Source organism: Bordetella sp. FB-8, from assembly GCF_000382185.1.
Lineage (GTDB): Bacteria > Pseudomonadota > Gammaproteobacteria > Burkholderiales > Burkholderiaceae_B > Bordetella.
The window spans coordinates 3725954-3813455 of record NZ_KB907784.1 but is presented as its reverse complement, the minus strand read 5'-3'; the positions used below and the strand labels follow the sequence as shown (position 1 = coordinate 3813455).

The following is an 87502-nucleotide window of genomic DNA, read 5'->3' as shown; positions in this document are numbered from 1 at the left end:
GCGCGGTGCGATGGCGCTGGTGCGGCCAGGCCAGGGGCGCGTCGCTATGACGCATTCTCTCCCGTCAAGCGAGAAATAATCTTTTCGAGATTGATGCAATAGAACTCGAGGTCACCAGCGCTTGTGCTCTTTTCAGGCCTGAGCAAGTCAGCAGCGGTGTGCGCCCAATCGCAAATCGCATGAATTTGTCTCAATGCATCATGTGCCGCCTGCTTGTCTTGGCGTACACCAGTGGCGCAAATCGACTGAATTTTCAAAATGGCTTTAAAAAGCAATTCATGAGCCGATTGTTCAATGTCATTGCCTGTTGCAACTATCATGATGATCCTATCGTAAAAATTCCGCCCCAAAAAAATGCGGAAGTCGAAAACTGGGAGTACAGGTGCGATGGCACATGGCGATTACCATGAAGTTCCGTTTGTGAATAATGTGTACGCCCCGATTTCGCTGTATGAGGATTCAGCTTGGGAGGCATACACCCATAATGGCCACGCTCAAGTGAAGGAAGGATGGGCAGTTTTGAAGGCAAATCCCGAAAAATATCTGGCGTGGGTCAAAACCGCTGAGTTCGGCAACATCAATCCAGACGGTGACTGGGGGGAGGGCTTCCGCCCTTCTCCGCTCAAGATGGCAAGGCTTGACTCGCTAAAGCAGGGCCAACGCGGAAAGCTGGAAATAACAGTTCTGTATGAATCGCAGCCTGGCTTCTTCAATTTCGTCAATGGAAGACATCGCGCTTACTGGCTTGCTACCCACCAAGCGGTCTTCGTTCCTTTGACTGTGCCGAAGCACCAGTTCAATACCTTCGAGTGCCTTTTCCTATAACCAGGAGGCTGTCGTTGCATCCTGACGCAGGTCGAACTAATCAATAGGCATCTATGCCCGTTAGATGAGCTGAAATCTATCCACAGAAGTTGTGGAAAACCCAAAGGCTGATGGCTTGAAACCCTTGTGTTTATTAGGCATTGCTGGCCTGTGCAGGGAATGGTCAGCACCGCTGCTCTGGATGTCCAAAACGTAACGCGCCTGGAAATCACGTTTCGGACATCTCGGGCAACCACATCACCAACTGCTCTTCCTTGCGTGTGTTCATTTCGATTTGAGCGTTGGCGATGATATCCAGTTTGTACAACTCGCCAGTTGCACGACTGAGCGCAGCACGGAAGTCGCGCATACGACCTCCGTAGCACATCTTGGCCTTCAAATAGTCCAATGCATATCGCTGAACCTTGTCAGAAGAAGTGGCGATCAGTCGCTGGAGTGTCTTGGCCATATCTTGGCCGCGGCTGATCATCATTTTCTTTGTCCAATCGAGCCGAGAGAATTCACGATTACCAAACAGCTGCACCCAGCGAGGATCAAGGACATAGCTGTAGGTATCGGTGTCGGGGTCATAAGTGAATTCTTTGAGAATGCGGAACACGGCCGATTTCCCGATTTTGTAGCGAGAGGATCCGTCGCGGTTCTTGGCCTCGACAAAGAGCGTGGCCTCAGACATTGCATTGAGCCGGCGATGCAGCCATTCATACTGCACAACTCCGTCGCCACGCTCTAACGTGCGCAGAACCTGTGCGCGCTGCAGCGGGACATACTCTCCCAGATGGAACGACCTGGCGAAGAAGATGAGCACCATGATGATTTCGGCATCTGCTTCGTCAAGCTGCTCGCCGGTGTAACGAATCTCACAGTCAGACCGAGAGATGATCGTGGCCTGGCGGTGAAAAGTCCTGGCGCCTTTGGCAATCGGGGCGAACAGGCCAGAGCGATTGATGTGATTGGGCATGGCCCCTAAGTCGAGTCCTGGAAGGAATAGCCGCTGAGGAAGATTGGCCGCGTCGAAGTCTTTCTCGTTCAGGGCCTTTTCTTCCATTTCGTTGAGAAATTCGAACGTGGCCTGAAGGGAGGCTCTGAAATCCGAGCCACATGCGCCACCAATTTTGCGGTTTTTCATGAACACACTCCAATCGGAAATAGGAGGTCCTGGCGCTTTACGCAAAGCACCAAGACTGAGGGGGATGAGGGAGGTAGCTAGCTCTCGCCGGGTGGCAGGCCGTGTTGCACAGCGAGGCAGAGATAATGCTCGAACGCGCACCAGATCCCGACCGCGTACTCGCGCATGGGGCTGTCCGGTGCGATGGAGGTCATCAAGCCCAATAAGTTGCGTCGGCGCGTGACGGATTGGCCGCGAGGTAGCGCACGATCTCAACGAAAAGGGCAGCGAGTTTAGCGGCTAAACACGTGCTGGTTTAGCCGCTAAACATTCGGCTAAGTCGTTGTTCAACAAGACTCTGAACCGCCCCGGGTTTCGCGGAGGCTCCAACTCTTGAGAGAATGGAGCTATGAGCAAGAACAACGCGAACAAATTTTCCCCGGAAGTGCGTGAACGAGCGGTGCGCCTGGTGCAGGAGCACCGTGCGGACTATCCATCGCTGTGGCTGGCGGTCGAGTCGATCGCGCCGAAGATAGGCTGTTCATCGCAGACCCTGCTGACCTGGGTCAAGCGCCAAGAGATCGACAGTGGCAAGCGCGAAGGGCTGACGACCAGCGAACGCGACGAGCTCAAGCGGTTGCAGCGAGAGAACAAAGAGCTGCGCCGGGCCAACGATATCCTGCGCACGGCCAGCGCTTTTTTCGCGCAGGCGGAGCTCGACCGCAAGTTCAAGCTGTAAACGCCTATATCGACCGGCACCGCGATGCTTACGGGGTCGAGCCGATCTGCAAGGTGTTGCAGGTTGCCCCGTCCGCTTACCGGCGCCATGCTGCCCGCCAGCGCGATCCGTCGCTGCGCAGCGCTCGCGCCCAATGCGATGACCGTCTCAAGCCTCAGGTCCATCGGGTTTGGCAGGAGAACCTGCGGGTGTATGGCGCGGACAAGGTCTGGCGGCAGCTGAACCGCGAGGGTGTTGTGGTGGCCCGCTGTACGGTCGAACGTCTGATGCATGCCCAGTGTCTGCAAGGCGTACGGCGCGGCAAGCGGGTGCGCACCACGGTGCCCGATGCCACGGCGGTTTGCCCGCTCGATCGGGTGAACCGTCAGTTCTGGGCCGATCGACCCAATCAGCTCTGGGTCTCGGACTTCACCTATGTCTCGACCTGGCAAGGCTGGCTGTACGTGGCCTTCGTCATCGATGTCTACGCCCGGCGCATCGTTGGCTGGCGCGTGAGCACATCCATGACAACCGACTTCGTACTCGATGCCTTGGAGCAAGCTCTCTATGACCGCAGGCCCGGCAACGATGGTTCTCTGATCCATCATTCCGATAGAGGATCGCAATACGTCAGTATCCGTTATAGCGAGCGTCTGGCCGAGGCTGGTATCGAACCGTCGGTCGGCAGCCGCGGCGACAGCTACGACAACGCGCTGGCCGAGACAATCAACGGGCTCTACAAAGCCGAATTGATTCATCGGCGCGGCCCCTGGAAAAACCGGGAATCGGTCGAGCTGGCTACCCTGGAATGGGTCGCCTGGTTCAACCACAAACGCCTGCTCTCATCGATCGGCTATATCCCGCCCGCTGAGGCTGAGGCAAACTACTACAACCGACTCGGAACCCCATCCGATGAGGCCGTCTTACTTTAACTAAACAGCCTCCGCGAAACCCGGGGCGGTTCACTCTGCACCGTCGTGCAACCCTCAAATGGGCTGTATAAATCTGATGCGTCACAGCTTTCATGGATCGTCGCCGCGGGCCTGTTTTTCGCTGGGAAAACGATGGGCATTACCCCCTTCGATATCCAGAACGGCGATTTCCACAAACTTGTGCAATAGCTGGATATCGAAGTCCAACTTATCTCTACGCCACCGATACCACCATCGCCTCGGATTGGCGATGGTGAGTCGATAGAATAGGTTGTGATCTTGGTCAAACCCTGCTGTCACCATCCATTCCCAATGAAGCTGAGGGCCGGCAGATTCAGCGTCTTCGCGCAGCGTCCGAGATAAGCGCGAGGCCTGACTCTGAGAACATGTGAAAGTGACATACGGTTCACGCGACAGCGGCAAGCCATGGCCTTGGCACGACGCGCAGGTTGTCAGACCATGACGATTCATCGTGGCCACTAGAGTGATGACTTTTTTATCCATTCTCACGATCGACAATCACGTCTTTGAGGGCCGCGCAGTGGCGCTGGGCAGCTCGTAGTCCGCGAAGATCTCCTTCTTGGCTACGGCCCATGCGTGTCGAAGGCGCCGGTCGGCGCCGTCCGGCTGCAGCTTTTCGATCTTGCGGGCTATCTGGGCAGGCGTCTTGCCGTCGCTCAAACCGTCCAGATAGGCTTGCTGCATCAACATGTAGGCCTCGCCCACGTCGGCGTTGCGCAGATCGAGAGATTGTTGGCCACGGCCTTTGCCGGGCAGCTTGCTAAAGGTCATGAAAATCTGGCTCCTGGCCGAATTAGTGCATGCGCTCGCGATCCGGGTCGAAATAAACCTCGACCAGTTTGTAGTCCGCGTAATAGAGCGCGATGTCGAGGGTCGAGAGTAGGTAACGCCGGATGATGTCCAGATCGATCTGCTGGCCGGCCGGAGCTTGCTTGACCAGCATGGCCAGGCGGTCGTAGATGTCGATGGCCGAGTTGGCGTGCGTGGTGGTGACTGAACCCGGATGTCCCGTATTCAGACCCTGCAGATATTCCCAGGCCTCGGGGCCGCGCAGCTCTGAGAGAAATATCCGATCGGGTGACATGCGCATGCAGGCCGCCACGCAATCTTTGGCCGACACCGGCGCCCCAGGGGTGATATCAAAAATCAGGTGAACCCGGTTCGGATGGTTCGGCAGGAACAGCTCGTGAACGTCCTCGATCGTGATCAGGCGTTCATGAAACGGAACGCGCTCGATAAGACTGCGGGCAAAGGTGGTCTTGCCCGATCCGGTTTTGCCGCCGATCACGATATTGCGGCGGATCTGCACGGCGTAATGCAGAAAGCCGACCATGTCGCCCGCTTCCTTGAGCGCCAGAAGGCGGGCATCTTCCTCGCGCCGCTTATCCAGTCCGCTGTCCTGCCATCCGCTGAACGCGCCTTGCTCGGCCAGTTCTTCGAGCGTTTTGACCGTGGTGCTGTGCTTGCGGATGTTGATCGAAAGGTTGCCGTCCAACACTGCCGGCGGCCTGACTACCTGGCCGCGCTCTCCATCGGGCAGCTTGAGCGACATGATGGGCGCGAAGTTCATCTTGTTGTAGCTGGCCATCGCCTCGGATAGGCCTTGGAGATAGTCGAAGGTCAACTCGGGCGCGGCGCGGTAGATCCACTTGCCCTCAACCTTGAGGAATACGTCGCCCGGACGTGGAATGGTGATTTCGCGCACGGCCTCATCGGCCATATAGGCCGCGACGGGCCGCATCATCTGGCGCAGCGTCACGGACCGATCCACCTTGTCTTGCCGGGTAGGCGAAGCGGCATGGGGCGCGACGGGCGTGGGTACTACGCGCGAGGTAAGGGCCTGTAGCGATTCGTCGCCGGGTAGCCCGCTCGCGGGCCACCCGTCAGGGTCGGCCGAAGCCGAGAGCAGCGCGCTTTTTGCGGGAGGAGTCATGGGTATGTGGAATGAGGCAGTGCATGGCATCGGTATCGCCGGCAAAATGAAAATGGCTGACAGGGGCACAGAGCCTGGTCTGGCTCTGGCCCGCGTCCGCTGCGCGCAGCCACGACCTGCTAACGATTGCCGACAGGCTTCAGGCTATAGACCGTGCTGAAGTCCAGATCGCGCGCGACATAGATCCCGATTCGCCCGCCCTGGTTGCGGTACATCGTGGGCGGGATGTTGATCGAGTTGTTCAAGACCGTTTGAACGGCCGATGAGGCGGCATTTCCTGTTGAACCCAGATTGAATGTATTTCCGCTCTGTCCGAGATTGCTGGCCCAACTGCCGATGTCATTGACCAAGCTCACCATGATTGCGCCGCCAAAGCGCTGGGCAAAGTGCGTATCAATATCGCCGTCAAGACCAGCCTCGCCCAGCGGACCCGTGCCGGGAGAATCCAGGCTGATGATGACCCCTTGAGGGGTTTCCATTCGAGACCAGACGATGGCAATACGCGGCACGCCTTGAGTCAGCACACCCTGTTGGTAGCCGGTAAAGACCGTGCCGGCATCGATCAGCACCACGCGACCGCTGTCAGACAGGATGTCGTGCGGGGCATAGCAAGTGATCATGCCCTTTTGCGCCGAGACGAACTTGGTCTGCTGCACGCAGTCGATCATCGACCCCTGAGTCAAAATCAGATCCCGGTCGCCCACCAGCCCAGCCTGAGCGGCATTGAGTTGCAGCGGCTGCAGCATGTTGGCCATCGGCCCGCTGTCGTGCACGGGCGCGGTGGGCGGCTGTTGCGTGGAACCGCCCGCGTTCTGCTTGGCATTATCATTGCTCTGCAGGCCACCGGAGAGGCGGCGCTTTTCGATGGGATCGATGGTGGGCATAGGTATACCCGTCAAGCCGAGGGCTGTTGCACCAGGCAGAGCGGGATTCAGAGGCATGGGCGGGACCTCAGGCGGCTTGGGCGCCGGCGCGACGGGTGCTTGAGGCTTGGGCAGTTTCAGGCTGGGGATGACCAGGCCGATCTTGGACTCGAAAGGATTGTTCGCCTTCTTCGTGTCCGTGCCATGCAGAAACCGCGAGAACAGCATGTAGATCAGGACCAGAAAGCCAAATCCGATGACGGCGAAGAACACCTTGGACCCAGGCGCCATCGGCCGTCTCACCCCCTCGAGCGCGGGGCGAGCGTGATCCGAGTCACGATCCTCGCCATGTTCACGATCAGGGCCATGTTCCAGCGCGTCATCATCGCGATCCAGCCCCGCGGCTTCGATCTCGTCGACGGCATCGACCGGCCGGGAAAACTTGCGCTTACCCTTGAGCCAGCTCATGGCTTGGCCTGCTGGAAGTAAGGCGCTGCGGGCGATGCAGACGCCGGCGCGGGGTAAGTCGGGATGACCGGAGCCGCAGAAGGCGCGGGGGGGGATGCAGGGGCCAATACAGGGGCCGAGGCTGCGCGCGATACCTCAGGCTTTTGCCGAATGACGCGCTCGATTTGGGGCGAGATCGTGCGGGTCACTAGCGGACGCGCCAGCACACGGCTGTTGTAGATGCCGAGCACTTTGTTCCCCAGCCGCAGATGCCAGGTCGCGGCCACGCGCTCCATGACGATGGTCTGCGGATCCATCATATGCCGATTCGTGACGACTTCGCTTCCATCCGGATCCACGAAATAGATCACCGGCAGATCCTGGCCAGGCGCGAAGCGGAAAAAGGTCTGCGCGCCGTCGTCCCAGACCGAAGCCGGGGCGATCGCCATATCCCCGCTCATGGTGTAGCTCTTCCAGTTGATCGCCAGGCCCGTGGTCGAGAAATCCTCCCTCATGCGCGACTTCTCTTCGATGTCCTTGGCACGTTTGATGTCAATATCCGGGAACTTCAGCCGGACGATGTCCATTTCAGAATTCTTGCCGTCCTGCTTGCCGTCCTTGCTGTACTTGAGCCGAAAGTCATAGGTCCGCTTGTCGGTTATGACGATCAGGTTCGTGTCGGCCTGGTCGGCGATCGGTTTGATCAGGATGTGCTGGCCGACCGTCTGAAAGTCGTAAGCCTTGGCATCGCCAAAAGCGTGCGTGACGTATTTTTCGTCCGGGGCTAGGTCGATGAGCGTCGTATAGCCCATCGTCGTATTGACCTGGATGACATTCGACGGGTCGTACTCGGTACTGCGGATTCGGGAATCCCTGGGCGAGGGCTTGGGAACATCCAGCCCCCAGGCCGGAGCGCTCACGGCCATGACCAGGCTGGCTATGGCAATACGCTGTGAAATGCCCAGCCGAAGACCCTCGGCATCTCGAAAAGCAAGCTTGGGGATACCTTGCATCATTTGCTCATTTCCATGGAATGGGACAGGTGATGGGCACGGGTCGAATGTTCATGCCCGTGCGAGGCGGACATGCCCATTTCCATCGCCGTGCCTTGCACCGCGGCTTCCACGCTCCTGACCAGGCCGACGCCGCCGATGGCGGCACTGGGGTAGCGGATGGCCACATCGACATCTTTCTCGGACGGTTCGAACTCGCGAACCAAGCTGTTGCGCGGGTGCACGATGAAATCGCCTGTTTCGTTGTCCAACTGCACGACGCAGTTGGGCGTGGTGCCGACGACAGGGCCCGTGTAGCTGCGGCCGGCCTCGGGCTGGCGCAGCTGCCGGTCCTGCTCGAGCGGCATGTCGATGGCGCTGCGCTGACGATGCATGCGCTCTTCGAAGTACTTGGCGATCCGGGGTGCGGACTGCACGATGCGCGGCAGCCGCAGATCGGCGTCCTTGGGAAGGTGGTCCTTGCACAGGCGCGCGGCGCCGTAGAGATCACGCGCCGCATAGCGCTCGATGTCCTTGAGCAGCGCTACCCGGTCGGCATTGGAGAGCGAGCCCGCCTGTTCCAGACGCGCGGCCAGCTCGGCGATCATTTGCTTGTTCATTTCATCACCTCGACATCGACTTTGTAGGAATTGACTTGGAAGCCCAGCGGGTTCTCGCGTACGACGGCTTCGGTCAAATCGGAATTGACGTACTGGTATGCCAGCGTGGCGATCAGGTGCCGAACCTCTTGGGGCTTGTTCGGCTCAGTCGTGGTTGTCTCGAAACGCACCACGGCACTGTTCTTGGGGCCGAGCGAGATCTGGCGCACCTTGACCTTGACGGTGCCCCAGCTGCCCAGTTGCTTGTCCAGGCCTACGTGTTCGGTGCCGTCCGGTTCCTTGAAGTCAGTGAATTTCTTGTGGTAGGCGTCCTGTACGTCCGGCGCGCTAAAGAGACCACAGCGGTCGTACATGAGCTGGATGGTGTTGTAGTCGTAGCCCTCGCACATGAGCATGTACTGATTGATGAAGTAGCGAGCCAGGCGATCGCCGTAGCTCTGCTTGGGGTCGCCCAGCCTGGAGAAATTCTCGATGTCGCCCGTCGCATCGTTCACCCGCACGGCGTAGAGCACCGGCGGCGCTTTCTTGAAGGGCTCCATTCCAAACGTGGTAGCGATGGAAAGAATGGCGATGACGCCGAACACGATGACCACGCGCCAGGCCAGGCGCCGCGATGAGATAAGGGCAGTCATCACGTCGCGCTCGAGGCCGCGTGCGCGGGCGAGTTCGTCGTCGAGAGAAAGCTTGGGATCTTCAGAAGCCATGCAGGAATCCTGTGGAGTGAAATGAAAAGGGCGTGCGCAAGCCGCCTGGCCAGGGCAAGACTGGTCAGGATCTGAATTGCGAGGGGAGGGGGTCTTGCGGACAGGCCTATCGGCCAAAACGCCTATTGAAGGCGATGATGCTCAAGCGTTGGCGTGTCAGTGCGAAAAAGGCCGCGATGTACGCGGCCTTTTGCATTGGCGGATGGAGAGGATTCGCAGGGCTAGTGGGCCGTACCAAAATCGAGGCGCATCTCCCGAAATTTAGAGCTGCACGTTCCCGAGGAAGGGGATGGGGATGCTCAAAGTGAGCCCGCTGCCAGTAACAGCCGTAGCGATCTTGAAGGGGAGAAGTAACAGAAAGAAGGATGCAATAGAAACTGCAAGGAACGCAGCAAATATGCCCAGGATATTGACATCACCGCTTCCGGTCAGGGTATTGATTATTGCCACATCAACAGCAGCCATCATCTGCAAGACAATAGTCAGGGCCAACATGAATAGAGCGCCGGCGAGCGAGAAAAATACTGCGACATTCTTCCAATTATCGAAATATTTTTTAATGTCTTGAAAGAAAGCTGCGGCGATGAAAAACGGGCCGATCATGACTATAAGTGCCATGCCTGTCTTCATGGCGGTTAGCAATATCGCGGCAATGACGCCGAAGATAGCGCCAACAATGGTGAAGCAGAATGAGACAGCAGCGAACAAGAACCCCTGCACAGGCGACGTTAAGCCATTAGGCGCGCGCGCCTGAGTTGCGGTAGCCGCCTGAGTGGACTGGTTCGTCAGGTTATCGATCTGTGAGAGCGAGCTGGTCTGTGACCCTGTGACGGCGCCCATGATTTCGTCGGGCATGGCGATCATGACGCTACTGAGCGTCTGGGCGTAATACCCGCCGTTTAGTATGGCCGCGATCAGGATGAGCTTGAACATGATCTGAAGAAGCTCGGCCACGGGTCGATGCGGCTCGCCTATGCTGACTGTCCAGCCAAAGTAGGCGATGCAGATCATCGACGCCACGATGAAAATAGGCAGCACATAACTGGTGACATTGGCGATGGTCGGAGCGACGGCATTGGTCAGCCCCGACGAGATAATGTTGCCTAGCCAGCTGGAAACCGAGCCCAGGCTGGTGAGCGGCTGTACCGTGATAGGTGTCATGGCGAAACCTTCTTTCTCAAGAAATAAAAAAGGACGCTAATGCGTCCTTAGGTTTTATGAGGCTCAGCCGGCCAGTTGGCGGGGCTAGTGACGCCAGGTACGAGAATTTTGATCATAGACCTGATAACGAGCCATCTTCCATTGACCGTTCTTCAGCAGCCACCAGACTCCACGAAGCGTGCCCACAGCGATGCGACCCACCGGACGCACGACCCACTTCCACAGCCGTAGCGCCCAGGTGGCGGCGCTGAAGGTTTTGTAGCCCGCAGCCAGTTCAGGCGCGAGCTTTTGCGCAGCAGCGTCGGGTTTGGAAAGGTCGATATTGTCGGTGTTCATAGTCGTTCTCCTGATGGAAATTATTCGACTACCACAATGCTTTTATATTACCAAAATAGTGGCGAGTGCTGTGCGAATTTACAGTGTTTTATCCTGCTTTGAAACCGGTCGTAGCCCTACAGAATATCCTTGCCAGTGACTTGGGCTGGCAGTCACTTTGATTCATATTCCTGCCGCGGAATGCATCGGCAACTATGTTATTTCGCAATCCCAAGAAATATCGCCAAGCATCGTTCAACCTCGACAAGCGTATCAATATCAACATGACCAAACGTGGCACCTACCTTTTCACGTCTGAGCGTTGTGGCTTTGTCCACCATAATCTGTGACGACTTTAATAAACCGTTCTGATCGTTTGGCCAGAGCGAGATGCGAAGTAACGAGGCTTCTGTCACCGTGCTAGTAACAGGCAGCACGGTGACGCTGGGATGCTCGCCGAACAAGTCTGATTGAATGATCAACGCAGGTTGGGGCTTACCAAAATCGCCTTGATTAGCGATCGTAACCAGCCTCCCTCGCTTCATTCAGTCCAGCCTTCAACGCTTGCCAGCGCATCATCCATGAAATCACTCAGCGAGGTATCCGACGCATCCGCTAATGCCACAGCCCGACTCTGGCGTAGGCACTCCTGCGCAAACTCCTGCCGCCGGGTATCTGGCACCCAGATTTGTACCGGACGAAGCCCTGCCGCGCGCAAAGACGCACGGTGCTTTTGAACGCGGGCATTGACAGTTGTTGTGCTCATGGCGATTCCCAGTTTCGTTACATGCAACACAATGCCCCATTGCCGCGTTACATGCAACAAGATTGATTCCGACCTCGGAATGAATCCCGGATGCGATTGAGTTCTTGTCTGACCCGGGGATACTGCAGGGCGAGCGTGACGGCGGATTCTCGGCCGTAGCAACGCAGGATGCCCAGCAGGCTGTCGCACAGTCCCGAGAGTTTGTGAATTGCCTGTATCCGTTCGTTGATATAGCTCACGTCCGTCTGGGATGCCCCCCGAAGCTGCCCGGCCAGCATGCTGATGTAGTCAAGGGCATCGTTGATGGCATAGACGGTCTCCCGAAACGAAGCCTCGTTCGGATCGATGCGCGGATGGGTCATACCGGATCCAGAGGGCTTATTGGCCCGAAGTAGGGTTTGTGATCGCATCCATGCTGAATGAGCGCTGCGTGAGCTGCGCGACCTGGTCGTCGGCCAAGGCCTTCTCGGAGTTGATCTGCTGCGCCAAGTTGTTGGCCCGCATCTGATCGACGGCAATATTGGCCTGTTCGACCTGCAGGCGGGCTTGAAGCTCGGCGATCGCCTTGGGGTCCTGCGTCGTATTGATCTCTTGCTGCAGACTATCGAGCTCCTGCATGCGCGCGGTCAGCCCCTGCTGCGCCTGGGTCATGAGGGCGCTGGTGTCGGCGCCCAATTGCGAGGTGCGCGTATTGACGGCCGCCAGATTGGCCTGGTAGTTGCCCGGCTGCAGTTGGTTGCTTTGCAGAACGCTTTGGCCGGCGCCATAGAGCGAACTGCCGCCTTGAAGAACCTGGGAATAATCGGCCGGAAGCGATGCGCGGATATTCGGGTTGTTAAAGAGCATTCCCAAGTTGCGTACGCCAGTGACGGCCGAATAGGCCTGCTGCGCTGTCGCCAGTTGGCTCTGCAAGGCTGTGAGCTGCTGGGCCCACTGAGCCATCGATTGGATGTGATTGAGCAGGTTCTGCGCGATGCTCGCACCGTCCGTCACTGGGATCTGTGCAGCCGCAGGCGGCGGGCAGATCATGGCGCAGGAGAGCAGCAAGCCGGCCAGAGGAAACATGAGGCGGCCGGGGTTTCCCGCGCCCCGAGGCGATACCAGATCGAGAGCGGCCGGGCTGGTGCCGGGCTGATTGGCATGAGCCGGCGCCACACCTTGGCGGTGCCGGTAGATCGCGGCCGACTGGTGAGCAATGGGCGAGGGTGCGCGGCGGCCATGCCGCATGTTTTGAGGCGTATTCATGAGGTCTCTCTCTGAGTGAGGGGGTTACTTTTTGCCGAGCGCGCGAACCCGCTCGTAGTACATCGGCAGCCAGTCCTGTGGCTTGTCGCCGCGCAGCGCAATGCACTGTTCGGCAACCAGGGCCGTGTCCTCCGAACCGGAGAACACGAGTAGCGCTTCGGGGCAATGCGACAGATCCAGGCCTGCGGTCACCGCCGACTGTCCCTGCTTGACCACGAACTGGCGCGAGAACTCGCCCAGTTCCTTGATCATCTTGAAGATGGCCGGCGTCAGCTTGAAGCCATCGATGTATTCCGCTTCCGTTCCATCCGGGTTCGGCAGGTAGAGCGCGGTTGCGGTCTGCTGGATGAGGGTTCGACCGACAGGGTTTTCAAGGATCGCGGCTGGTTCTTGTGTCGCGAAAACGAAGATGCCGTTCTGTTTGCGGATGACGCGTGCCTTGTTGCGCATCATGTCCTGGAAGTAGGGCACCTTCAGCGGGTGTTGTACCTCGTCGAACATATACATGAAGCGACGCCCGTCGATCAGGCCTTCGGTGCGGTAGATCAAATACATCAGCCCAGCATCGCGGATCGGGCCGTCTTCCAGAAACTCGGTCAGATCGAAGCCAAACAGATCGACACCGTATTGGGCGAGATCCATATGGTCGCTCGGGTTATCGAATACCCAGCCAAGCTCATGGCCCCGGGACCAGCGCTGCAGCCGATCGTGCAGACTCAGTTCGTCTGCTTCCAGCGAGGGCGCGGCCGGCAAGAACTGGATCAAGGTGGAGATCCCTCGATCCTGCCGATCGATCATTTGCGTGAGGCGATCGACAGCCGTTGAGATGTCGCGCTGATCCTTGAGCGAGGCTTCCTTCTCGCCGCGCGAAGCGAGCTGAACGATCAGCCGCTTCATAAACGTAAGGTTGCGCGGCGTGGGTTCCATCTGTAGTGGACTCCATCCCGTGGGAGCTGCCATCTGCAGCGCGAAGTACACCCCCCCCAAGGCTCTGACGGTCGAGCGCATGCCCTGGTCCTTGTCGAACACAGCCGCGGTCATCCGGAACTTGCGGGCCTGGGTCAGCACGTGCCCAAGCGCCGCTGTCTTGCCGGTGCCGGACTTGCCGATGAAAAAAGTATTCCCGAGCATGCGTTTGCCAGTTTCGTCCTGATCTTCCAAGGAAGCATGAAAGTTCAGGTAATAAGGCGTGGCGCTGGCGGTCTTCAGGAGCGTCACCGCCGGCCCCCAAGGATTGCCATCAGGCTTGCCGAACAGGTAATTCTGAAGCGACGAGAAGCTCAGGAAATTGAGCGAGGTGATCGCCGCCGGCCGAGGCCGCCAGATCCAGTTGCACGGGAGCTGCGCCCGAAAGGCCGCCACCGAAGCGCGGTCGACCGTGCGTCCGACGATCTCGCACTCGGCAAGCTCGGTAATGGCATCGGCCGCGTTGCGCATGACGACTTCGTTCGTATCGCCAAACACGGCGAGCGTGCAGTGATGATCGCCCATGATGAACTTGCCTGCGGCCAGGTCATCCAGCGCAAGATCGAGCTCGGCAACCTGCTTCTTGGAGTCGTCGCCCGAGTCCACCAGCCAACGGCGCTGACGCACCAGCGCCGCGCGGCCGTCCGCCTTGGACATTGCTCCAAAGGACTGCGTGAGAATGAACTCGAATGGCAGCTTGAGCAGGTTGTTCAAGTGCCCCGGCTTGGTCGATTCGGGATACTCCCGGATCTCCACCATGGCAAAACGACGGGTACCGCGCGGATGGCGCAGCGCGGCCAGCTCGCCGTGCATCGAGAAGAATGGACGCGCGCTCGGAAGGCAATCGCAGAACCGGCTGCTCACAAGCGGCGCCGCTTCGTGCTGGCCGTTGATGAGAAACCCGAAAAATTCGGCCGCCTCCGAAAAGTGCCCAACAGAGACTAGCTCGGGATCGACCGGTTCGATGGCGTTATCAATCTGCGCTTGAGTCAGATTGGACCCGGGGCGCGGGCGTCTGCGCTCAACGATGGACAAGAGTTCGGGGTCGTAGCGGCGCAGGCCGCTGGCGACCTTGCGGTTGATATCGTCCAGTTGCTCGATCGCCCGTGCCTGCCAGAGAGCGACATCCTGGGCCGAGCGCTTCTCGAAACGCGAGAAGACCTTCATGGCCGAATCGATCGAAAGCCGTACGACAATAGTCAGGTACAGGTCGTTGACCAGGGGCGGAGTATTGTCGAACCCTCGCCGATAGGTTTTGTCGTATTCAGAGGAAAACCAGTCCGGATAATCGCTTTCCGGATACTCGCGCACACGGCGGCGTACTAGGTGTGTATAGAGGCCGAACCCGTTCGGGAACCCCCGCAGCATGTTGTTCAGCTCGTCACGCCAGCCCGAGAGTTCCTCTTGCGAGATGCCCTCGAAGCTGCGCCCGCCCAGCTTCCAGACCGAGAGATATTCCCCGGTCTTCGTAGCCATTATGGTGGGCGTAACGTGATGCGAATACGGAACATGCTCAGAGACGCTCGGTTCGGACCGAGGCCGTTCAACGGCCCTTGCTGCAGCTTTCATGAGTTCAGCCTTTACGCCGCAGCCAAGCGCGGCGCCGATAGTAGGCGGTAGGGCTAAATGACACAGCCCCCCAGAACTTCGCATTGGGTGCGCGGAACTTGGTCTTGAACCACAACTCGAGGATCCAGAAAGCGCGGTCATCGTTGCGGCTGACAACGGCCATGATGGGATACAGGAAAAAGACCAACACCAGCAACCGAACGTTGAACATGGCCGGCACCGCGACCGCGACCAGCATCATGACAAACGCACGCGCTGGCACCCCACCCTTGATTGTGGCCACGCGCGTGGCTCCCTTGAAGAGACGCACGTGGTTAGGTTTGACCGCCTCGAGCACGACTGCGGCCGAAGGCGCCGCCGGCGCCGGTTTCTTGCTCGCCATGGTTAGAGGCTCGTACCAAAGACCAGATCCACCAGGCCGCCAGCGACGATGCCGGCGATCACCACTCCGCCCGCCCACTGGTAAAAGGTGTCCTTGCGGATGATGTCCAGGCTGTAGAGCACCCCGAGGATGCCGCCGGCGATGACGCATACGATCGGGATGATCACCCACAGATAGGTTTTGATCTGGGTGAAGGTGGTCGAGGCTTGGCTCAGCCCGCCCGTGGCCTGGGCCAGCACCGGTTCGGCCGCCATCAGGGCCAGGAGGAACAGGCCGACAACGCCGCGAATCGCATTGACACGCTTATGGGAAATACGCTGCATGGAGAACTCCAAAAAAACGCCGTTCTCAACAGCGAGAACGGACAAAGAGATCTCCGGCTGGATCAGATTCCAGCAGGAGAAAAACAGAGAAGATGATCGCCCTGACTCGGAGTCCCGGGCGTGGGCAGGCTAGGGCGATCCGAAGGCGTGGACGGTGATCGTCCCCACTTGTGCGTCCCCACCCGAGGCAAAAAGGCCCAAGGGCTGAGAGAAGGCATCCTCGCGCGCTTGTGCGAAGGCGTCGGGTCGGGGCCTGGCGAAACCGTCGAGCGGTGAGTTGGGTCGTGGCGGCGAATTCGACACCGTGACCTTGGCCGGTTGGCCTGATCCGGCCGGCTTGGCCCTGAAATCAGGAGACGCCGTAACTGGATCGGGCGCGTCAGGGATCACAACATCATTGGCGGCAACGCCGGTCAAGGCGGGCACTTTGAGTCCCGCATCGGCGACGACGCTCTGGACGTAGCCATTGGCAAATCCCGCCGTCAGATTGCCCGTGTTGTAGCAACTGAAGGCGGCATATAGCGCGTGAGTGGTGCGCCCGTATGCCGAAGATGCCAGCTCATAGCAACGAACCAGCACCCGCTGCGCGGCCGCAAGGTTGGTGCAAGGTTCGAACACGGTCTCGGGCGTCAGTCCCAGCCAGCTCCAGTTCTTCACATTGACCTGGCCGTAGCCCGCATCGAAGGACATACCGGCCGCCAGGAGTTTGCGAGCTTCTTGCACCGCATCGTCCCGAGATTTCGGATGGATTGAACGGGCTCCCTTGCCATTGATATGAATCGCCAGGGGATCGAAACCGGATTCATGGCGAACGACGGCCATCAGGGTCGTGATATGGACGTTCGGTGCGCATTGGTGAGCCATTGCGATGAAATTCACGTGGCCTCCTAATTGCCACCGGGACTGTGTTCGTTCGCAAATTGCGCCGCTTGCATAGCTTCTAGCTTTGCTTGGTACTGAGCCTGCGCTGCTTGGAGATCCGTCGGATCGGTCCAAAATCCACCTGTTTGGGGTGTGCCGACATAAACTGGCCGAGAGATTCCGCCCTGAATGTATGGGTTGTTGTAATAGGCGCTGCAATACCCTGGCATTGAGTTGCTAATTTCAACCTTACCCAGGGTGCCGCAGTCACCGCCACAACCTCCGATCACGGTCCGGAGAACCCGATTAAGCGTTGCTGAGTCACAACCCAATGAACCGTTGATGATTGCGACGGCCAGGTTGGTCATATCAGGGTTATCTGTGACAGTGGGACATTTCTTGAGCCAATTCAGCCGGTCCTGAAACGTATCAGACCAATTTAGGGCGTTGATACTGTTGAAAGCTGAAATGGCTGGCGCACACTGCGACAAGGCATTGCCACTCGATGATGAAAGACAAATCAGAGCTTCACAAGGTAGTTTCTCGTCGTCTGAAAGACGAGGAGCGGAAGAAAGTAGTGAATTTGTGTTGAGCAAATTCGTGCTTTCGATACCCTGCGCTCTTGCAGACCCGTAGACCAGTAGAGCGCTCGTGAGAGAAATGTATGAAATCAAGAATCTGGCAAGAAAATTTCCCAATATTCGCTTCATGATTTTCTTCCGATTTATTTTTTCGCGTGCTCGTGATTGGCCACGCACTTAATTTCCATTTGGACTCGGTGACCAACAATACCCAGTGGACGCCTGACTGCCATCGGTGAAGACTTCATTAAGACATCCACCTGTGTAGATGTTTCCTGTCGGATAGACATAGGAAACTGGACCATGAGGCCCAAATCCTGATAGAACCTGGCTTATCCATTTGCCTATTGATCTGACATAGGCGTCATTGATATAGAGACTTCCCGCGGGAGATTGAGCCGCTGCATTGGGAGCGCCGCTACCATTCATCGCCAACATCGACCAGCTATTCTGATTGACTTGCAGTGCGCCGGTCATCGTGTCGCCCGCCACATTGACGTAGCGTGCCCATGCGCCTGCAAGACAGACCAGAGCATTACCCGAGGCGTCTTTGGCCATAATGCCATTCGGGGAGCACGATTGATTGATCGTCGCTACCCCATCAATTTGAAGATATTTCCCGACTTCGACGTCTCCTCCTGCAGATATTTTTCCCAATGCCGTCACAGTGGAAGCGTTATTGATCGCGTTATTGTTCATGTCGATCGTAGTATTCATGCGATTGACTTCAGGGTGTCCAGGAACTGCATTGCGGTACAGATAGTCCGCGATCATCCCGGCGTCGTTGGCGAAGAGTCCGACGCAGACGTGTCCTGCGCCAGGCGCGATACCGAAGTTGGCCAGTACTTGCGACCATTGCCCGTTATTACCCATGGCAATTGTGGGACTGGTAGAGAGAACGGTTCCCCCTGCATCAACCTTTGACGCAATTCGAAGCGCGATCTGATCCGCGAGCTGTGTCCCACCCATGGTGCACAGCATGGGTTCGATGACGTTACGAATATTCGCGCCAGACCCCTGTGTTACGTATCGGAGCTGGAGAAGGTAGCTCTGGCCGTATGCGTTCATCGCAGAATATCCGCTGTCCAGGTCTCCGTCTGTCTGCATCATGGCCGGGGTCACGGACGAAGCGGCGCCGTTTAGCGCCAATGAGGTCGTGAGCGTACCGTAGTTGCTTTCAACATAATGCGCCGCGGCCGTGCTCATGGCTTCCAGTTGCGAAGCGCTGGAATTGACACGTAGGGTCTCGGCCGCATAGCGGATTAAAACAGCTGAACCCGTGGCGATGATTATCAAGAGCGCAAGCGCGCCCAGCGCAGGTCCAAGCCAGAAACCAGCCTGACTCGAGAGCTTGCAGGTTGGCTTCGAAGCGCGCGGGCGCATCGGAAATGCAAATAATGATCGCATTGCTCACATACCTGAGTTATGGGCTAGTAGTGCGTGAAGGTCAGGTCCGTATTGCCCGTTCCGTTGCAGGTCGGCATGGAGGCGGTGTCAAAGAGCTTGCTGTCGGCAGCGCGAGCCAAGAAGCCCGAACACGCACTGGGAGGAACGGCGCCCCAGGTGATCTGGACATTGCTCGCCGTCCCGGTCACGGTTACGGGGCCGCCCCACTTGTTAATGACCGTGCCGCCGACGGCCGCGCCCGTCATGTTGCCGAAGGCCTCGGAGGTCTGAAGTGCGGCATTGTTGACGCTGGCGTAGGAGCCGCCTAGCTCGAGTGCGTCGGCGCCGGTAACGACAGATTTGAGATTATTGAACTCGGTATAGATCGTGTATTGGTTGGAGAGAAAGCGGAAAATTCCGCTGCCGAAGACGACCAGTACGAGAACCACCGCCAATGTACCGAGTGCTGGGCCTATCCAGAACCCGCGTTGAGCGTGAAGAGCTTTTTGATTCGAGATTTTCATCAAATGCCTACTTGTAGGAGTGTTGAATGATTTCAAGGAGCGTCACAGCGATCAGCGCGATCCAGATGATGATCCAGGTCTTGGCGAAGGCGTTGAACCGTTTGGAGATCTGCTCGATGAGCTTGACGGTGTCTTCCAGCCAGCCCTCGGCATATTCGATCAGCGCATCGGCCGACCCTTGTAGAGAGCCGATGTCTTCCAGAACCGGTAATGCTTCGCGGTCTGGAAAATTGTGCCCAGCCAGCCGGAGTGCTTGACCGACCTTGTAGCCCTGGCGCACGCCATACATGGCTGCATGAATGCGTGACTTGAGATACGGGTTGGCCGATCTGGCAAGAACCGCCAGAGACTTGAGCACCGGCGAGCCGCTTTTCTGGAGGACGCAATACGAAAAGAGGAACATCGCCCCGTGTATGCGCCGGTAATACGACCAGGGCGCGATGTGGTCGGCCAGAATCCGACCGCGCCCCGTCCAACGCGGAAGCGACAGGATGGCAATCGCGATTAGCGCTATCGGTCCGCAAATCGAGATGAACCAATAGACGTAGACGAATTCGGCGGCGCCGATCACAAAGGCCGCAATCGGAGAGAAACCCGATACACCGCTCACGTTCACGTTCGGCAGTTCTCCGGCCAAACCATAAAGAACCGCCATGACGCCGGCGATGAGAAGAAGGGGATACGAGAAGCCGCTGACCAGAGAGCCCCACATCTGCGTTTGACGCTCGACCAGCCGCTTGGCCATGTCCAGACTCTGTACCGGGTCGCCTGAAACTTCACCGGCCTCGAGCACGGCCAATTCGGATTCAGGAAGCCAGTCGGCGAGCGCTTCATGAAGGGGTTGATCCACCTTGGTCAACGCCTCTTCAGCCACGATGGCAGGGACCGGACGAAAGGCCAATTTCTTGCGTCCCCCGAACCGTTGATATAGCCAGTTGCCGATACGCTGTCTGACAGTCAGGTAGGCGCTGTAGGTATCGCGCATCGACTGCAGGGCGCGCTTTTTGGATCTGCCTGCTTTCTCGTACTGATGCAGCGTTCGATAGAAGTTGATTCTCATTCTGCGTTTGAATGCGCGCTGCTTGGTGAGAATCCTCAAATTTGCCCGCCGCTTGGACGGGACAGACCTATCACGCCGCATGAATTGTGGCCAAGCCATTGGTATTCCTATTTATTGAATGCGATGGCCTCGGCCCGGACGACGCGGCAACGCCTATTGCTTCAGGTTTCTGTCCGCGTCCAGGGGCGACACCATGCGTTCGGCGTCGCTCGGGTCGATGAGCCCTTGATTGATCTTGGCGATCGCGTGTGAGGTTTTGGTCATTCCCCCGCGCTCATGGACCCAGAACTTGCGCATTGCGTGTTCGCCTTCATCGCGAAACACCTTCATGAGCTTCTCGTCTGTTGCCATTACTTCAGCGCAAAGGGTGCGTAGCCGCAGCGCCCCGCGATGGCACAGACTGCAACCCTGGGGATTGCGCAACCTAACCGTCTCGGGCATGCACAGCGCTTCTACGCGCCGTCGCAATCCTGCTTGCAGGTTTGCTGCGCCTTGCTCATAAGGGACCGAGCAAGCCGGACAGACCTGCGCGGCCAGGCTTTGATTGGCAAAGAGCCGGAAGATTTCCGGGTCGCATAGAAAACCCATCTCGATGCCGGCCTCCATCAACCGCACCGGTGCGATGGTCGACGAGCTGGCGTGCAGGCTGCCCCAGGTCAGATGGTTGGTCAGCGCGGACGTGAGCGCCACATCCATCGTGGCCCGCAGGCGAAGTTCGCCAAAAATGACCCAGTTCGGGTTCCACCTGAGGATGGTTTCCCCGGCCTGAACCCAGGCCAGCTCTTCGGCCTCTCGGCCAGCGCCGTTGCGTGAGATGTTCTTGGCGATGGCGCCGACGTAGGGCATCTCGTTCGGGTCTTCCAGCGCATAGATCTTGTTGCGAAAGCGATTCAGGATCTGAAGGTAGCCCACGATGTTGTTCAAAGTCGTGGACTTGCCGCAGCCGGTGGGCCCCGTGAATAAGATGAACCCATAGGGATAACTGGCCGCATCGTAGAGCAGGTCCTGATGTTGTTGCGTGTAGCCCAGCTCGATCAGGCTGCGCGGCTCGCCCATGTCGTAATGCAGCCGCAACTGCAATAGCGGCCGGTCCTCTTCAGTGGGGCCGGTCGAGACGCGGCAGCGATGCAGGCCCAGTCCCTCGAGAAAGACACTGGCAATGCGCGCCGTCTGATCACGGGTCGGATCGTAGTAAGGGTCGCTACGCGCCTCGCACATGGACTCGAATATGGTTCGGATCAGCCGTTTCATTCGTTCGGGCTTAATCCGGAAGCGCCGCTCGATGTCGCCGGCAATGCGGTAGTGAATTTCCGCGTCGCCCCGATAAGGGATCTCGAAAAAGATATCGGACGCTTGAAGTTTTGCGCCCTCGGCAATGATCGAGATCACCTCGGACTCTTCGGCGGTCTTGCGGGCGATATCGATCTCGCTGAGCTCATCGGCGCCGGCCAACTGGGCATTGAGGCGCTGAAGCTCGGAATACGGCACCGTGCGCGTGGTCTTGTAAGGCACGACACGTCCGTCCGACAACGCCTTGCGGCGATCGAGCATCGCCACATAATCCATGACCAGAATGTCCCGCATGGCATCTTCAGCCAGATACAGGACGCCGTTATCGCCCAGGACCACTTTCTGTTGAACGATTGGTTGCGCGTAGTAGGCGTGTCCAGGCCTGGCCGAGAGTATTGACGTGATCGCCTGTTCGGGCCGCGCGATCGGCTTGATGGCGGGTTCTAGCCGAGGTGCGCCGGGCAGCTCTTCGCCCAGCAGTTCCGGGAGGATTTCGGGCGCATCCTGCGCCGTGCCGGCAACCGAAACCTCTGTGGCAACGTCTGTGGACATAGCTATGACGCCGGATTCATCCGAATCCAAAAAGGTGTGTTCCATCTTGAAACCTATTGGCGGCGAGCGCCGAGAACGCCAGGCGCCACAGATTGAGGGGGCATGGGCTGAAGGGGTGGGGATAGATTCGCGCTGCCTGCCCGGGCAGCGCCAGGAGCCCAAGCCAGTGGGGAACTGCCAGATCCTGGCCTTTGCACGGCATCGTTGGCCGGTGTAGGCTTTCCGGGAGCCGCGGATAAAAGATCGAATATCGCGCCGCCGCGTTTGATCTTGACGGCGGCATCCGAGAGCACAGCCACGGTATATCCGCCTGGGAGTGAGTCCCCAATCCCAGCGACCACCGAGTCGCCGCCGTCATAGACGAATTTGGCAACCCAGCCCGCAGCCGTGGCGCGGCGCCATTGGACGTGCGGCAAGGTCGGTGCGACCAGACCCGAGGTCTGGCCGTCGGAATACTGGCTCAGATCGTGGCGCTGCTTGGCCCGCTGCACCATGGCCTTGAGCAGGATTTCGTCTTGCATCACCGCATCGATGTCGCTGACCGTCAGGGGCGGGCGAGGTGTCTCGTCGCCGGCCGTGGCGATCGGTTTCGCGGCGCTGGGTTCGACCTTGTTGGCCAGGCCAACGGAACTGGTCGGAAGGCTGTGCAGGGTGGAGGCGGCGACAGCCTCAGCGGCATGAGCCCGCGGCGCCCAACTCATTGCCCAATACACGAGCAATGGCAAAACGACATAGACCAAGATTCTGCGCAGGATGCTGCTACGCAGACCGGCGCGCTGTCCGATCCTGCAGAGCTGGCGCTGAAGACGTTCACTGACCATAGAGATTTCCTTTGAGACTCCAGTTCAGGTCGCCTGATTCGCCAAAGGCGAGCGAGATGGACTGGATGCGTACGCCGGGGACCGAGAGACCCTCGATCAGGCTGGTGGGGTTGCGCGGGCTGTCCTTGATTTCCCAGGACAGGGTTTGCCAGTTCGGATGCAACTGCCGGGGATCGGCAGCCGTCTTGGGCGGGACGTAATCCGCTGCAAATTGGGATGCGCTGCTTGTCATCGGGACCGATATGAGCCGGTGTTGCCAGTAACTCAGGAAGTCCGTCTTGCGGGCTTGTAAAGCGCCTAGACCGTCGTCCCCGCCTGGCGGCATCGACATGGCCCAGGTGACCGTGGCCAAGTCGCCATCGTTCGAAAAAGCGACCTGTAGCCTGGGAGACCAGGTTGAAATGGCAGATGAAAAGCCATTGGACGTTCTGCCTTGCGTGCGCGCATATTGGGCCGCGACCAGGTTTGCCTCGCAGTGCGCATTGGCTAGCACCCATCCGTCCATGGTCAGGGGGAGAACGCCCAGGCTTTTCGTACAGCGCTGCGCGAAAACGCCCGGCTGGGCCTGGTACGTCCAGGGCCGCGTGGCCGCCAGCTCAGCCGCAGTGACCGGATGCGCAGGCGCTACCGTCTTCTGACGGGCAAGCCGCGATTTCTCGGCCTGATCTGAGGCATAGATCCACCCGCCAGCCAGAAGCGCCGTCAGAACGCAGCCCCAGACGAAATACCGCGCCAGATCGTTCGGCGCGAAAGTGGGACGCTTTTTCAGGCGATGGCTGCGCTTGACGTGCCGCGCCAGAGCGTCGAGGGCATAGGGCTGGGCATCCTTGAAGAACCCCTCGGGCGCATAGACTTCGAAGTCTTCCACGCCCAGGGAGGACTCCAAGGAGTCCCACAGCTTCTGGAAATGCGCACGTGCCTGTACGGCATCAAGGTACTTGTCCGATTGAGGAAGGATAATGTCGTTCATCGCGCCGGTGATGGCGTACTTGCCCGGCTCGACTTCGAAAGCAGCGAGGAATGACGGCCCCAGCGCATCGGCGGCCACAGCGGCCAAGGGAACTGTGCCGCGGCGCGCGCGCGCCCCGCGCACTGCGAAGCCAGCCTGTACGACATCGGCCTGGCGGCGAACGAAGACAGCTTCGAAGGGCTTGCCCGTCTCTTCCCGCTCTCGTTTGGCGATCTTGCGTGCTTCGATCTGGTAGTTCCCGCCATTGGGCAATACCTGCCAGTCCAGGCCGCTCACGAAGATGCGCCGGCCTATCTTGATCGGCGTAATGCCATTGACGGTCTTGAAGACCGTCTGCTTGCTTTCTCTTGCTTTACGGGTGATGAGTCGCATGAGCAATCCTGTTCAAGCCGCGAACTCACGTTCACGGCTTCAGATCAACCGCGAGGGTTTGCGCCAGACCTGGTGAAAGTCAACGCAAGGAAAGCCTTGCGCTATTGAGCCAGCACGATGCTGTTTTCAGGGATCGAAGCGGGAAGCGAGAGCGACGCGCCCATCGCACCGGTCACCAGCACCTGGTGGTGCGCGATACCCGCCAGCCCGGCCGCGCCATCGGTGGAAAAAAGGCGCGTCAAAGCTGGCCGGCCAGAAAGCGGGAAATCGGCCGGGACGAGATACACGAAGCCTCGGCCGCTGTAGATCTGAACTTGAATGCGCGGGTCGAGAAGCATCCAGCTCGGTAACCCCAACGCGCTCAAGGCCACGCTGCCCGACGCACTCGGATGGGCCGACATGTAGGCCTCGAGGGCATTGCGAACGGTCAGCATGGATGCGCCCAGACTGCGCGCATTGGCCTGGGCGCGTTCCTGAGTCAGCTGCTGGGAGGTGTCGGCGGTGATATCTGCGGTGAGCGCTCCGAGAAAGAGCACAAGAACCAGGATGGGCATGACTAGCCCGCCTTGCGCTCGCCAATTCGCCAGCTCTGGTCATTGGCCGCTTGCGGTCCTTGGCTCGTGCTTGCATTGGGCGCCTTCATGATCTGCGGCGAGATGATGATGACCACGACGTTGCGCGACTTGTCGCGTGTGCCCCCGCCGGTGGGAACCCAGTCCGAGACGCCGCCGATGCCCTGCCTGTCGGTTTTCTCGCTCGACTGCTGAAAGTCCGAGATCACCATAGTCTGGCCAGACATCAGTCCCGTGCGCTGCAGGAAGTTCTGGCGATCCACCGAGGCCGAGTAATACGCCGGGATCGTGTTGGTCCCGGTCCCTGGCACTTGAGTCAAGGTCGCTGGCGGGCTCATGTCCAGCGAGAAGATGACCGTGAGCGCCTTCTCATGGATGTCGGCGAACATATCCAGGGCGAACCCGGTCACGACACTGCACATGACCGTGCCTTGGGTCGAACCGACCTGGGCGGTATTGGTCTGCGACAGCCCGCAAGGATATTGCGTCTCGTTGGTCACATGGACCGGCATGGGCTGCAGGTTTTGTGTCAAGACGCCGCGCTGGCGCATGATCGACACGGAACCCTGGGTTGCTAGAGCGCTCAATACCGCCTGGGTTCCGGCGAACTGGCTCGCGGACCCGGTAGCGCTGGTGAGGATGCCAAAGCCGGCCGTGGACGAACCATTCAGGGGCGTAAAGGCATTGGCCAGGGTAAAGCCGACGCCGCGCACGGTTTTCCATACCCCATTCCAATTGATCCCCAGGCTGTCCGAATCCGAGAGGGTGATCTGCGCGACCGTCACATAAAGCATCACCTGCCGGCCCATCTGGGTATTGACGGTGTTCATGTATTGCGCGATCCGGTCCAGCACTTCAGGAGAGTCCGTGACCGTCACGATCCCGATCGAAGGCGAGAGCGACGCTTTGCCGATATTCGGGGTGAGCATCGTATTGATGTTCTGGCTGACCTCGTTGACGAACTTGGACTTGAACGTCATCAATGTCTTTTGCAAGGAGTCGCCCGTCGATTTACTGGTACTGGCGCCGCCGGCCGCGGCTGTGCTATTGGACCCCGAAAGACTTGCGCCGCTCGAGACATTGGTTTCGAAGTCGAGCTCGGAAGAGAGTGGCAGATGAAAAATCCGGGTCTTCAAGTACGAGATCGTCACGTACCCGTCCTGATAGGACCAGTACAGACCCAGCTGCGAGGTCACCACATCCAGGAGGCCCGAGAGCGGCTTACCCAGCCAACGGATCGGCTGGATCTTGCCGTTGCCCGATGTCGTGTATGCGAAATCGCGGGCGGAGCTGCTCGTGGCCATCCGCGCGGCTGCGGGCAGGTTGGGCTGGCCGAGCCCCGGAACGAACGGAGCATTGCCAAGGGGCGCGGCCTGCGCGCTCGAATCCTGGATCGAACCGTTGGCTAATGCCGCCCAGGCGTCTTGCGTTATGCGAACCGGGATCCGGCATTCCTGGGAGACGACCTGCGCGAAGTCGGACAAGCTCATGGGTTCGTCGGCGATGAATCTGAGCGAACAGTCCTGGCCCCTGGGGATGCGAGGCTGCTTTTCCTTGGGTTCGACTATTGGCTGAAGCGACAGCCAGGGCGTATCGGAGTGCTCGATGAGGGGGGGGCCGCTGCGCGCGGCATTGACCTGCGAAATTGCCTTGTCATATTGCGTCTGCGCGCTGACGGCCGAGGCGTTGATTCGCTGATAGGAGCCGCAGCCAGAGAGCGAGGCGACGAGCAGCAGAACTGCCCACCGCATCCAGAATGAAAGGGTGGGATGAACTCGGTTTGTCATGGTTATTCCGTTGGAGTCGTCACCACCAGAACATGATTCGGGTGGGAAATTACTGTGTAGGTGTGATGCTCGCGACGCGCGGCGGCCAGGAGCTGGCAGGCCGCGTCCAGGAACTTGGGCGCCTGGATCGTGAAGGGCGCACCGATTCGAAAGTCTTCCGAGGTATTCCAGACAATCGCCCAGTGCGGCGTTGCCTGTTCGCCCCAGTTGCGCAATGCATCCGAGAGCGACATGCCGGCGCTGGCCGACCAGGTCAGATCAGGGCTGAGCGGCTTAGTCGGCGCGGTGATCGGGCTTACTGGGTCATGCAGCTTCTCGCTAGGAGTGAAATCGCGCATCACAATCGGCCCAGGCATCGTCACTGCACTGGCGGGACGCAATGGCAGTTTGGATTTCGATGCCAACCTAGATAGCGTGCCAGCCCCAGCCAGAAGGCCGGATTCTTGCTCCTCGGGCGGAATCTGAACGGAAGCGGTTGCAGCCATCAAGATCGGGTCGCGCCCGGCCGCATCAAGCGTAAGGGATTGCGTGATGCGGTCTTCGCCCAACTGCTTGGCGCCACTCGCTCGGTTCGATGCGACCAGCGCGCTGGGACTACTTTCTGTGATCCGCTTGGCGCCCCACTGTGCAGGCGTCGGCACGAACTTCTTGGCCGGGTCAGCAGGCTTGTCCGGCTTGGTCGGAACGGAGGCCAGCGTGGCCCCCTTGGCAGAGGCCAAAACGGCCGCGCTGCGCTTAATCTCAATCGCCGCGACATCGGCGGGGGCTTCGGGAATCGGGACCGGCAGCGAATTCGGAGCCGACGGTCTCGCAGAAGTCTGGTCATGCGGCACTGGAGACGTTGCTTTGGCGATCGGTTTCGCTGCTTTGGCTTTGGCGTCAGGGACCGATTTTTCGTGTGCTGGGATGACTGGGGCAGGCGGCTCTGCCGGCCGAGCTGAGGCCGTTGCAACCGTAACAGGGGCCGCTGTCACGCTCGGCGCGCGCGCGGCGATAGGCGGGTAGATCTCTGTCCAAGGGCGCGTATCTGGCTCGACTCGGTTGACCGGTACCGCATTAGCCGCATCGGGCATGGGAGCTTCTTTAGGCGTAAAGCCGCAACCGGCCAGCACACCCAGGAAAATGAAGGCCACCGTACTCGAAGCAGCCATCCGCGTTGAATTCATGTAGTTCTCCGCCGGGCAGTCGAGTCGTTCGGACTTGCCTGGGTCAGGGTTCGGGGGTACCGGGTTTGTGCTGGGCGGGTGCCCAAGGTGTGGTACCCAATCGCTGCAGCTCGGCGTGGACCGTGCGCAGCTCGGCCGGCTTCATCAGGTGCCGCAGCGAGAGCAGCAGCTCGAGCATGAGCGGACGAAGCGCGCCGCGCGAGACGTCATCGTCTGAGGTGTCAACCAGCGCCAGCCGCAACTGCGCGATCTGATCGGCTACCAGATCCTCGCCAGCATTGACCAGGCGCAGCCGGAGGTATTCCGAGAGGCTCAGCCCCAGATCGGCCGCGGCCTTCAGGTAGGACTGGTGCTCGTCGTGGGACATGCGCACGCCGACGAACTTTTCAAGTAAAGGGCCAGACATGGCGTCGCTCCACGATGATGCGCCCGACTTCCTCTGCGAAGGCTCGCTCGAATGCCGTCATACGCATGTGATGCCGCAGCGCTCCATCCTCGTGACGCGCGCAGTGCTGACGGCGTCGTACGTCCCGGAATTCGATGAGGCTTTCCTCGAGCTTGCCCGAGAACCAAATGTGCACCGCATGCCGCGCTGCCCTTTCGGCATCCGGGAAAGTGGCGTCAACACGAACGATGGGGGCTTGTTCCGGGACGATCGGCGTAGGCGCGAGCAGACGCTGGCGGCGGGCAAAGGTTGCCGCCGCAAAAGGTGCGGATTGCATGATGAATTCCTGTAAAGATCCGTCGCCAGACGGAAGGAGAAGAAAAGCGGGCGGGCGGCGAGAAGAGGGCCTGGCGAGACGGTTACAGGCAACCGCTGTGCACTGCAGTTTCCTACTTTGCACATCCCTAATCTGCCACCCAATGGGAATATATCAGCCTAGAGCTACGCTGTACTCTGAAGCCAGTGCCTGTAATTCATGCGGGACTTTTGCGGGATTAGGTAAACCGTTGTGAGGTAAGGTAGAACGCAGTTTGCAGCGAACGCACACCCTAAGTTATTGAATTATCGGTGTTTTATCTTCCCTGGCCTGCATGGGGTGCAAGGGGTCGCGAGTTCGAATCCCGCCGTCCCGACCAGTAGTACCAAGGGAGTTAGTGATGGTAGTCACTAACTCCCTTATTCTTTTGCGGGACTTTTGCGTGACATATTCTTCACGGCCTCTTTTCCAAAATGGTCAGCGAAGGGCTTCTAGTGTCCGTCGCTGATACGCGATTGGCATACTCGATCAGCTTGCAAGGTCCGCGGCAGAGTAGAGAGAGGTAACACTGCCATCGGTATGGCCGAGAATCGCTTTTCGATCTTCTTCAGGTACATCTGCCGCCCGAAGGCGGCGTCCGAAGGTGTGCTTCAGATCGTGCATGCGCAAATGGGCGAATCTCCAATGTGCGGGCCTGTCTTTCTCTTTCTCCCAATGAGCGGCAGCTCGCATGCGTGCCTTCTTTCGGGCCGAGTCGTTCATCCTGTGCAACGGGGAGCCGTTATAGGGGAGAACCCAGTTCTCATCCAGGCCTCACTGGCCCTTGATGAGGGAACGGGCTTTGTCGTTAAGCACGATTACCCTGCCATAATTCGCTGCCGCCACGCTACCCCGGGTACGTTCAAGTTAGGCGTAGATCTTGCAACCAAGCTCTGACAAGCGCTTGTCTACCCAGGACGTATCTAGCGAACCTGTAGCAATGGCAACCATCATTTTTTCCTCAATCGAATGTTTAGCCACCGTTGCTTCATAAATTTCGTCAGCTAGATCATAGGGAACGCAAAGGAGACCATCTTGGTCCCCCAAGACTAAATCACCAGGCTCAATCGTCATTCCATCGAGTGCGATGGATTTGTTAATTTCTCCCGGCCCGTCTTTGTAGGGACCGCGGTGCGTGACACCGCACGCATAGACCGGGAATGAATCCTTGCCTAGCGTATCGGCGTCACGGATGGCCCCATGGATGACAATGCCGGCAATGCCTCGGGACTTGGCATAACCAACCATGATTTCACCAATGATGGCATTGGTCAGATCACCACCGGCATCAACCACGATGACGTCACCGGGCTGAGCCAGATCCAATGCTTTATGCACCATCAGGTTATCGCCAGGACGAGTGCGCACCGTCAGGGCGGCACCAGCCATGATGGCGCCGTCGTGCATCGGACGTAAACGCGCTCCACCCGCGAACATACGTGACATGCAGTCGCTAATGTTAGCTACAGGCAAGGTCTTGAACCGGGCAATGGTTGCCGCATTGACAACTCGCTTTCGGGGATATATTTCGAGTCCGATCATGATTTATCGTTCATCATTTAAAGTTCATCGCCATCATCACTGCGGCTTAATGCCTGCTTCCTGAACCAGCTTGCCAAATAGATCGTTGTCTTTGCGATGCAGTGCGTCCATCTCGGCTGGCGAACTCGACATAGGACTGTAGCCCGCAGCCTCCAGCCTCTTGATCATGGCCGGATCTGACAGAGATGCACGTAGCGCTACGTTCAACGCTTTGACGATACTGTCAGGCGTATGAGCCGGCGCCATCAGCCCCCACCAGATAGGCTGTGTCATATTTTGAAAGCCGCTTTCAGCAAAGGTGGGAACGTTAGGAAGACTAGGCGAACGCTTGCTATCCACCACGCCAATTGCTCGCACTTGCCCGCTCTGGATCTGCGGCAGCAGCGTGGCCACCGAACCGGTATAGACCTGGATAAGGCCACTGTTGAGATCTGGGTAAGCCTGCGACCAACCACGGTATGGAACGTGAGTCATTTTCATACCAGCCGCCTTCTCCCACATGTGTCCCAGCAGATCACCGCTGCCACCAATACCAGGAATACCAAACGTGACCGAACCTGGCTTCTTGCGCGCCGCCGCCACGACATCGGCCAGTGTCTTGAAGGGGGAATTGGGAGCAACCACGAACACGCTAGCCGAACTGGCCACTAAGCCAATGGACTGGAAGCTCTTAAAGGTGTCATAGCCAAGCTTGCGGTAGAGCCAAGGGTTGAGAACAATGTTGTCGGTTTGAACCATAACCAATGTATGGCCATCCGGACGAGCCTGCGCTGCTGAGAACAGTGCTACGTTGCCGCCTGCACCGGGTTTATTCTCCACCACCAGGTTCCAGCCAGTGCGCTTGGAGATATTCCGTGACACTAGGCGTGAGATCAAATCCGTACCGCCGCCCGGCGGAAACGGCGCAATCACCGTGATGACTCCGTGGCTCAGTTCATCTTGTGCCTGGGCGCAAGCGCCTAGGGCAAAAAGGACGACGAAAGCGATCGCCTTCAAAAAATTTCGCATAGTTTGTCTCCGAATAGTTATGAGAAGAGAAAAGCTTCGGCCTAGCCGAGCTAGGCTCGCAGAGGCTTCTTGATCCATTACTTACTACTAGCCGCTAGCAATAAATTTACGAATCGTAGGAACTACATTTGTGTGGGAAATTCTTATTGCTTCCTAGGCCAGTGTTTTGGCATTGGCGCTCACGTGGTCTCAAAAAAACACGCATTAATGCAATATGCATGGTGAAATTGACTGCGTGCAGATGTGCAATTTTTGGATCACCTCATCGTTTCCAAAAGCCATTCGATGGCTTGGTCGACGGTAGGCTCGGCAACAGGAAGCGCCTTTCTATCTAGCGCAAGAACGGTGCTCTGGAAACGCTGCGCCACGCCCGGCATGACAAAGGATTCAAGCCCTTGAGAGATAAGTTCGCTTTGGGCGACATGCACCTCGTGTGCACGTCGCTTCGCATGAACGACATGCGTGCGCACTAACATGTCCATGAAGGAACGCAAGGGTGTCTGGTCAATGTCTGCCAACTGTTCGTATAGCTTGGCGCGTACGCCCTGCTTCTCAGCGCTCATAAGTAGTTCCACAGCAAGCGCTTCCATACCTTTGGTGAACACGCTTCGCAGTATCTTTAGGGAAATGGCATCCCCCGCCTTGCCGTCGACAATGACGTCAACCTTGCCCCCCGCGTGCTCCAGCATGATTTTGATTTTTTCCGAGCCCTCACCGCTGGCTAACAGCGACGTCCGAACCAAATTTAGCGATATGGCCCCCATGATGGCTATGTCTACGTAAGCCACACCAGCGACAGCAGAAAGTGATGCGCCTTCGCGCTTCACTGCTGGACTGGCGGTTGTAAAGTCTGCGACAACCACATCTTTCTGAAGATATGGAAGCGCTTCTCGCAGAACGGGCAAAGACGTGGCGCCTGTCACGCAAGACAGAATGAAATTCGCGTCCGTAAGCCAAACTCCCGGTTCGGTGTGAATGTGAAGACCCGCATCTGATGCCAGCATGCTCGCCGGGACTGAAACATGGGCTTCACACAGACTGACGTTGTAACCGGCTTGAATCAGTGAACCGGCATAACATCGCCCGACCTCGCCCAAGCCGATGATTGCAATGTTCATAGGCGCCTTTCATCAAAAGGAACAAAATCAAAGAATACAATTCAAGTACAAAATTATCAATACTTCCTATGGAATACCCTGGAAATTTCAAATTTATCGCCGAATGAAAACAAAAAAAGATCATTTCTTGATTGAAAGCTGAAGGCTAATGTGAAATTCCACAATGCCTCACGACAACCTAAAATTCCTGCATCTCAATGACTTTCGTTCCGATGCAACACAGTAGAGACAAGGCTTACGAGGTTTTAAGGCAGCGCTTAATAAGCGGGCACTACGCTCCTGGCCACCAACTCAAGGAAGAGCACGTCGCACGCGAATTGGGCTTGAGCCGCACGCCTGTACGAACAGCTTTAAAGCGCCTTGTCGATGATGGATTGGCCACAGATGCCGCAGGTCAAGGCATAAGAGTGGCCGAGTGGAGTGAATGGGATGTCGAGGAGATCTTTCAACTAAGAATGTTGCTAGAGCCGTATGCATCATTTCTCGCCGCAGTCCGCGGGGGAGATGGGCTCATTTCTACGCTTAGGGAAAGCAATCAAGCAATGGCTCAGGGAATTGCGCTAGGCCTGGATGGTGTATCTCAAGTACAAGCAGCTAATCGAGACTTTCACCATGCCTTACTTGAGGCCGCTGGCTCACCGAGGCTGCGAACGATTCTGGAGACGATGATCGACATGCCGATCATCAAGCGTTCGTTCTATATTTGCACCCCACAGGAGTTGGAGCAAAGCCTGCATCATCATCTCGATATGACCTTGGCTGTCGAGGCTGCCGATGGGGAGCTTGCCCGACAAGTCATGCAGCTGCACCTACGCATGTCATATCACCGATTCATGCGCCATCGCACCAACTACAAGCAGGATCCCATCTAAGCGTAAGAGTCCGGGCCGTTTTTCGAATGTTCCCGCTCGCGCCAGGTTGATTGGGCGCGGCGACATAGTCGATTTTGCCCTTGGCAGACCTCTTCAATCACATCGTTGTATTGAGTGTCGCCAACGCCTGCTCGATTCAGGTGTTCGGCTAGGGTTGTGCTTGACAACGCTACGACGTTCGTCGTAATTTTGGCGCATGATTCGCTATCGCTTACCTGCCGATGATCTGGAATATGCCGTGTTGAGCCTGCTCTGGCAGCTTGGCACGGTGTCCGTGCGTATGTTGCACGAGCGCCTGGGCGAGCCCGCGGGGCGCGCTTACACGACCACGGCAAAAGTCGTCGACCGCTTGCGCGAGAAAGGATTGATCGAGCGCAGGCGCGAGGCGGGCGGGTTCGTCTATAGCCCGGCAGTCGATCAACAGGACGTGGAACGCGCCCGGGCACGTCACCTCATGACCCGGTTCCTGGGCGCCGCGCCCCATGCGGCGGTGGCCGCGCTGGTCGATGCGGTCGACGAAATCGACCCGGTACTGTTGGAGGATCTTGAGCGTGCCATCAAAGCCAAGAGGGGGCCGGGCCATGGAACGTGAGTCGTTGCTGACGCTGCTGATGATCCTGTTCGGCGGCCTGGCGCTGCAGCCGTTCGCGATGCTTTCGTTGCGCGCGATGCCTGACGGCGACGCGCGCCTGGCCGAGCGCCACGCATGGTCGTGCCTGTGGCTGCCGGTGATGCCCGCGCTGATGGTCGCCGCTTGGCTGTGCGGCTGGGCGCTGCGCGAACCGGACCCGGTGCACGACCATGTCGATCGCTGGGTGCTGATTGGCGCATGCCTGCCGTTTGCCGTGGTGATCTGGCGCGCCGCGCTGCGAGCGCTTTGGGCGCTCACACGCGATCCATTCGATGCCGGCGCGGGCGTTTGCACCGTCGGCTTGCTGCGGCCGCAAATTCTGTTTTCGCCGTTTCTCGCCAAAACCCTCGACGACGACATGATCGACGCGGCCTGGCGGCACGAGCAAGCGCACGCACGGCATCGGGATCCCCTGCGCATTTGGCTGGCCCAGCTTGCGACCGATCTGCAATGGCCCTGGCCGGGCGCGCGGCGGCGCTTCGATGCCTGGCTGCAAGCGCTGGAGTTGGCGCGCGACGACGAAGCGCGGCGTTTTGGCGCATCGGGTGCGGCGCTGGCGGCGGCCTTGTTGAGCACGCTGAGACGGTCATCCTTTGGCGCTCAGACGTGTGCGCCGTCTGATGGCCCGCCCCTGGGTGCGCATGCCCGCCTGACGGGCAGTCCGCAAGCGCTGCAAAGACGCATCAATCTGCTGCTGGCTCCGCTGGCCGAACCCCATGCCGCCCCGCCCCACGCCCTGACCGGCTTACTGCAACTCGAAGTGCGCGTCATGTGCATGCTGATGGCCGCCGGCATACTCGGCGCGCTCTATGGCGAACGTATCCTGCACCCTCTGCTCGCCTGGACATTTTGAAAAAACACGTACCGAATCTGCGGCGGCGCCTGGCAGCCGCTTGGTTGATGCTTTCCCCGCTTTTGTGCCTGAGCGCCGCAGGCGCGGCGCGGGCCGCGGACCCGTCGCGGCCGGCCGTCGTGACCGTTCAGCCCGAGGCGTTCTCGCCGCAATTGAGCGCCTATGGCCAGATCGTGCCCACGGCCACGGTCAAGGTGCGTGTGGTCGATGCCGGGGTGCTGCGCGATCTGCGGGTGCTGCCGGGCAGCGTGGTCAGCGCCGGCGAGGTGCTTGCGCGGTTGGGCGGCACGCGCATGCAATCGTTGCTGACGCAGCGCGAGACGTCAGCACGCAGCGCGCAGGCGCGGCTCGATACCGCGCGTCGGGCGCTGGCGATCGCGCGTCGTCAGCTTGCAGCGCAGTTGAGTACTCGCCAGGCGGTCGATGCGGCGGCCAGCGAACTGGCGGCCGCGCAAGCGGCACGGCAAAACGCGCAGGCCCAGCTCAATGAGGTCCGGGATCTGGCGGTTTTCAAGGCGCCGATGGCCGGCGCCGTGGTATCTGTGCAGGCCGCCAACGCAGAAGAGGTCATGCCCGGCCAGACGATCCTGACTCTGCAGCCGGCCGGTAAGCTGTGGATTCGCGCCGAATATTTCGGCGTGGCCGCCGGGGCGGTGCATGTCGGCATGAGCGGCCGCTTTGAACCGGCCGGCGGCGGCGGTGCGGTCCAGGTCAAGGTCACCACGGTCGGCGCTTCGCTCGACGCCGACGGCGGCACGCAGGTCGGGCTGAGTCCCGCGCAGACGACTGACGCGGCGCACTGGATGAGTGGCCAATGGGGCACCGTCACGCTCGACGGCGCGCCGCAAGCGATGCTCGCGGTGCCCACCGCGGCGCTGATTCTCGATCGCGGCAACTGGTGGGTGATGGTGCGCACCGCGCACGCAGATCAGCCGCGGCAAGTCGTGCCCGGTCCGACGCGCGGCTGGCAGACCTGGATCGCCTCCGGCCTGCGCCCTGGCGAGCAAGTCGTGGCGCAAGACGCCTTCCTCGAGTATCACCGCGGCATCGCCCACGCCTACCAGCCACCCGACTAAGCCGCCATGGACAAAAACGTCTCGATATCGCGCGTATTGCAACGCCCGATACTGTGGTTGCTCGTGCTTGGCGCGGTGCTGCTCTATGCCGCCTACGCGTTCGTGCAAACGCCGGTGGAAGTGTTGCCGCAGTTCGACTTTCCGCAGATCAGCGTGACCGCGCACCTGCCGGGCACGACTGCCACCGAGCTCGAACGGCTGGTCGTCAATCCGCTGGAGAGTCAGATCCTGACGCTGACAAACCTCGCCAGCGTGCGCTCGACGATGGGCAACGGCACGGTCGAGATCGACGTACGGTTCCGCCAGGGCAGTAACGCGCAGATCGACTTGCAAAGCGTCAACGGCGCGATCGACCGTGCCCGTTCGGACTTGCCCACGCAGACCAATCCGGTGGCGCAGATCATGGGCAACGCGATCAACGAGGTGGCCGACTACACCGCGCGGATTCCCGCCAACGTCGCGCCCGCGCAGCTTCAGCGCGCGGTACGCGCGAACATTGTGCCGGCGCTGCGCGCGATTGCCGGCGTACAGTTCGTGCACGTGTTCGGCGCCGGCGACGAAGCGCTATGGATTCAGCCCGATCTGGACGCGATGCAACGCTACGGCGTACCGGTGACGGCGCTGACGCGGGCGGTCAAGTCGCAGATACTGCTTGAACCGGCCGGCTTTGTCACGATGGGCCACAACGACGTGTTGATCGAGGCGCGGCACCTGCCTGTACATATCGCGCAGCTCGATCAGGTGCCGGTCGCGACGCCCCACGGCGCCATCGCGCTGAGCGCATTGGCGCGCATCGTGCGCGCGGCGGTGCCCACGCACAGCGCGGTGGCGCTTGACGGCCGCCCTAGCATCGCCCTGGTCGTCGTCAAGCAACCGGGCGCATCCACTTTGGCGGTCACCAAGGCAGTCCAGCGCACGCTGGACCAGACGCTGGCGCAGTTGCCGGCCGGCGTTCACTGGGTGCGGACCTACAGCCAGGGGCATCTGGTGCAACTGGTTGGCGCAGACCTCGGCCGCAACCTCCTGATCGGCGCGGTGCTCGCGGTCACCGTGCTGTTTTGGGTGCTGGGCGCCGGGCGCGGGATCATGGCGCTGGCAATGAGCATTCCGCTGTCGTTGGCGCTGGCCATCGCCGCGCTGCACGCGTTCGGGCAAGACCTGAATCTGATGACGTTCGGCGCGCTGACGGTCGCGGTCGGCTTGCTCGCGGACGACGCGATTATCGTGCTCGAAAGCATCTATCAACGTTGGGAACAGGGCGACGCGCATTGGGACGGCATCTGGAACGGGCTCAAGACCATCGTGGTTCCGGATGTCACCGGCACGCTCACCAATATCGCGATCTATGTGCCGCTGCTGTTCGTCGGCGGGCTGGTCGGGCTGTTCTTCATCCCGTTCTCGCTGGCGATGATTCTGGCGCTGCTGGCCTCGCTGCTGGTCTCGCTGAGTTTCACCCCGCTGAGTCTGGGCTTTTTGGGCGCCAGGCCAAGCGCCGGCACGAGCAGCGGCCAGCGCTCGCTGCGACGCCTGCAGCACGCCAACGAGAAGCTCTTTCAATGGGTGTCGCGCTCGCCGCGCACCAGTCTCGCGATCACCTTCGGCGTGCTGGCGCTGAGCCTGGTGGGGCTCGTGCTGGTGCCGATCAGCTTTCTGCCGCTGCCCAACGAGGGGGCGCTGCTTGAATCTTTCACGCTGCCCCCCGCTAGCTCGCTGCTCGACACGCGCTCGGCAGTCGGCACCATTACCCGACGCCTGCTCAAAGACCCGGCCGTTGCGCACGTCTATGCGCGCATCGGTTCGGCCTCGTCGACGTCCTATACCGAGCCGGCCTATGCGGGTGAAATCCAGGTAGTGCTCAAGCCTGGCGTCAGCGTCAATGCGCTGGATGCGATCGGCGAGCGCATCCAGCGCGAATCGCAATTGCCGGGTGTGCAGCTCGCGGTCGATACGCCGACCATCGAACGGGTCGGCGAGAGCCTGTCGGGATTGCCGCAGCCGTTTGTGATTCATGTGTTCGGCAGCAACGTGGCGCGCTTGCGCGAACTCTCGGAACAGATCGCCGCCACGCTGCATCGAATCCCCGCGCTGAGCGATGTATTCAACAATGACGGCTACCCGGTCACGCAACTGCAAATCGAACCCAATACGCAAGCGCTGGCGGTCCACAATATGACACCAGCCTCGCTTTACGCGCAGCTGGACGCACTGATCAACGGCAAAGTGGTCAGCCGCGTGCCCGAGGGCAACGTGCCGCTGGTGCTCTATCTGCGCCTTGCCGATGCGCCGCAGCGCGGCGTGGCGCAGCTCGCGGCGTTGCCGATTCGCACGCCAGGCGGCTGGACACCGCTCGCGCAACTGGCGCGCATCGAACTGGGCAATACGCCCAACCAGATCGAACACATTGCCGGCGCGCGCGCCCTCGACATCCTGGCCACGCCCAACGGGCCGATCGGGAGCACGATCGCGGCCGTGCAGCGCGCGCTGGTGGGCCTGCACATGCCCGCTGGCTACCGCATTTCCTTCGGCGGCCTCTACGCGCAGATAGAACAGGCGGCGCTGGGCCTGCTGGTGGCGGCGCTGGCCGCGTTCGCGATCATGATCGGCATTCTCCTGCTGCAGTTCGACGGGCTGCTGATACCGGCTATTTTGCTGCTCGAGATTCCGCTGGCGCTGACCGGCGGCACGGTTGCGCTGGTCGTCAGCGGCGTGGGACTGAACGCCACCGGCATGATCGGCTTTCTGACGCTGATCGGGATCGGACTGCGGCACAGCATCGTGCTGCTTGACCGGGTGCGGCACAACGAGGCCGCTGGCCTGCCGGTCGAGCAAGCCGTTCGCGAGGCCATCCAGGTTCGCTTTCGCCCGATCATGCTGACCGCGATCACCGCCATGCTGGGGATGCTGCCGACCGCGCTCGGGTTGGGCGAAGGCGCCGCGCCCGAGCAAGGCCTCGCCGTCGTGATTCTCGGCGGATTGATCTGGAGCGCGCTGCGCAGCACTAACTTGATTCCGGCGCTGTACTTGCACTGGCGCAGCAAGCAACTTGCGCGGCTGGCGCAACGCGAGGAACTGGCATGAATGCCATGAACGTTTCGCGCGTACTGCGCATGGGTCCGGCGCTCGCCCTGTGCGGCACACTGGCGGCCTGCGCCACGTATGCCCCCCAACCATTGCCTGGCGCCGTTGCATGGCACGACAACGCCGCCGGCTTGCGCGTGACCACGCGTGATATCGCGTTGCCGGCGCTCGCTGCGCAGCGTATCGATTTGCACGCGCCGCTGCCCATCGCCGCCGTGGCCGCGCTGGCCGTGCTCAACGATCCGCGCCTGCGGGCCGTACGCGACCAGGCCGGTGTGGCGCGTGCCCAGGCTTTCGCCGCCGGCTTACTGCCCGCGCCGACATTCGCAGCCGAGCGCGACATCCCGCAAGGACAGTCGGCTGCGACCACTACCGCCTACAACCTAGGTTTGAGCTTCGATCTCGATCAACTGATCACGCGCGGCGCGGCAGTCGCGGCCGCGCGCGAGCATGTGCGCGAAGTTGACCTTGGGATCCTGTGGCAAGAATGGCGGACCGCTTCGGTGGCCGAACTCGACTATATCGCGCTGGTCGGGTTGCGCGACCGCGACCGCTTGCTCAAGACCCAGCGCGATGCGGTCCTCAGACGCCTGGGACGAGACCGGGCCGCCGCGCTGGCCGGCATCGCACCGCGCACGACGGCCGATGCCGATCTCATTGAATTGACTACCCTGCGGCATAAACTGGCCACCGACGCGCGCCGGCGCGCGGCCAAGCAAGGCGAACTCGACGGCATGCTCGGACTGGCGCCCGGCCAGGTGCTCGAGCTCGCGGGATTGCCTCGCGTGGAGCCCACGGCTGTGCGCGACGCAGCCGGCGCCGTCAATAGGCTGGCTCGGATCCGGCCCGACTTGATGGCGCTGCGCGCTGGCTATGCGAGCCAGGAGCAGACACTGCGCAAAGCCGTGCTGTCCCAGTTCCCTTCCTTGGGCATCACGCTCTCCCGGGCGCGCGACACTTCGAACGTGCACACCTTGGGTTTCGCCATCGACTTCAGCCTGCCAATCTTCAATGGCAGTCCCGGCAAGATTGCCGTGGCACGCGCCACGCGCATGCAGCTTTACGACACTTACCGTTTGCGCCTGCAACAAGCGCATACCCAGGTCGCGCGGATTTTGGTCGATTTGGCGATTCTGGGCGCCGAGCAGTCTACGCTGCGTGCCTCCTTGCCCGCGCTGCAAAGTGCCGCGCGGGCCGCGAATAGGGCGCTGCGGGCCGGCGATATCACCTTGCCTCAGGCACAGATGCAAGACCAAGCTGCGCTGGATCAACGTCTCTTCTTGCAGGCCAGCGAGCAACACATCGCCGAGCAGACGGTGGCGTTGCAGCTTCTGACCGGAGGCGGGATATTTGCCACGGCCAGTGCGCATTGAGTCGTTGGTCAATGCGGTTGCCGCCCGTTCGACGCATGAGCGATCAATCTCGTGCGAGGGCATGCCTGCGCACTCATTCGCGCTGCCCTGTACCCAGCGTCCTGCGTCGCTCGGGCGATGCGAGACCCGGCAGCATCCGCTGCAGGATGCCGTCGCGCAGTACGTAGTGATGGAACAGCGCCGCGCATGCGTGGACAACTGCGATTACGATGATCGACCAGGCGGCGAAATCGTGCAGGTTGCCTAGGATCTCGTGCGTGGCATGCGAGAACGGCCCGAAGGGGGAGGCGATGGTCAGGCCGAAGAAGCTGAGCGGGTTGTGGCCGGACCAGCGCAGCATGACGCCCAACACGACTACCGCCACCAGCAGCAAATACAATATGAGATGCGCCGCCCTGGCAGCCAGGTCCGGCAGGCTCGATCCGTGTTCCAGGCGCCGACCCGCTGTCGTGCGCCAGAGCAGTCGCGCCAGGAGCACGACGGCCAGCACGATGCCGAACGAGGTATGCGTGACGATCATCGTGTGTTGTTCGGGCTTGGGGAAGAAATCCCAGATCATGGCAAGCGTGAACTGGAACAGCACGAGCGCTGCGGTGAGCCAGTGCAACGCGATCGTCGGGCGGTCATAGGAAGAACTCTGGCCGGTGTTCATGTTTTTTTCCTCGTGTTGTCGTCGGGCCGGTATGGCTTGCGCTTTTTCCGGACATTTTGCAGCTCCGCGTCTGTTTCGGATTTGCTTGGCGGCGATTCTGCATTTCCTAGATTAAGAGAGTCTTAAGCTGCGCTTTTTCTTCCTTGCTCTTGTCAATCGATACGAATCCCTAGGCTTGTTCGTCGTGCTATTCAGAATTTAGTCAGCATGTGTGCGGCAAGCTGCGCAACTAGCTACAACACACATAATATGAGGAGACAAAATGTCTACGGAAAAATCAGCCGAAATTGCAGCTCGGCTTGATCGTCTACCGTCCTCCAGGACGGTCTGGACGATGGTTCTGCTGCTTTCGCTGGGCGGCGTTTTCGAGTTCTACGATCTGTTCTTTACCGCCTACGTCGCGCCGGGCATGGTGGGGGCCGGCCTTTTCAAGCCGGAATCGCTCGGCTTCTTCTCGGCTCTGGGACCTCTGAAGGTGGCAGGCTTTGGCACCTTCGTCTTTGCGACCTTCGCTGGTCTCTGGGTGGGTGCGCTCTTTGCCGGGCAACTGGCCGACATCATGGGCCGCCGTGTCATTTTTACCTGGTCCATGATCTGGTACATGGTCTGCACCGCGATCATGGCGTTCCAGGGCAGCGGCTTGGAGCTGAATCTCTGGCGTTTCATCGCCGGCATCGGCCTGGGCGTCGAACTGGTGACGATTGACACGTACATTTCCGAACTGATCTCCAGCCGCCAGCGCGGCCGCGCTTATGCGGTCAACCAGTGCATCACCTTCAGCATCGTGCCGGTGATCGCATTTCTCGCGTATGCCATGAAGGACACCCAACCCTTCGGCCTCGCATACTGGCGCGTGATCATCCTGATTGGTTCGGTCGGCGCGATTGCGGTGTGGTTCATGCGTCGCCACATTCCCGAAAGCCCGCGCTGGCTGGCGGCCCAAGGCCGCATCGAGGAAGCGGAACGTGTCGTGGCGCAGATCGAGCGCCGGGTCGAGCAAGAGAAGGGCATCAAGCTGCCGCCGCCGGAGGTGTCCGTTACGGCTGAAAAGGCCGAGCGTGGAACCTTGGGCGAGGTGCTGCGCGCGCCTTACCTCAAGCGCACGATCATCCTGTCCATCTTCAATATGGCTCAGGTGATCGGCTTCTACGGGTTCGCCGCATGGGTACCCACGCTGCTGATCAGCCGGGGCGTGACAGTCACGCATGGCCTGGCCTATGCCTTCATTATCGCGATCGCCAACCCGTTCGGCCCCATGATAGGCGTGCTGTTCGCGGACAAGTTGGAGCGCAAGACACAGATCGTCGGCGGCCTGCTGGTCATGGCGATCGTCATCGTCCTGTTTTCCCGTGCCTCCGCTCCGGCCTTGCTGATCGTGCTCGGTGTGCTCTTTACGCTGGCGTCGAACATCATGTCCTATGCCTATCACGGCTATCAGGCCGAGGTATATCCCACGCGCATCCGTGCGCGCGCCGTGGGCTTCGTTTATTCCTGGAGCCGGCTTGCCGCCGCGTTCGCGGGGCTGGTCATCGGCATCCTGCTGCACCATTACGGCGTGCCCGGCGTAGCGGCCTTCATCGGCGTGTCGATGATGGTGGGCATCGTCATGATCCTGCTTGGCCCTGCGACGCGTGGCCGCTCGCTTGAGTCCATCAGCCACTGAGTTGGGTTTTGCAGCGAAGGCTTCCCGCCGCAAGGCTGGAAGCCTTTGTTTTTGCGGGGCATGGATGTATACGCTTGCGGGTATGATTGATGCTCGGGGCCTGGCAGAAGCACCGGCGAACGGTTCGATGCGGCCGCGGGACTTCGCCGGCGCGAACTTTCATTTCTAGGAGTTGCCATGAGCAATCCCCGCATACAGCAGGGCGAGCTGGCATATTGGCTAAACGTGCTTGCCACGCCGGACGAGGCGGCCCAATCCGTGCCCGAGCACATTGCCCAGGCCTTGCGGGTGCTGCGTTGCGTCCAAGACGCCGAAGGCGGCGGCCTGCGTGTCACGGACAAGGGCTTGCTCGCTTTGCGCATGGCCGATCCTGCCGCCATGCATTATCGATAAATGAAACAAGCTGCCTGGGCCGATACCGCGGCCGATCTGCAACGTCATTTCGACACCGTCGTCATTGCCCAGTGGCTTTCGCGCGGTTTTGATGCGCGCATCGGCCTGCCGCACGAGGCGCTGGACCAATCGGGCGAGCCGATGCCCGACGCGCGCTACCGTGCCATGGCCTGCGCGCGCCAGCTTTATGTGTATGCGCGGTTGACAGGCGAGCAAGCGAAGGCCCACGCGGCGCGCCTTTTCGATGCCTTGCTGCGGTATTTCCATGACGAGCGCCGCCATGCCTGGGTGTTCAGCGTGGATGCACAGGGGCAGGTGCTCGATGCGGCACAGGACCTCTACAGCCATGCCTTTGTGGTGCTGGCCTGCGCGACGTATTTCGCGCGCAGCCGCGATGCGCGAGCGCTGCAGCACATGCTGTCGACCGCGCGATTGGTGGAGGAGAGATTCGGCGACGGCGACGGGCTTTACCACGCAGCGCTTTGCGCGAACGGGACGCCAGTCAAAGGCCCCGAGCAAAATCCCATCATGCACCTGACCGAGGCCTACCAGGCGGCAGCGCTGGTGGCCGAGCCGATCTGGTTCGCGCAGACGCTGCGCCGTATCGCCGAAGGTGTCGCCCAGCGCTTTCTCGACCCGCAGACGCAGTGCATCGCCGAGTTGCCTTTGGGCACGGCGGACAACCGCATCGAACCCGGTCATCAGTTCGAGTGGTATTCCCTGCTGCATTCGATGCCGCAGGTGTATGAAGGGCTGAATTTGCCCGCGGCGGTGCCGCGCGGCTGCGTCTGGGCCAGGGCGAGGGGCGTGGCCCCGGATACCGAAGGCGTCTGCGCTGCGCTGGACATGAACGCAGGCATGCGCGATGGCTCACAACGCATCTGGGCGCAGGCCGAATATGCCCGCTACCTGGCGCTGACCGGGGACCGCCCGGCACTGGGCCGACAGCTGGCGCGGTTCAAGGAGCGCTTCCTGCACGCACGCGGCTGGCGCGAAGTGCTGGGCGCCGATGGCGCCTTGCAGCGTGCCGACATGCCCTCGACCACGCCCTACCACCTGATGACGGCCTACGCCGCCTTGCGCGCCTGAACCCGGTCGCTAAGGCGTGACGCGTGGTGAATCAACATGCTTGGGGTTCGGGTCCTTGGTGATGTTCGACCACATTTTGTTGAGAAAGCCTCCGAGCACGTCGCTGTCGTTGGACACGGGAACGCCGTTCGCGTCGCTCGAGGCCGAACCGTCGTTTGTGTCGCTGACGCCCAGATCCAGCGAAGCCACATTCTGGCCGGGCGGAAATTCCGTGAAGTAGTAGTCGCCGTTGGCCTGGATCAGGCCTTGCGGCATGGGTGGGGGCGGCGTCTGCGGCACGTTCGCCAGCATGGGCTTCATATAGCCCAGCCAGGTCGAGAGCGCGGTGCCGCTGCCGAACTCGTACGCGCCCAGCGGGCGCGGCTGATCAAAGCCCATCCAGACCGTGGTTTCCAACGAGGGGACGAAACCCGAGAACCAGATATCGGTCGGGCCGTTGGTGGTGCCGGTCTTGCCGGCCACGTCGTTGCGTTTGAGCACGGCATGCGCGCGCGCGCCGGTGCCGTAGGTGGCCACGCCGCGCAGCATGTCGTCCATGATCCAGGCCGTGCGCGGATCGATGGCGCGCACGCTCTCGTCGCCCGCCTCGACAGGCTTGGCCTGCATCAGCACATTGCCCCGGCGGTCGACCACATGATCGATCAGGTAGGGCGGAACCCGATAGCCGCCGTTGGCGAACACCGTATAGGCGCTGGCCACTTCAAGCGGCGTTGCGCTGCCCGCGCCCAGGGCGATGGGCAGCATCGGGGGCCAGCGCTCGGCCAGGAATCCGAAGCGGGTGAGATATTGCTGGGCGTACTGCGGCGTGATGGCCTGCATGATGCGAATTGAGACCAGGTTGACCGATTGGTAGAGCGCCTGGCGCATGCTCATCATGGGTTGGTACTTGTCGTCGTCGTTCTTGGGCGCCCAGTCCTTGGAACCGGTCTGGGCGGCGCTCAGGAAAAAGGGTTCGTCGGAGATTTCGGTGGTCGGCGCCAGGCCGCGCTCGAGCGCGGCGGCATAGTAGAAAGGCTTGATGTTCGAACCCGGCTGGCGCCAGGCCTGCACGGCGCGATTGAAGCTGCCCTGCTGGAAGTTGAAGCCGCCGATCATGGCACGGATGGCGCCGTCCTTGGGCGAGAGCGATACCAGCGCGGCTTGCAGCTTGGGCTTGTTGATGATTTCCCAGGTTCCGTCGGGCAGCTTGTGGATATACACCACCGAGCCGCGCGTGATGCGCATGTCGGGCTTTGCTCTGGGATTGAGGGCGCGGGCGATGACAGAAAGGGCGCTCTTGGTGTCGACGGTGACGATCTGGCTGCTGCTGCGCGCCACGGTGACCGAGGTGGGGCTGGCCGAGAGCACCACGCCGGTCAGCAGGTCGCCGTCGTCGGGGGTGTTTTCCTGCACGCTGTCCAGTGCGTTGTCCAGCGCCTTGGGGTCGTTCTCGATGCCGGCGGGCAGGTCGATCTGGCCTTCCGGTCCCGGATAGACCGAGCGGCGGGTGTAGTCGAGAATGCCGTCGTGCACCGACTGATAGGCCGCCTGCTGGGCCTTGGAGTCAATGGTGGTGTAGACGTCGATGCCGCGCGTGTAGGCGCTGTCCTGGAAGATGCTGTACATCAGCTGGCGCGCGAGTTCGGCCGGGTATTCGCCGTGCACGGCGTAGTCGCGCGAGCCGTCCGCGCCGCTGCCGGCCACTGTGATGGGCTGGTCCAGGGCGACCTGGTACTGCGCCTGGGTCAGCTTGCCCAGCGCCAGCAGGCGGCCCAGCACATAGTGCTGGCGCTGCTTGGCGCGTTTCATGTCGGTGATGGGGTTGGCGCGCGAGGGCGCCTTGGGAATGCCCGCCAGCATGGCGGCTTCGGCCGGCGTGAGCTCGTCCAGCGTCTTGCCGAAATAGGTGCGCGCCGCGGCCGCGAATCCGTAGGCGCGGTGGCCCAGGTAGATCTGGTTCATGTACAGCTCGAGGATCTGGTCCTTGGTGAGCTGCGATTCGATCTTGTAAGTGAGCAGCAGTTCGTAGAACTTGCGGCCGTAGGTCTTTTCGTCGGACAGGTAGAAATTGCGCGCCACCTGCATAGTGATGGTGCTGGCGCCCTGAACCTTGGACATGTGGATCAGGTTGGTCAGGGCCGCGCGGAATACGTCCAGCCATTCGACGCCGCCGTGCTGGTAGAACCTGTCGTCCTCGGCGGCCAGCACCGAGTCCTTCATGATCTGCGGGATCTTGGCGAAGGGCGTCACGTTGCGGTGCTCCTCGCCGAATTCGCCGATGAGAACGTGGTCGGCCGTGTACACGCGCAGCGGCACGTCGGGCCGGTAGTCGGTCATGGCATGCAGGTTGGGCAGGCTGGGCCAGGCCAGGGCGATGGCCAGTCCCAGCATGAGTGCGCCGCAGCCGCCCAGGCCGACGCAGAAGACGGCAAGCTTCACGAGAATGCCGGAGCGGGACAGAGAGGGCGAGGACGCAGGACGCTGCGACGACGGGCGATGCGACGGGGGGCGTGGCGAACTGTGCATATCCTATTATCGCAGGCGCGGGTTCTATGCTTCGGGGAAAGGGAAACGGCTTGGAACAGCTTGGGTTCTATGTTTTGCACACAGCTACGTTTGAAACGGTTTGATGCAGGTACTGATGGGGCGAGGCACCCAGCGCGCGGCGGAACATGGCCGCGAAGGCACTGGGGCTGCGGTAGCCCAGTTCGCAGGCGATGCGGGCGATGGATTGGCCCATGGATAGCCGGCTCAGCGCGTCGGCCAGCCGCACCTGCTGCACCCATTCGTGAAAGTTCAGCCCTAGCTCCGCCTGGAAGAGGCGGATCAGGGTGCGTCCGCTGGCACCGACCTCGTGTCCCCAGTCGTCCACGGTGCGGCGTAGGCCGGGCTGCTTGACGATGGCCTGGCAGACGGCTTGCAGGCGGCGGTCGTGCGGCCAGGGAATGTGCAACGGAATGCGCACGGCCAATGCCAGCTCGGTGAGGATGAGGGCTGCGATCTGGCCGCTGCGGCCGTCAAGCGCATATTCGATGGGTTCGGCCGCGAGGCTCAATATGAGTTCGCGCAGCAGGTTCGAGACCTCCAGCACGCAGCATTCGCCGCTCAGGCTGGAGGCGGCGTCGGCGGCCAGGTACAGGGTGCGCATGGAAACCTCGCCCAGCATGAGCACGGCGTGCTCGACGCCGGGCGGCACCCACAGGGCGCGCCGCGCGGGCAGGGGCCAGAGGCCATGCGCCGTCCTTACCTGCATGCTGCCGGTCACGGCGTAGATCAATTGGCCGCGGACGTGGGTGTGCGGGCCGGTCGTCGAACCGACGCTGTATTCCTTGGCCATGGCCGTGACGCTGCGCGGCACGTCCTGGTAGTCGCTGGCATCGATACTGCGCCAGGGGGCGGTGATGGGGGGGAAGGCAGGCATGGTATGAGTGTCACTTTTTCGACGAAAGTTGTCACTTACCTTGTTTTTCGTCTTATTACACTCTATCGAATCAGCAAGATATCCTCTTTTACCCGAGTATCCCATGAGCACCGTACTGCAGACCTCCGCTCCAGGCGTCATGCCCGGTCAGCCCGCCGCCGATCCCAACGCCCAGTCCACCGCCTTCAAGGTGCTGGGCGCCATCAGCGCGGCGCACCTGATGAACGACATGATTCAGTCCATCCTGCTGGCTCTGTATCCCATGTTCAAGGACAATTTCTCGCTTAGCTTCGCGCAGATCGGGCTGCTGACGCTGGCCTACCAGATCACGGCCTCGCTGCTGCAGCCCTGCGTGGGTATTTATACAGACAAGAAACCCCTGCCGTATTCGCTGGCGGTGGGTATGGGCTTTACGCTGTCGGGCCTGCTCATGCTGTCGGTTGCGCCGTCCTTCGGTTTCCTGGTGCTGGCGGCGTGCCTGGTCGGCACGGGATCGTCGGTGTTCCACCCAGAGTCCTCGCGTGTGGCGCGCATGGCCTCGGGCGGGCGGCACGGCCTGGCGCAGTCGCTCTTTCAGGTCGGCGGCAATCTGGGCTCGTCGCTGGGGCCGCTGCTGGCGGCGCTGATCATCATTCCGCACGGCCAGCGCAGCGTGGCGTGGTTCGCGCTGGTGGCGCTGGCGGCCATTGTGCTGCTGTCGCAGGTCGGCCGCTGGTATGCCGCCAACCGCTGGCGCCTGAAGGCCAAGGCCCGCAAGGTCGGCGGCGCCGTGGCACTGTCGCGCGTCCGGGTGGGGATCACGCTGGCGGTGCTGGGCATGCTGGTCTTCTCCAAGTATTTTTATCTGGCCAGCCTGAATAGCTATTTCACCTTCTATCTGATGGACAAATTCGGCCTGACCATCCGTTCGGCGCAGATGTTCCTGTTCCTGTTCCTGGCGTCGGTGGCGGTGGGCACGATCATCGGCGGTCCGATCGGCGACAAGTTAGGCCGCAAGCTGGTGATCTGGGTCTCGATCCTGGGGGTGGCGCCGTTCACGCTGATCCTGCCGCATGTCAATCTGCTCTGGACGGGTATCCTGGTGTCGATCATTGGCCTGATCCTGGCGTCGGCATTCTCGGCCATCCTGGTCTATGCGCAGGAGCTGATCCCGGGCAAGGTGGGCATGGTCGCGGGCCTGTTCTTCGGCTTTGCCTTCGGCATGGGCGGCGTGGGTGCCGCGCTGCTGGGCGAACTGGCGGACAGGACCAGCATCGAATACGTGTACCAGCTTTGCGCCTATCTGCCTTTGCTGGGATTGCTGACGGTGTTCCTGCCCAATATCGAAGGCAAAGGATTGCGCAAGGCGAAGGCGGCCTAGCCGTGGTGTGAATAGGACCTGGATCGGGATGGTGCTTGCTCTAATTGAAGCCGCCGGTCGGGGCGCGGACTCGCCCCTGCGGGGCTTCAGACAGCGCGCCCGGACTTTCCCGCCATTTTTATCCGGACTTGGCAGCCTCCAACAGGCCGCCCCCGGCCCTCGCGCAGACGCGGCGAACGTCTCAAGAACTGGTGGTCTTTCAAGGCATCGCGCTCTTGCCGTACGTCAAATCACAGTAAACGCCATGCATCCTAGATCAACCGCCCCTGCCGATATTCGGACTCGTGTTCCAGCAGCCAGCGTTTGCGGTGCAGCCCACCGCCGTAGCCGGTGAGCGTGCGGTCGCTGCCGATGACGCGGTGGCAGGGGATGACGATGCTGATCGGGTTGGCATGGTTGGCCATGCCCACGGCCCGCACGGCCGCAGGCTTGCCGATGCGGGTGGCCAGATCCAGGTAGCTGATCGTCGAGCCGCACGCAATCTCGCGCAGGGCGGCCCACACCTGGCGCTGGAAATCCGTGCCGCCGGTCAGTACGGGCAGGTGGTCGATACCGGCCAGGTCGCCTTCGAAATAAGCCAGCATCGCTTGCATGGCAGGCGATGCGCGGCGGATTTCCTGCAGTTGCACCGCATCCTTGCGGTAGTGATTGCGCATCAGCCTGAGCATGTCCGATTCGTGATCGCCCCAGTTCAGCGCGCGCAGCAGGCCCTGTTCGTCGGTGACGATCAGCATTTCACCTAGCGGCGTGGGCGCGCGTTCCATCCGCAAGGTCAAGGTAGCCATCGCTCGATCATGCCATAGAGCCTGCCGCGGAGCCAGAACGAGACCCGGCGCTCGAGCGGGCGCAGCGCATTGCGATGGATTCAGGCGTTTTCCAGTCTGGCGAGCGAGTGTGCAGGCGCACCCCGGGAATGCGGGATAATGCCGGACTTATGCATAGGGAGGCATCATGATCAAGCAAGCAAAGTGCGCCGCCGTTGCGCTGGTTGCGGCAGCCCTGTCGGGCTGCGCGGTCGGCCTGGGGCCCAACGGCACCTCGTTGTCGGGCGATTTCGACGCGCCGGTGGGCTATCGGCAGGCCTACCAAGCGGCGCTCGACCAGGCCAAGTTGTGCCTCTTGGGCAGCGGCGCCTACCACGTGCAGGGCGGCCTGGATCAGGCTGCGCACAGCGGCCGCCTGCGCGTGGTGGCCAATCTGGTCGACAGCCGGGAAATGGCCCGCGTCGAAATCAGCGCGGCGGGCCCGGACCGCACCCGGGTGCATGTGCAAATGTGGGGCAGGAGCATCTGGGACGCCAAGGCCATGCGCGCCATGCACGATGCGGTGTACTTCAGTTCGCCCTCGTGTAGCGTCTATATTCCGCCCCAGACCGGCGCCAATCCCGACGCCTGGTTCCATATCAAGCAATAAGGCATTTGGCTTCGTCCGAACGCAAGATCGTGCATGTCGACATGGACGCGTTCTATGCGTCGGTCGAGCAGCGCGACCGCCCCGAATTGCGCGGTCTGCCCGTGGTGGTGGCCTGGACCGGGCCGCGTTCGGTAGTGTGCGCGGCCTCTTACGAGGCCCGGCGCTTCGGCGTTCACTCGGCCATGTCGGCGGCGCGTGCGCGGCGGCTCTGCCCGCAGGCGGTTTGCGTGCCGCCCGACTTCGAGCGTTATCGCGCCGTGTCGCGCCAGGTGCGTGGCATCTTCGCGCGCCATACCGACTTGATCGAACCCTTGTCGCTGGACGAGGCCTATCTGGATGTGACGGTCAACAAGCAGGGACTGGCCTCGGCGACCGAGGTGGCGCAGGTCATACGCGCCCAGATCCGCGCCGAAACCGGGCTGACGGCCTCGGCCGGCGTGGCGCCCAACAAGTTCCTGGCCAAGATTGCGTCCGACTGGAACAAGCCGGACGGCCTCTTCGTCATCAAACCCTCGCGCGTGCAGGCGTTCTTGCTGGATCTACCGGTGCGCAAGGTGCCGGGCGTGGGCAAGGTGATGCAGGCCCGCCTGCTGGAGCTGGGCATCCATACCGTGGGTGAGCTCAGACAGCACGCCGCGGCCGAACTGGAACTGCATTTCGGCCGCTACGGCTATCGCCTCTACGAGCTGGCGCGTGGCATAGACGAGCGTGCGGTAGAGCCGGACCTGGCCGTCCGGCAGGTATCGGCCGAGACAACGTTCGAGATCGACCTGCGGCTAGACCAACTGGACGAGACACTGCGGCGCCTGTCGGCCAAGGCCTGGGAACAGGCGCGCAGGAAGGGCGTAGCGGGGCGCACGGTGGTGCTCAAGCTCAAGACCGACCGCTTTCGCAGCCTGACCCGCAGCCATACGCAGCCACAGCCCGTGGCCACGCCGCAGGAACTGGCCGAATTGGCGCTGGGCATGCGCGAACGCGTCACGTTGCCCCCCTACACGCTCTACCGCTTGGCGGGGGTGGGGCTGAGCAATTTTGCCGGCATGGACGAGGCGCAGCGCCAGCCGGATATGTTTGCCTGAATTTTCCTGTAAACGGACTGCGCTTGGTTCGTCTAAGAAAGGAGCGCATCACGCGTGGCAAGGATCGCCATGCAAGGCCTGATTTTCTTCGCCTGATGCCGCCATTGCGATGCGACCGGACTTTTTCCGGCGCCGCCATCTCTTTCAGGAGACTTCAATGAACAGCACGCAAATCCTCAAGGCCACGCTGGTAGGTAGCTTGGCACTCGGTGCCGCGACGATCGCGTCGTCCGCGGCCGCCCAGGGCATGATGAAAATGACGCCCCAGGCCGAGAAAATGATGAGCTACATGAAGACGCATCATCTCTCCATGTGCTACGGAGTGAATGCTGCGTTCAAGAACGATTGCCAATCGCCGGGCCACTCCTGCGCGGGGCAGGATTCGAAGGCGCGCGATCCCCAGGCGTTCATCGCGGTGCCCGCCGGCCTGTGCGACAAGCTCGATGGCGGCAGCGCCAAACCCGGGCAGGTCTGAGGTCATGATGGCGTGGGGCCCGCTGCATGGCGTCAAACCGGTATTGGTATCGGCCTCGCTACCGGTGCCCGCTGCGGCGGGCGTCGGCTTGCGCGGGCCCCACATACATCGCATTGTCAGCGAGCGCCCGGCCATTGCCTGGCTCGAGGTGCACAGCGAAAATCTTTTCCCTCGCGGCGGCGCAATCCATGACTTAATGTCGCGCGTGCGCGCGGACTATCCCCTCAGCTTGCACGGCGTCGGCTTGTCGATGGGCGCAGCGGGCCGGCTGGACGCCGAGCACCTTCGCCGGTTGAAAGCGCTTGTAGACCAATATTGCCCGGCCCTGGTCTCCGAGCATCTGAGCTGGGGCGGCATCGCAGGCCTGCACAGCAACGATTTGCTGCCCATGCCCTTTACCGGGGAAGCCGTAACGCTGCTCGCCTCCCGGATAGGGCAGGTGCAGGATGTGCTCGGCCGCGAAATACTTGTCGAGAACGTCTCCAGTTATCTGCGGTTTCGCGCAGACGACTATGCCGAGTGGGATTTCGTTGCCGAGGTGGTGCGCCGCAGCGGCTGCGGCCTGCTGCTCGATGTCAACAACATTTACGTGAACAGCGTAAACCACAAGTTCGACCCGCGCGACTATCTGCGCGCCATTCCTGTGCATCGTGTTCGCGAGATCCATCTTGCCGGACATACGAGCAAGGACGGCCTGCCCGTCCCGCTGCTCATCGATACGCACGACAAACCGGTTTCCGACGCGGTCTGGGCGCTGTATGCCGAGGCGATTGAGCGCTTTGGCGCGGTGCCTACGCTCATCGAATGGGATCAGGACATTCCGGAGTTGGAAGTTCTGCTTGGCCAGGCGGCACGTGCCCAGGAGGTTCTCGATGCACGAAAATCCCGCATTGGATGATTTGCAGCGACGCTTTTTCGACGCGCTCCATGGGCGTGGCGAGCAAGACCCTGCTGCTTGGGTCGAGGCGGGAGGTCTTGCGCCGGTTCAGCGGCTCGACATCTATCGGCATAGCAGCGAGGAAATACACGCCGCGGCGCTCAGAACGGCGTATCCCGCCGTCCGTGCGCTGGTGGGCGATGCCTATTTCGATCAAACCGCGCTGCAATATCGGCGCGCGTTTCCTTCGCGATGCGGGAACCTGCAAAAGTTCGGCGAGATGTTCGGGGAATTCCTCGCGATGCAAGTGCAAGTCGCCGGGATTGCCTACCTCGGCGATGTCGCCCGGCTTGAGTGGCAACGCCAGCAGGTCGCGCTGGCTGCCGACGCCCAGCCCATGTCGGTGTCGGCGTTTGTGGATGGGCTGGCCTTGGTCGATGGCCCCATTCGTCTCGGCCTTGTTCCTAGCATGGGCGTCGTCGCAAGCGCGCATCCTGTTTTGACAATATGGCGCTTTGCGACAGATCCGGAAAATGCTCCGTCGGCATTACCGCGCACCGGCGAGAGCGTTTTGATCTGGCGCGACGCAGATCAAGTTGCAATGTCGCGGCTACACACAGCAAGCCACGCATGCATCGATGCCATCATTAGAGGGCGATCGGTCGATGCCGCCTACGCCACGGCATACGCCCTGGATCCGGAATTCGACCTTAGTGCGTGTGTGATGGGTCTGGTGCAAAGCCATCTCGTGATGAATATCCAAGCGCTCGTGCCAACTGAAACGGAGAAAGCCTCATGATCAAGCAACTCACTGAATGCTATGCGCGAGGCCAAGACTGGCTTGCCCGCTGGCTCGGGCCCACCGTACTGCTGATCATGCGAATCTGGGTGGCCATCGCATTCTGGCGCGCAGGCGTGGTCAAGATCGAGGACCCCTCCGGCACGCAGTTTTTATTCAACACTACGTATCAGGTGCCTTTGCTTTCTCCCGATTTGGCCGCAGTGATTGGAACCTGGGTCGAGTTAGTCACGCCATGGCTGATCGGATTTGGGGTGCTGGGCCGTCTGACCGCGCTGTTTCTCTTTATCTATAACGGCATTGCCGTGATCTCCTATCCAGCATTGTGGCCTCATGGACTCCTGACGGGCCTGCTCAATACGAGCGACTTCGCCGATCACAAGATCTGGGGGCTGATGCTGCTGGCTGTGGTCGCCTGGGGGCCAGGCAAATGGTCCGTGGATGAAGGCGTCAGGTACTGGCGCAGCGCGCGCGCGGATGCAGCCCGATCTGGAAGTCGATAGTTTCAAAATGGTGTGCGCTTTGACTGCAAAGGCGGCGCGCCTGTCTCGTTTACACCCCTGTTCATTTCAATATCATTACCAAGGAATCAGCAATCATGAATAAGCAAAGAAAATCCCCACTTGCGGCCGTTCTTGTCGGCGGGCTTATTGGGTTGGGCGGATATATCCTGGCCGCGCCAGCATACGCACACAATGTCGTGCTGCCCTTTGTCACGCATGCCGAATTCTTCTCGACTGAAACGCATCAGTCGCCTCCGATCGATCCGCAGGTATTTGTTGCGCAGCCTTCGGCGACGGCCGGCGTCGGCCCGCAAGGCATTGCGCATGCCGCGGGCGTGCGCAATGCCCGTATTGGCGATGCGGGAAGCCTTCATATCGTCAATGCGCAGGACAAGCCGCTGGGCTTGTCGCTGGCTGCATGGCTTGGCGCTACCGGCAAGGTCACGCTCATGCCTATGAAAGACGGCCATGAGAAAGTGAAAGTTTTGCTGTCACATCTGAAGCCGGGCGGTACCTATAGTCTGTTCGAGAATCACTTCGACCAAAAACCGATCGGGTTCACACCCTTGGACGGTACGGGAAAAACCAATAGTTTCGTGGCAAGCCGTCAAGGCAAAGCAACGGTCACGGTTATCGCGCCCGAGCCTTTGACGCATGACAATGCCGTGCTTCTGGTGTATCACTCAGACGGCAAAGCCCATGGCATGTCGCGCGGCAATATCGGTGTCGATGCCCATCACCAGCTGATCGCCAGACCGTGATTCCGCGGGCGCCTTCGATACCGCGTTGGCGATCGCGCGATGCGCGGCGACACAGTGCATGCCTGCGTTGATTGGGGAAATCACGAGACAAACGGTTTCCTGCGCTACAGGCGTCAGTTGGGATTCGGCGCGAAACAGGCGGAATCCATGAAGGCAGGTATCAAGCAGCGCGCGAAAGCTCACCATTTCGGCGTACATATTGGGAATGAATCCGTTCTGCTTGCTTACCGAATTCAATATTTCCGCGGCTCTGGAGTGTGCCTGTTCCGCAGCGACGAGTGAAAATGCACGGTTATCGCAGTATGAATCCGATTCCAGGAAACATCGTCAAGTCGCTGTAAATAAGCCGCTTTTGACTTCATGATGCGATTTCAAAGTGGCATAGGCCGATCTGCCTTGGCAAGCTTGGCGCTTTGGTTTTCAGCGCTGGCCTGGCGAAGAAGCGTCCTCAGAAGCATCGATCGTCGCCGCAGCCTGGCATGCCCGGCGTAAAAAATGGATGTTCGAGCGAAAATTGCGGCAGGCGTTGCACATCATCATGTGCACGTGCACGGTGAGTGTTTCCTTGAGGGACAGGCGTTCGTCGGCCTCTTTGGAGATCAACTCGGTGGTTTCCTTGCAGTTCAGCATTTTCTTGAACCCCGCTCATCGAACCATCTGGTCTGAAGACAGATGCGCAATGTCATTCGGGCCCGATGAAGAATGACGCCGCAATTGGACTTGCTGATGCCCAATTCCGCGCAGACTTGCTCGGGCGTCAATTCGAGGAATTCGCGCATCATGAAAATACGGGCGGTTTTGGCCGGCAGCCTGTCCAGGCAAGTCTGAAGCACTGTCCAGAACTGCTGCTGCGCCAGTGTGGCTTCGGGATCTCCCCAAAATGCAGGTCGTTCGTCCTTTTGCCAATGATTTCTGCCGTCAAACAGCCCATCAAAGGTATCGGCTGGCAAGTCATCGGGGTCGGTTTCGACAGGCTGGAAGCGGTTGCGAGCGCGAAGTATGTCTATGATTTTATTCTTGAGAATCGCAAAGAGCCACGTGCTCAACTGTGCCTGGCCTCGAAAATCCCTCATCTTGGTAAGGGCTGACAGCATCGCTTCTTGCACCGCATCCTCGGCCGCTGCGTCGTCTCGCAATTGCAGGCGCGCGAACCGAAGCAGGTCCCTGCGCAGTCGCGTGAGATCCAGATCGCAGATCGGCATACTGATATCAGTCATGTCCGAGATCCGCCGGGTAGATATGCATTGTTTGTCGAACCCATCGCTCTCATCGATTCTTGGCCTAATACGTCCCAATGTCGTCTCTGAGCGGCGGTGCTCGCCTGCAGGCCCGGATTGTGGCTTGGGCGTGCCTGCGAGCGTCCTTGCCCGGCAAGCGCCATCGTCTGTACGCTTTTGACGCCGGTCAAAGCGGTTTATTACTAACTTTTGGTTATATCAACAATCGCGCAATCTCACGATTCTCGAGGAACCAGAATACGAGGCGATGGCAGACTTATCCGGCCGAAAAGGCCTGCAATGCCGTTGCGAGCCTGGCCATGACCGGTTCCCATCCATCTGTGGCGGATTGACGGAAAAGGCGCGCGGTCGGATACCAGGGACTGTCGTCCCGGTTCAGCAGCCAGCGCCAGCAGCCGTCATGGCGCGACAGGATCCAGACCGGGCGGGCAAGCGCGCCGGCCAGGTGTGCCACCGAGGTGTCCACGGTGATAACTAAGTCCAGGTTGCAGGCCAGCGCAGCCGTATCGGCGTAGTCGCCGATCTCGTTCGTCCAATCGATCAAATCGAGCCCGGGAGGGGGGGCCTTGGCTTGTTCGGCCGGCTCGCCGATCTGCAGGCTGATGAACTGAATGCCGGGAACGCCCGCAAGCGGCGCAAACTGAGCGAGCTTCAGGCTGCGCCGCATATCCGCCGTGGGGATTTTCTTGCCGCCGGCCCACACCAGTCCCACTTTGAGTCCAGGCAAGGCCGCCAGACGCCGCGCCCAGCTTGCTGCAGCATTCTGGTCGGCAAGCAGGTACGGCGTTTGGGCGGGTATCGTGTCCAGGGTCGTGCCAAAAGCCCAAGGCAGGCAGAGCATCGGCGCCTGGTAGTCAAAGAAGGTGTCCTCGGACACATGGCTGACCACCTCGACGCCGGGCAGCGATGCGCGCAACAGCCGGATCAGCGCCCCGGGAACCATCAGGGTGACGTGCGCGCCCAGCGCGACGGCCATCGGGACATAGCGCACGAACTGCAGGGTATCGCCGTAGCCTTGCTCATGGCAAACCACCAGACGTTTGCCGGCGATCGGCTCGCCTGCCCATTGTGGGCACGTGAACGCGGGCCGCGGTGCCTCGTTTGCCTGGAAGCGCCAATGATAGGCCTCGAAACCGCGTTTCAAGTCGCCCGTGCGCAAGAGGACCAGGGAGCGGTTCCACTGCGCCTTGGCATGATCCGGATCGAGCGCCAGCAAACGGTCATAGCAGGCCAGCGCTTCATTGTGCCGTCCGAGATTGCCCAGCGCGGCGCCGCGGCTGTTCAAGGCTTGGACGGAGTCAGGCCGCAGCGCGAGCGCGCTGTCGTAGCTTCCCACGGCTTGGTCGAACCGGCCCAGGTCGTACAAGGCCGCGCCGCGGCGAGTGAAGATTTCGGCGTCGGGTTTGAACGCGAGCGCGCCGTCGTAGCTGGCCACGGCTTCCTCGAACCGGCCTAGCTTGTATAAAGCCGCGCCGCGGGTATCGAAGGCATCGGCGTCGGGCGCGAGCGCAAGGGCGCTGTCGTAGCTGGCTACCGCCTCTTCGAGTCTGCCCAGGTTGTAGAGGGCCGCGCCGCGACAGCTGTATGCCTGGGCGTCGGGCTGAAGCGCCAGCACGCGGTCGTAGCTGGCCAGCGCAGCCTCGTAGCGCCCGAGATCGAAGAGAACGATGCCGCGCACGATCAGGGCTTCGGCAAAATCGGGCGCGAGCGCGAGGGCGCTGTCGAAGTTGGCCATGGCTTGGACAAAGTGCTGCTGCCCAGCCAGCTGGATGCCCTGCTTGACCAGCGCAACGGCATCGGCCTGCGCATTTGCCCGGCTGTTCTCCAGTGATTTTTTCGATGCCAGCGTTTCCAACGCCGCTGCCAGCTCGGTCATGACCGGCTCCCACGCGCCCAGGGCAGGCTGACGAAAAAGGCGCGCGCTCGGGTACCACGGGCTATCCTTGCGGTCCAGCAGCCAGCGCCAGCAGCTGTCGTAATGCAAGGGAATCCAGACCGGTTTGCCCAGCGCTCCGGCCAGATGCGCGACCGACGTGCAAACGGAAACCACCACGTCCAGGCTCGCGACCAGCGCGGCTGTGTCGGCGTAGTCGTCGATTTCGCCGGTCCAGTCGAGCAGCCTGAGTCCGGCCGGCGGCATCTTTGCCTGCCCGGCGGGCTCGCCGACCTGAAGGCTGACCCATTGCACGTCTGCAACGCCCGCGAGCGCGGCGAACTGGGCCAGCTGCAGGCTGCGATGCGCGTCGTTCGATCTTGCGCTGTTGCCGGCCCAAACCAGGCCGACCTTAAGGCCAGGCAAGGCCGCCAGACGCCGCGTCCAGCTTGCTGTCGCGCTCTGTTCGGCAAGCAGGTAGGGCGTTCGGGCAGGGACGGTGTTCAGCGTCGTGCCGAAAAGTGACGGTAGACACAGCATGGGAACCTGAAAGTCGAACTCGGCGGTCTTGGGCAAGCTGTCGACCACCTCGATGCCGGGCAGCGACGCGCGCAGCAGCCGCGTCAGCGCCGGCCGCGCGAGCAACGTGACGTGCGCGCCGAGCGCGGCCGCCATCGGGGCATAGCGTACAAATTGCAGGGTATCGCCGTAGCCATGCTCGCTGAAGATGACCAGCCGTTTGCCGGCAAGCGGCTCGCCGTTCCATTCGGGGCATGCGAGTTCGGACGGCTCCGCGTAGCGCCGCAGACACTGTCGATAGGCATCGAAGCCACGGGTCAGGTCGCCGGTGCGCAGCAGTGCACGCGTACGGCTCCACCGTACATCGGCGCGATCCGGCTCCAGCGCCAGGATGCGTTGGTAGCCGGCCAGCGCTTCATCGCACCGGCCCAGGGTATCCAGGATCGCGCTGCGGTTGCCGAGCGCCTCGGTCCAATCCGGCTTGAGCGCCAGCGCGCTGTCGTAGCTGCTGACGGCATCTTCCAGGCGTCCGAGATAGAAAAGCGCGATGCTGCGGTTGAGCAAGGCTTCGGCCAGATCGGGGTTGAGCGCGATGGCCTGCTCGAAGCTCGCCAGGGCGGCGTCGAAGCGGCGCTGATGGGCTAGCTCGACGCCGTGATTGACGAGCGCCACCGCATCGCCCGCGGCGAGTGCCGGCCCGCGAGCCGCAGTCTCCGGCGCGAGCCTGCGCAGCGCCGCCGCGACGTCGGCAACGACCGGATCCCACTGTCCCAGTGCCGGTTGGCGGAAAAGCCGCGCGCTTGGGTACCAAGGGCTGTCTTCCCGGTTCATCAGCCAGCGCCAGCAGCAGCCGTCGTGCAACAGGATCCAGACCGGCTTGCCCAGCGCCCCGGCCAGGTGCGCCACCGAGGTGCAGACCGTGATCACCAGGTCCAGGCCGGCGACCAGCGCAGCCGTATCGGCGTAGTCGCCGATCTCGCCGGTCCAGTCGACCAGTGTGAACCCGGGGGGGGGCGTCCCGGCTTGCGCGGCTGAATCGCCCCACTGCAAGCTGATGAACTGGACGCCGGGAATGGCTGCGAGTCCGGCGAACCGGGCGAGTGTCATGCTGCGGTGTTCGTCATACGCCCGATCCTTGCCGCCAGCCCACACCAGGCCGACCTTGAGGTCGGGCCGCGTCAGGTCGGGCCGCGTCAGGTCGGGCAGGCTGGCCAGCCGCCGCGACCAGGCTGCCGCCGCGGCCGGCTCGACGACCAGGTAGGGAGTCTCGGCAGGAATCGTATCCAGCGTCGTGCCGAAAATCCGCGGCAGGTCGAGCATCGGCGCCTGGAAATCGAACAAGCTGTTCTTGGGCAGGCTGTCGACCACCTCGACGCCGGTCAGCGACGCGCGCAGCAGCCGCGTCAGCGCCGGCGGGACGAACAGCGTGATTTGCGCACCGCGCGCGGCGGCCATCGGCACGTAGCGTACGAACTGCAGACTGTCACCGAAACCCTGCTCGTGGAAGATGATCAGCCGCTTGCCGGCAATGGGTTCGCCATTCCATTCGGGACATGCCAGCCATTCGGGCCGCACGGGCCGGTCTTCGATCTGGAAGCGCCAGCGATAAGCCTCGAAGCCGCGCGCCAGATCGCCTGCGCGCAGAAGGGCCTGGGCGCGGTTTAGGTGTGCTTCGGCGTAGTCCGGCTGCAGCGCCAGCGCATGGTCGTAGCTGGCTACGGCTTGGTCGAGCTGGCCTAGCATGTACAAGGCCAGGCCGCGGATGCTGAAGATTTCAGCATCGGGCCGCACCGCCAGCGCGCGGTCGTAGCTGCTTGCCGCCTCGCCGAATCGGCCGAGCGCAAAGAGGGCGATACCGCGGCTGGCCCAGGCTTCGGCGAAATCCGGTTTGAGGGCGACGGCTTGATCGAAGTTCGCCACGGCTTCGTCGAAACGCCGCCGGTAGCTCAGCTGCAGGCCGTGCCTGACCAGCGCCACCGCGGGGTCGACATGTTGCGCGTCGGCGGTGGCCAGAGCGCCGCCGATGACCGAGTTTGGCTTGGAAGTGCTGCGTTGCGAGGAAAACTCCTGCAATGCCGCCGCGACTCGCGTGATCACCGGGTCCCATTCGCACATGGCGGACTGGCGGAAAAGGCGCGCGGTTGGGTACCAGGGACTGTCCTCCCGGTTCAACAGCCAGCGCCAGCAGCCGTCGTGGCGCGACAAGATCCAGACGGGACGGCCTAATGCCCCGGCCAGGTGCGCCACCGACGTGTCGACGGTTATCACTAGGTCCAGGCCAGCGATCAGGGCTGCGGTGTCGGCGTAGTCGTGTATCTCGTCGGTCCAATCGATCAGGTGCAGCTCCGCGGGCGCCTCCTTGGTTTGTTCGGCCGGCTCGCCGATCTGCAAGCTGATGAATCGAATGTCAGCAGCGGCCGCGAGCGGGGCAAACTGGGCAAGGTGCAGGCTGCGGCGCGCATCGAGGCTGGGCAGGTTTTTGCTGCCGGCCCAGACCAGGCCCACTTTGAGTCCAGGCAGCGCTGCCAACCGCCGCGACCAGGCCGCCGCCGCAGTCTCATCAGCGATCAGATACGGAATTTCGGCGGGAATGGTACCCAGTGTCGTGCCGAAAATTCGCGGCAAGCAAAGCATGGGAACCTGGAAGTCGAAGGTGGCGGTCTCGGGCAGACGGTCGGTTACCTCGATGCCCGGCAGCGAAGCGCGCAGCAACTTGAGCAGCCCCGGCGGAACAAAGAGCGTGACATGCGCGCCGCATGCGGCCACCATCGGAGCGTAGCGGACGAACTGCAGGGTATCGCCATGGCCCTGTTCGACGTAAATCACCAAGCGTTTGCCGGTGATCGGCTCGTTTTCCCATTCAGGACAGGCGAGCCAGTCGGGTTTGATGGGTTTTGACCTGTTCTCTATTCGGAATCGCCAGCGATACTCCTCGAAGCCACGCGCCAGGTCGCCCGTGCTCAGCAACGCCAGGGCTCGGTGAAAGCGCAGGTCGGCGTGGTCGGGATTGAGGGCCAGCGCGCGATCGTAGTAGGGTAGGGCTTGGGCGGGACGCCCAAGATTGTGAAGCGCGATGCCGATGTCCTGGCAGACCGCGGCGGAATTCGGTGATTCGAGAGCGATTGCCCGGTCGACGCTGTCCAGCGCCTGATCCAAGCGCCCCAGTTTCGCGAGCGCCACGCCGCGGCTGTCGAGCGCCTCGGCGTAGTCGGGTCTGAGCGCCAGCGCGCTGTCGTAGCTGGCGACCGCTTCCTCGTAGCGGCCCAATTTGTGGAGGGCCGCGCCACGGGTGTTGAAGGATTCGGCGTCAGGCTTGAGCGCCAGCGCTTCGTCGTAGCTCGCCACCGATTCCTCGAGCCGGTCAAGGCAGTACAAGGCCGCGCCGCGGCAGTTAAACGCCTCGGCATCGGGAGCGAGCGCGAGCACGCGATCGTAGCTGGCTACGGCTTCATCGAAACGCCCGAGATAAAAGAGCACAATGCCGCGGCTAATCCAGGCCTCGGCGAGATCGGGCTTGAGCGCGAGCGCCCTGTCGAAGCTGGCCACGGCTTCATCGAAACGCTGCTGGCCGGACAATTGAAAGCCCTGTTTGACGTATTCCAATGCATCGCCGGATGGGCGTTGGCGCGTCGCGGTCGACGGGAAGGTTTTTTTTGAAACAAGCGCATTTAGTGCCGCCGTGACCTGGTCGATGACCGGTTCCCATTGCCCCGGCGCCGGCTGATGGAATAGACGTGCGCTCGGATACCAGGGGCTGTCTTGCCGGCCCCGTAGCCAGCGCCAGCAGCCGTCGTGGCGCGACAGAATCCAGACCGGCCTGCCCAGCGCCCCCGCCAGATGAGCCACCGAGGTGTCAACGGTAATCACCAGATCCAGGCCGGCGATCAGCGCCGCCGTATCGGCGTAGTCGCATATTTCGCCGGTCCAATCGACCAGCCCTAATCCGTCGGGCGGCGTCGCGGCCTCCATGGCTGGCTCGCCGATCTGCAGGCTGATGAATTCAATGCCAGGAACGGCCGCCAGCGGGGCAAACTGCGCGAGTTTCAGGCTGCGGCGCGCGTCGATGCCGGGCAGCCGGCTGCTGCCGGCCCATACCAGGCCCACTTTCAAGCCCGGTAGGGATGCCAGGCGCTGCGACCAGGCCGCGGCCGCGGCCTGGTCGGCAAGCAGGTACGGTGTTTGGGCAGGAATCGTGTCCAGCGACGTGCCGAAAAGCCGCGGCAGGCAGAGCATGGGCGCCTGGAAGTCGAAGACGGCGGTATCGGGCAGGCGATCCGTTACGTCGACGCCGGGTAGCGAGTCGCGCAACAGCTTGATCAGCGGCACCGGGGCGAACAAGGTTACCTGGGCGCCGCGCGCGGCCACCAGCGGGACGTAGCGCACGAATTGCAGGGCGTCGCCGAAGCCCTGCTCGACGAAAACTACCAGCCGTTTGCCGGCGAGCGGCTCGCCGTCCCAGTCGGGGCAGGTGAGGTATTCGGGGCGGGCAGGCCGTCGCGCTTCATCCTCGATTCGGAAGCGCCAGCGATAGTCTTCGAAGCCGCGGGCAAAGTCTCCGATGCTCAGCAGAAGCATGGCGCGATGAAAATGCGCGTCGGCATAATGCGGATTGAGCGCCAGCGCCCGATCGTAGCAGGCCAGTGCATCGTCGAAGCGGTCAAGATTATGAAGTTCGACGCCGACGATCAGGCAGACTTCGGCCGAGCCCGACCCGAGGGAGATCGCCTGGTCGATGCTGCCCAGCGCCTGGTCAAAGCGCCCCAGCTTCGCAAGCGCCGCGCCGCGCGTGTTGAAGACTTCGGCGTAATCGGGCCTGAGCGTCAGCGCGCGGTCGTAGCTGGCGACCGCCTCGTCGAAGCGGCCAAGCTTGTGCAGGGCCAGGCCACGGGTGTTGAAAGATTCGGCGTCGAGTTTGAGGGCCAGCGCACGGTCATAGCTGGCAACGGCTTGATCGAATCGGCCCAGGGCATAGAGGGCCAGTCCGCGGCTGCTGAAGGCGTCGGCATCGGGCTGCAGCGCCAGCACGCGGTCGTAGCTGGCCACGGCCTCTTCAAGGCGCCCGAGATAGAAGAGGGCGATGCCGCGGCTGATCCAGGCTTCGGCGAAATCGGGCTCGATTGCGAGGGCCTGGTCCAAGCTCGCCACGGCCTGCTCGAAGCGGCGCTGTCCGCACAGTTGGAATCCCTGCTTGACGAGCGCTAGCGCATCGTCCATCCGGGACGATGCGCTAGGGGGGGAGCCGTTTTCGACCTTCGTGTTCATCCGGGTGCTTCTCGAGGAAATATCGCCTCAGATTAGACCGTGCCTGCCGGATTCGATCCGGTGAAATACGGCACCGCGCATGGTTTGCTCGGGCTTCAGCCCAGCCTGGCCTTGAGCAGCTTGGACACTTCGGCCATGTCGGCGCGGCCGGCCAGAGCGGGCTTGACGACGGCCATGGCGCGGCCCATGGCGGCCGGGCCGCTCACGCCCTGCGCGGCGACGTCGGCCAGCGCCTTGTCGATGACGGCGGCGACTTCCTCGGCCGATGCGGCCTGGGGCAGGAATTCCTGCAGCACGACCAGTTCCGCTTTCTCCTGATCAGCGCTTTGCGTGCGGCCGGCCTGCTCGAAGGCTGCGATGGATTCGCGGCGCTGCTTGACCTGCTTCTCGATGATGGCCGTGACCTCGGTGTCGGATAGTTCGCGGCGCTCGTCGACTTCTTTCTGTTTCAAGGCAGCCGAGAGAAAGCGCAGCGTGCCCAGGCGGGCCGTGTCCTTGGCGCGCATGGCGGTCTTGATTTCGTCGGCGATGCGGGTCTTGAGGGGGGTGCTCATGAGAGTCCTCGGTTTCAGGCCCAGCGGCGGAAGATCAACGAGGTGTTGATGCCGCCGAAGGCGAAGTTGTTGTTCATGACGTATTCGTGACTGGCCTGGCGCGGGGCGCCCATGATGTAGTCGAGATCGCCGCAGCGAGGATCGACCTGGGCGAGATTGAGCGTGGCGATGTAGCGGTCGTGCTTGAGCATCTCGATGCTGAACCAAGATTCCAGCGCGCCGCAGGCGCCCAGCGTGTGGCCCAGATAGCTTTTCTGCGAACTGATGGTGACCCGGGTGCCGAAGACCGCTTGCGTGGCCTGCGTTTCGGCGATGTCGCCATGCTCGGTCGCCGTGCCGTGGCCGTTGACGTAGCCGATCGCCTCGGGCGGCAGCCGCGCGTCGTCCAGGGCTTGCTTCATGGCCACGCTCATGGTCGCGGCCTCGGGGCGGGTGATGTGGCTGCCGTCGGAGTTGCTGCCGAAGCCGACGATCTCGGCATGGATGCGCGCGCCGCGCGCCAGCGCATGGTCCAGCGATTCGAGCACCAGCATCCCGGCGCCTTCGCCGATCACCAGGCCGTCGCGTTGGCTGTCGTAGGGGCGCGGCGAGAGCTCGGGCGCGTCGTTGCGCTGGCTGGTGGCGTAAAGCGCATCGAAGACGATGGCTTCGCTGGCGCAGAGTTCTTCGGCGCCGCCGGCCAGCATCAGCGCCTGGCGGCCGAAGCGTATGGCTTCGTAGGCGTAGCCTATTCCCTGGCTGCCCGAGGTGCAGGCGCTGGAGGTGGGGATGATGCGGCCCTTCAGGCCGAAGAAGATGCCGATGTTGGCCGCGGTGGTGTGCGGCATCATGCGCACATAGGAATTGGCGTTCAGGTCGTCCGTGACGCCGTTGAGCAACATATTGCCGAAGGCGCGGATTTCCGCGGTGCTGCCGGTGGACGAGCCGCAGGCCACGCCCATGCGGCCGTCGGCGATGTCGGGGTCATCGCGCAGGCCCGCGTCCGACAGCGCGCGCTCGGCGGCGTAGACGGACAGCTGCGAGACGCGGCCCATGCTGCGCAACTGTTTGCGTGTCCAGTGGCCCGGGACTTCGAATTGCGGAATGGGCGCCGCCAGTCGGGTATTGAGTTCAGCATAGCGGTCCCAGTCTGGCATGACGCGCACGGCGTTGTGGCCGGCGTCGAAGGCGGCCGCGATAGCGTGCCAGTCGTGCCCCAGGGCGCTGATGCCGCCCATGCCGGTGACGACGACGCGCTGCATCAGCACAACCCTCCGTTGACCGACAGCACCTGGCGGGTGATATAGGCGGCGGCAGGCGACATCAGGAAGGCGACGGCCGCGGCGACTTCTTCTGGCTGGCCCAGGCGCTGGGCGGGAATGGCTTTGAGAATTTCGTCCACGGGGACATTGTCGTCGATCATGTCGGTTTCGATGAGGCCCGGCGCCACGCAATTGACAGTGATTTGCCGTTTGGCTAGTTCGACAGCCAGCGACTTGGCCGCGGCGATGATGCCGGCCTTGGCGGCGCTGTAGTTGGTCTGGCCGCGGTTGCCGGTCAGCCCCGACACCGAGGCGATGCAGACAATGCGGCCGGGCGCGCGCCGCCGCACCATAGGCATGGCAAGCGGATGCAGCACATTGTAGAAACCGTCCAGATTGGTGTGCAGGACCTGATCCCAGTCTTCGCCGCTGAGCGCGGGGAAGGCTGCGTCGCGGGCCAGGCCGGCGTTCAGGACGACGCCGTAGTAGGCGCCGTGCGTTTCGATGTCGGCTTCGAGCGCCTGCCTGCATTGTGCACGGTCGGCCAGGTCGAAGCTCAGTATGCGGGCTTGCCGGCCCAGGCCGAGGATTTCGTCTCGCACGGCCTGCGCCTGTTCCAGACGGCTGCGGCAATGCAGGACCAGGTCGTGGCCGGCTGCGGCGAGCGCCAGGGCGATGGCGCGGCCGATGCCGCGGCTGGATCCGGTGACGAGAACGGTAGGCGTGTTCATTCGGGTTCGCTTTCCTGCGTATAGCGTGAGATGTCGTCGGGTTGATACACGTTCAGGCGGGCCTGCGCGATTTGGCGCACGCCTTCTTGGATGCTGCCCTGGAAGATACCCATGCCGGCTTCGTCTTGCAGCGTGCGCTCGACCTGGACTGTCAGCACGGCGCCAGGCGGGAAAGCATCGACGTGGCATTCGTACTGGCGTGTGCCCAGTAGGAAACCCAGCCGCACCGGCTTGCCCGTCACCAGGGCCTGCCAGCCGGCCCAGGCGGCGACGGCCTGTGCCAGGATTTCCAGCCCGATCCAGGGCGGCAGGCTGCCGTCTGCCTGGCTGAACAGGCTGGGCCGCACTAGGCTGGGCCGCACCAGGCTGGGCTTCACGCTGACGCTTGCCGTCAGGGCATCTTCGCAGCAGGACAGGATTTCGTCGAGCAGCACGATATCGCCCGAGTGCGGCAGCAGTTCGGCCGCAGGCATGGGCAGCCTGGGTATGACCGGCGTCATGGCGCAGCTCCCAAAATGAGGCTGGCATTGTTGCCGCCGAAGGCGAAAGAGTTGCTCATGGCGACGCGGCGCCTGCCCGGGGCATAGGCTTGTCCCGCGCCGCTGAAATCGAGCGCAGGCAGTGCGGGATCGGCCTGGCCGTCCCAGATGTGCGGGGGCAAGGGACGATCGGCGTATTCGGGCGAGAGGGTGATCCAGGCCAGCACGGCCTCCAGCGCGCCTGCGGCGCCCAGCGCATGTCCCGTCATCGGCTTGGTCGAGGCGCAGGGCACGCCCTGGTCGGGAAAAAAGGCCTGCATGGCCAGGCTTTCCATGGCGTCGTTCAGTTCGGTGCCGGTGCCGTGCAGATTGACCCAGCCTATGTCGGCGGCCTGCAGCCCGGCCTCGCTCAGCGCCGCCTGCATGGCCTGCCGCGCGCCCCGGCCGCCGGGCTCGGGCGAGGACATGTGCCAGGCGTCCGAGCTTGCGCCCCCACCCAGCAGGGCCACGCCATTGTCGTCCGGCGCCTCGCGCTGCATGAGAAAGAGCGCCGCGGCTTCGCCGATGGTTATGCCCTTGCGCGCCGCGGAGAACGGGTTGCAGAGCGCGTCGCTGATGGCGCCCAGCGAGGCGAACCCGCGCAGGGTGAAGCGGCACAGGCTGTCGGCGCCGCCGCAGACTACGGCGTCGCAAAAACCCATGCGCAGCAGGGCGCGCGCGGTCATGAGTGCGCGTGCGCTGGAAGTGCAGGCCGTGGAGATGGTCTGCGCCGGTCCGGCGCTGCCCAGCCATTCGGCCAGGAAGGCCGCGGGCGACGACAGTGCCTGGCGGCGGTAGTCGTAGCCGTGCGGCCAGCGCCCGGTTTCGCGCAGCGTGACGAAGGCGGGCGCGTTGTCGTTGATGCCGGACGTGCTGGTGCCCAGCACGACGCCCACGCGGTGCGGACCGTGGCGTGCTACGGCCTGGCGCAGCATGGGTTCGATCTGCAATGCGGCGGCCAGCAGCAGCTGGTTGTTGTGGCTGCGTTGATGCGGCGCGAGATCTTCGGGCCATTCGGGCAGAGCGCCGGCGTAAGGGCCTGCCACTGCGGTGCGGCCTTGGATCCAGGCGTCGCTGGCCTGCATGCCCGAGGTGTCGCCGGCATAGAGCCGCTGTGCGACTTGCGCAAGACCGCTGCCCAACGCGCATACCACGCCGGGACGGCTGAGCCAGGTCGTGGACAGCGCAATGCTCATGGCTGATCCCTCAACGGCGAAACCAGCCAGCTTGTGCCGTCGGCCTGTGTGATCGTGAAAGTGCTGCGCGGCGCGGGCGGGGCGGCCCATGCGACTGTCCAAAGTGGCGAGCAGTCGCTGCCGCCGCTGCCCAGGAATAGGCGCACGCGGCGTCCGTCCGGTAGCGCCTGCGCGCGCCAGGCATCGGGTCCGTAGGCGGAATCGAGTTGATCGCGCGGCATCCAGGCGAAGATCAATTCGGCGAACAGGATGCGCGCTGGCGCATTGGGTGGAAGCAGGCCCACGCTGTGCCATTGCCCGTTTTGCAGCTGCTGACGCGCCAGAGGCACGCCTAGCGGATCGAAGAGCGACCAGCGGCTGGCCTGGCCTATTTGCTGGACCACGAGCATGCGGTCCAGGCTGGGCTGGCTCGCGGTGCGTTGGACAATGTGGACCCGGCGCGGCAGGCCCAGGTCCGCCTCGTGCCGCGGCACGGGCGGTGCGCTGGAACAGGCGCCCAGCAGCAGCGCGAGCAGGGGCAGCGCCTTGCGCGGCCGCAGAGAGAAAAGGGGCGTTCTCATTGGATGGCGGCGGACGTGTGGCAGATCTGGGCCAGCATGCGCAGGCGGCGCCCGGGGTCGGCCACGAAGGGGTTGTCCGTATCCCAGGCATAGCCGGCGAGGATGGAGCTGATCATGCGCTTGATCTCGGGCTGGGCCTGCTCGTAGAACACCACGTCCTGGAAAACGCCTTCGTACCAGCCCTGCACATAGGCGCGGAAGGTATCCACGCCTACCATCAGCGGCTGGGCGAATTCGACGTCCCAGTCGATCTTTTCGCCGCGCAACTGGCGGTGCAGGGCGTCGGCGGCCAGTTTGGATGACTTGAGCGCAATGGTGACACCCGAGGAAAAGACCGGGTCGAGGAATTCGGCGGCGTTGCCCAGCAGGGCGAAGGACGGTCCGTGCAGGCGCTTGACCGCGGCGCTGTAGCCGCCAAGGGCGTTGGCCGGGGTGTCCCAGACCGCATCGCGCAGCACCTTGGCAAGGTTGGGCTCGGCATGGACCCATTGCTTGAGCATGTCGTCGGGCGAGGTCCAATCCGAGGTCTTATCGAGCAGCGCCGCGTCGCCGACTACGCCCAGCGAGCAGCGGCCGTTGGAAAAAGGGATCAGCCAATACCAGATGCCGCGGTGTTGCGGATGCACGCTGATGAGGATTTTTTCCCGATCGAATCGGTCGTCCGTGATGCGGTCTTCGACATGGGTGAAGACGGCCTTGCGCGCCGGCATGTCGCAAGGGCGCTCCAGGTCCAGCAGACGCGCCAGGACGCGGCCGTAACCGCTTGCATCGAGCACGAAGCGGGCCTGGATCCGTTCCGATTCGCCGCTCGTCAGATCGCGCACTTGCAGCAGGGCGCCCTGGCTGGTGAATTCGCCGCCCGTCACCTCCTGCTGGAAGCGCACGTCCACGCCCTGCCGGGCCGCCTCGTCGGCCAGTATCTGGTCGAAGCGGGCACGCTGCACTTGGAAGGTGGTGCCGGGGCCGGGGCTGAACTTCTCGCGGAAATCGAAGTCCGTGTAGCGATCGCCCCAGGCGAAAGCCGCGCCGTTCTTGGTCTGAAAACCCGCCGCCCGCACGGCAGGCATCATGCCGGCTTCCTCGACAAATTCCAGGCAGTGCGCCAGCAGGCTTTCGCCGATAGAAAAGCGCGGAAAGGTCTGCCGTTCCAGCACCAGCACGTCGTGGCCTTTGCGCCTGAGCAGCGCGGCGGCGACGGCGCCCGCGGGACCCGCCCCGATGATGACGACTTCACGTGTTTCCATGGGAAGGGGATTCCTTGTTCGAGAAGCTCAGCCAGGGAGCGATCAGCAGGCAGAAGACGATGCCCAGCGCCACGGTCAGGCCGAAGCTGGCAATGGCCGGCGTGCCGCTGAAAGCCAGCAGGCCGAAAGAAAACAGGGTGCAGCTCGCGGCCAGCGCGATGCCCACCAGGCAGGCTTGCGGGCCGGCGATGCGCTCGTAGATGAAGACAGCGTAGTCCACACCGATGGCCGAAACCAACAGCAGTCCGAAGATGCTGAACAGCGTGAGCGGACATCCCAGGTAGCCCAGCGCGGCGAGCGTACAGCACGTTGCCGCCAGCGGCACCGCCAGGATGCGCCAGGTTGCATGCCGTCCTAGCGTGGCCAGCAGGATCAGTGCGGCCAGGACGTACGAGGCCAGCTTGAGCAGCGCGGCTTCGATGCGGGTGGTGGTGAACATATGGTTCAGTTCGCTGTTCTGGTCGACCAGCGTCACGCCGGGAATGCCGGCCGCGACGCCCGCCAGCACGGCTGCGTCGGGCAGGCCCTGCAGGGTGACGATGCCGGCCGATTGCCCGTCGTGCCGGCCCAGCCAGAGGCCGCGCCAGGCTTCGGCCTGCGGTCCGGCGAGCGCGGCTTTTATGCCCACTGGGGGCAGGGCGGCCAGCGTCCTGAGTTCGGCCTGGATGGCATGGATGGGGATCCCCGCCTGTTCGAAGGCCTGCCAGGGCCGCGCTTGCGCGGCGAGATCGGCCAGGCGCGTTTGCGTCTGCCGCTGGCGCGCGATGGGTGCGACCAACTGGCTCAGCGAGAGGTAGGAGGCCAGTTCGTGTTTGGTCTTGAGCCGTTCCAGCGCGGCATCGACCCGGGACGTGCGGCGCAGCAGTTCATCATCGCTGTCGGCCCGCACCAGGAAGAATTGGCTGGTGGGCATGAAGCCTGTGATCTGGCCGATCTGGCGCGCTTGTTGCAGCAGCGGCGCCGGCAGGGCCAGCCACTGGCGCAGATCGTCGTGCAGGTTCAGCCGCGCGATGCCGCCGGCGCAGAGCAAGACGCCGGCAAACACGATGGACCGGCGCGCCGCGCGCCGGCCGTGCAGTGTCCGGATCGCGCCCAGCAATACGTCAGCCCAGCGGGCCAGCGCTGGCTGGGGCCGGGGTTGCCAGCGCGCGAACCAGGCCGGCATCTGGCATACCGTGCAGGCATAGGCGCCCAGCAGGCCCGCGGTGGAAAAGACGGATATCTGCGTCAGGGCGGGAAACGGCGTGAAGGCCAACGCCACATAGCCCACCAGGCTCGCAGCCAGGCTGAGGGTCAGGCCCGGCAGCACGCGGCGCATGACCGGCCAGGCCTGCCAGTCGGCGATGCCGTAGCGTTTGCCCAGCCAGTGCATGGGAAAGTCAACGACGAAGCCGATCAGGCTGGCGCCCACGACCAGAGTCAGCACGTGGATCTGGCCGAAGACCGCGACGCAGGCGACGAAACCGGCCAGAAAGCCTACCGCGGCGGGCACGAACGCCAGGAGCGCCCGCCAGCGCCGCAGCGCCAGGAGCAGCACCAGCACGATGCCCAGCACCGATCCTGCGCCGATGAGGCTGCTTTCGCGTACGGCTTGGCGTCGGCCCGCGTCGGCGAACAGGGCGCCGCCGGTCACGAGCAGCCTGGACTGGTGCGCCTGCAGTTCCTGCCGGGCCTGGCGCATCAGCGCCGCGACTTTCCGCGGACTTTGCTGGTCGAAGGCGCTGCCGATCGTCTCGGCGCGCACCATGACCCAGGTCCGGCCGTCGTGGACGGCCTGCAGCGTGTCGCTGGCCGGGTCGAATTGCACGGCCCCGCCGGGGCTGAGCGCGTCCTGGATGCGGCGCGTCAGGCCCAGCCAGTCCTGGTCCAGCGGTATCAGGCCGGCGGCCGAGAACGGATCGACGATTTCGCGCGCCCGGCGTGCTGCATAGGCGGCGGGGTCGTTTTCCAGCAGCTGCCTGTCGGCGGCCGGCAGCATGGCCACGCGGCCGGCCAGCAGCGCGGCGCGCACGGCGGCCAGATCGGGGCTGTAGTCGGTTTGCACGCGCACGAAGAGGCGGCTGGCCGTCATGCGCGCGCCCAATGCCCGCGCCTGGGCGACTGCGTCCTCGCGCTTGCGCGCGCCGACCAGGGCGATCATCTGGCGGGTCAAGGGTTCCTGCACGCGGGCCTGGGCCTGGCGCTGCAAAGCGTCGCCGCGGGTAGGCGGGAGCAGCGACAGCAGGTCGGACGAGACGGGCCAGCCGTGCCGGCACTGCCAGGCGCCCAGGCAGAGCAGGATCAGCAGGCCGAACTGGAACAGCCGCGGCAGCAGGCGGTCAATGCGCGTAGGCACGCTGCTCCTGGGCGTTGAGTTGCGTGGCTGGCTGCAGGTCCTGCAGTTGCAGCACGGTGCGGTCGCCCTGGGTTTCGCGCAGTTCGATGCGCCGTACCAGCGCATCGCCCTGGATCACGATGGCGTCAAAGACCTGGCTCAGCAGCGCCGAACTGGGTTTCATGGTCATGGTCCAGTCCTGGGCGTGGCCGGTGAGCGATATGTCGAAGTTTTCCTGCAGACCGTGCGTGTCCCCGGCCAGCACCGCCAGGAAGAGGCCGGTCTCGCGGCTTGCGCCCAACTGCTGGGGCAGAGCTTGCCATTGCCCTCGCTCGTCGCGTTTGGCGATGCCTTGCGGGGTGATGCGCAGGTCCTGCGCGAAGGGACTGGTCAGTTGCCACAGCAGGCCCTTGCCCTGCGCCAAGGTGAAATCGCCGCGGCTGGTCAGGGGCTGGGGCAGGGATCGAAGGAATTTTTGCTGCACGAAATGGCCTCGCACGATGGGCGCGGCGCGCAGTTGCGCTTGCAATTGGCCGAGCCCGAAGGCACCGGCCATGCAGGGGACCAGCGCGAGCAGGGTTAGCAGTATCCATCGTTTCATCACGCGGCCTCCCGAGCGTTCAGGGCGGCTTGCACGGCGCGTGTCAGGCCGGCGGGCGAGACCATCTGCATTTCGCGCGTGGCGATATGCACGGCGATTTGGGTCGTCGTGGCACGGGTCAGCCGCATGCCCGTGGCGGCGTCGGTGATCAGATAGTTGACTACCAGCCGGTTCTGCCATTCCATCAGTTCGGCGCGCGCGGCGATCAACTGGCCGAAACGGGCTGGCTGGGCATAGCGGATATGCAGGTCGATGACGGGCCAGGCATAGCCGTCTTCGCGCATGGCATCGTAGTTGTAGCCTATGACATCAAGCAGCGCGCAGCGCGCTTCTTCCAGGTACTTGGCGTAATGGCCGTGCCAGGCCACGTGCAGGGTATCGACATCGTAGAAGGGCACTTTGATCCGGACCTCGGCGCCCAGGTGTCCGCGCTTACGCATGATTTTTCCAGAAAGGGTAGAAATTGAACCACTGCAGCGGCGACTGCCGGCAGGCCAGCGCGAGTTCGTCGGCATAGTCTTGCGCGATGCGCTGGATGGCGTCTTCGCGGTTGGCGCGCGTCCAGGCGAGGTCGCTGGCCAGGCGCCGCATGGACAGCCGGTATCGCTTTGTGCCGCCGGGCCGCCCCAAGGCTGAAACATCCCCTCGGGAACCCCGTTCCTGGCGGGTGCAGGACAGAATGTTGACGGGACAGCGCAGCAACCCGGCCAGCAGCCACGGCCCTTGCGGAAACCGCGCGGGCGCGCCGAGGAAATCCACGGTCACGGCGCGGTTGCCGCGCGGCGGCAGGCGGTCGCCGGTGATGGCCAGCCATTCACCGCGCTCGATGCGCTGGCTCAGGTCCAGCATGGCAATGGCATCCAGTTCGCTGACCTGCATGAGCTCGACATGGGTAGCGCCGGCATCGGTCAGTATTTTGTTAAAGCGCACGGCGTTGTAGCTGTGGACCAGCACGGTCAGCCTTATGCCCTGTCGATGCGCGGCCAGCGCGCGGCAGACATCCAGATTGCCTATGTGGGCGCAGAGCAGGATCTGCCCGCGCACGCCGCTGCAGGACATTTGCGGCAGCAGTGCGTCGGGGTCGTCGACCTGCAGATCCTCGAACGTGATCCTGCCCTGCCAGGCGTCCAGCTTGTCGAGCAGGACTTGCGCGAACATGAGGTACTGGCGATAGACGGCGCAGTGCCCGGGGAAGAGATCGCCGCATCCACTGTGCGCGGCCAGGCGCTGTTGGTACTCCCGGATGGCGCGCCGCGCCCGGCCGCCGGTGGCATAAAAGTACAGCACGATGAGCCACACCAGCGGCGTCAGCGCGCGCCGCCCCAGAAGGCGCACGGCGCGGGCGGTCAGCTGCATCAAAAAGCCGCTGCCGCGCTCGGGCTGCTTGGCCCAGTGCGTCTGGTCGTGCCGGGTCATGCCGGGTTCCCGCGCGCGGCCTTGAGCGCGCGCTGGGCCAGCAGCCACGGCGCGCGCCAGAGCATGCCGAAAAAGAGCCGCGCGTGCATCATGCTGATCATGGCGTTGTCGCGCAGGCCCTTGAAATGCGAGACGCCGTCGGCGGGATAGACCACGCGCGTGGGCAGCCAGACCATGGGCGTGCCGCGCCAGTGCAGGCGCACGATGATGCCGATGTCAAAGTCCATGCGCCGTCCCACCGGAGCGCGCTCGATGACGGCCAGCGTGGGCGGCAGCGGATAGAGCCTAAAGCCGCACATGGCATCGGGAATGTCCAGCGACAGCGTGTTGATCCACACCCATACGCGGGTTAGCCAGCGGCCGTACAGGCGCGCGCGCGGCGCGTCTTGGCCGTAGATGGGGGCGCCGCCTATCACGGCTTCGGGATGCGCGCGGGAAAGCGCCAGGAATTGTTCGACGTCTTGTAAAGCATGCTGGCCGTCCGCGTCGATCTGCAATGCATGGCTATAGCCCAGCTCGCCGGCTGCTCGAAAGCCATCCAGCATGGCTACACCCTTGCCGCCGTTCACGCGGCGGCGTATCAGTCGCATGCCCGGTTCGCGCGCCAGCGCGTCCAGCACGGCGGCACAGGCCGGGTCCGAGCCGTCGTCCACGAGCAGACAGGGCAGACCCCGGGCGCGCAGCCCATGGGCGACCGCCGCGACCGTATGGCCGTGGTTGTAGACGGGGATCAGGGCGCAGGGCTTATGGCTGGTCATGGCGGGGGCGATGCAGAATGCGGCCGGACGCGCAGGCTGCGCCGGCCAGAAGCAGCGAGAAGTGCAGCTTGGCCCGTTCGTCGTCCCAGCGCAGCAGCAGTTCGGCGGCATCGCCGGGACGCAGCAACTTCTGGAACTTGAGCACTTCCATACCGCCGAAGTTCAGGTCGGGTTTCAGGTCGCGGCGCGCGGCCTCGAAGGCCCAGCCGACCTGCATTACGCCAGGCACGATGGGCAGCTGCGTGAAATGGCCCGAGAAATGCGCCAGATCCAGCGGAACTTCGAAGACATAGCGCCGTGTCGACGCGTCGGGCGCGGGCAGGGGTTCGAGTTCGGGGCAGAGGGGGCGCGGACCGGCCAGCCGTTCGAAGATCGGGCGCGGTAACTTGCCTTGCGCGTTCCAGGGCAACTGGTGCAGAAAGCGCCAGCTGCGCGGCACGGCCAGCTTCTCGACCTGAGGCGCCAGGTGCGCGCGCAGCGCGGCAATGACGGCCTGGCGGCCCTGGTTGCGCAAGGCATGCCGGCCGGCCGGCGTCAGCGCAATGAGGGCGGTCAGTCGGCCGGCGCCGGTCAGGCGGTCGACATAGGCCTGGTCCACCCAGGGTTGGCTGGCCAGTGCGTGTTCGACCCGGGGCAGGGCGATGCGTTTTTCTTCGAGCTTGATGATGCGATCCAGGCGCCCCTGCAGGACGAAGCCGCCTTGCGCACGCAACTGGGCAGTGTCGGCAGTCTGCTCGCGTGCGTCGTTGGTCCAGGGCGACCGCACCCACAGCGCCCGGCGCGCATCCAACCCGACTGCGACGCCCGCGATGCACTGCCAGTCCGTTTCGCCCTGGCGCCAGGCCACGATGCCGGTTTCGGAGCTGCCGTAGATCTCGGTCGGCAGCCAACCCAGCCGCTGGTTCAGGGAACGCACGGTCGCGCCGGGCAGTGCGCCGCCAGCGGAAAACAGGCCGCGCAGGCCTTGCCGCAGCGCGGCCCAGTCCAGGTTGCCGCCCAGGCGGCGCAGGATCGCGGGGCTGGCGATCCAGACGCAGGGCGCGTACCTGCGCACGGCCAGCTGAACCTCTTCCGGATAGGCCAGTTGCGCGCGCACGATGGGACGGCCGGCGCAAAGAGGCCACAGCAGCCGGAACGGCAGGCCATACATATGCTGCGTGCTGACAGTGCCCAGGACGGTGACGGGCCGGTCTTTCCCGCCCAAGCCGTGTCCGCCTTCGAACGCGGGCCACTGCGCCTGCAGCGCGCGGATCTCTTGCATGAGTTGCGGCCAGCGCTTATCGATGAGCTTGGGCGTGCCGCTGGAGCCGGAGGTGAGGATGCGCATGCCCGGCGCATGCGGATCAAGCTGCGCCGGCGCCATCGGCGCATGCGAGAGCAGCGCGTTCAGGGGGATCTGTCCGGTCGCCTCGGCGGGCAGTTCCCGGTCGCTCAGCCAGGCGTGCGTTTCGCCTTGCAGGCGCGCGCAAGTGGCCGGCTGGACGTCGCCGGGCAGGATTGCGCAGGCGCCGACGCGCCAGCATGCCAGCAGTGCCGCCGCCAGCAGCGTCGCATCGTCGAAGAACAGCCCTGCGCGCCGGATGCCGCCAGCCTGCAGACCGGCGGCCATGGTCAGGCTGCGCTGGACCAGTTCGGCCAGGTCCAGGGCAGGCTCGTGCGCCACCAGACGTCGCGGCGATGCCTGGACAAGCAGGTCGGGCAGGTCTATCCAGGACATGTCAGATCCGCCCGGCGGCATGGGGCGCTTCTTTTTTGAAGCGCGGCCGCACCAGCCATTCGCCAGCGAACAACACGCCGGTCAGAACGTAGCTGATGCAGCCGGTGTAGGCCGTCCACCATGACCACGGCCCCCACAGGGCCAAGGCCGTCGCCGCCAGGCCGTTGAATATGAAGAACCCGATCCACACCTGCGTGACCTTGCGGGTATAGCGCACGCCTTCGGGCGGCAGATCCGGATGCTGCAGCCGGGCGATGCGCTCGATCAGGGGCGGGCCGTAGCGCAGGCTGGCGCCGAAGACGGCGAGCATGATGACATTGATGAGCACCGGATACCAGCGCAGCCCGGCTTTGGACCCGACCAGGGCGAAGATGACGCAGCCCATCAGGGCCAGCAGGGGCGGCAGGCGTCCGCCGGGCTGGCCTTTGCCCGGGATGAGCGTGCGCAGCAGCCATAGCGCGGCCATCGGCAGCATGATCCAGCCGGGTTGGGCGCGTTCCATCATGGCGTGGACCCAGAACGGGTAGGCCAGGCCCGCCAGCAGCAGCGCGGCGCCGAGCAATGATTTCATTGATTCGGGGACTGTTGCTTCTGGTGGATCGCCTCGATGACATCCTGCACGGTGCGCACGCTGCGGAAATCGCTGGCGTCCAGCTTGCGTCCGGTCTTGCGCTTGATGTGATCGATAAGATCGATGGCGTCGATGCTGTCGATCTCGAGGTCGGTGTAGAGGTTGGCCTCGGGAGTGACGCGATCAGGCTCGATTTCGAACAGTTCGACCAGCGCTTCGCGCAGCGTGGCCAGGATGGCTTCTCGGGTCTGCATGAAAGAGATCCTGGACAAGTTCAGGCGTCGCGGTGCGAGGCAACGAAGGCGGCCAGGCTGGCCACCGTGGCGAAGTGCTTTCGCATGTTCCTGGTTTCCGCCTCGAGCGTGATGCCATAGCGCTTTTGCAGCGCCAGGCCCAGCTCCAGCGCGTCGACTGAGTCCAGGCCCAGTCCTTCGCCAAAGAGCAGGTCGTCGTTGCCGATGTCTTCGGGAGTCATGTCCTCCAGGCCCAGCGTTTCAATGATGAGCGTCTTGATTTCGGGTTCCAGGGCAGTCATCGGGGGTAAGTCTCGCTTCAAAATAAGTATGGAGAAAATCGTTCATCTTGCGGCCCGCCGCGGGAGGCAGGTCGTGGGCCAGCCATTGCCGCGGATCCAGATCCGCGCCGACTTCGATGGTATAGCGTATGCGTTGATTCGGAATGCGCCACCAGGGTTCGCCCTTGGTCAGGCTGCGCGGAGTCATGCGGATGACGACGGGTGTGACGATGCCGGCCCCGCGCAGCGCGATGGCGCAGGCGCCGCGGTGAAAGCGCGGCAGGCTTCCCAGCGGCGTGCGCGTGCCTTCCGGGAACATCAGCAGCGTTTCGCCCCGACGCAGCACCTGGGCCGCGCGGTCCAGCATTTCCATACTCAGGTCATTGGTAATGTAGCCCGCATTTTGCACGGAGCCGCGCGTAAAGGGGTTGGCGGCGAGCTTGTGCTTGACCACGCAGTTGGCATCGGGGATGTGGCCCACCAGCAGGACGACGTCCAGCAGCGAAGGATGGTTGGCAATGACGAGCTGGCCGGGCCGCCCGAGCCGGTCGGCGTTCTTGAAATCGAGCTCGATGACGCCGGCGCGGATCATGAAGCGCACGAGCAGACTGAAAGTACGGCGAATCGCCAGACGCGCGCGCCGCTGGCGCGTGCGCGCATCCCCGGGCAGCAGGCGCTGGAGGGGAAAGACCAGCACGCGCAGCGCCAGGCCGCCCAGGCCGAACAAGGCGAATGACAGGCCCGTGGCGATCAGGCGCCACAGCCAATAGTCCTGGCGCGGCGGCCTCAGCGCTGGCATGTCCAGATCCATGTGCGATTGCCCGCGCGGCAATGCCAGCGCGGCGTGCCCAGGGATAGGTGACGCAGCAAGTTCAAGGGGCCGGGCAACCCGGCATCGTCGGGCTGCGCGCCGTGCGGGGACAGTTGCAGGCTCATGCCGGTGCCTCGGCCGACGATGAAGGCCGCGGCGTAGGGGAAGGGAACGTCGGCGGTCCAGGGGCGATAGGCTTGCGGGGGTGTCTCCTCCGCCAGGATGACCAGCACCTGGTCGTGGCCCTGACTTTGCAGCATGCCGGCTTCCAGAAAGGCGTGCTCGGCGCCGTCGCCCTCGATCGACAGGGCGGCGGCTTGGCAGGTTTCCTGCCGTACGATGGACCACTGTCCGACAATGGCGTTGTGTACGGACAGGGCAAAAGAGGTCGGCGAGAGGTCTTCGTCCCGGGCCAGCGCCTGCAGCAGCTCGAATCCGCGGCTGGTTTCGCCGTGCCGCGAGGCGTAGACCACCGGCATGGGAGGGCGGCCTTCGGCCAGCGGCCAGGCGCAGGCAAAAACCATGCGTGCCATGGAGCTGAGCCGCCGGCGCTGCATGAGGGGCAGGAAGTCGAGCCGAGGGGCGTCGTCGTGCACAATGGGGCAGAACGGGGCCTGGGCCCAGTCCTGCCAGCAAGACCGATTGTGTATGCTCGGCGCCCACGCCTGCCAATGGGTGATCGAGAAAGTCAGCATATCGGGCACGATTTTACTGGATCGGATAAAGCTTTTTCAGTATGTTTTCAAGCTATTGACTACAGGTTCGAGGCGTGCGCGATTTTGATTTTCTGCTGGGTTGGGCCGCACCCGGGTCGGCGGCGCATTACGATCCCGCCAAGCTGCGCCCCGAGGACCGGGTGCGGGCCGGCCAGGCCCGCGCGCCCCGGGCCGACCTGGACTGGCGGGCCAGCCGTGCCCTGATTGCGAGCCTGCCCCCCGGTGGCCCGGTCGGGTCCCTGAGCCATAGCGGGGGCCATGCCCTGTGCGTCCTTGTGGCTCCGGGCATGCCGGGCGCGCGTGTTGGCGTGGATCTGGAGCGCATCCGCCCGCGCAGGGTGGCGGATCTGGGGCGCTGGGTCTGCGACGGCGCCGAGCAGAGGACCCTGGCGCGGCTGGGTGAAGGCTCCCGCGGCCAGCTCGAATACTTCTATATGCTCTGGACCCTGAAGGAAGCCCTGGTCAAGGCGGCCGGCCTGGACTTCCCGGGGGCTATGCAGCGCATAGGCCTGGACGGCGAACCAGGCAGCGCCTCGCGCCTGCGCGCGCCGGCCGGCGCCTGGGGAGCCATGGTGCTGAGCCTGGGGCCGGACTGGATCGCGGCCCTGGCCTGGGAGAGCGGCGGCGCGGCGGCGGCACCACGGCTAGCCTGGCACGCGGGGCCGGCCGCTGCATTGCCGCCCTGTCGCTTGCTTGGGCAGTGGCAGGGCGCAGGATCGCCGCTTCTTTGAACAGCAGATTTTCAAAGCCTTACGCGAGCAACTGCCGCGACAGCACCTCTCTTGCCTGGGCTACGGTTTCCTGTTCTTGTGCATGGGGCGGCGTGAGCGAGAATACGGCCTCGGGCAGGATCGGCAGGCGGTATTTCGCGCCCAGCCGGACCACGCCGTCCGGGATCGACGATGCGCAAAGGCATCCCACGCCCAAGCCCGCGGCGATCATGGACTGCAGCCCGGCCACGCCGCTGGCGCTGTGCACGAGCTCGTAGGGCCGCGCTCTTTCCTCGAGCAGGTGCACCGCGGTCCGATGCATCATGCAGTCGTCCGGCAGCAACACGAGCGGCAGCCGCTCGGGCAATTGCTCGGCCAGGGCCGGCGCCGCGACCCAATAGAGCGGTTCGCGCCGCAGTATCCATCGGGCATTGCCGGCGACGGGCCTGAACGGCCCCGTCGAAAGGTTCATGACCACGCCCAGATCGATCTGCCCCCTGGAATGGGCCAGTTCGATCTCGACGCTCTTCATCGCGCGCACATGCAGGCTCAGGCGCGGATAGCATTCGCGCAGCCGTGCGAGCATGCCCGCCACCTCGTTGGGGCGGAAGTACTCGGTGATCGCAACGCGCAGTTCGCCCTTGATCGCCTGGCCGCGCAGCTCGTCGAAGGCCGCTTCGTTCAGCGCCACCAGGCGTCGGGCGTGCTCCAGCAGCCGTGCGCCCGCCGGTGTGGGTTCGACCCCTCGCTTGCTGCGCACGAAAAGCGGTACGCCGGCGCGCGCTTCCAGCTTGCGCATTTGCTCGCTGACTGTCGATTGCGACAGGTGCACGAGCGCCGCCGCCGCCGAGAGGCTGCCGGCCTTGGCCACCGTCGTGAAGGTCTTGAGCTGGTCGAATTCGAAACCGCGCATCGCACAATCCATCGAATAAGTCGATGGATAATACTATAAATTTCCGCTTTTCCGTTTTATGAAGAAGGGCCAGAATGGCGCCTCGGATGTTTGGCTCGCGGGCACCGTCAGGTACCGGCCGCGACGGCGCCGCTTCTGCGTTTTTCACCGAGATTTTCACTATGACTGACAACACGTTTGCGGCATCGGCTGCGGCGCCTCGCGCCCCGGCCGATGCCACGCCCAGCCATCACGGCTGGGCACTGGTCGTCCTGCTGGTGGGGGCCATCTTGCCGCCGCTCGATTACTTCATCGTGAACCTGGCGCTGCCGGCCATCCGCGACGGGATCGGCGCGCGCCCCGCTGAACTGGAGCTGGTGGTTTCGGCCTACGCCTGCGCGAATGCCGTCATGCTGATAACCGGCGGCCGCCTTGGGGATATGTATGGCCGCAAGCGCCTTTTCATGGTGGGCATGGCGGGTTTTGTCCTGGCGTCCATGCTTTGCGGGCTGGCCGGCAGCGGTACCGTGCTGGTGGCCGGACGCGTCTTGCAAGGGCTGTTCGCGGCCATACTCGCGCCCCAGGTTCTGGCCACGATCCGCAGCATGTTCACCGCGCGCGAGCAGGTGCGCGTCATGGGCCTTTACGGCTTTGTGTTCGGGCTGGCTGCGGTCATCGGGCAGCTTGGCGGCGGCGCGCTCATCAGCCTGCATCCGTTCGGGCTAGGGTGGCGGGCGATCTTTCTGGTTAATCTGCCGATCGGCCTGTTTGCGCTGCTGGGCAGCTGGCGTTTCATTCCGGAAAGCCGCGTGCCGCGCGGCCAGCGCATCGATCTTCCCGGCACGCTTTTGCTGTCGCTGTTTCTACTGATGCTGGTCTATCCGCTGGCGCGCGGCCGCGAGGCCGGCTGGCCGCTGTGGATGATCGCCTGCCTCGCCGGCTCATTCCCGGTGCTGGGCCTGCTGCTGCGCGTGGAATGGCGCAGCTTGGCCGACGGCAAGGATCCGCTCCTGGACCTGCGCCTTTTTCGCAACCCCGTCGTCGCGCTCGGGCTTGCGCTGGCGTTCCTGTTCTATGCGATGAGCGCGTTTTTCCTGACCTACGGAATCTATCTGCAAAGCGGCCTGCATTGGTCGCCGCTGGCCTCGGGTATCGCGATACTGCCGTTCGGCCTGGGTTTTCTGTCCAGCCCCCTGCTGATGCCGCGGCTTGTTCACCGGTTCGGCGCTTTCAGCGCGCTGACGCTAGGCTATGGGCTGCTGGCGGTGGGGGTCGCGGCCGTCGCGGCGCTTGCAGGGACCGGCGCGCCCGGCGTGGGCTTCTATCTGGGGCTGGCGGCGATCGGCATGGGGCAGGGAGTCGTCCTGCCGTCCGTCGTGCGCATCGTCCTGGCCGAGGTGGTCCCCGAGCGGGCGGGTGTTGCGTCGGGCATGGTGACCGCGGCGCTGCAGATCGGCGCCGCAGTCGGCGCGGCAACGTTGGGCGGGGTGTTCTTCTCGGTGCTGGGCGGGCATCCCGGGGCCGTCGATTACGTGCATGCTTTCAGGACAACGATGTTTGCGCTCGTGGCGGTGCTGTTAGCCTGCGTGGCGCTTTCCACGGGGCTGAGCATGCTGAATGCGGTCTTGCGCCGCCGCAACCCATAAGTCCAGGTTATGGGCGCAGGCGGCTTCGCTATTGGCGCGCGCATGGCGCCTGCTTGGACAATACGGGCTTACCCATTATTGTCGTGCAGGCACCATGCATATCACCGTGATAGGGGCCGGCGTCATCGGTGTGACGTCGGCCTATTTCCTCGCTCGCCAAGGCCATGATGTCGTCCTGGTCGATGCCCGTTCGAAACCCGCGCAGCAGGCCAGCCACGCCAACGGCGGGCAACTGAGCTATAGCTACGTCGCGCCGCTGGCCGCTCCGGGCGTGCTGCCCAGCGTGCCGGGCTGGCTGCTGCGCGGCGATGCGCCGCTGCGCTGGCGGCTGCGGCTCGATCCGCGCCAGTGGCGCTGGTGCCTACAGTTCGCGCTGGCCTGCAATGCCGCCACATCGCAGGCCTCCACGGCCAGCCTGCAGGCGCTGGCCTATCTGAGCCGCGACGTGCTGCATGCCCTGCTGGAGCAGGAGCCGCTGGATTTCGCCCACGTGCGCAATGGCAAGCTCATCGTCTACCGCGATGCGGCTCTGCTGGAGAAGGCGCGCAGGCAAGTGGCCTACCAGGCGCGGCTGGGTGCCGAGCAGCAGGTTCTGGATGCCCGGCAGACACTGCGCCTGGAACCCGCCCTGTCCGGCATGGGGGTCGACCTGGCCGGCGCCGTCTATACCCCCAGCGAGGAAGCGGGCGACTGCCGGCTTTTCACCGAAGAGTTGTACGAGCGCCTGCTGCGCATGGGCAATGTGGCGTGCCGCCTGGGCACCGCGGTGCGGGGCTTTGACCGTCCGGACGGCAGGCGCATTGCGTCCGTGCGCACGGACAGCGATTCCATCCGGACCGATGCCGTGGTGCTGGCCGCGGGCACCGCTACGCCGGCGTTGCTGCATCAACTGGGCGGCGATGCGCCCATCTATCCGCTCAAGGGTTACAGCCTGACGGTGCCGGTCGCGCCGGGCGATGCAGACGTGCCGGACATCAGCGTGACCGACTACCAGCGCCGCATCGTCTATGCCCGGCTGGGCAGTGTGCTGCGCATCGCCGCCATGGTGGACATTGACGGTGTGCCCGATCTGGTGCCCGAACGCGTGCAGTTGTTCAAGCGTCAGGTGCGCGAGTCCTTTCCCGCACTGGATTTGGACCTGGCTCAGGCCTGGGCTGGCCAGCGGCCCGCCACGCCCAGGGGGGTGCCGCTCGTGGGCCGTAGCCGGGCCGGGGACAATCTCTGGCTCAACGCCGGGCACGGCGCGCTGGGATTCACGCTGGCCTGCGGTAGCGCCGCCCTGCTCACCGCCCAGATGTCGTCCATGCCGCTGCCGCTGGATGCGCGGGATTTCTTACCTTAGGCCGTCCCGGGGAAAAGCGGCTGCCGGCAGGCAGCGGGCCGAAGGCGCGGCGCGAAGGTTTCCGCGCCGCGTTAAGATCTCACCCAAAATGCGCCGCGGCGGCGCATCGTATTTCGCAGAGAGCCTTGCGCATGGCGTCGTCTTCCATTGAGTTCTACCCCAATCCCGGCATCGAGGCCTTGCAGCTGTTTGTGTTGCTGCACGGCGTGGGCGGCAATCCCGACAATCTCGAAGCGCTGGGCCTTGCCCTGCGCGTGGCGTTTTCCAATGCGGTCGTGCTGATACCCGAGGGCTTTCATGCCTATGACAACGGCGGCCCGGGCCGCCAATGGTTCTCCACGCGTGGTGTGGGCGAGGACAACCGCGCCGAACGCGTGGCGCAGGCCTTGCCGGCGCTGAACGAGTACGTGCGCGCCGCGCAGCTTCGGCTCAAGATCAAGACCGGCCACACGGCGCTGGCGGGCTTTTCGCAGGGCGCCATTATGGCGTTGGAAGCGGTGCAGGCCGACCAGGCGCTGGCCGGCCGTGTGTTGGCCTTCTCGGGCCGCTATGCCACCTTGCCGGACAAGGCGCCGCAATACACGACCATCCACTTGCTGCACGGCGCCGACGATGCGGTCATCACCGTCAATCACGCCATGGCCGCCCAGCATCGCCTGGGGCAACTGCAGGGCGACTCGACGATAGACGTCGCATCGCACGTGGGCCATGAATTGCATCCGGTGCTGATCAAGCGCGCGATCGAGCGACTGCAGACCTGCGTGCCTTTGCGCAGCTGGGAAGCGGCCATGGGCCACGACCAGGCGCCGCCGCCGGACGCGACGGTGCATTGAGGTTTTTTCCGCCGGGTCGCCCCTGGGCGGGAACACTACCTTTGTGTCTTCAGCCTTCGCAGTCGGCCCAGCAATTGGGCGTTTCGTAAAGGCGCACCCGGGTCAGCCGCAGGTGGTTGCCGTAGTGGCCATGGTAATGCGGCGCCAGCGTCTCGAAGGCGATGGCCGCCAGGTTTTCGACGGTGGGAATGCGGTCCAGCACCACCGTCTTGTGGCTGGGCAGCGATTCCAGGAAGTCGCGCACCGCCACGTCGCCGTCGTACACCAGGAAGGCATGATCCCAGACCTGGACGATATGCGCCTGGGCAATGGCCTTGATCTCGGTGAAGTCCATCACCATGCCGTTGTCCGATGCGCCGGGCGCATTGACGATGTCGCCTGCGAGCGTGATTTCGAGCACGTAGCGATGGCCATGCAGATTGCGGCACTGGCTGCGATGGTCGGGGATGCGGTGGCCCGCGTCGAATTCCAGCTTGCGCGTGACGGACACGACCGGACTGGAGGCTGGGGCGTGGTTCATGGAATGCCTATGTATTTATGGGTTTGCAGGCTGAGCCGCCATTGCGGGTGTTGCAGGCAGTAGCGCACGATGCGCTCGGTGTTGGCTACCCGCGCGGGGCCGTCCATGGGCTGCAGGAAAAAGTGTTCGAAGTCCAGGTGCGCGTAGCGCTCGGGCAGGGCATCGAGCTGCGGGTAGACCAGCTTGAGCTCGTTGCCGCGCGCCACCACCACCGGCGAGTTGCCCTTGGGGCTGACGCAGATCCAGTCTATGCCCGCGGGCGGCGCGATGGTGCCGTTGGTTTCGATGGCGATCGCAAACCCCTGCGCGTGGACGGCCGCGACCAGCGCGTCGTCCAGCTGCAGCAGCGGTTCGCCGCCGGTGAAGACGACGTAGCGGTGCCCGGTCTCATCGCCCCAGCAGGCGGCAATCGCCGCGGCCAGGACCTGGGCATCGGAAAATTTGCCGCCGCCTTCGCCGTCGGTGCCGACGAAATCGGTGTCGCAGAAGGTGCAGGCGGCCTGTGCCCGATCGCTTTCGCGGCCGCTCCAGAGGTTGCAGCCGGCAAAACGGCAGAATACGGCGGCGCGCCCGGCCTGGGCGCCTTCGCCTTGCAGTGTCTTGAAAAGTTCTTTGACGGAATAGGTCATGAAAAGGGCGCAGGCCCGATTTTTGCGCGGTTTGCGCACGGCCGGCGCGTAAGTCAACCCGCTATTTTAACCGCCAGCCCATGGTTTGCCCGCGGTGGCGGCCCCAGCCATCTTTCGCAAGCCGCGCCGCAGTTCCCGGCGCCATGATCCTGGCCCGCTGGCGTTTGCCGCGATTCGGCCGATAATTGACGGCTACAGGGGCAGTCGCCAAGCCTGACCTCAGAAATTCCATACCTACATGCCCGCAGCGCCTGACCATCGTCCCCGCCTGCTCGTCGTCGACGACGAACCCAATAATCTGCAAGTGCTGCGCTACGCGCTGCAAGCCGGTTACCGCCTGTTTTTCGCCAATAGTGGCGCGCGGGCGCTGGCCATCGCGCGCGAGCAGTTGCCCGATCTGGTGCTGCTGGACGTGATGATGCCGCAGATGGACGGCCACGCCGTGTGCGCCGCGCTCAAGGCCGACCCGGCCACCGCGCAGATCCCCGTCATTTTCATCACCGCGCTGATCGACAGCGATGACGAGGCCTACGGCTTGAGATTGGGCGCGGTGGACTACATCACCAAGCCTATCAGCCCTCCCGTGGTCTGTGCCCGCGTGCGCACGCACCTCTCGCTGGTCCATATGAACGAGCTGCGCGAGACGCGCCTGCAGATCGTGCAGCGCCTGGGCCGCGCGGCCGAATACAAGGACAACGAAACGGGCATGCACGTCATCCGTATGAGTCACTATGCTCAGCGGCTGGCGTTGCGCGCGGGCTTGAGCGCAGCCTGGGCGGACGATCTGCTCAACGCAGCGCCGATGCACGACGTGGGCAAGATCGGCATTCCCGATGCCGTGCTGCGCAAACCCGGCCCGCTCGACATCGAGGAATGGACCGTCATGCGCCGCCATCCCGAGATCGGGGCCGAGATTATCGGCGAGCATCCCTCGGGCATATTGCGCATGGCGCACACCATCGCGCTCGCCCATCACGAAAAATGGGACGGCAGCGGTTATCCGCGCGGCTTGAAGGGCGAGCTGATTCCCTTGGAGGCGCGCATCGTCGCTATTGCCGATGTGTTCGACGCGCTGACTTCGCGCCGTCCCTACAAGGAGGCCTGGTCCATGATGCAGGCGCTGGAATACATCCAGACCCAAGCGGGCCGGCATTTCGACCCGGCGCTGGTCGCGCACTTCGCAACGCTGGCGCCGGAACTGCCGCAGATTCAGGAGCGCTGGGCCGATTGAGCCGCTCGGCGGCCCCAGGACAGGTCGCTGTCGCCCCGGGCCATGCCTTGCGGATCGTAGCTGCGCTCGTGCAGTTCCCCATCGCCGGCGGCGCGCAGCGCCAGCACGGTCGAGGCGCGCGTACCGTAATCGGGGCTGACGATGAAGGGGCTGCCGAGCATCCGTTCTCGCTCCAGCGGCAGTCCGGTGTCCGGCAACTGGGCGTCTTGCGTGGGCGTGCGGTCATGCAGCATGGCATAGAGCGCTTCGGTCGAGGGCCGCGCGGGGCCGGCTTGCGCGATCAGGCCTTCGAAGGCCCGGCGCACGCGTACCAGCTTGGGCCAGGGCGTATCGAGCAGGTGGTTGGACAGGCCATAGACGCCATCCGGCAATTCACGCGGCGCATCGCCCCGGTTACCGTAGTACCAGGCACGGCCGGCATCGCCCACGATCAGGTTGAAACCGTTGTAGCGTGAGCCTTCGGCGTGCAGCCAGGCCAGGTAGTCGGCGATCGTGCCCTGGCCGCGCAGCCAGTCCTGGACCAGGGCGCCGCGCGAAGGCGCCCCGGACCGCTGCCGGCCCGGTTCGCGGTAATTGGTCACCAGGGCGAAGCGGCCATCTTCCGTAGCGCCCATCCACGTGCCCCCGGCCTGCAGGTCGCGTCCGGCATGGATCGCCGGCTCGCCGTCCCAGCGCGCCGCCGGCGCGGCGGGACGGGCGTGGAACTCGTCGCGATTGGCGGCGACCAGCACCGGCACGCCGGGGATCGAGCGCAGGGCGAG

General features: G+C 62.9%; 89 protein-coding genes and 1 other annotated feature (1 of these 90 only partly in view). Of the genes, 26 read left to right on the top strand and 63 right to left on the bottom strand.

Annotated elements, in window-relative coordinates; genetic code table 11:
- Positions 1-44 precede the first annotated feature (44 nt).
- Positions 45-320 carry a hypothetical protein gene (locus H143_RS22590; protein WP_155803442.1) on the bottom strand — a complete coding sequence of 92 codons (276 nt, stop codon included), beginning with the start codon at positions 318-320 and terminating at the stop codon, positions 45-47.
- A 67-nt stretch (positions 321-387) separates the two neighbouring features.
- Here H143_RS22590 and H143_RS0118205 point away from each other — a divergent pair, with 67 nt between their 5' ends.
- Positions 388-825 carry a hypothetical protein gene (locus H143_RS0118205; RefSeq protein WP_019939700.1) on the top strand — a complete coding sequence of 146 codons (438 nt, stop codon included), beginning with the start codon at positions 388-390 and terminating at the stop codon, positions 823-825.
- A 208-nt stretch (positions 826-1033) separates the two neighbouring features.
- Here H143_RS0118205 and H143_RS0118200 read toward each other — a convergent pair whose 3' ends face one another.
- On the bottom strand, positions 1034-1951 hold the full coding sequence (locus H143_RS0118200; protein WP_019939699.1) for a hypothetical protein: 918 nt from the start codon (positions 1949-1951) through the stop codon (positions 1034-1036).
- A 388-nt stretch (positions 1952-2339) separates the two neighbouring features.
- Here H143_RS0118200 and H143_RS0118190 point away from each other — a divergent pair.
- A protein-coding gene (locus H143_RS0118190; RefSeq protein ID WP_155803441.1) for an IS3 family transposase occupies positions 2340-3580 on the top strand; the annotation gives its coding sequence in 2 pieces (ribosomal slippage) (positions 2340-2625 and positions 2625-3580; 1242 coding nt in all).
- Positions 2624-2740, top strand: a sequence feature (AL1L pseudoknot). (Overlaps the previous gene by 117 nt.)
- A gap of 90 nt (positions 3581-3670) precedes the next feature.
- On the opposite strand, the gene H143_RS22585 is transcribed toward H143_RS0118190, so the two are convergent.
- The 22 genes from H143_RS22585 to H143_RS0118080 form a co-directional block, all read right to left on the bottom strand.
- Positions 3671-4084 (bottom strand): hypothetical protein, encoded by a 414-nt coding sequence (locus tag H143_RS22585; protein ID WP_155803440.1) that lies wholly within the window; start codon positions 4082-4084, stop codon positions 3671-3673.
- 15 nt (positions 4085-4099) lie between these two features.
- Positions 4100-4372, bottom strand: coding sequence for a hypothetical protein (locus tag H143_RS0118180; protein ID WP_019939695.1), 273 nt, complete (start codon positions 4370-4372; stop codon positions 4100-4102).
- Between the two features lie 22 nt (positions 4373-4394).
- Entirely contained in the window at positions 4395-5534 is a 1140-nt protein-coding gene (virB11, locus tag H143_RS0118175; RefSeq protein ID WP_304412167.1) for a P-type DNA transfer ATPase VirB11, read from the bottom strand.
- A gap of 119 nt (positions 5535-5653) precedes the next feature.
- Entirely contained in the window at positions 5654-6865 is a 1212-nt protein-coding gene (virB10, locus tag H143_RS0118170; RefSeq protein ID WP_019939693.1) for a type IV secretion system protein VirB10, read from the bottom strand.
- Positions 6862-7860 carry a TrbG/VirB9 family P-type conjugative transfer protein gene (locus H143_RS21115; protein WP_019939692.1) on the bottom strand — a complete coding sequence of 333 codons (999 nt, stop codon included), beginning with the start codon at positions 7858-7860 and terminating at the stop codon, positions 6862-6864. The genes virB10 and H143_RS21115 overlap by 4 nt, the downstream gene beginning before the upstream one ends.
- Positions 7857-8456 carry a hypothetical protein gene (locus tag H143_RS0118160; protein WP_231378519.1) on the bottom strand — a complete coding sequence of 200 codons (600 nt, stop codon included), beginning with the start codon at positions 8454-8456 and terminating at the stop codon, positions 7857-7859. Before H143_RS0118160 ends, H143_RS21115 begins: the two co-directional genes overlap by 4 nt.
- Complete coding sequence (locus H143_RS0118155) at positions 8453-9160, bottom strand: virB8 family protein (protein ID WP_019939690.1); 708 nt, start codon at positions 9158-9160, stop codon at positions 8453-8455. Before H143_RS0118155 ends, H143_RS0118160 begins: the two co-directional genes overlap by 4 nt.
- 261 nt (positions 9161-9421) lie before the next feature.
- Positions 9422-10321 (bottom strand): type IV secretion system protein, encoded by a 900-nt coding sequence (locus H143_RS0118145; protein WP_019939688.1) that lies wholly within the window; start codon positions 10319-10321, stop codon positions 9422-9424.
- An 84-nt stretch (positions 10322-10405) separates the two neighbouring features.
- Complete coding sequence (locus tag H143_RS0118140) at positions 10406-10657, bottom strand: hypothetical protein (protein ID WP_019939687.1); 252 nt, start codon at positions 10655-10657, stop codon at positions 10406-10408.
- Positions 10658-10854: 197 nt separating this feature from the next.
- Entirely contained in the window at positions 10855-11181 is a 327-nt protein-coding gene (locus H143_RS0118135) for a type II toxin-antitoxin system PemK/MazF family toxin (protein WP_019939686.1), read from the bottom strand.
- Positions 11178-11402 (bottom strand): antitoxin MazE family protein, encoded by a 225-nt coding sequence (locus H143_RS22215; RefSeq protein WP_081627094.1) that lies wholly within the window; start codon positions 11400-11402, stop codon positions 11178-11180. Before H143_RS22215 ends, H143_RS0118135 begins: the two co-directional genes overlap by 4 nt.
- 47 nt (positions 11403-11449) lie before the next feature.
- A complete protein-coding gene (locus tag H143_RS0118130) occupies positions 11450-11764 on the bottom strand; it encodes a hypothetical protein (protein WP_019939685.1) in 315 nt (104 codons plus the stop codon).
- Between the two features lie 16 nt (positions 11765-11780).
- Positions 11781-12647 carry a P-type DNA transfer protein VirB5 gene (gene virB5, locus H143_RS0118125; protein ID WP_019939684.1) on the bottom strand — a complete coding sequence of 289 codons (867 nt, stop codon included), beginning with the start codon at positions 12645-12647 and terminating at the stop codon, positions 11781-11783.
- Positions 12648-12671: 24 nt separating this feature from the next.
- On the bottom strand, positions 12672-15182 hold the full coding sequence (locus H143_RS0118120) for a VirB4 family type IV secretion/conjugal transfer ATPase (protein ID WP_026350214.1): 2511 nt from the start codon (positions 15180-15182) through the stop codon (positions 12672-12674).
- 4 nt (positions 15183-15186) lie between these two features.
- Positions 15187-15564 (bottom strand): type IV secretion system protein VirB3, encoded by a 378-nt coding sequence (locus H143_RS0118115; RefSeq protein WP_019939682.1) that lies wholly within the window; start codon positions 15562-15564, stop codon positions 15187-15189.
- A 2-nt stretch (positions 15565-15566) separates the two neighbouring features.
- Complete coding sequence (locus tag H143_RS21110) at positions 15567-15887, bottom strand: TrbC/VirB2 family protein (RefSeq protein ID WP_019939681.1); 321 nt, start codon at positions 15885-15887, stop codon at positions 15567-15569.
- Between the two features lie 129 nt (positions 15888-16016).
- Positions 16017-16766, bottom strand: a complete 750-nt coding sequence (locus H143_RS21105; protein ID WP_051094439.1) for a lytic transglycosylase domain-containing protein — start codon at positions 16764-16766, stop codon at positions 16017-16019.
- Between the two features lie 8 nt (positions 16767-16774).
- Complete coding sequence (locus H143_RS22210; RefSeq protein WP_081627093.1) at positions 16775-17458, bottom strand: TrbM/KikA/MpfK family conjugal transfer protein; 684 nt, start codon at positions 17456-17458, stop codon at positions 16775-16777.
- A 48-nt stretch (positions 17459-17506) separates the two neighbouring features.
- Complete coding sequence (pilV, locus tag H143_RS0118095) at positions 17507-18736, bottom strand: shufflon system plasmid conjugative transfer pilus tip adhesin PilV (RefSeq protein ID WP_155803439.1); 1230 nt, start codon at positions 18734-18736, stop codon at positions 17507-17509.
- A gap of 23 nt (positions 18737-18759) precedes the next feature.
- Positions 18760-19239: a type 4 pilus major pilin gene (locus H143_RS21740; RefSeq protein ID WP_081627092.1), complete on the bottom strand. Its 480-nt coding sequence runs from the start codon at positions 19237-19239 to the stop codon at positions 18760-18762.
- Between the two features lie 7 nt (positions 19240-19246).
- The gene (locus H143_RS0118085) at positions 19247-20299 is read right to left on the bottom strand and encodes a type II secretion system F family protein (RefSeq protein ID WP_019939676.1); all 1053 of its coding nucleotides are present in this window, start codon (positions 20297-20299) and stop codon (positions 19247-19249) included.
- 153 nt (positions 20300-20452) lie between these two features.
- Complete coding sequence (locus H143_RS0118080) at positions 20453-22141, bottom strand: ATPase, T2SS/T4P/T4SS family (RefSeq protein ID WP_033366865.1); 1689 nt, start codon at positions 22139-22141, stop codon at positions 20453-20455.
- Between the two features lie 242 nt (positions 22142-22383).
- Here H143_RS0118080 and H143_RS23305 point away from each other — a divergent pair, with 242 nt between their 5' ends.
- Positions 22384-22461: a hypothetical protein gene (locus tag H143_RS23305; RefSeq protein WP_369751169.1), complete on the top strand. Its 78-nt coding sequence runs from the start codon at positions 22384-22386 to the stop codon at positions 22459-22461.
- Between the two features lie 490 nt (positions 22462-22951).
- Here the strand turns inward: H143_RS23305 and pilO2 are convergent, their stop codons facing one another.
- The 10 genes from pilO2 to H143_RS0118030 all read right to left on the bottom strand — a co-directional run bounded on the left by pilO2 (position 22952) and on the right by H143_RS0118030 (position 32237).
- A complete protein-coding gene (gene pilO2 / locus H143_RS0118070; protein ID WP_019939673.1) occupies positions 22952-24304 on the bottom strand; it encodes a type 4b pilus protein PilO2 in 1353 nt (450 codons plus the stop codon).
- Positions 24305-24405: 101 nt separating this feature from the next.
- A complete protein-coding gene (gene pilM, locus H143_RS0118065) occupies positions 24406-24858 on the bottom strand; it encodes a type IV pilus biogenesis protein PilM (protein ID WP_019939672.1) in 453 nt (150 codons plus the stop codon).
- Between the two features lie 2 nt (positions 24859-24860).
- On the bottom strand, positions 24861-26663 hold the full coding sequence (locus H143_RS0118060; protein ID WP_026350212.1) for a PilN family type IVB pilus formation outer membrane protein: 1803 nt from the start codon (positions 26661-26663) through the stop codon (positions 24861-24863).
- A gap of 2 nt (positions 26664-26665) precedes the next feature.
- Positions 26666-27829, bottom strand: coding sequence for a TcpQ domain-containing protein (locus H143_RS0118055; RefSeq protein ID WP_081627091.1), 1164 nt, complete (start codon positions 27827-27829; stop codon positions 26666-26668).
- A gap of 43 nt (positions 27830-27872) precedes the next feature.
- Positions 27873-28235 (bottom strand): hypothetical protein, encoded by a 363-nt coding sequence (locus tag H143_RS0118050; protein ID WP_019939669.1) that lies wholly within the window; start codon positions 28233-28235, stop codon positions 27873-27875.
- The gene (locus tag H143_RS23055; RefSeq protein WP_155803438.1) at positions 28216-28551 is read right to left on the bottom strand and encodes a hypothetical protein; all 336 of its coding nucleotides are present in this window, start codon (positions 28549-28551) and stop codon (positions 28216-28218) included. Before H143_RS23055 ends, H143_RS0118050 begins: the two co-directional genes overlap by 20 nt.
- A gap of 507 nt (positions 28552-29058) precedes the next feature.
- A complete protein-coding gene (locus H143_RS23050) occupies positions 29059-29292 on the bottom strand; it encodes a hypothetical protein (protein WP_231378518.1) in 234 nt (77 codons plus the stop codon).
- A gap of 144 nt (positions 29293-29436) precedes the next feature.
- Positions 29437-30111, bottom strand: a complete 675-nt coding sequence (locus H143_RS0118040) for an RraA family protein (protein WP_019939667.1) — start codon at positions 30109-30111, stop codon at positions 29437-29439.
- A gap of 36 nt (positions 30112-30147) precedes the next feature.
- On the bottom strand, positions 30148-31119 hold the full coding sequence (locus H143_RS0118035) for a tripartite tricarboxylate transporter substrate binding protein (RefSeq protein WP_019939666.1): 972 nt from the start codon (positions 31117-31119) through the stop codon (positions 30148-30150).
- Between the two features lie 257 nt (positions 31120-31376).
- Entirely contained in the window at positions 31377-32237 is an 861-nt protein-coding gene (locus tag H143_RS0118030; protein WP_019939665.1) for an NAD(P)-binding domain-containing protein, read from the bottom strand.
- Between the two features lie 212 nt (positions 32238-32449).
- Here H143_RS0118030 and H143_RS0118025 point away from each other — a divergent pair, with 212 nt between their 5' ends.
- The 6 genes from H143_RS0118025 to H143_RS0118000 all read left to right on the top strand — a co-directional run bounded on the left by H143_RS0118025 (position 32450) and on the right by H143_RS0118000 (position 40120).
- On the top strand, positions 32450-33109 hold the full coding sequence (locus H143_RS0118025; protein ID WP_026350211.1) for a GntR family transcriptional regulator: 660 nt from the start codon (positions 32450-32452) through the stop codon (positions 33107-33109).
- 196 nt (positions 33110-33305) lie between these two features.
- Complete coding sequence (locus tag H143_RS0118020; protein ID WP_019939663.1) at positions 33306-33701, top strand: BlaI/MecI/CopY family transcriptional regulator; 396 nt, start codon at positions 33306-33308, stop codon at positions 33699-33701.
- A complete protein-coding gene (locus H143_RS0118015; RefSeq protein ID WP_019939662.1) occupies positions 33691-34593 on the top strand; it encodes a hypothetical protein in 903 nt (300 codons plus the stop codon). Before H143_RS0118020 ends, H143_RS0118015 begins: the two co-directional genes overlap by 11 nt.
- Complete coding sequence (locus H143_RS0118010; protein ID WP_019939661.1) at positions 34590-35669, top strand: efflux RND transporter periplasmic adaptor subunit; 1080 nt, start codon at positions 34590-34592, stop codon at positions 35667-35669. The genes H143_RS0118015 and H143_RS0118010 overlap by 4 nt, the downstream gene beginning before the upstream one ends.
- 6 nt (positions 35670-35675) lie before the next feature.
- Complete coding sequence (locus tag H143_RS0118005; protein ID WP_019939660.1) at positions 35676-38747, top strand: efflux RND transporter permease subunit; 3072 nt, start codon at positions 35676-35678, stop codon at positions 38745-38747.
- Positions 38744-40120: a TolC family protein gene (locus tag H143_RS0118000; RefSeq protein WP_019939659.1), complete on the top strand. Its 1377-nt coding sequence runs from the start codon at positions 38744-38746 to the stop codon at positions 40118-40120. Before H143_RS0118005 ends, H143_RS0118000 begins: the two co-directional genes overlap by 4 nt.
- 73 nt (positions 40121-40193) lie before the next feature.
- Here H143_RS0118000 and H143_RS0117995 read toward each other — a convergent pair whose 3' ends face one another.
- On the bottom strand, positions 40194-40772 hold the full coding sequence (locus tag H143_RS0117995) for a cytochrome b (RefSeq protein WP_019939658.1): 579 nt from the start codon (positions 40770-40772) through the stop codon (positions 40194-40196).
- A gap of 262 nt (positions 40773-41034) precedes the next feature.
- Between H143_RS0117995 and H143_RS0117990 the strand changes: the two genes are divergently transcribed.
- The 3 genes from H143_RS0117990 (at position 41035) to H143_RS0117980 (ending at position 43917) form a co-directional block, all read left to right on the top strand.
- Positions 41035-42435: an MFS transporter gene (locus H143_RS0117990; protein ID WP_033365639.1), complete on the top strand. Its 1401-nt coding sequence runs from the start codon at positions 41035-41037 to the stop codon at positions 42433-42435.
- A gap of 177 nt (positions 42436-42612) precedes the next feature.
- Entirely contained in the window at positions 42613-42828 is a 216-nt protein-coding gene (locus H143_RS0117985) for a hypothetical protein (protein WP_019939656.1), read from the top strand.
- Positions 42829-43917, top strand: coding sequence for an AGE family epimerase/isomerase (locus H143_RS0117980; protein WP_019939655.1), 1089 nt, complete (start codon positions 42829-42831; stop codon positions 43915-43917).
- Between the two features lie 9 nt (positions 43918-43926).
- Here the strand turns inward: H143_RS0117980 and H143_RS21095 are convergent, their stop codons facing one another.
- Positions 43927-46422 (bottom strand): penicillin-binding protein 1A, encoded by a 2496-nt coding sequence (locus H143_RS21095; protein ID WP_081627090.1) that lies wholly within the window; start codon positions 46420-46422, stop codon positions 43927-43929.
- Between the two features lie 67 nt (positions 46423-46489).
- A complete protein-coding gene (locus tag H143_RS21090) occupies positions 46490-47317 on the bottom strand; it encodes a helix-turn-helix transcriptional regulator (RefSeq protein WP_019939653.1) in 828 nt (275 codons plus the stop codon).
- Between the two features lie 103 nt (positions 47318-47420).
- Here H143_RS21090 and H143_RS0117965 point away from each other — a divergent pair, with 103 nt between their 5' ends.
- Positions 47421-48677 (top strand): MFS transporter, encoded by a 1257-nt coding sequence (locus H143_RS0117965; protein ID WP_019939652.1) that lies wholly within the window; start codon positions 47421-47423, stop codon positions 48675-48677.
- A gap of 251 nt (positions 48678-48928) precedes the next feature.
- Here H143_RS0117965 and H143_RS23155 read toward each other — a convergent pair whose 3' ends face one another.
- A complete protein-coding gene (locus tag H143_RS23155; RefSeq protein WP_196801329.1) occupies positions 48929-49462 on the bottom strand; it encodes a methylated-DNA--[protein]-cysteine S-methyltransferase in 534 nt (177 codons plus the stop codon).
- A 166-nt stretch (positions 49463-49628) separates the two neighbouring features.
- On the opposite strand from H143_RS23155, the gene H143_RS21085 reads away from it, so the two are divergent.
- From H143_RS21085 to H143_RS22575, 8 genes are all read left to right on the top strand, one after another.
- A complete protein-coding gene (locus H143_RS21085) occupies positions 49629-50090 on the top strand; it encodes a BPTD_2524 family lipoprotein (RefSeq protein ID WP_019939650.1) in 462 nt (153 codons plus the stop codon).
- Positions 50091-50095: 5 nt separating this feature from the next.
- Positions 50096-51169 carry a DNA polymerase IV gene (gene dinB, locus H143_RS0117950; protein WP_019939649.1) on the top strand — a complete coding sequence of 358 codons (1074 nt, stop codon included), beginning with the start codon at positions 50096-50098 and terminating at the stop codon, positions 51167-51169.
- A gap of 157 nt (positions 51170-51326) precedes the next feature.
- Positions 51327-51644 carry a DUF2282 domain-containing protein gene (locus H143_RS0117945; RefSeq protein ID WP_019939648.1) on the top strand — a complete coding sequence of 106 codons (318 nt, stop codon included), beginning with the start codon at positions 51327-51329 and terminating at the stop codon, positions 51642-51644.
- Between the two features lie 4 nt (positions 51645-51648).
- On the top strand, positions 51649-52542 hold the full coding sequence (locus tag H143_RS0117940) for a DUF692 domain-containing protein (protein ID WP_019939647.1): 894 nt from the start codon (positions 51649-51651) through the stop codon (positions 52540-52542).
- Positions 52517-53320 carry a DNA-binding domain-containing protein gene (locus tag H143_RS0117935; protein WP_019939646.1) on the top strand — a complete coding sequence of 268 codons (804 nt, stop codon included), beginning with the start codon at positions 52517-52519 and terminating at the stop codon, positions 53318-53320. Before H143_RS0117940 ends, H143_RS0117935 begins: the two co-directional genes overlap by 26 nt.
- Positions 53317-53823 (top strand): DoxX family protein, encoded by a 507-nt coding sequence (locus H143_RS0117930; RefSeq protein ID WP_019939645.1) that lies wholly within the window; start codon positions 53317-53319, stop codon positions 53821-53823. The genes H143_RS0117935 and H143_RS0117930 overlap by 4 nt, the downstream gene beginning before the upstream one ends.
- 95 nt (positions 53824-53918) lie before the next feature.
- Positions 53919-54584 (top strand): hypothetical protein, encoded by a 666-nt coding sequence (locus tag H143_RS0117925; RefSeq protein ID WP_026350209.1) that lies wholly within the window; start codon positions 53919-53921, stop codon positions 54582-54584.
- A 39-nt stretch (positions 54585-54623) separates the two neighbouring features.
- Positions 54624-54866, top strand: coding sequence for a hypothetical protein (locus H143_RS22575; RefSeq protein ID WP_019939643.1), 243 nt, complete (start codon positions 54624-54626; stop codon positions 54864-54866).
- A 138-nt stretch (positions 54867-55004) separates the two neighbouring features.
- On the opposite strand, the gene H143_RS0117915 is transcribed toward H143_RS22575, so the two are convergent.
- The 21 genes from H143_RS0117915 to H143_RS0117810 form a co-directional block, all read right to left on the bottom strand.
- Positions 55005-55214 (bottom strand): zf-HC2 domain-containing protein, encoded by a 210-nt coding sequence (locus tag H143_RS0117915; RefSeq protein WP_019939642.1) that lies wholly within the window; start codon positions 55212-55214, stop codon positions 55005-55007.
- Positions 55208-55801, bottom strand: a complete 594-nt coding sequence (locus tag H143_RS0117910; RefSeq protein WP_019939641.1) for a sigma-70 family RNA polymerase sigma factor — start codon at positions 55799-55801, stop codon at positions 55208-55210. The genes H143_RS0117915 and H143_RS0117910 overlap by 7 nt, the downstream gene beginning before the upstream one ends.
- Positions 55802-56078: 277 nt before the next feature.
- Complete coding sequence (locus H143_RS21735) at positions 56079-63476, bottom strand: tetratricopeptide repeat protein (RefSeq protein WP_081627089.1); 7398 nt, start codon at positions 63474-63476, stop codon at positions 56079-56081.
- A 95-nt stretch (positions 63477-63571) separates the two neighbouring features.
- Positions 63572-64030 (bottom strand): GatB/YqeY domain-containing protein, encoded by a 459-nt coding sequence (locus H143_RS0117895; RefSeq protein WP_019939639.1) that lies wholly within the window; start codon positions 64028-64030, stop codon positions 63572-63574.
- A gap of 14 nt (positions 64031-64044) precedes the next feature.
- Complete coding sequence (locus H143_RS0117890) at positions 64045-65271, bottom strand: beta-ketoacyl-ACP synthase (protein WP_019939638.1); 1227 nt, start codon at positions 65269-65271, stop codon at positions 64045-64047.
- Positions 65271-66002, bottom strand: coding sequence for a 3-oxoacyl-ACP reductase FabG (fabG, locus tag H143_RS0117885; protein ID WP_019939637.1), 732 nt, complete (start codon positions 66000-66002; stop codon positions 65271-65273). The genes H143_RS0117890 and fabG overlap by 1 nt, the downstream gene beginning before the upstream one ends.
- Positions 65999-66502: a hotdog family protein gene (locus H143_RS0117880; RefSeq protein WP_019939636.1), complete on the bottom strand. Its 504-nt coding sequence runs from the start codon at positions 66500-66502 to the stop codon at positions 65999-66001. Before H143_RS0117880 ends, fabG begins: the two co-directional genes overlap by 4 nt.
- On the bottom strand, positions 66499-67716 hold the full coding sequence (locus tag H143_RS0117875; RefSeq protein WP_019939635.1) for a beta-ketoacyl-ACP synthase: 1218 nt from the start codon (positions 67714-67716) through the stop codon (positions 66499-66501). The genes H143_RS0117880 and H143_RS0117875 overlap by 4 nt, the downstream gene beginning before the upstream one ends.
- Positions 67713-68276 carry a hypothetical protein gene (locus H143_RS0117870; RefSeq protein WP_019939634.1) on the bottom strand — a complete coding sequence of 188 codons (564 nt, stop codon included), beginning with the start codon at positions 68274-68276 and terminating at the stop codon, positions 67713-67715. Before H143_RS0117870 ends, H143_RS0117875 begins: the two co-directional genes overlap by 4 nt.
- A complete protein-coding gene (locus H143_RS0117865) occupies positions 68273-69520 on the bottom strand; it encodes an NAD(P)/FAD-dependent oxidoreductase (RefSeq protein WP_019939633.1) in 1248 nt (415 codons plus the stop codon). Before H143_RS0117865 ends, H143_RS0117870 begins: the two co-directional genes overlap by 4 nt.
- Positions 69507-71855, bottom strand: coding sequence for an MMPL family transporter (locus H143_RS21075; RefSeq protein WP_019939632.1), 2349 nt, complete (start codon positions 71853-71855; stop codon positions 69507-69509). The genes H143_RS0117865 and H143_RS21075 overlap by 14 nt, the downstream gene beginning before the upstream one ends.
- On the bottom strand, positions 71839-72435 hold the full coding sequence (locus H143_RS0117855) for an outer membrane lipoprotein carrier protein LolA (RefSeq protein ID WP_019939631.1): 597 nt from the start codon (positions 72433-72435) through the stop codon (positions 71839-71841). Before H143_RS0117855 ends, H143_RS21075 begins: the two co-directional genes overlap by 17 nt.
- Positions 72435-72875, bottom strand: a complete 441-nt coding sequence (locus tag H143_RS0117850) for a thioesterase family protein (RefSeq protein WP_019939630.1) — start codon at positions 72873-72875, stop codon at positions 72435-72437. Before H143_RS0117850 ends, H143_RS0117855 begins: the two co-directional genes overlap by 1 nt.
- Complete coding sequence (locus tag H143_RS0117845; RefSeq protein ID WP_019939629.1) at positions 72868-73851, bottom strand: hypothetical protein; 984 nt, start codon at positions 73849-73851, stop codon at positions 72868-72870. The genes H143_RS0117850 and H143_RS0117845 overlap by 8 nt, the downstream gene beginning before the upstream one ends.
- Entirely contained in the window at positions 73848-74609 is a 762-nt protein-coding gene (locus H143_RS0117840; RefSeq protein WP_019939628.1) for a glycosyltransferase family 2 protein, read from the bottom strand. Before H143_RS0117840 ends, H143_RS0117845 begins: the two co-directional genes overlap by 4 nt.
- Complete coding sequence (locus tag H143_RS0117835; protein ID WP_033365625.1) at positions 74596-76326, bottom strand: AMP-binding protein; 1731 nt, start codon at positions 76324-76326, stop codon at positions 74596-74598. Before H143_RS0117835 ends, H143_RS0117840 begins: the two co-directional genes overlap by 14 nt.
- A gap of 1 nt (position 76327) precedes the next feature.
- Positions 76328-76897, bottom strand: a complete 570-nt coding sequence (locus H143_RS21070; protein WP_019939626.1) for a hypothetical protein — start codon at positions 76895-76897, stop codon at positions 76328-76330.
- Positions 76894-77151, bottom strand: a complete 258-nt coding sequence (locus tag H143_RS0117825) for an acyl carrier protein (RefSeq protein WP_019939625.1) — start codon at positions 77149-77151, stop codon at positions 76894-76896. Before H143_RS0117825 ends, H143_RS21070 begins: the two co-directional genes overlap by 4 nt.
- Positions 77152-77171: 20 nt before the next feature.
- The gene (locus H143_RS0117820) at positions 77172-77432 is read right to left on the bottom strand and encodes a phosphopantetheine-binding protein (RefSeq protein ID WP_019939624.1); all 261 of its coding nucleotides are present in this window, start codon (positions 77430-77432) and stop codon (positions 77172-77174) included.
- Positions 77392-78210 (bottom strand): 1-acyl-sn-glycerol-3-phosphate acyltransferase, encoded by an 819-nt coding sequence (locus H143_RS0117815; protein WP_231378517.1) that lies wholly within the window; start codon positions 78208-78210, stop codon positions 77392-77394. Before H143_RS0117815 ends, H143_RS0117820 begins: the two co-directional genes overlap by 41 nt.
- Positions 78198-78917 (bottom strand): beta-ketoacyl synthase chain length factor, encoded by a 720-nt coding sequence (locus H143_RS0117810; protein ID WP_019939622.1) that lies wholly within the window; start codon positions 78915-78917, stop codon positions 78198-78200. The genes H143_RS0117815 and H143_RS0117810 overlap by 13 nt, the downstream gene beginning before the upstream one ends.
- 74 nt (positions 78918-78991) lie before the next feature.
- Between H143_RS0117810 and H143_RS0117805 the strand changes: the two genes are divergently transcribed.
- Positions 78992-79669 (top strand): 4'-phosphopantetheinyl transferase superfamily protein, encoded by a 678-nt coding sequence (locus H143_RS0117805; protein WP_019939621.1) that lies wholly within the window; start codon positions 78992-78994, stop codon positions 79667-79669.
- A 19-nt stretch (positions 79670-79688) separates the two neighbouring features.
- Here the strand turns inward: H143_RS0117805 and H143_RS0117800 are convergent, their stop codons facing one another.
- Positions 79689-80561: a LysR family transcriptional regulator gene (locus H143_RS0117800; RefSeq protein ID WP_019939620.1), complete on the bottom strand. Its 873-nt coding sequence runs from the start codon at positions 80559-80561 to the stop codon at positions 79689-79691.
- Between the two features lie 161 nt (positions 80562-80722).
- Between H143_RS0117800 and H143_RS0117795 the strand changes: the two genes are divergently transcribed.
- The 3 genes from H143_RS0117795 to ypfH all read left to right on the top strand — a co-directional run bounded on the left by H143_RS0117795 (position 80723) and on the right by ypfH (position 84361).
- Positions 80723-82186, top strand: coding sequence for an MFS transporter (locus H143_RS0117795; RefSeq protein WP_026350206.1), 1464 nt, complete (start codon positions 80723-80725; stop codon positions 82184-82186).
- A 94-nt stretch (positions 82187-82280) separates the two neighbouring features.
- On the top strand, positions 82281-83528 hold the full coding sequence (locus tag H143_RS0117790; protein WP_019939618.1) for a D-amino acid dehydrogenase: 1248 nt from the start codon (positions 82281-82283) through the stop codon (positions 83526-83528).
- A gap of 131 nt (positions 83529-83659) precedes the next feature.
- On the top strand, positions 83660-84361 hold the full coding sequence (gene ypfH / locus H143_RS0117785; protein ID WP_019939617.1) for an esterase: 702 nt from the start codon (positions 83660-83662) through the stop codon (positions 84359-84361).
- A 49-nt stretch (positions 84362-84410) separates the two neighbouring features.
- Here ypfH and queD read toward each other — a convergent pair whose 3' ends face one another.
- Both queD and queE read right to left on the bottom strand, forming a co-directional pair.
- Entirely contained in the window at positions 84411-84881 is a 471-nt protein-coding gene (gene queD / locus H143_RS0117780; RefSeq protein WP_019939616.1) for a 6-carboxytetrahydropterin synthase QueD, read from the bottom strand.
- A complete protein-coding gene (gene queE / locus H143_RS0117775; RefSeq protein WP_026350205.1) occupies positions 84878-85510 on the bottom strand; it encodes a 7-carboxy-7-deazaguanine synthase in 633 nt (210 codons plus the stop codon). The genes queD and queE overlap by 4 nt, the downstream gene beginning before the upstream one ends.
- A 238-nt stretch (positions 85511-85748) precedes the next feature.
- On the opposite strand from queE, the gene H143_RS0117770 reads away from it, so the two are divergent.
- Positions 85749-86741: a two-component system response regulator gene (locus H143_RS0117770; RefSeq protein WP_019939614.1), complete on the top strand. Its 993-nt coding sequence runs from the start codon at positions 85749-85751 to the stop codon at positions 86739-86741.
- On the opposite strand, the gene H143_RS0117765 is transcribed toward H143_RS0117770, so the two are convergent.
- Positions 86720-87502 carry the 3' portion of an NRDE family protein gene (locus tag H143_RS0117765; protein WP_019939613.1) on the bottom strand. It continues 15 nt past the right edge of the window, so the window shows 783 of its 798 coding nt (coding positions 16-798); its start codon lies beyond the right edge, outside the window; the stop codon is at positions 86720-86722. The genes H143_RS0117770 and H143_RS0117765 overlap by 22 nt on opposite strands.

Excerpts from the sequence above, each read along its gene's own strand:
- H143_RS0118180 (WP_019939695.1), bottom strand. The coding sequence starts at position 4,372 with ATGACCTTTAGCAAGCTGCCCGGCAAAGGCCGTGGCCAACAATCTCTC.
- H143_RS21090 (WP_019939653.1), bottom strand. The coding sequence starts at position 47,317 with ATGCCTGCCTTCCCCCCCATCACCGCCCCCTGGCGCAGTATCGATGCC.
- H143_RS0117825 (WP_019939625.1), bottom strand. The coding sequence starts at position 77,151 with ATGCAGACCCGAGAAGCCATCCTGGCCACGCTGCGCGAAGCGCTGGTC.
- H143_RS0117925 (WP_026350209.1), top strand. The coding sequence starts at position 53,919 with ATGAATAAGCAAAGAAAATCCCCACTTGCGGCCGTTCTTGTCGGCGGG.
- H143_RS0118020 (WP_019939663.1), top strand. The coding sequence starts at position 33,306 with ATGATTCGCTATCGCTTACCTGCCGATGATCTGGAATATGCCGTGTTG.
- H143_RS0117895 (WP_019939639.1), bottom strand. The coding sequence starts at position 64,030 with ATGAGCACCCCCCTCAAGACCCGCATCGCCGACGAAATCAAGACCGCC.
- H143_RS0117875 (WP_019939635.1), bottom strand. The coding sequence starts at position 67,716 with ATGAGCATTGCGCTGTCCACGACCTGGCTCAGCCGTCCCGGCGTGGTA.
- ypfH (WP_019939617.1), top strand. The coding sequence starts at position 83,660 with ATGGCGTCGTCTTCCATTGAGTTCTACCCCAATCCCGGCATCGAGGCC.
- H143_RS0118145 (WP_019939688.1), bottom strand. The coding sequence starts at position 10,321 with ATGACACCTATCACGGTACAGCCGCTCACCAGCCTGGGCTCGGTTTCC.
- H143_RS0118155 (WP_019939690.1), bottom strand. The coding sequence starts at position 9,160 with ATGGCTTCTGAAGATCCCAAGCTTTCTCTCGACGACGAACTCGCCCGC.
- H143_RS0117855 (WP_019939631.1), bottom strand. The coding sequence starts at position 72,435 with ATGAAACGATGGATACTGCTAACCCTGCTCGCGCTGGTCCCCTGCATG.
- pilO2 (WP_019939673.1), bottom strand. The coding sequence starts at position 24,304 with ATGCGACTCATCACCCGTAAAGCAAGAGAAAGCAAGCAGACGGTCTTC.
- H143_RS0117820 (WP_019939624.1), bottom strand. The coding sequence starts at position 77,432 with ATGACTGCCCTGGAACCCGAAATCAAGACGCTCATCATTGAAACGCTG.
- H143_RS0117800 (WP_019939620.1), bottom strand. The coding sequence starts at position 80,561 with ATGCGCGGTTTCGAATTCGACCAGCTCAAGACCTTCACGACGGTGGCC.
- H143_RS0117770 (WP_019939614.1), top strand. The coding sequence starts at position 85,749 with ATGCCCGCAGCGCCTGACCATCGTCCCCGCCTGCTCGTCGTCGACGAC.
- H143_RS0118005 (WP_019939660.1), top strand. The coding sequence starts at position 35,676 with ATGGACAAAAACGTCTCGATATCGCGCGTATTGCAACGCCCGATACTG.
- H143_RS21070 (WP_019939626.1), bottom strand. The coding sequence starts at position 76,897 with ATGAAATCATTGCTCGGCGCCGCGCTGCTGCTGGCGGGCCTGGCCTAC.
- virB5 (WP_019939684.1), bottom strand. The coding sequence starts at position 12,647 with ATGAATACGCCTCAAAACATGCGGCATGGCCGCCGCGCACCCTCGCCC.
- H143_RS0118025 (WP_026350211.1), top strand. The coding sequence starts at position 32,450 with ATGCAACACAGTAGAGACAAGGCTTACGAGGTTTTAAGGCAGCGCTTA.
- H143_RS0118085 (WP_019939676.1), bottom strand. The coding sequence starts at position 20,299 with ATGAGAATCAACTTCTATCGAACGCTGCATCAGTACGAGAAAGCAGGC.
- H143_RS0117865 (WP_019939633.1), bottom strand. The coding sequence starts at position 69,520 with ATGGAAACACGTGAAGTCGTCATCATCGGGGCGGGTCCCGCGGGCGCC.
- H143_RS22585 (WP_155803440.1), bottom strand. The coding sequence starts at position 4,084 with ATGGATAAAAAAGTCATCACTCTAGTGGCCACGATGAATCGTCATGGT.
- H143_RS23055 (WP_155803438.1), bottom strand. The coding sequence starts at position 28,551 with ATGCAATCCGCACCTTTTGCGGCGGCAACCTTTGCCCGCCGCCAGCGT.
- H143_RS0118120 (WP_026350214.1), bottom strand. The coding sequence starts at position 15,182 with ATGAAAGCTGCAGCAAGGGCCGTTGAACGGCCTCGGTCCGAACCGAGC.
- H143_RS22210 (WP_081627093.1), bottom strand. The coding sequence starts at position 17,458 with ATGAAGCGAATATTGGGAAATTTTCTTGCCAGATTCTTGATTTCATAC.
- H143_RS0117810 (WP_019939622.1), bottom strand. The coding sequence starts at position 78,917 with ATGCTGACTTTCTCGATCACCCATTGGCAGGCGTGGGCGCCGAGCATA.
- H143_RS0118035 (WP_019939666.1), bottom strand. The coding sequence starts at position 31,119 with ATGCGAAATTTTTTGAAGGCGATCGCTTTCGTCGTCCTTTTTGCCCTA.
- H143_RS0118040 (WP_019939667.1), bottom strand. The coding sequence starts at position 30,111 with ATGATCGGACTCGAAATATATCCCCGAAAGCGAGTTGTCAATGCGGCA.
- H143_RS0118000 (WP_019939659.1), top strand. The coding sequence starts at position 38,744 with ATGAATGCCATGAACGTTTCGCGCGTACTGCGCATGGGTCCGGCGCTC.
- H143_RS22215 (WP_081627094.1), bottom strand. The coding sequence starts at position 11,402 with ATGAGCACAACAACTGTCAATGCCCGCGTTCAAAAGCACCGTGCGTCT.
- H143_RS0118055 (WP_081627091.1), bottom strand. The coding sequence starts at position 27,829 with ATGAATTCAACGCGGATGGCTGCTTCGAGTACGGTGGCCTTCATTTTC.
- H143_RS0117850 (WP_019939630.1), bottom strand. The coding sequence starts at position 72,875 with ATGCGTAAGCGCGGACACCTGGGCGCCGAGGTCCGGATCAAAGTGCCC.
- H143_RS0117815 (WP_231378517.1), bottom strand. The coding sequence starts at position 78,210 with ATGCCAGCGCTGAGGCCGCCGCGCCAGGACTATTGGCTGTGGCGCCTG.
- H143_RS0117840 (WP_019939628.1), bottom strand. The coding sequence starts at position 74,609 with ATGACCAGCCATAAGCCCTGCGCCCTGATCCCCGTCTACAACCACGGC.
- queD (WP_019939616.1), bottom strand. The coding sequence starts at position 84,881 with ATGAACCACGCCCCAGCCTCCAGTCCGGTCGTGTCCGTCACGCGCAAG.
- H143_RS0117915 (WP_019939642.1), bottom strand. The coding sequence starts at position 55,214 with ATGCTGAACTGCAAGGAAACCACCGAGTTGATCTCCAAAGAGGCCGAC.
- H143_RS0118030 (WP_019939665.1), bottom strand. The coding sequence starts at position 32,237 with ATGAACATTGCAATCATCGGCTTGGGCGAGGTCGGGCGATGTTATGCC.
- H143_RS21085 (WP_019939650.1), top strand. The coding sequence starts at position 49,629 with ATGATCAAGCAAGCAAAGTGCGCCGCCGTTGCGCTGGTTGCGGCAGCC.
- virB11 (WP_304412167.1), bottom strand. The coding sequence starts at position 5,534 with ATGACTCCTCCCGCAAAAAGCGCGCTGCTCTCGGCTTCGGCCGACCCT.
- queE (WP_026350205.1), bottom strand. The coding sequence starts at position 85,510 with ATGACCTATTCCGTCAAAGAACTTTTCAAGACACTGCAAGGCGAAGGC.
- H143_RS0118160 (WP_231378519.1), bottom strand. The coding sequence starts at position 8,456 with ATGAACAAGCAAATGATCGCCGAGCTGGCCGCGCGTCTGGAACAGGCG.
- H143_RS0118130 (WP_019939685.1), bottom strand. The coding sequence starts at position 11,764 with ATGACCCATCCGCGCATCGATCCGAACGAGGCTTCGTTTCGGGAGACC.
- H143_RS0118200 (WP_019939699.1), bottom strand. The coding sequence starts at position 1,951 with ATGAAAAACCGCAAAATTGGTGGCGCATGTGGCTCGGATTTCAGAGCC.
- H143_RS0118115 (WP_019939682.1), bottom strand. The coding sequence starts at position 15,564 with ATGGCGAGCAAGAAACCGGCGCCGGCGGCGCCTTCGGCCGCAGTCGTG.
- H143_RS0117890 (WP_019939638.1), bottom strand. The coding sequence starts at position 65,271 with ATGCAGCGCGTCGTCGTCACCGGCATGGGCGGCATCAGCGCCCTGGGG.
- H143_RS0117845 (WP_019939629.1), bottom strand. The coding sequence starts at position 73,851 with ATGACCCGGCACGACCAGACGCACTGGGCCAAGCAGCCCGAGCGCGGC.
- H143_RS0117945 (WP_019939648.1), top strand. The coding sequence starts at position 51,327 with ATGAACAGCACGCAAATCCTCAAGGCCACGCTGGTAGGTAGCTTGGCA.
- H143_RS22590 (WP_155803442.1), bottom strand. The coding sequence starts at position 320 with ATGATAGTTGCAACAGGCAATGACATTGAACAATCGGCTCATGAATTG.
- virB10 (WP_019939693.1), bottom strand. The coding sequence starts at position 6,865 with ATGAGCTGGCTCAAGGGTAAGCGCAAGTTTTCCCGGCCGGTCGATGCC.
- H143_RS0118015 (WP_019939662.1), top strand. The coding sequence starts at position 33,691 with ATGGAACGTGAGTCGTTGCTGACGCTGCTGATGATCCTGTTCGGCGGC.
- H143_RS0117870 (WP_019939634.1), bottom strand. The coding sequence starts at position 68,276 with ATGAGAACGCCCCTTTTCTCTCTGCGGCCGCGCAAGGCGCTGCCCCTG.
- H143_RS0118140 (WP_019939687.1), bottom strand. The coding sequence starts at position 10,657 with ATGAACACCGACAATATCGACCTTTCCAAACCCGACGCTGCTGCGCAA.
- H143_RS0117995 (WP_019939658.1), bottom strand. The coding sequence starts at position 40,772 with ATGAACACCGGCCAGAGTTCTTCCTATGACCGCCCGACGATCGCGTTG.
- H143_RS0118080 (WP_033366865.1), bottom strand. The coding sequence starts at position 22,141 with ATGTCCACAGACGTTGCCACAGAGGTTTCGGTTGCCGGCACGGCGCAG.
- fabG (WP_019939637.1), bottom strand. The coding sequence starts at position 66,002 with ATGAACACGCCTACCGTTCTCGTCACCGGATCCAGCCGCGGCATCGGC.
- H143_RS23155 (WP_196801329.1), bottom strand. The coding sequence starts at position 49,462 with ATGGCTACCTTGACCTTGCGGATGGAACGCGCGCCCACGCCGCTAGGT.
- H143_RS23050 (WP_231378518.1), bottom strand. The coding sequence starts at position 29,292 with ATGAACGACTCGGCCCGAAAGAAGGCACGCATGCGAGCTGCCGCTCAT.
- H143_RS0118135 (WP_019939686.1), bottom strand. The coding sequence starts at position 11,181 with ATGAAGCGAGGGAGGCTGGTTACGATCGCTAATCAAGGCGATTTTGGT.
- H143_RS0118060 (WP_026350212.1), bottom strand. The coding sequence starts at position 26,663 with ATGACAAACCGAGTTCATCCCACCCTTTCATTCTGGATGCGGTGGGCA.
- H143_RS0118205 (WP_019939700.1), top strand. The coding sequence starts at position 388 with ATGGCACATGGCGATTACCATGAAGTTCCGTTTGTGAATAATGTGTAC.
- pilV (WP_155803439.1), bottom strand. The coding sequence starts at position 18,736 with ATGCGATCATTATTTGCATTTCCGATGCGCCCGCGCGCTTCGAAGCCA.
- H143_RS21095 (WP_081627090.1), bottom strand. The coding sequence starts at position 46,422 with ATGCACAGTTCGCCACGCCCCCCGTCGCATCGCCCGTCGTCGCAGCGT.
- H143_RS0117990 (WP_033365639.1), top strand. The coding sequence starts at position 41,035 with ATGTCTACGGAAAAATCAGCCGAAATTGCAGCTCGGCTTGATCGTCTA.
- H143_RS21110 (WP_019939681.1), bottom strand. The coding sequence starts at position 15,887 with ATGCAGCGTATTTCCCATAAGCGTGTCAATGCGATTCGCGGCGTTGTC.
- H143_RS21735 (WP_081627089.1), bottom strand. The coding sequence starts at position 63,476 with ATGAACACGAAGGTCGAAAACGGCTCCCCCCCTAGCGCATCGTCCCGG.
- H143_RS0117910 (WP_019939641.1), bottom strand. The coding sequence starts at position 55,801 with ATGACTGATATCAGTATGCCGATCTGCGATCTGGATCTCACGCGACTG.
- H143_RS0118050 (WP_019939669.1), bottom strand. The coding sequence starts at position 28,235 with ATGTCTGGCCCTTTACTTGAAAAGTTCGTCGGCGTGCGCATGTCCCAC.
- H143_RS0117935 (WP_019939646.1), top strand. The coding sequence starts at position 52,517 with ATGCACGAAAATCCCGCATTGGATGATTTGCAGCGACGCTTTTTCGAC.
- H143_RS0117880 (WP_019939636.1), bottom strand. The coding sequence starts at position 66,502 with ATGACGCCGGTCATACCCAGGCTGCCCATGCCTGCGGCCGAACTGCTG.
- H143_RS0117980 (WP_019939655.1), top strand. The coding sequence starts at position 42,829 with ATGAAACAAGCTGCCTGGGCCGATACCGCGGCCGATCTGCAACGTCAT.
- H143_RS0117985 (WP_019939656.1), top strand. The coding sequence starts at position 42,613 with ATGAGCAATCCCCGCATACAGCAGGGCGAGCTGGCATATTGGCTAAAC.
- H143_RS0117835 (WP_033365625.1), bottom strand. The coding sequence starts at position 76,326 with ATGTCCTGGATAGACCTGCCCGACCTGCTTGTCCAGGCATCGCCGCGA.
- H143_RS0117930 (WP_019939645.1), top strand. The coding sequence starts at position 53,317 with ATGATCAAGCAACTCACTGAATGCTATGCGCGAGGCCAAGACTGGCTT.
- pilM (WP_019939672.1), bottom strand. The coding sequence starts at position 24,858 with ATGCCCATCCTGGTTCTTGTGCTCTTTCTCGGAGCGCTCACCGCAGAT.
- H143_RS0117940 (WP_019939647.1), top strand. The coding sequence starts at position 51,649 with ATGATGGCGTGGGGCCCGCTGCATGGCGTCAAACCGGTATTGGTATCG.
- H143_RS0117795 (WP_026350206.1), top strand. The coding sequence starts at position 80,723 with ATGACTGACAACACGTTTGCGGCATCGGCTGCGGCGCCTCGCGCCCCG.
- H143_RS21115 (WP_019939692.1), bottom strand. The coding sequence starts at position 7,860 with ATGATGCAAGGTATCCCCAAGCTTGCTTTTCGAGATGCCGAGGGTCTT.
- H143_RS0117965 (WP_019939652.1), top strand. The coding sequence starts at position 47,421 with ATGAGCACCGTACTGCAGACCTCCGCTCCAGGCGTCATGCCCGGTCAG.
- H143_RS0117790 (WP_019939618.1), top strand. The coding sequence starts at position 82,281 with ATGCATATCACCGTGATAGGGGCCGGCGTCATCGGTGTGACGTCGGCC.
- H143_RS22575 (WP_019939643.1), top strand. The coding sequence starts at position 54,624 with ATGCGCGGCGACACAGTGCATGCCTGCGTTGATTGGGGAAATCACGAG.
- H143_RS21740 (WP_081627092.1), bottom strand. The coding sequence starts at position 19,239 with ATGAAAATCTCGAATCAAAAAGCTCTTCACGCTCAACGCGGGTTCTGG.